This window comes from Microbacterium sp. NPDC055988 (assembly GCF_042269505.1).
Taxonomy (GTDB): domain Bacteria; phylum Actinomycetota; class Actinomycetes; order Actinomycetales; family Microbacteriaceae; genus Microbacterium.
In genome coordinates, this window is sequence record NZ_JBHJXY010000001.1 from 505,007 (window position 1) to 614,745 (window position 109,739).

At 68.9% G+C, this 109,739-nt stretch carries 115 protein-coding genes and 1 tRNA gene (2 of these 116 running past the window's edge); 47 read left to right on the plus strand and 69 right to left on the minus strand.

Features of this window, described 5'->3' with window-relative positions:
- From ACFC14_RS02540 to ACFC14_RS02555, 4 genes are all read left to right on the plus strand, one after another.
- Positions 1 to 615, plus strand: partial view of a YhgE/Pip family protein gene (locus ACFC14_RS02540; protein WP_376101075.1) — the 3' portion only. 1,566 nt of this gene lie to the left of the window's left edge; only the last 615 of its 2,181 coding nucleotides appear in the window; the start codon falls outside the window, past its left edge; it ends in the stop codon at positions 613 to 615.
- A gap of 29 nt (positions 616 to 644) precedes the next feature.
- On the plus strand, positions 645 to 1,262 hold the full coding sequence (locus ACFC14_RS02545) for a TetR/AcrR family transcriptional regulator (protein WP_215070173.1): 618 nt from the start codon (positions 645 to 647) through the stop codon (positions 1,260 to 1,262).
- Between the two features lie 39 nt (positions 1,263 to 1,301).
- The gene (locus ACFC14_RS02550; protein ID WP_376101076.1) at positions 1,302 to 2,702 is read left to right on the plus strand and encodes a threonine/serine exporter ThrE family protein; all 1,401 of its coding nucleotides are present in this window, start codon (positions 1,302 to 1,304) and stop codon (positions 2,700 to 2,702) included.
- 349 nt (positions 2,703 to 3,051) lie between these two features.
- Positions 3,052 to 3,195 carry a hypothetical protein gene (locus tag ACFC14_RS02555; protein WP_376101077.1) on the plus strand — a complete coding sequence of 48 codons (144 nt, stop codon included), beginning with the start codon at positions 3,052 to 3,054 and terminating at the stop codon, positions 3,193 to 3,195.
- 76 nt (positions 3,196 to 3,271) lie between these two features.
- Here the strand turns inward: ACFC14_RS02555 and ACFC14_RS02560 are convergent, their stop codons facing one another.
- The 3 genes from ACFC14_RS02560 to ACFC14_RS02570 all read right to left on the minus strand — a co-directional run bounded on the left by ACFC14_RS02560 (position 3,272) and on the right by ACFC14_RS02570 (position 5,940).
- Positions 3,272 to 4,705, minus strand: coding sequence for a serine/threonine-protein kinase (locus ACFC14_RS02560; RefSeq protein WP_376101078.1), 1,434 nt, complete (start codon positions 4,703 to 4,705; stop codon positions 3,272 to 3,274).
- 162 nt (positions 4,706 to 4,867) lie between these two features.
- A complete protein-coding gene (locus tag ACFC14_RS02565) occupies positions 4,868 to 5,365 on the minus strand; it encodes a hypothetical protein (protein ID WP_376101079.1) in 498 nt (165 codons plus the stop codon).
- The gene (locus ACFC14_RS02570; RefSeq protein ID WP_376101080.1) at positions 5,365 to 5,940 is read right to left on the minus strand and encodes a multiprotein-bridging factor 1 family protein; all 576 of its coding nucleotides are present in this window, start codon (positions 5,938 to 5,940) and stop codon (positions 5,365 to 5,367) included. Before ACFC14_RS02570 ends, ACFC14_RS02565 begins: the two co-directional genes overlap by 1 nt.
- Before the next feature lie 152 nt (positions 5,941 to 6,092).
- Between ACFC14_RS02570 and ACFC14_RS02575 the strand changes: the two genes are divergently transcribed.
- The gene (locus tag ACFC14_RS02575; RefSeq protein ID WP_376101081.1) at positions 6,093 to 6,488 is read left to right on the plus strand and encodes a hypothetical protein; all 396 of its coding nucleotides are present in this window, start codon (positions 6,093 to 6,095) and stop codon (positions 6,486 to 6,488) included.
- A 50-nt stretch (positions 6,489 to 6,538) separates the two neighbouring features.
- On the opposite strand, the gene ACFC14_RS02580 is transcribed toward ACFC14_RS02575, so the two are convergent.
- Positions 6,539 to 7,411, minus strand: coding sequence for an SDR family oxidoreductase (locus tag ACFC14_RS02580; protein WP_376101082.1), 873 nt, complete (start codon positions 7,409 to 7,411; stop codon positions 6,539 to 6,541).
- A gap of 17 nt (positions 7,412 to 7,428) precedes the next feature.
- Between ACFC14_RS02580 and ACFC14_RS02585 the strand changes: the two genes are divergently transcribed.
- Both ACFC14_RS02585 and ACFC14_RS02590 read left to right on the plus strand, forming a co-directional pair.
- Complete coding sequence (locus ACFC14_RS02585) at positions 7,429 to 7,914, plus strand: MarR family winged helix-turn-helix transcriptional regulator (RefSeq protein ID WP_376101083.1); 486 nt, start codon at positions 7,429 to 7,431, stop codon at positions 7,912 to 7,914.
- 64 nt (positions 7,915 to 7,978) lie between these two features.
- On the plus strand, positions 7,979 to 8,233 hold the full coding sequence (locus ACFC14_RS02590; RefSeq protein ID WP_376107068.1) for an NAD(P)H-binding protein: 255 nt from the start codon (positions 7,979 to 7,981) through the stop codon (positions 8,231 to 8,233).
- 37 nt (positions 8,234 to 8,270) lie between these two features.
- On the opposite strand, the gene ACFC14_RS02595 is transcribed toward ACFC14_RS02590, so the two are convergent.
- From ACFC14_RS02595 to ACFC14_RS02605, 3 genes are read right to left on the minus strand one after another with little or no spacing between them, the layout of a single operon-like run.
- Positions 8,271 to 8,906 carry a cyclodeaminase/cyclohydrolase family protein gene (locus tag ACFC14_RS02595; protein ID WP_376101084.1) on the minus strand — a complete coding sequence of 212 codons (636 nt, stop codon included), beginning with the start codon at positions 8,904 to 8,906 and terminating at the stop codon, positions 8,271 to 8,273.
- Positions 8,907 to 8,931: 25 nt separating this feature from the next.
- A complete protein-coding gene (locus ACFC14_RS02600) occupies positions 8,932 to 10,596 on the minus strand; it encodes an alpha-amylase family protein (RefSeq protein ID WP_376101085.1) in 1,665 nt (554 codons plus the stop codon).
- The gene (locus tag ACFC14_RS02605; RefSeq protein ID WP_376101086.1) at positions 10,593 to 11,558 is read right to left on the minus strand and encodes a TIGR03885 family FMN-dependent LLM class oxidoreductase; all 966 of its coding nucleotides are present in this window, start codon (positions 11,556 to 11,558) and stop codon (positions 10,593 to 10,595) included. Before ACFC14_RS02605 ends, ACFC14_RS02600 begins: the two co-directional genes overlap by 4 nt.
- A 209-nt stretch (positions 11,559 to 11,767) precedes the next feature.
- Here ACFC14_RS02605 and ACFC14_RS02610 point away from each other — a divergent pair, with 209 nt between their 5' ends.
- On the plus strand, positions 11,768 to 13,468 hold the full coding sequence (locus ACFC14_RS02610; RefSeq protein WP_376101087.1) for a long-chain-fatty-acid--CoA ligase: 1,701 nt from the start codon (positions 11,768 to 11,770) through the stop codon (positions 13,466 to 13,468).
- 67 nt (positions 13,469 to 13,535) lie between these two features.
- Here ACFC14_RS02610 and ACFC14_RS02615 read toward each other — a convergent pair whose 3' ends face one another.
- From ACFC14_RS02615 to ACFC14_RS02635, 5 genes are all read right to left on the minus strand, one after another.
- Entirely contained in the window at positions 13,536 to 13,877 is a 342-nt protein-coding gene (locus ACFC14_RS02615; RefSeq protein WP_376101088.1) for a hypothetical protein, read from the minus strand.
- 2 nt (positions 13,878 to 13,879) lie between these two features.
- Positions 13,880 to 14,338, minus strand: coding sequence for a prevent-host-death protein (locus ACFC14_RS02620; protein WP_376101089.1), 459 nt, complete (start codon positions 14,336 to 14,338; stop codon positions 13,880 to 13,882).
- 65 nt (positions 14,339 to 14,403) lie between these two features.
- Entirely contained in the window at positions 14,404 to 14,865 is a 462-nt protein-coding gene (locus ACFC14_RS02625) for an SRPBCC domain-containing protein (RefSeq protein ID WP_376101090.1), read from the minus strand.
- Between the two features lie 9 nt (positions 14,866 to 14,874).
- Positions 14,875 to 15,519 (minus strand): dihydrofolate reductase family protein, encoded by a 645-nt coding sequence (locus tag ACFC14_RS02630; protein WP_376101091.1) that lies wholly within the window; start codon positions 15,517 to 15,519, stop codon positions 14,875 to 14,877.
- A 1-nt stretch (position 15,520) separates the two neighbouring features.
- Entirely contained in the window at positions 15,521 to 15,859 is a 339-nt protein-coding gene (locus ACFC14_RS02635; RefSeq protein ID WP_376101092.1) for an ArsR/SmtB family transcription factor, read from the minus strand.
- A gap of 357 nt (positions 15,860 to 16,216) precedes the next feature.
- Between ACFC14_RS02635 and ACFC14_RS02640 the strand changes: the two genes are divergently transcribed.
- Complete coding sequence (locus ACFC14_RS02640) at positions 16,217 to 16,357, plus strand: hypothetical protein (protein ID WP_376101093.1); 141 nt, start codon at positions 16,217 to 16,219, stop codon at positions 16,355 to 16,357.
- A gap of 45 nt (positions 16,358 to 16,402) precedes the next feature.
- Positions 16,403 to 16,768, plus strand: a complete 366-nt coding sequence (locus ACFC14_RS02645) for a cupin domain-containing protein (RefSeq protein ID WP_376101094.1) — start codon at positions 16,403 to 16,405, stop codon at positions 16,766 to 16,768.
- A gap of 45 nt (positions 16,769 to 16,813) precedes the next feature.
- Here ACFC14_RS02645 and ACFC14_RS02650 read toward each other — a convergent pair whose 3' ends face one another.
- Together ACFC14_RS02650 and ACFC14_RS02655 are read right to left on the minus strand one after the other, a co-directional pair.
- Positions 16,814 to 17,533 carry a GPP34 family phosphoprotein gene (locus ACFC14_RS02650; RefSeq protein WP_376101095.1) on the minus strand — a complete coding sequence of 240 codons (720 nt, stop codon included), beginning with the start codon at positions 17,531 to 17,533 and terminating at the stop codon, positions 16,814 to 16,816.
- Positions 17,534 to 17,535: 2 nt separating this feature from the next.
- The gene (locus ACFC14_RS02655) at positions 17,536 to 18,306 is read right to left on the minus strand and encodes a MerR family transcriptional regulator (RefSeq protein ID WP_376101096.1); all 771 of its coding nucleotides are present in this window, start codon (positions 18,304 to 18,306) and stop codon (positions 17,536 to 17,538) included.
- A gap of 214 nt (positions 18,307 to 18,520) precedes the next feature.
- Between ACFC14_RS02655 and ACFC14_RS02660 the strand changes: the two genes are divergently transcribed.
- On the plus strand, positions 18,521 to 19,111 hold the full coding sequence (locus ACFC14_RS02660; protein WP_376101097.1) for a small multidrug efflux protein: 591 nt from the start codon (positions 18,521 to 18,523) through the stop codon (positions 19,109 to 19,111).
- Positions 19,112 to 19,139: 28 nt separating this feature from the next.
- On the opposite strand, the gene ACFC14_RS02665 is transcribed toward ACFC14_RS02660, so the two are convergent.
- The 4 genes from ACFC14_RS02665 to ACFC14_RS02680 all read right to left on the minus strand — a co-directional run bounded on the left by ACFC14_RS02665 (position 19,140) and on the right by ACFC14_RS02680 (position 21,916).
- Positions 19,140 to 19,433 carry a hypothetical protein gene (locus ACFC14_RS02665; protein ID WP_376101098.1) on the minus strand — a complete coding sequence of 98 codons (294 nt, stop codon included), beginning with the start codon at positions 19,431 to 19,433 and terminating at the stop codon, positions 19,140 to 19,142.
- A gap of 21 nt (positions 19,434 to 19,454) precedes the next feature.
- Positions 19,455 to 19,781 (minus strand): hypothetical protein, encoded by a 327-nt coding sequence (locus ACFC14_RS02670; protein ID WP_376101099.1) that lies wholly within the window; start codon positions 19,779 to 19,781, stop codon positions 19,455 to 19,457.
- A gap of 72 nt (positions 19,782 to 19,853) precedes the next feature.
- Positions 19,854 to 20,891, minus strand: coding sequence for a methionine synthase (locus ACFC14_RS02675; RefSeq protein ID WP_376107071.1), 1,038 nt, complete (start codon positions 20,889 to 20,891; stop codon positions 19,854 to 19,856).
- Between the two features lie 20 nt (positions 20,892 to 20,911).
- Positions 20,912 to 21,916: a DUF1852 domain-containing protein gene (locus tag ACFC14_RS02680; RefSeq protein WP_376107074.1), complete on the minus strand. Its 1,005-nt coding sequence runs from the start codon at positions 21,914 to 21,916 to the stop codon at positions 20,912 to 20,914.
- A 124-nt stretch (positions 21,917 to 22,040) separates the two neighbouring features.
- Between ACFC14_RS02680 and ACFC14_RS02685 the strand changes: the two genes are divergently transcribed.
- On the plus strand, positions 22,041 to 22,982 hold the full coding sequence (locus ACFC14_RS02685; RefSeq protein WP_136041635.1) for a LysR family transcriptional regulator: 942 nt from the start codon (positions 22,041 to 22,043) through the stop codon (positions 22,980 to 22,982).
- 35 nt (positions 22,983 to 23,017) lie between these two features.
- On the opposite strand, the gene ACFC14_RS02690 is transcribed toward ACFC14_RS02685, so the two are convergent.
- The 8 genes from ACFC14_RS02690 to ACFC14_RS02725 all read right to left on the minus strand — a co-directional run bounded on the left by ACFC14_RS02690 (position 23,018) and on the right by ACFC14_RS02725 (position 30,102).
- Positions 23,018 to 23,761, minus strand: coding sequence for a hypothetical protein (locus ACFC14_RS02690; protein ID WP_376101100.1), 744 nt, complete (start codon positions 23,759 to 23,761; stop codon positions 23,018 to 23,020).
- An 88-nt stretch (positions 23,762 to 23,849) separates the two neighbouring features.
- Positions 23,850 to 24,896, minus strand: coding sequence for a type IV toxin-antitoxin system AbiEi family antitoxin (locus tag ACFC14_RS02695; RefSeq protein ID WP_376107077.1), 1,047 nt, complete (start codon positions 24,894 to 24,896; stop codon positions 23,850 to 23,852).
- Between the two features lie 133 nt (positions 24,897 to 25,029).
- Entirely contained in the window at positions 25,030 to 25,890 is an 861-nt protein-coding gene (locus ACFC14_RS02700; RefSeq protein ID WP_376101101.1) for a MurR/RpiR family transcriptional regulator, read from the minus strand.
- Positions 25,871 to 26,743, minus strand: a complete 873-nt coding sequence (gene phnE, locus ACFC14_RS02705) for a phosphonate ABC transporter, permease protein PhnE (protein ID WP_376101102.1) — start codon at positions 26,741 to 26,743, stop codon at positions 25,871 to 25,873. The genes ACFC14_RS02700 and phnE (ACFC14_RS02705) overlap by 20 nt, the downstream gene beginning before the upstream one ends.
- Positions 26,740 to 27,549, minus strand: coding sequence for a phosphonate ABC transporter, permease protein PhnE (gene phnE / locus ACFC14_RS02710; RefSeq protein ID WP_372468918.1), 810 nt, complete (start codon positions 27,547 to 27,549; stop codon positions 26,740 to 26,742). Before phnE (ACFC14_RS02710) ends, phnE (ACFC14_RS02705) begins: the two co-directional genes overlap by 4 nt.
- Positions 27,546 to 28,370, minus strand: a complete 825-nt coding sequence (phnC, locus tag ACFC14_RS02715) for a phosphonate ABC transporter ATP-binding protein (RefSeq protein ID WP_376101103.1) — start codon at positions 28,368 to 28,370, stop codon at positions 27,546 to 27,548. Before phnC ends, phnE (ACFC14_RS02710) begins: the two co-directional genes overlap by 4 nt.
- A gap of 18 nt (positions 28,371 to 28,388) precedes the next feature.
- On the minus strand, positions 28,389 to 29,399 hold the full coding sequence (gene phnD / locus ACFC14_RS02720) for a phosphate/phosphite/phosphonate ABC transporter substrate-binding protein (protein WP_376101104.1): 1,011 nt from the start codon (positions 29,397 to 29,399) through the stop codon (positions 28,389 to 28,391).
- Positions 29,392 to 30,102 (minus strand): HAD family hydrolase, encoded by a 711-nt coding sequence (locus ACFC14_RS02725; protein ID WP_376101105.1) that lies wholly within the window; start codon positions 30,100 to 30,102, stop codon positions 29,392 to 29,394. The genes phnD and ACFC14_RS02725 overlap by 8 nt, the downstream gene beginning before the upstream one ends.
- 131 nt (positions 30,103 to 30,233) lie before the next feature.
- On the opposite strand from ACFC14_RS02725, the gene ACFC14_RS02730 reads away from it, so the two are divergent.
- The 3 genes from ACFC14_RS02730 to ACFC14_RS02740 all read left to right on the plus strand — a co-directional run bounded on the left by ACFC14_RS02730 (position 30,234) and on the right by ACFC14_RS02740 (position 31,711).
- Positions 30,234 to 30,866, plus strand: a complete 633-nt coding sequence (locus tag ACFC14_RS02730) for an amino acid deaminase (protein ID WP_376101106.1) — start codon at positions 30,234 to 30,236, stop codon at positions 30,864 to 30,866.
- A gap of 133 nt (positions 30,867 to 30,999) precedes the next feature.
- Positions 31,000 to 31,338, plus strand: coding sequence for an ATP-dependent DNA ligase (locus tag ACFC14_RS02735; protein WP_376101107.1), 339 nt, complete (start codon positions 31,000 to 31,002; stop codon positions 31,336 to 31,338).
- Between the two features lie 103 nt (positions 31,339 to 31,441).
- Positions 31,442 to 31,711, plus strand: coding sequence for a hypothetical protein (locus ACFC14_RS02740; RefSeq protein WP_376101108.1), 270 nt, complete (start codon positions 31,442 to 31,444; stop codon positions 31,709 to 31,711).
- Here ACFC14_RS02740 and ACFC14_RS02745 read toward each other — a convergent pair.
- The 3 genes from ACFC14_RS02745 to ACFC14_RS02755 all read right to left on the minus strand — a co-directional run bounded on the left by ACFC14_RS02745 (position 31,705) and on the right by ACFC14_RS02755 (position 34,124).
- The gene (locus tag ACFC14_RS02745; RefSeq protein ID WP_376101109.1) at positions 31,705 to 32,538 is read right to left on the minus strand and encodes a lysostaphin resistance A-like protein; all 834 of its coding nucleotides are present in this window, start codon (positions 32,536 to 32,538) and stop codon (positions 31,705 to 31,707) included. The genes ACFC14_RS02740 and ACFC14_RS02745 overlap by 7 nt on opposite strands.
- A 10-nt stretch (positions 32,539 to 32,548) precedes the next feature.
- The gene (locus ACFC14_RS02750; RefSeq protein WP_376101110.1) at positions 32,549 to 33,316 is read right to left on the minus strand and encodes a lysostaphin resistance A-like protein; all 768 of its coding nucleotides are present in this window, start codon (positions 33,314 to 33,316) and stop codon (positions 32,549 to 32,551) included.
- 79 nt (positions 33,317 to 33,395) lie between these two features.
- Entirely contained in the window at positions 33,396 to 34,124 is a 729-nt protein-coding gene (locus ACFC14_RS02755; RefSeq protein ID WP_376101111.1) for a GntR family transcriptional regulator, read from the minus strand.
- 102 nt (positions 34,125 to 34,226) lie between these two features.
- Here ACFC14_RS02755 and ACFC14_RS02760 point away from each other — a divergent pair, with 102 nt between their 5' ends.
- The 3 genes from ACFC14_RS02760 (at position 34,227) to ACFC14_RS02770 (ending at position 37,289) form a co-directional block, all read left to right on the plus strand.
- Positions 34,227 to 35,222 (plus strand): carbohydrate kinase family protein, encoded by a 996-nt coding sequence (locus tag ACFC14_RS02760; protein ID WP_376101112.1) that lies wholly within the window; start codon positions 34,227 to 34,229, stop codon positions 35,220 to 35,222.
- The gene (locus ACFC14_RS02765; protein ID WP_136041622.1) at positions 35,219 to 35,797 is read left to right on the plus strand and encodes a TIGR00725 family protein; all 579 of its coding nucleotides are present in this window, start codon (positions 35,219 to 35,221) and stop codon (positions 35,795 to 35,797) included. The genes ACFC14_RS02760 and ACFC14_RS02765 overlap by 4 nt, the downstream gene beginning before the upstream one ends.
- Before the next feature lie 67 nt (positions 35,798 to 35,864).
- A complete protein-coding gene (locus ACFC14_RS02770; RefSeq protein ID WP_376101113.1) occupies positions 35,865 to 37,289 on the plus strand; it encodes an MFS transporter in 1,425 nt (474 codons plus the stop codon).
- A 208-nt stretch (positions 37,290 to 37,497) separates the two neighbouring features.
- Here the strand turns inward: ACFC14_RS02770 and ACFC14_RS02775 are convergent, their stop codons facing one another.
- The 4 genes from ACFC14_RS02775 to ACFC14_RS02790 are packed head-to-tail and all read right to left on the minus strand — an operon-like array spanning position 37,498 to position 39,513.
- Positions 37,498 to 37,851 (minus strand): YciI family protein, encoded by a 354-nt coding sequence (locus ACFC14_RS02775; RefSeq protein ID WP_376101114.1) that lies wholly within the window; start codon positions 37,849 to 37,851, stop codon positions 37,498 to 37,500.
- Positions 37,848 to 39,164: an RNA polymerase sigma factor gene (locus ACFC14_RS02780; RefSeq protein ID WP_376101115.1), complete on the minus strand. Its 1,317-nt coding sequence runs from the start codon at positions 39,162 to 39,164 to the stop codon at positions 37,848 to 37,850. The genes ACFC14_RS02775 and ACFC14_RS02780 overlap by 4 nt, the downstream gene beginning before the upstream one ends.
- Positions 39,164 to 39,316 (minus strand): hypothetical protein, encoded by a 153-nt coding sequence (locus ACFC14_RS02785; protein ID WP_376101116.1) that lies wholly within the window; start codon positions 39,314 to 39,316, stop codon positions 39,164 to 39,166. The genes ACFC14_RS02780 and ACFC14_RS02785 overlap by 1 nt, the downstream gene beginning before the upstream one ends.
- On the minus strand, positions 39,313 to 39,513 hold the full coding sequence (locus ACFC14_RS02790) for a hypothetical protein (protein ID WP_376101117.1): 201 nt from the start codon (positions 39,511 to 39,513) through the stop codon (positions 39,313 to 39,315). Before ACFC14_RS02790 ends, ACFC14_RS02785 begins: the two co-directional genes overlap by 4 nt.
- A gap of 186 nt (positions 39,514 to 39,699) precedes the next feature.
- Here ACFC14_RS02790 and ACFC14_RS02795 point away from each other — a divergent pair, with 186 nt between their 5' ends.
- Positions 39,700 to 39,876: a hypothetical protein gene (locus ACFC14_RS02795; RefSeq protein WP_168429480.1), complete on the plus strand. Its 177-nt coding sequence runs from the start codon at positions 39,700 to 39,702 to the stop codon at positions 39,874 to 39,876.
- Between the two features lie 33 nt (positions 39,877 to 39,909).
- Here the strand turns inward: ACFC14_RS02795 and ACFC14_RS02800 are convergent, their stop codons facing one another.
- Positions 39,910 to 40,272 carry a DUF1048 domain-containing protein gene (locus ACFC14_RS02800; protein WP_376101118.1) on the minus strand — a complete coding sequence of 121 codons (363 nt, stop codon included), beginning with the start codon at positions 40,270 to 40,272 and terminating at the stop codon, positions 39,910 to 39,912.
- A 140-nt stretch (positions 40,273 to 40,412) separates the two neighbouring features.
- Between ACFC14_RS02800 and ACFC14_RS02805 the strand changes: the two genes are divergently transcribed.
- Positions 40,413 to 40,997 carry a TetR/AcrR family transcriptional regulator gene (locus tag ACFC14_RS02805; RefSeq protein ID WP_136041616.1) on the plus strand — a complete coding sequence of 195 codons (585 nt, stop codon included), beginning with the start codon at positions 40,413 to 40,415 and terminating at the stop codon, positions 40,995 to 40,997.
- A gap of 182 nt (positions 40,998 to 41,179) precedes the next feature.
- Here the strand turns inward: ACFC14_RS02805 and ACFC14_RS02810 are convergent, their stop codons facing one another.
- The 3 genes from ACFC14_RS02810 to ACFC14_RS02820 form a co-directional block, all read right to left on the minus strand.
- Positions 41,180 to 41,932 (minus strand): dienelactone hydrolase family protein, encoded by a 753-nt coding sequence (locus tag ACFC14_RS02810; protein WP_376101119.1) that lies wholly within the window; start codon positions 41,930 to 41,932, stop codon positions 41,180 to 41,182.
- A gap of 340 nt (positions 41,933 to 42,272) precedes the next feature.
- Positions 42,273 to 42,363 (minus strand) — tRNA-Ser (locus ACFC14_RS02815).
- A gap of 51 nt (positions 42,364 to 42,414) precedes the next feature.
- The gene (locus tag ACFC14_RS02820) at positions 42,415 to 43,461 is read right to left on the minus strand and encodes a hypothetical protein (RefSeq protein ID WP_376101120.1); all 1,047 of its coding nucleotides are present in this window, start codon (positions 43,459 to 43,461) and stop codon (positions 42,415 to 42,417) included.
- Positions 43,462 to 43,591: 130 nt separating this feature from the next.
- Between ACFC14_RS02820 and ACFC14_RS02825 the strand changes: the two genes are divergently transcribed.
- Genes ACFC14_RS02825 through ACFC14_RS02835 form a run of 3 tightly spaced genes read left to right on the plus strand, consistent with a single transcriptional unit; the run spans position 43,592 to position 45,314 of the window.
- On the plus strand, positions 43,592 to 44,368 hold the full coding sequence (locus ACFC14_RS02825) for a hypothetical protein (protein WP_376101121.1): 777 nt from the start codon (positions 43,592 to 43,594) through the stop codon (positions 44,366 to 44,368).
- 38 nt (positions 44,369 to 44,406) lie between these two features.
- Positions 44,407 to 44,883, plus strand: coding sequence for a molybdenum cofactor biosynthesis protein B (locus ACFC14_RS02830; RefSeq protein WP_376101122.1), 477 nt, complete (start codon positions 44,407 to 44,409; stop codon positions 44,881 to 44,883).
- Positions 44,880 to 45,314 (plus strand): molybdenum cofactor biosynthesis protein MoaE, encoded by a 435-nt coding sequence (locus ACFC14_RS02835; RefSeq protein ID WP_376101123.1) that lies wholly within the window; start codon positions 44,880 to 44,882, stop codon positions 45,312 to 45,314. Before ACFC14_RS02830 ends, ACFC14_RS02835 begins: the two co-directional genes overlap by 4 nt.
- A 3-nt stretch (positions 45,315 to 45,317) precedes the next feature.
- Here ACFC14_RS02835 and ACFC14_RS02840 read toward each other — a convergent pair whose 3' ends face one another.
- From ACFC14_RS02840 to ACFC14_RS02865, 6 genes are read right to left on the minus strand one after another with little or no spacing between them, the layout of a single operon-like run.
- Positions 45,318 to 45,551 (minus strand): MoaD/ThiS family protein, encoded by a 234-nt coding sequence (locus ACFC14_RS02840; RefSeq protein ID WP_376101124.1) that lies wholly within the window; start codon positions 45,549 to 45,551, stop codon positions 45,318 to 45,320.
- Positions 45,551 to 45,832 (minus strand): DUF6457 domain-containing protein, encoded by a 282-nt coding sequence (locus ACFC14_RS02845; protein ID WP_376101125.1) that lies wholly within the window; start codon positions 45,830 to 45,832, stop codon positions 45,551 to 45,553. Before ACFC14_RS02845 ends, ACFC14_RS02840 begins: the two co-directional genes overlap by 1 nt.
- Positions 45,829 to 46,437, minus strand: coding sequence for a molybdenum cofactor guanylyltransferase (locus ACFC14_RS02850; protein WP_376101126.1), 609 nt, complete (start codon positions 46,435 to 46,437; stop codon positions 45,829 to 45,831). The genes ACFC14_RS02845 and ACFC14_RS02850 overlap by 4 nt, the downstream gene beginning before the upstream one ends.
- Positions 46,434 to 46,907: a cyclic pyranopterin monophosphate synthase MoaC gene (gene moaC, locus ACFC14_RS02855; protein WP_376101127.1), complete on the minus strand. Its 474-nt coding sequence runs from the start codon at positions 46,905 to 46,907 to the stop codon at positions 46,434 to 46,436. The genes ACFC14_RS02850 and moaC overlap by 4 nt, the downstream gene beginning before the upstream one ends.
- Entirely contained in the window at positions 46,904 to 48,130 is a 1,227-nt protein-coding gene (gene glp / locus ACFC14_RS02860) for a gephyrin-like molybdotransferase Glp (protein WP_376101128.1), read from the minus strand. Before glp ends, moaC begins: the two co-directional genes overlap by 4 nt.
- Positions 48,127 to 49,221 carry a ThiF family adenylyltransferase gene (locus ACFC14_RS02865; protein WP_376101129.1) on the minus strand — a complete coding sequence of 365 codons (1,095 nt, stop codon included), beginning with the start codon at positions 49,219 to 49,221 and terminating at the stop codon, positions 48,127 to 48,129. Before ACFC14_RS02865 ends, glp begins: the two co-directional genes overlap by 4 nt.
- Before the next feature lie 156 nt (positions 49,222 to 49,377).
- On the opposite strand from ACFC14_RS02865, the gene ACFC14_RS02870 reads away from it, so the two are divergent.
- The 4 genes from ACFC14_RS02870 to ACFC14_RS02885 are packed head-to-tail and all read left to right on the plus strand — an operon-like array spanning position 49,378 to position 52,127.
- Complete coding sequence (locus ACFC14_RS02870; protein WP_376101130.1) at positions 49,378 to 49,767, plus strand: molybdopterin-binding protein; 390 nt, start codon at positions 49,378 to 49,380, stop codon at positions 49,765 to 49,767.
- A complete protein-coding gene (modA, locus tag ACFC14_RS02875; RefSeq protein WP_376101131.1) occupies positions 49,764 to 50,534 on the plus strand; it encodes a molybdate ABC transporter substrate-binding protein in 771 nt (256 codons plus the stop codon). Before ACFC14_RS02870 ends, modA begins: the two co-directional genes overlap by 4 nt.
- A gap of 25 nt (positions 50,535 to 50,559) precedes the next feature.
- Positions 50,560 to 51,378, plus strand: a complete 819-nt coding sequence (locus ACFC14_RS02880) for an ABC transporter permease (RefSeq protein WP_376101132.1) — start codon at positions 50,560 to 50,562, stop codon at positions 51,376 to 51,378.
- The gene (locus tag ACFC14_RS02885) at positions 51,375 to 52,127 is read left to right on the plus strand and encodes a sulfate/molybdate ABC transporter ATP-binding protein (protein WP_376101133.1); all 753 of its coding nucleotides are present in this window, start codon (positions 51,375 to 51,377) and stop codon (positions 52,125 to 52,127) included. Before ACFC14_RS02880 ends, ACFC14_RS02885 begins: the two co-directional genes overlap by 4 nt.
- A gap of 42 nt (positions 52,128 to 52,169) precedes the next feature.
- On the opposite strand, the gene narI is transcribed toward ACFC14_RS02885, so the two are convergent.
- The 4 genes from narI to ACFC14_RS02905 are packed head-to-tail and all read right to left on the minus strand — an operon-like array spanning position 52,170 to position 58,979.
- The gene (narI, locus tag ACFC14_RS02890) at positions 52,170 to 52,925 is read right to left on the minus strand and encodes a respiratory nitrate reductase subunit gamma (protein ID WP_136041602.1); all 756 of its coding nucleotides are present in this window, start codon (positions 52,923 to 52,925) and stop codon (positions 52,170 to 52,172) included.
- Positions 52,922 to 53,629, minus strand: a complete 708-nt coding sequence (gene narJ, locus ACFC14_RS02895) for a nitrate reductase molybdenum cofactor assembly chaperone (RefSeq protein WP_240745034.1) — start codon at positions 53,627 to 53,629, stop codon at positions 52,922 to 52,924. The genes narI and narJ overlap by 4 nt, the downstream gene beginning before the upstream one ends.
- On the minus strand, positions 53,626 to 55,263 hold the full coding sequence (gene narH / locus ACFC14_RS02900) for a nitrate reductase subunit beta (RefSeq protein WP_376101134.1): 1,638 nt from the start codon (positions 55,261 to 55,263) through the stop codon (positions 53,626 to 53,628). Before narH ends, narJ begins: the two co-directional genes overlap by 4 nt.
- Entirely contained in the window at positions 55,260 to 58,979 is a 3,720-nt protein-coding gene (locus tag ACFC14_RS02905; protein ID WP_376101135.1) for a nitrate reductase subunit alpha, read from the minus strand. The genes narH and ACFC14_RS02905 overlap by 4 nt, the downstream gene beginning before the upstream one ends.
- Before the next feature lie 161 nt (positions 58,980 to 59,140).
- Between ACFC14_RS02905 and ACFC14_RS02910 the strand changes: the two genes are divergently transcribed.
- The gene (locus tag ACFC14_RS02910) at positions 59,141 to 60,373 is read left to right on the plus strand and encodes an MFS transporter (protein ID WP_136041599.1); all 1,233 of its coding nucleotides are present in this window, start codon (positions 59,141 to 59,143) and stop codon (positions 60,371 to 60,373) included.
- A 29-nt stretch (positions 60,374 to 60,402) separates the two neighbouring features.
- A complete protein-coding gene (gene moaA, locus ACFC14_RS02915) occupies positions 60,403 to 61,443 on the plus strand; it encodes a GTP 3',8-cyclase MoaA (protein WP_376107080.1) in 1,041 nt (346 codons plus the stop codon).
- A 31-nt stretch (positions 61,444 to 61,474) separates the two neighbouring features.
- On the opposite strand, the gene cydC is transcribed toward moaA, so the two are convergent.
- From cydC to ACFC14_RS02940, 5 genes are read right to left on the minus strand one after another with little or no spacing between them, the layout of a single operon-like run.
- Positions 61,475 to 63,166 (minus strand): thiol reductant ABC exporter subunit CydC, encoded by a 1,692-nt coding sequence (cydC, locus tag ACFC14_RS02920; protein ID WP_376101136.1) that lies wholly within the window; start codon positions 63,164 to 63,166, stop codon positions 61,475 to 61,477.
- A complete protein-coding gene (gene cydD / locus ACFC14_RS02925) occupies positions 63,163 to 64,830 on the minus strand; it encodes a thiol reductant ABC exporter subunit CydD (RefSeq protein WP_376101137.1) in 1,668 nt (555 codons plus the stop codon). The genes cydC and cydD overlap by 4 nt, the downstream gene beginning before the upstream one ends.
- The gene (gene cydB, locus ACFC14_RS02930; protein ID WP_376101138.1) at positions 64,827 to 65,855 is read right to left on the minus strand and encodes a cytochrome d ubiquinol oxidase subunit II; all 1,029 of its coding nucleotides are present in this window, start codon (positions 65,853 to 65,855) and stop codon (positions 64,827 to 64,829) included. The genes cydD and cydB overlap by 4 nt, the downstream gene beginning before the upstream one ends.
- 14 nt (positions 65,856 to 65,869) lie before the next feature.
- Positions 65,870 to 67,285, minus strand: a complete 1,416-nt coding sequence (locus ACFC14_RS02935; RefSeq protein WP_376101139.1) for a cytochrome ubiquinol oxidase subunit I — start codon at positions 67,283 to 67,285, stop codon at positions 65,870 to 65,872.
- On the minus strand, positions 67,272 to 67,988 hold the full coding sequence (locus tag ACFC14_RS02940) for an ArsR family transcriptional regulator (RefSeq protein WP_376101140.1): 717 nt from the start codon (positions 67,986 to 67,988) through the stop codon (positions 67,272 to 67,274). The genes ACFC14_RS02935 and ACFC14_RS02940 overlap by 14 nt, the downstream gene beginning before the upstream one ends.
- Before the next feature lie 100 nt (positions 67,989 to 68,088).
- Here ACFC14_RS02940 and radA point away from each other — a divergent pair, with 100 nt between their 5' ends.
- Positions 68,089 to 69,456, plus strand: coding sequence for a DNA repair protein RadA (gene radA / locus ACFC14_RS02945; protein ID WP_376101141.1), 1,368 nt, complete (start codon positions 68,089 to 68,091; stop codon positions 69,454 to 69,456).
- Positions 69,457 to 69,490: 34 nt separating this feature from the next.
- Here radA and ACFC14_RS02950 read toward each other — a convergent pair whose 3' ends face one another.
- The 4 genes from ACFC14_RS02950 to ACFC14_RS02965 all read right to left on the minus strand — a co-directional run bounded on the left by ACFC14_RS02950 (position 69,491) and on the right by ACFC14_RS02965 (position 74,219).
- Positions 69,491 to 69,901 (minus strand): dehydrogenase, encoded by a 411-nt coding sequence (locus ACFC14_RS02950; RefSeq protein WP_376101142.1) that lies wholly within the window; start codon positions 69,899 to 69,901, stop codon positions 69,491 to 69,493.
- A gap of 354 nt (positions 69,902 to 70,255) precedes the next feature.
- The gene (locus tag ACFC14_RS02955; protein ID WP_376101143.1) at positions 70,256 to 70,897 is read right to left on the minus strand and encodes a hypothetical protein; all 642 of its coding nucleotides are present in this window, start codon (positions 70,895 to 70,897) and stop codon (positions 70,256 to 70,258) included.
- A 66-nt stretch (positions 70,898 to 70,963) separates the two neighbouring features.
- Entirely contained in the window at positions 70,964 to 71,464 is a 501-nt protein-coding gene (locus tag ACFC14_RS02960) for an amino-acid N-acetyltransferase (protein WP_029262444.1), read from the minus strand.
- A 223-nt stretch (positions 71,465 to 71,687) separates the two neighbouring features.
- On the minus strand, positions 71,688 to 74,219 hold the full coding sequence (locus ACFC14_RS02965; protein WP_376101144.1) for an ATP-dependent Clp protease ATP-binding subunit: 2,532 nt from the start codon (positions 74,217 to 74,219) through the stop codon (positions 71,688 to 71,690).
- Between the two features lie 176 nt (positions 74,220 to 74,395).
- On the opposite strand from ACFC14_RS02965, the gene ACFC14_RS02970 reads away from it, so the two are divergent.
- The 5 genes from ACFC14_RS02970 to ACFC14_RS02990 all read left to right on the plus strand — a co-directional run bounded on the left by ACFC14_RS02970 (position 74,396) and on the right by ACFC14_RS02990 (position 78,311).
- Positions 74,396 to 75,019: a hypothetical protein gene (locus ACFC14_RS02970; protein WP_376101145.1), complete on the plus strand. Its 624-nt coding sequence runs from the start codon at positions 74,396 to 74,398 to the stop codon at positions 75,017 to 75,019.
- Positions 75,019 to 75,666 carry a hypothetical protein gene (locus ACFC14_RS02975; RefSeq protein WP_376101146.1) on the plus strand — a complete coding sequence of 216 codons (648 nt, stop codon included), beginning with the start codon at positions 75,019 to 75,021 and terminating at the stop codon, positions 75,664 to 75,666. The genes ACFC14_RS02970 and ACFC14_RS02975 overlap by 1 nt, the downstream gene beginning before the upstream one ends.
- Positions 75,666 to 76,439 carry a hypothetical protein gene (locus ACFC14_RS02980; protein WP_376101147.1) on the plus strand — a complete coding sequence of 258 codons (774 nt, stop codon included), beginning with the start codon at positions 75,666 to 75,668 and terminating at the stop codon, positions 76,437 to 76,439. The genes ACFC14_RS02975 and ACFC14_RS02980 overlap by 1 nt, the downstream gene beginning before the upstream one ends.
- Positions 76,436 to 76,672 (plus strand): helix-turn-helix domain-containing protein, encoded by a 237-nt coding sequence (locus ACFC14_RS02985; protein WP_376101148.1) that lies wholly within the window; start codon positions 76,436 to 76,438, stop codon positions 76,670 to 76,672. Before ACFC14_RS02980 ends, ACFC14_RS02985 begins: the two co-directional genes overlap by 4 nt.
- A 214-nt stretch (positions 76,673 to 76,886) precedes the next feature.
- On the plus strand, positions 76,887 to 78,311 hold the full coding sequence (locus ACFC14_RS02990) for a dicarboxylate/amino acid:cation symporter (RefSeq protein WP_376101149.1): 1,425 nt from the start codon (positions 76,887 to 76,889) through the stop codon (positions 78,309 to 78,311).
- 23 nt (positions 78,312 to 78,334) lie between these two features.
- Here the strand turns inward: ACFC14_RS02990 and ACFC14_RS02995 are convergent, their stop codons facing one another.
- Complete coding sequence (locus ACFC14_RS02995; RefSeq protein ID WP_376101150.1) at positions 78,335 to 80,104, minus strand: cation:proton antiporter; 1,770 nt, start codon at positions 80,102 to 80,104, stop codon at positions 78,335 to 78,337.
- A 161-nt stretch (positions 80,105 to 80,265) separates the two neighbouring features.
- Here ACFC14_RS02995 and ACFC14_RS03000 point away from each other — a divergent pair, with 161 nt between their 5' ends.
- Together ACFC14_RS03000 and ACFC14_RS03005 are read left to right on the plus strand one after the other, a co-directional pair.
- Complete coding sequence (locus ACFC14_RS03000; RefSeq protein WP_376101151.1) at positions 80,266 to 81,312, plus strand: LLM class flavin-dependent oxidoreductase; 1,047 nt, start codon at positions 80,266 to 80,268, stop codon at positions 81,310 to 81,312.
- Positions 81,313 to 81,437: 125 nt separating this feature from the next.
- Positions 81,438 to 81,647: a methyltransferase gene (locus tag ACFC14_RS03005; protein ID WP_136041584.1), complete on the plus strand. Its 210-nt coding sequence runs from the start codon at positions 81,438 to 81,440 to the stop codon at positions 81,645 to 81,647.
- 45 nt (positions 81,648 to 81,692) lie between these two features.
- Here the strand turns inward: ACFC14_RS03005 and pheA are convergent, their stop codons facing one another.
- Positions 81,693 to 82,643, minus strand: coding sequence for a prephenate dehydratase (pheA, locus tag ACFC14_RS03010; RefSeq protein ID WP_376101152.1), 951 nt, complete (start codon positions 82,641 to 82,643; stop codon positions 81,693 to 81,695).
- A 78-nt stretch (positions 82,644 to 82,721) separates the two neighbouring features.
- Between pheA and pgm the strand changes: the two genes are divergently transcribed.
- From pgm to ACFC14_RS03040, 6 genes are all read left to right on the plus strand, one after another.
- Complete coding sequence (gene pgm / locus ACFC14_RS03015) at positions 82,722 to 84,365, plus strand: phosphoglucomutase (alpha-D-glucose-1,6-bisphosphate-dependent) (RefSeq protein WP_376101153.1); 1,644 nt, start codon at positions 82,722 to 82,724, stop codon at positions 84,363 to 84,365.
- Between the two features lie 173 nt (positions 84,366 to 84,538).
- Complete coding sequence (locus tag ACFC14_RS03020) at positions 84,539 to 84,820, plus strand: hypothetical protein (RefSeq protein WP_376101154.1); 282 nt, start codon at positions 84,539 to 84,541, stop codon at positions 84,818 to 84,820.
- 8 nt (positions 84,821 to 84,828) lie between these two features.
- Positions 84,829 to 85,362, plus strand: coding sequence for a hypothetical protein (locus ACFC14_RS03025; protein ID WP_376101155.1), 534 nt, complete (start codon positions 84,829 to 84,831; stop codon positions 85,360 to 85,362).
- Positions 85,363 to 86,478, plus strand: coding sequence for a peptidoglycan-binding protein (locus ACFC14_RS03030; RefSeq protein ID WP_376101156.1), 1,116 nt, complete (start codon positions 85,363 to 85,365; stop codon positions 86,476 to 86,478).
- Positions 86,475 to 87,128 carry an ABC transporter ATP-binding protein gene (locus tag ACFC14_RS03035; RefSeq protein ID WP_376101157.1) on the plus strand — a complete coding sequence of 218 codons (654 nt, stop codon included), beginning with the start codon at positions 86,475 to 86,477 and terminating at the stop codon, positions 87,126 to 87,128. Before ACFC14_RS03030 ends, ACFC14_RS03035 begins: the two co-directional genes overlap by 4 nt.
- Positions 87,129 to 87,175: 47 nt before the next feature.
- Complete coding sequence (locus ACFC14_RS03040) at positions 87,176 to 88,219, plus strand: FtsX-like permease family protein (RefSeq protein ID WP_376101158.1); 1,044 nt, start codon at positions 87,176 to 87,178, stop codon at positions 88,217 to 88,219.
- Positions 88,220 to 88,228: 9 nt separating this feature from the next.
- Here ACFC14_RS03040 and ACFC14_RS03045 read toward each other — a convergent pair whose 3' ends face one another.
- From ACFC14_RS03045 to ACFC14_RS03075, 7 genes are all read right to left on the minus strand, one after another.
- Entirely contained in the window at positions 88,229 to 92,950 is a 4,722-nt protein-coding gene (locus ACFC14_RS03045) for a carboxypeptidase regulatory-like domain-containing protein (protein ID WP_376101159.1), read from the minus strand.
- Positions 92,951 to 93,152: 202 nt separating this feature from the next.
- Complete coding sequence (locus ACFC14_RS03050) at positions 93,153 to 94,262, minus strand: glycerate kinase (protein WP_376101160.1); 1,110 nt, start codon at positions 94,260 to 94,262, stop codon at positions 93,153 to 93,155.
- On the minus strand, positions 94,259 to 95,329 hold the full coding sequence (locus ACFC14_RS03055; RefSeq protein WP_376101161.1) for a LacI family DNA-binding transcriptional regulator: 1,071 nt from the start codon (positions 95,327 to 95,329) through the stop codon (positions 94,259 to 94,261). Before ACFC14_RS03055 ends, ACFC14_RS03050 begins: the two co-directional genes overlap by 4 nt.
- A 180-nt stretch (positions 95,330 to 95,509) precedes the next feature.
- Positions 95,510 to 96,382, minus strand: coding sequence for a sugar phosphate isomerase/epimerase family protein (locus ACFC14_RS03060; RefSeq protein ID WP_376107082.1), 873 nt, complete (start codon positions 96,380 to 96,382; stop codon positions 95,510 to 95,512).
- A gap of 107 nt (positions 96,383 to 96,489) precedes the next feature.
- Positions 96,490 to 97,677: a dihydrodipicolinate synthase family protein gene (locus ACFC14_RS03065; protein WP_376101162.1), complete on the minus strand. Its 1,188-nt coding sequence runs from the start codon at positions 97,675 to 97,677 to the stop codon at positions 96,490 to 96,492.
- A 7-nt stretch (positions 97,678 to 97,684) separates the two neighbouring features.
- Positions 97,685 to 98,848 carry a Gfo/Idh/MocA family protein gene (locus tag ACFC14_RS03070; protein ID WP_376101163.1) on the minus strand — a complete coding sequence of 388 codons (1,164 nt, stop codon included), beginning with the start codon at positions 98,846 to 98,848 and terminating at the stop codon, positions 97,685 to 97,687.
- Positions 98,849 to 98,969: 121 nt separating this feature from the next.
- Entirely contained in the window at positions 98,970 to 99,920 is a 951-nt protein-coding gene (locus tag ACFC14_RS03075) for a LacI family DNA-binding transcriptional regulator (RefSeq protein ID WP_376107085.1), read from the minus strand.
- A 148-nt stretch (positions 99,921 to 100,068) separates the two neighbouring features.
- On the opposite strand from ACFC14_RS03075, the gene galT reads away from it, so the two are divergent.
- From galT to galE, 3 genes are read left to right on the plus strand one after another with little or no spacing between them, the layout of a single operon-like run.
- Complete coding sequence (gene galT, locus ACFC14_RS03080) at positions 100,069 to 101,271, plus strand: galactose-1-phosphate uridylyltransferase (protein WP_376101164.1); 1,203 nt, start codon at positions 100,069 to 100,071, stop codon at positions 101,269 to 101,271.
- Positions 101,268 to 102,458, plus strand: a complete 1,191-nt coding sequence (gene galK / locus ACFC14_RS03085) for a galactokinase (protein ID WP_376101165.1) — start codon at positions 101,268 to 101,270, stop codon at positions 102,456 to 102,458. Before galT ends, galK begins: the two co-directional genes overlap by 4 nt.
- Positions 102,459 to 102,507: 49 nt before the next feature.
- On the plus strand, positions 102,508 to 103,488 hold the full coding sequence (gene galE / locus ACFC14_RS03090; protein WP_376101166.1) for a UDP-glucose 4-epimerase GalE: 981 nt from the start codon (positions 102,508 to 102,510) through the stop codon (positions 103,486 to 103,488).
- Here the strand turns inward: galE and ACFC14_RS03095 are convergent.
- The 4 genes from ACFC14_RS03095 to ACFC14_RS03110 form a co-directional block, all read right to left on the minus strand.
- Positions 103,479 to 104,816 (minus strand): MFS transporter, encoded by a 1,338-nt coding sequence (locus tag ACFC14_RS03095; protein WP_376101167.1) that lies wholly within the window; start codon positions 104,814 to 104,816, stop codon positions 103,479 to 103,481. The two genes, galE and ACFC14_RS03095, sit on opposite strands and share 10 nt — an antisense overlap.
- Complete coding sequence (locus ACFC14_RS03100) at positions 104,813 to 105,742, minus strand: polysaccharide deacetylase family protein (protein ID WP_376101168.1); 930 nt, start codon at positions 105,740 to 105,742, stop codon at positions 104,813 to 104,815. Before ACFC14_RS03100 ends, ACFC14_RS03095 begins: the two co-directional genes overlap by 4 nt.
- A 50-nt stretch (positions 105,743 to 105,792) precedes the next feature.
- Positions 105,793 to 106,941 (minus strand): ROK family protein, encoded by a 1,149-nt coding sequence (locus ACFC14_RS03105; protein WP_376101169.1) that lies wholly within the window; start codon positions 106,939 to 106,941, stop codon positions 105,793 to 105,795.
- A gap of 187 nt (positions 106,942 to 107,128) precedes the next feature.
- Complete coding sequence (locus ACFC14_RS03110) at positions 107,129 to 108,736, minus strand: DUF222 domain-containing protein (protein ID WP_376101170.1); 1,608 nt, start codon at positions 108,734 to 108,736, stop codon at positions 107,129 to 107,131.
- A 507-nt stretch (positions 108,737 to 109,243) separates the two neighbouring features.
- Between ACFC14_RS03110 and ACFC14_RS03115 the strand changes: the two genes are divergently transcribed.
- On the plus strand, positions 109,244 to 109,739 hold the start of the coding sequence (locus ACFC14_RS03115) for a M23 family metallopeptidase (protein WP_376101171.1). Its footprint extends 746 nt past the window's final position; only the first 496 of its 1,242 coding nucleotides appear in the window; the start codon lies at positions 109,244 to 109,246; its stop codon lies off the right edge, out of view.

The window sequence follows — 109,739 nt, forward strand, 5'->3', positions numbered from 1 at the left end:
GCCATGGCACCGCTGTACATGATCCTGGCCCTGTGGGTGGGTGCACTGCTGATGACCGTGACGATCCGCGTCGACGTGAACGCCGAGACGCTCCCCGATCGCCCAGAACTCACCCCGACGCAGAAGTACCTCGGCCGCTACGGCATCTTCGGCCTGGTCGGGCTCGCACAGAGCACGCTACTGACCCTCGGGCTGATCCTCTTCGTGCAGGTCGAACCCGCGCATCCGCTCCTGCTGATCCTGGCGGGGTGGGCGATCTCGACCGTGTTCACGCTCATCGTCTACACGGCGGTGGTCGCGTTCGGCAACGCGGGCAAGGCCCTCTCGGTGCTGTTGCTGGTGATCCAGATCTCGGGGTCGGGCGGCGCGTACCCGCTGCAGCTGCTCCCCGACTGGTTCCAGAGCATCAGCCCGTTCCTCCCCGCGACGTATGCGGTGAACATGGTGAGATCGGCGATCGCCGGCGTCTACCAGGGCGACTTCTGGTGGTCGCTGGGCGCGCTCGCACTGTTCATCATCCCCGCGCTGCTCCTCGGGCTCGTGCTCCGGCGCCCCCTGATGACGTACAACCGCAAGCTCGTCGACGCACTCGCATCGACCAAGTTGATGTCGTGACTCCTGTGTCTGCGCGAAAGGACCCCGAAGTGACCGCACCGAATCCCCGACGTCGTCGCGATGCGCTCGCCAACCGCGAGGCCCTGCTGCGCGCGGCGCAGTCCGTGCTCGCGACCAACCCGACGGCGTCGCTCGACGTGATCGCACAGGCCGCCGGCCTCACGCGGCGGTCCGTCTACGGCCACTTCGCCGACCGCGACAGCCTCCTGCGCGAGGTGATCGCGGTCGGCGCGCAGCGGTTCAACGCGATCGCCGAGGCCACCGACGAATCCGACCCGCGCGTCACGCTGGCGCGGATGGCGACGCGACTGTGGCGGGAGGCCTCGGCCGTGCGCGCGTCGGCCAACATCGCCCTCGATGATGCGCATCTGACCGACACCGTGCTCGCCCTGGCACCGCTGCGCCGAAGAATCCGCGACCTGACGAGGGCCGGAGTGGAATCCGGGGCGTTCCGTGGAGACATGCCGGCCGAGCTGCTCGCCTTCCTCATCGAGGAGACGGCGCGGGCGACCCTGCGCGAGCTGCGGCTCACCACGACCGATGCCGACTCGACGGTCGTGCGCGTGGTGCTGAGCATCGTGGGCCTCTCGTGGACGGAGCAGGCCGAGCTCATCGGCGCGCACCCCGAGATCTTCGCGCAGGACTGAGACCGCGGCGGACGGCCCGCGTCCGGGAGAATGGACGACATGTCCGCGACACCCCGCCGGCCGCTGCTCTCCTCCGTGCGCCGCCTGCTGCACACCGATCCCTCCACGGTCGCGCACACGGAGGTCCTGCCCGTCATCGACGAACGCACGGTGCCCCGAGTGCTCGACCTCGCGACGCGCATCGGCGAGTCGATGTTCGCGGTCGGCGCTTCCGCCCATGAGGTGACCCTCGCGATCACCCGGGTCTGCGACGCGTACGGGATGAAGGGCGTGCAGGTCGACGTCACCTACAACTCGATCACGGTGTCGTTCCACCTGAGCGGCGAGGTCTGGCCCGAGACCCTGGTGCGCGTCGTACGGGTCACCGCCCCCGATCACGCCAAGCTGCAGCGCGTGCAGGCACTCGTGGCCGACATCGACGACGGGCTCGACCTCGAATCCGCGCGCACGGCGTTCCGGGCGATTCGACGGGTTCCGTTCCGCTATCAGCAGCCGGTCGTCATCGTCGCGCGCGCCCTGCTCGCGGTCGGTGTCAGCATCATGCTCGGCGCCTCCCCGATCATCGTCGGTCTCACGTTCGTCGCCGCACTGTGCGCGGCACTCACCCAGGCGGGTCTCGCACGGCTGCGGGTGCCGCTGTTCTTCAGCCAGATCGCCGGAGGGTTCGTGACCACCGTCGTGGCAGTGGTGGTCTCGGCGCTGGGTTCGGCGGGTGTAGAGCCGTTCGTCGGCATCCGGCCTTCCATCATCGTGGCCTCGGGCATCGTGCTGATGCTGGCCGGGCTCACCGTGGTCGGTGCGGCGCAGGACGCGATCGACGGCTTCGCGCTCACCGCCGGCGGGCGCATCCTCGATCTCACGATGCAGACCCTCGGCGTGGTGATCGGCATCCTCGTCGGCCTGGAGCTCGGGAGCGTCCTGGGGTTCACCATGGACCTCCCCGACGACCCCGCGCCGTTCGGCCCGATCCTGAACCAGTTCACCGGCGCGATCATCATCGCGATCGCCGTGGCGGTGTTCAACGGCGCCGGCATCCGCATCATCCTGGTGAGCGCTCTGCTCAGCGCGGTGACTCTCGCGGGCTACTCGGCTTCGGTCGCGCTGAACCTGCACCCGGCTGCGGCGAGCGCGGTCGGTGCTCTGCTCGCGAGCTTCCTCGGGATGCTGATCGCGCGCAACCTGCACGTGCCCTCCGTCGCCGTGACGACCGCGGCCATCGTCCCCCTCGTTCCCGGTGTCGCCGTGTTCCAGGGCCTGTTGGAGATGGTGCACGCCACCGGAACCTCCACGGGGATGCTGGTCGCCGGCGGATCGCTCATCGACGCCGCAGTGATCGGCATCGGGCTGGCATCGGGCGCCTCGCTCGGCCTATACCTGGGAACCCCGGTGCGGGCGACTCTCGCGAGCGTCGCGAAGACCCGCGCGCGGGTGCGGCGCTGACCGCACCCTCCCTCGCACCCCTTCCCCCTCTCACCTCCGTCGCTCACCTCCGCCGAGTGCACGGCTTCTCGCCGAATACACGGGGTATCCGCGTCGACAGGCCGTGCACTCGTGGGCAGGCCGTGCACTCGTGGGCAGGCCGTGCACTCGGCGAGCCACCGGCAGCAGAGATGTTCACGATGCCCGATCCCGCACCTGCCTCCGCTGGCCACCGACTGAGCTCGACGGCGGACGAGCCGCCGGCGCCCGGGATTGTCCGGCCCGGTGCACGGGTCTGTCAATGGGCACGCGTGCACGGGCCGGCGGGGCGAGACTGATCGTCCCGCCCCTCAGCCGAACGGAGCCTCCCATGTCAGACCCGCAGACGAACCCCGATGACGCTCCCCTCGTCGACGCCGTGGGCATCGACCCGGACATGCCGTCCACCGATGACAGCGAAGACGAAGAGGTGGACGAGGACGACGACGACCTCGACGTCGCCGACCTCCCCTGACGTCTCATCCACGATGGGCCCCTCCTCCTGAGGCGGGGCCCATCGTCTCGCGGGAACAGTCCCTCGGGCGGCAGACCTATCCGTCTCCCCGCTTCTCCGCCTCCTTCTGAACCTTCTCCGCCTGCTTCCTGGCTTCTTCCTCGACCTTCTGCTGCGCCTTCTCCGCCTCTTCGGCCGCTTTCTCTGCAGCTTTCTCGGCCGCCTTCTGCTCGTCCTCCGACTGCTCGTCGTCCGGTTCGCCGACATCGGGCTCGGTGTCCTCGACCGGCACGACGGGCACGGCGGGTTGCTCGGGAGCGTTCACGGGTGTCGTCGACGGTTCCGGCGTCGGCGCGGGAGTCTGCTCGGTGTCCACGGTGTCGGTCACGTCCGGATCGACGGCGTTGAGTCCCGAGAGCCACACTCCGGTCAGCACGGATGCCGCGACCGCCGCCGCGGCCACCGCACCGCCGATGATCCCCCGGCGACGCCCCCGGGCTCTGCGTTCCGCCTGACCGCGCGGGCGCACGGCTCCGGCGGGAAGGAGGAGAGTCGGGGTGGTCGCCGACGGTGACGCCGTGCCCGTCGCGGCCATCGCCATGCCCGCCCCTGCCGCGCCCGCGACCGCCACTCCCGCGGCCACCGCTGCCGGGACGGGGGGACGAGGCGGGACGGCAGGTCGGGGAGGCGCGATCGGCGACATCGCGAGGTCCGACGACACAGCGAAGATCTCCGCGGCACGAGGTCGGTCGGCGGGATCCGCCGCCAGCATCCGGGCCAGGAGGGCAGACCACTCGTCTCCCAGCGACGCCGGTACCTCCGGCGTCTCGATGAGTCTGGCCATCGCGGCGCCGATGCCCTCGGCCTCCGGGAAGGCGCGCGTGCCGGTGAGGGCCTCGAGCAGCACCAGTCCCAGCGAATAGATGTCGGCGGGCGGAGCGGGAGGCTCGCCTCGCAGCTGCTCCGGTGCGAGATACGCCGCGGTTCCGATCACGAGTCCGGGGGTCGTGAGCCGTGCCGCATCGACGAGGACGGAGATGCCGAAATCCGCGAGCTTTGCCCCGGACCGACTGCCGGGGAGCGGAGTCCGCGACATCAACACGTTCGACGGCTTGATGTCGCGATGCACGATGCCCGCGCTGTGCACGACGTGCAGCGCCTCGGCCAGATCGGCGGCGAGCCGGGCGACCTCCGACGGTGACAGTGGGCCCTGGGCGATGCGGGCGGACAGCGTCGGCCCGTCGACGAACTCCATCACCAGGTATTCGGCGCGCCCGGGAACGAGCAGGGCGTCGTAGAGCGTGACCAGGCCGGGGTGGTTGAGGGAAGCGAGGACCGTCATCTCACTGCGCGCACGACCGGACGACTGTGCGTCGTCCATCTCATCGCGCAGCATCTTGATCGCGACCGTGCGACCGAGGAGGACGTCGTCCGCGCGATACACGCGCGCCATCCCACCCTGCCCGACGCACTCGTGCAGTTGATAGCGCCCATCGAGCAGCGCTTCAGTAGGAAGCGAGTCATCGGTCATCGTCGAATCCTCCTGACGCCCGTCGGGTATCGGGCGGCGAACGCCCACGATACGGTCTCGGCCCGCTCGAGGCCCGGGCCTTGACACGCGCCGGAACCATCCCCGCCTCTGCAACTCGCGGGAAGAGACCCGATCAGGAGCCGACGCGGCAGCACCCTGACGTCAGATGACGATCGCGCCGGGGGACGGCACTCGCATCGGCAGTCCGCCGTCAAGAATCCGCTGGACCATGGCCACCGCGCGATCGGTGAGCCCGTCACCGGGGTAGAAGTCTCCGTAGAGCTCCTCTGCCTCCTCCACCTCCGCGATTCCGCAGAGGGCGAGAAGCTGACGAATGTCGTCCACATCGCGTCCCGGCCGGTTGGCCCGGAGTTTCATCGCGAGGAGCGCCTCCTTCGAAGCGACTTGGATGACGACACCTGCTCGGTCGTAGATCGTCTCCCATTCCACTGGTGAGGCCGCTGCGAGAACGGCGTCATCGCTTCCTGGCTGGACGTGAAGAGAGTCGAGGTCGCCGGTGGTGCGCCTGTCAAAGTTTCTGATGGCGAGCGCGGCACCGCCGACGAGACGGATTCCGGCAGTTTCACCGGCTGCGTGAAGCTCCCCGACGAGCTCCCGAAGCCCGGAGAGGATGTCGTCGCGACCCAGGGCGTCGGCCATCAGACGCTCGCGAGCGTGTCGCGCCAGACGAGGACGCCGCGTTGGAAGAACTCAACTGGTACATCCACGGGTGCCGGGGTCGGGTCTGCAGGATCGACATCGAGGGTACGCGGCACCGCGAGGCGTCGTTTCGGGGCGTCAACCCATGCGGGCGCGGGAATCCCTTCTTCCCTGAGACGGAGATCCACGAGGGCTGCGAGGGCAGCATCCCAGGCACGGTCGCCGGTCGGCTCCGGCTCAGCGAGGCCGAGAATGCCACGAACGAGTCCATGCTCGGCGACCAGGTTGTCGTTCAGTTGGATGAGTTCACGGAGAGCGCTGTACTTGTCGCCGACCCGAAGATAACCGCGGATCGTCGCGGCGATGGTCGCCGCGTCATCCCGCCGTGTGGGCGCGGAATACAGCCGGTGGCCGGCGCCACCGAGAAACCGTTCGATGGTGCTGAACTCGGCCTCGCGACCGCCTTCCACCCGGGAGACTCTGCCCTGGTCGACGTTGGCTCGTTGCGCAAGATCACGCTGGGTGAGGCCGCGACTCTTTCTGGCGGCACGCACGAGTACTGATGCGTTGGTCATATTGCCACCCTTCAAGAAAATGTCTTTAGAGACATATTACACTCGCGGGTCATCGCCGAGCGGCGCAGAGTGCATCTCTCCAGCACGGGTACTGGAGAGATCGGAGGCCGCACTCCCCCGGTACTCTCGTTCTCAGGAGAACGGAGCCGGCCATGAACGCTGCCGATGCGGTGGGAACCATCGCCGAGATCCTCTCGTGGATCGGCCTCGGGATCGGTCTCCCCCTCCTGCTCATCGTCCTGCTGGTGAAAGTGCACGATGGTCGCTGGGTGCCACAAGAGGTGTTCATCCTCGAGGAGGACGGTCGATCACGGGCCCGCTGGTTCACCGCCGGGGACTTCTGGGAGCGCCCGCTCCGGGCGGACGAATCCGGTCACTGGCAGGGACGGGAAGAGGTCGACGCGTTCGTCAGCGAGCACCATCCGAACCTGATGCGCTTCGAACCCCGCCGCCCCCTTCTCCATGCCGTTCACGTGCTCGGGATCACCCTCGCCAGTGTGGGTGCGGCGGCGGTCGTGCTCTCGATCATCCTGCTGTTCGTCGGGTAGCCGCGTGCTCGCGCTCCCACGGCCGAGCTCCCGACCGACGGTGCATCGCGTCAGCGATCCCAGGCGGCGCGCTCCCGCTGGGCGAATTCGCGGAACCGGGTCGCCGGTCGACCGGTGAGCCTGCGGACGGCACGGTTCGGGAGCGCGGAGATGTTGAATCGCACCACGCGGTAGATCATGCGCTGCACCGCCACATAGTCAGCCGGCGCACCCTCCGCGGTCAGACGCGCGAGGTACTCCGCCTCACTGGGCCGCGCATAGCGGATCGTCCTCCCGAGCACGTCGCTGAGGATCCTCGCGACGTTGCGGTAGGTGAGAGCCTGCTCCCCGTTCAGGGTGTACTTCTTGCCGAGGTGCCCCGGCGCAGTGAGGACGGCAGCGGCCACGGCACCGATGTCGTCCGCATCGATGAACGCCGTGAACGCACGGCCGGCCGGCAGATAGATCTCATCTCGATCGCGGATGTCGTCGCGGTAGGTCGTGGAGAGGTTCTGCATGAAGAAGTTCGGCCGCAGGAAGGTGAACGGGGCACCGACCGCCTCCAGGCGCTTCTCGACCCGGTAGTGCGGCACCCCCTTGTTGTGCTCGACACCCTGAAGGGAAAGGAAGACGATCTGGCGGAGCTTCCGCTGCATGGCCGCGTCGATCAGGGGGAAGAGGTATGTCTCCACATCGTCGATGGGAGGCGGGCGTAGGAGGAAGAGCCGGTCGCAGCCGTCGAGTGCGGCGCTCATCGCCCCGGTGTCCGAGCTGAATTCGAAGACGCGGGCTTCGGCGCCTGCCGGTAACCGCGCCACATCGGCGGAGGTGCGGACGCCCGCGATCACCCGTTCGCCGCGCTCCAGCAAGCGAGCGACGACGGCGGACCCGACGGATCCTGTTGCACCGGTGACGAACACTGCGGGCCGGTCATCCACTGACATACCTGTATGATACATGCATGAAGGATGTCCTGACCAGTCTGGACGCAGCGCTGATGGAGATGCGGCGATTGTGGTCGCCGACGACCTCGGGGCGTCCCGCCCAAGGAGCAGCACCGGGCGTCGACCTGTCCACCGTTCTCGTCGTCCATGTGGTCGGAGAAGCCGCAAACGGTCTCGCCATCGCGGAGGTCGCCGACCGGCTCGGAATCGCCGCAGCGACGGCGAGCCGACTCAGCGACCGCGCGGTCGCCGGCGGGTACCTCCGAAAGATGTCAGCCGAGCGTGACGCTCGCCGACGCACCCTCACGCTCAGCGATGCGGGCCTCGAGCTCCGCGACGAATCCGCGGCGTTCCGACGGGCCTACCTGGCCCGTGTGCTCGCCGGGTGGACAGCTGACGAGATCGAGGCGTTCGAACGATTACTGACTCGATTCGCAGCCGCTGTCGTCGAGAACCCGCCCCAGCCCACACCACTCCACCTGACGGAAGGACAGCACCGATGAAGATCGCCGTGCTCGGCGGTACCGGCCGCACCGGAAGCGCGGCCGCGACAAGATCATCTCCTGGCTGCTCAACACCCTCGGCGGCGAACTCGCGAAGGACAAGGTCGCGGAGCACTCCGCCTGGAAGAGGAGCCGACTGGACTGGACGCTCGTACGGGTACCGCGTCTGATCGACGGCCCGCCGACCGAGGTCGATCACGATGCTCACGTATCCGGTCGCCGCACCACCCTTCGGCGCAGCAACCTCGCCCGGTTCATCGCCGATGCCGTGGCCCAGGGCGACTACCCCCGAGAGGCGCCGTTCGTCAGCGACCGGTGACCCGCCCGGAGCGGTCCTCTCGGGCTCCGGGCCCGCCTCAATCCAGGCGCGACGAGAGCTCATCGGCCAGCTGCGCGACACCCCGCCCGGCGGCGGAGAGACGATCGACGTTCGGACCGAGGTCGGCCAGCCGCGATGCAGGAGCGTGATGATCTCGAGCGAGCTTCAGGTTCGAGCGAAGATTCAGAGACGCGCCGGACAGTCCGGCTCGGAGCGCTTCGACGGCGACCGCGAGGTCCACGGCGAGAGATGGGTTGCCGATCACGGCGAGCAGCCGCGCCTCGGTGAGAAGCGTCAGCCCGATCGTGCCGAGCTTCGCGACCGATTCCGCAGCTTCGATCGCGGCCACTCCGACGCGGTGATCGCGATCGGGGTCGTCTGCGGGCAGGGCCAACGCGGCTCCGAAGCGCGCCGACACGATGCCGTCCTCCTCGACGGCCTGCAGCGCCTCGCTCCGCCGACGGGCCAGCCTGTCAGCGCATTCCTCGGCGTCAGCGCTGTCTGAGGTGTAGCCCGCCACCATGCCCATCAGCGACGCCGCGATACCGAGCATCACTCCGGATGCCGCGCCGCCGCCCGGGGAGCCGGTGGGGCGGCCGAGAGCGTCCAGCCATGAGTCCAGGGGACGGTCGACCGGGACGTCTGCGGGGTCGCGCACTCGATCATCCGACATGGTGTCCCTCCCGCCGTCTCGTCCGTCAGATCACTCGTCCGTCGCCGGGCCGTGAGACCCGAAGCCACCGATACCCGTAGGCAGGTACTTCGAGCTCGGCCGTGCCGCCGGGGCCGAGTGGCAGATGCGACGGCTCGAGGAGGTCGAGGAGGGTCGCCCCGTCGGGTTCGTCGGTCAGCGAGAAGGTCGTCGTCACCGGCACCTCGGCGAAGTTGTGCACGGCGATGACACGACCGACGTCAGCGGCGAGGGAGTGGACCAGAAGAGACTCGGCGGGCTGATCGATCACCTCGAGCGTGCCCCACCCCAGCTCCGGCGAGATGCGGTAGCGCGAGGTGAGGGCACGGATGAAGGACAGCAGCGACCCGCTGTCCTCGAGCTGGTCGGCGACGTTGACGTGCTCCGGCGCGTAGCCGTCCGCGGGCGGCCGGCTGACGAGCCTCCGCGGTGCGGCATCCGAGAATCCTCCGTTGCGGTCGGTGGACCACTGCATCGGGGTGCGCACGGATTCACGGCCGGCGATCTCGATGTTCTCGCCCATGCCGATCTCCTCGCCGTAGAACAGCACGGGAGTGCCGGGCAACGTGAAGAGCAGGCTGTACGCCATGCGGATCCGGCGCGGATCGCCCTCGAACATGGGCGGGAGACGGCGTGTGATCCCTCGCCCGAACACGCGCTGCCGTTCGTCGGGAGCGAAGGCCTCGAAGACCTCCTGCCGTTCGGCGTCGCTGAGCTTGTCGAGGGTCAGCTCGTCGTGATTGCGCAGGAAGTTCGCCCACTGCACCTCCGATCCGAGTGCGGGGCGGGCACGCAGCGCGGCGATCAGCGGGGCAGGATCCTTGCGGGCGAACGACAGGTACAGCGCCTGCATCCCCGCGAAGTCGAACTGCATGGTGAGCTCGTCGCCCTCATCGCCCCCGAAGTACTTCAGCTGCTCCTCGTACGGCAGGTTCACCTCTCCGAGCAGGATGGCCTCGCTCGACCGACGCTGCAGGAAGCGACGGATGTCGCGCAGCAGGTCGTGCGGCTCGGGGATATCGGCCCCCTTCGGGATCTCCAGCAGGAACGGCACCGCATCGACCCGGAAACCGGAGATGCCCAGCTGCAGCCAGAATCCGATGATCTTCGCGATCTCGTCGCGCACGCGCGGGTTCGCGATGTTGAGGTCGGGCTGGTGTTCATAGAAGCTGTGCTGATACCACTGGCCGGATTTCTCGTCTTTGCCCCAGATGCCGTTCGCCTGCCCGGGGAACACGGCGTTCTTCTGCCCTTTCGGAGGCGGGTCGCTGCGCCACACGTAGTAGTCCCGGTACGGCGATTCGACGCTGCGCTTGGCGGCGAGGAACCAGGGATGCCGGTCGGATGTGTGGTTGATCACCAGGTCGACGATCACCCGCATCCCGCGGTCGCGTGCGGTGCGGATCACCTCGACGAGGTCGCCGTGGGTGCCGAGGCGGCGGTCGACTCCGTAGAAGTCGCTGACGTCGTAGCCGTCGTCGCGATCCGGCGTCGGGTAGAACGGCATCAGCCAGAGGCAGGTCACACCCAGTTGTGAGAGGTAGTCGATCCGCCGCGCGAGCCCCTGCAGGTCGCCGACGCCGTCGCCGTCGGAGTCGAGGAAGGTCTCGACATCGAGGCAGTAGACCACGGCTGTCTTCCACCACAGGTCGCTGGTGTCGGTGATCTTCACAGTCGCTCCTTCAGGTCGGGGATCAGTTCGGATGCCGCGACCTCGAGGAAACGCGACTGGTCGGTGCCGACGTGGTGCAGATACACGCGGTCGAAGCCGATCCCCGCCAGGTCGGCGATGCGGCCGGCCAGCGACGAGGCGTCGTGGTCGCTCAGGACCGACTTCCGCAGCCCCTGCTCGTCGAGCCCCGCCACGGCGGCCTCGAAGTCCTCCGGCTGCTCGAGATCCCAGGTGACCGGGGGCGAGAGCAGGCCGTTCTTCCACTCCTCGCGGGCGATCGCGAACGCGGCGTCGTCACTCTGAGCCAGGCTGAGATGCACCTGCAGGATGCAGGGGCCCGTGCCGCCCGCGTCGCGGTAACTCCGCACGACGCGGTGCAGGGCCGCCGGGTCCTGGATGACCGTCGCGAGGCCATCCGCCCACGATGCCGCCCAGGCGGCGGTCTCGGCGCTCACCGCTGTTGCGAACAGCGGCGGGGGCTCTGCCGGCCGGCTCCAGACCCTGGCTCGATGCACGCGCACGAGGCCGTCGTGGTCGACCTCTTCGCCGTCCATCAGACGCCGGATCACGTCGACGCTCTCCCGCAGGCGCTCGTTGCGGACGGGTTTGGGCGGCCATCCTTCTCCGGTCACGTGCTCGTTGACGGCTTCGCCGCTTCCCATCGCCGCCCAGAATCGCCCGGGGAACATCTCCTCCAGCGTCGCGAACGCCTGCGCGATCATCACCGGGTGGTATCGCTGCCCCGGCGCGTTGACCATGCCGATCGAGAAGCGGGTGCGCGCGAGCGCGGCCGCGATCCAGCTCAGCGCGAACCCGGACTCGCCCTGGCCCGGAGTCCACGGCGCGAGGTGGTCGGAGCACATCGCCCCGTCGAACCCCGCGCCCTCGGCACCGATCACGGCGTCGAGGAGCGCGCTCGGTGCGATCTGCTCGTGCGAGGCGTGGAATCCGATGAACACCATGCGCCGAGTCTTCCAACGAACGAGGAGGCCCGATAGTGGTGGACACCTGGCGACCGGCCTGCGAAAATGCCCGCGCTTCTTCGCCTTCGGGTACAGATGCAGGACGGTTTCACGGTTGCAGGACGAATCGCCGTCGGTTCTCCCGACATCCGTGAATCGGTCCTGCAAGTGGGACCGCGGACGACGTCGTTCCCGGGCAGGATGGACTCATGAGCGCCCATCCCCTGGAATCGCGACCCTGGCTCGACTCGTACGCGGCGGGCGTCCCCGCAGAGATCGACGAACCGACGCAGACGCTGCCGGAGATGCTGTCGGCGAGCGTGAAGGCGTTCGGCCGGCGTCCGGCACTCGATTTCTTCGGGGCGGTCACGACATACCGGGAGCTCGGAGATCAGGTCGCGCGCGCAGCGGAGGGCCTGCGGCGGCTCGGGGTCGGCAAGGGCGACCGGGTCGCGCTGGTGCTGCCCAACTGCCCGCAGCACGTCGTGGCCTTCTACGCAACGCTCCGCCTCGGTGCGATCGTGGTCGAGCACAACCCTCTCTATACGCCCCGCGAGTTGCGTCACCAGTTCGAGGATCACGGTGCGCGGGTCGCCATCGTGTGGGACAAGGCGGCCGACATGGTCGCCGGTTTTCCCGCCGACCTCAGGGTCGAGCACATCGTGAGCGTCGACATCACGGCAGCGATGCCGCTCTCGAAGCGCGTGGCGCTCCGCCTCCCGCTGCCCAAGGCGCGTGAGGCGAGGGCGAAGCTGACCGGCACCCCGAAGGCACGGCACCTCGTCTCCTGGAAGAGCCTGGTCGATCACCGGCATCTCTCCCGGCGCGTGCCCGGTCCCGCGTTGGACGACACCGCACTGCTGCAGTACACGAGCGGCACGACGGGCGTCCCGAAGGGCGCGATCCTCACCCACTCGAACCTCCGGGCCAACGCGATGCAGGGACGCGCATGGGTGCCAGGACTCGTCGACGGACAGGAGACGTTCTACGGAGTGCTGCCGCTGTTCCACGCCTACGGCATGACCCTGTGCCTCACGTTCGCGATGAGCATCGGCGCACGGCTCGTCCTGTTCCCCGCGTTCGATCTGGGGCTGGTCACGGCGGCGGCGCGCTCGACCCCGCCCACCTTCCTCCCTGCCGTGCCGCCCATCTACGACGCGCTGGCACGAGCGGCCGCGCGCGGCACCATCGACCTCTCGACGGTCCGCTTCGCGATCTCCGGCGCGATGAGCCTTCCGGTCGCGACGGTGCAGCGGTGGGAAGAGGCGACCGGCGGCCTGCTCGTCGAGGGCTACGGCATGACCGAGAGCTCGCCGGTGGCACTCGGCAATCCGATGGGGCCGACCCGTCGTCCCGGCACCGTCGGGGTGCCCTTCCCGAGCACCGAGATCCGCGTCGTCGACCCGGAGGACACGGACGTCGACAAGCCGGCCGGCGAGCGCGGGGAACTCCTCATCCGCGGCCCGCAGGTCTTCCAGGGCTATTGGGGGCATCCGGGCGAGACGGCGGATGCGCTGCTGGCCGACGGCTGGCTCCGCACCGGGGACATCGCCGAGGTCTCGGCCGACGGGTTCGTGAGCATCGTCGACCGCCTCAAGGAGCTCATCATCACGGGCGGCTTCAACGTGTCGCCCAGCGAGGTGGAGGACGCTCTCGTCGCGCACCCGGATGTCACCGCCGCGGCCGTCGTCGGGCTTCCGAGACCCCACGGCGGTGAGGATGTCGCCGCCGCGGTCGTGCTCCGCGAGGGCGCCGCACTCGATGTGGATGCGCTGCGCGACTTCTGCCGCACCCGGCTCACGCCCTACAAGGTGCCGCGCCGCATCACCGCCGTCGACGACTTGCCCCGGTCGCTCATCGGGAAGGTGCTGCGTCGTCAGGTGCGCGACCGACTGCTCGAAGAGCGCTGAGTGATCGAACCACCCGCCGGTCACCGGCCCCACCCCGGCCGTGGGCGAGTGCACCAGAAGCGGCTCGCTATTTCGTCGTGTTCGGGTGATGCGTGTGCACCTGCTCGACGAGCACATCACCGCCGTCGACGTAGAACCAGATTCGCGCGTCGCCCTGCGCGGTCGGCTTGTGCTGCCAGCGCTCGTAACGAGCGTTGCCGCGCTGGATGAACTGCAGCTCGCCTCGTAAGGGATAGTTCGTCGGTGTTCGCTCGAGAGGGCTTCCCGTGAGGAAGTCCCATGTATCGGCCATGGGGTTGCGAATGGTCGCGACGAGGTCACGCCAACCCCTGCGGGCGCCGGCGGTCGCGTATCGGATCGTGTATTCGGTCTTCTTCGTGGGCCTGGCGACCAGGTCGTCCTTGGCCACGCTCAGGGACGCTCGATCAGCTCGTCGTGATCCAGCCATTCCTCAGCTCGAGCGGAGAGGCCTGCGGCGATCGCGGTCGCCGTCTCCCGCCAGGACGTGAGCTCCGCGATCGCCAGATGGGGCTGCCCTGTGGCGAACGATGCGCGAGCGGCATCGACAAGATCCCGTGCGCACGTCGCCTGGTCGGCATCGGAGAGCGCCAGCATCCAAGGGAAGCGGTCAGCCATCCGCGACGCGAGAGTACCCTCCTCGTCGAGCGTGACCGTGATCAGGTCGGCGGCGAACTGCAGCAGCGCCGCGCGGGCGTCGGCCTCACGCTGCGACATCAGCACGAGCGGCTCACCGTCTCGGCGCGTGATCTGGACTGTGTGGTCCTCAGCCTCGGCGAAGACATCAGCGGAGTGCTTGCTGAGATCGGACGAGCGCCGAGTCGTCGTGCGGAGGTCGTTGAGGAGCGTCATGCGTCCATGATATTCGGAATGTATTCGGAAGTCTAACGAAGCCGCGAACATCGACCCCCTCGCGATCACGCGAGGTGGCGGCCCAGCGCGTCGAGGAGCCCGCGGGTACCGGCCTCACGCCCCTGCCCGTCGGCCCAGAACTGGTCGAAGAAGACGCCGTGCTCCGTGTGCGTGAAGCGGGTGCCGGCATCGATCGGCTCGAACTCCAGGGAAGCCACGGACGTCGACATGTGGACCCCGTCGAGCCACATGTCGTACGTCGTGACGATGCGGATGTGTTCGACGATGTCGGTGTACGTCGCCTCGTACCGCGAGACTGGACCGCCGTGGAACTTGCCCTCGTCGATGTCGCGTCCGCCGACCCGGAAGTCGAACACCCACTCCCGAGTGCGGATGCGGTCAGCGTCGCCCCACCAACTCCGCTTGCTGCCCTCGTCGGCGAACGCGGCCCAGACGTGCTCGAGGGGCGCGGGGTAGTCGCGGGTCAGGGTGAATCCGGAGTGCGCGAGTCGCCGTTCGATCGTCATCGCCACCTCCTATCGGGCCAGGGAGACATGGATCACGCCGCTCTCGGCGACCTCGCTCGTCACCTCGTGGGTGTGCTCGAAGCCGACCAGATCGTCCCACAGCCGATGGCCGCGTCCGAGGAAGATCGGGGTGACCATGAGGTGCAGGTCGTCGACCAGGCCCGCGCGCAAGAAGTCCCGTGCCGTTCGGTACCCTCCACCGATACGCACGTCGAGGTCGCCGGCGGCCTCCTTCGCCTCGGCGAGAACCTCTTCGATCGGGGCGTCGCGGAAGTGGAAGGTGGTTCCGCCGTTCATCGGAAGCGGCGCGCGGGGTGCACTGTGAGTGAGCACGTAGACCGCGGTGCCGAACGGGGGCGTGTCGCCCCACCAGCCCTTCCAGTCCGGATCATCGGGGAAGGAATGGAGTCCGAACATCCCGGCGCCCATGATCTCGGAGCCGACGCCGTCGAAGAACGCGGCCGCGTGACGGTCGTCGACGCCGGTCGTGCCTGCGCCGCTCGTGTCGCCGAAGACGTTCTGGCGGAACGTGCGGGTGGCGGCGTACGCGGCGGTGAGGCGCGCCCAGTCCTCGCCCATCGGATTCTCGGGGGTCGCATCCGACGGCGTGTAGCCGTCCAGCGACGTGAACAGGTCCATGCGGACACGGGTCATGTCAGTTCTCCTTCGGGGTCGTGCGAGCGAGGTGGATGCCGAGGCGGTCGGCCCGGTGCTCCGCGGGCGTGCGCTGCTCGCCGAGCCACAGGTGCAGCACGTCCAGGGCACCGGGTCGCAGGCTCACGGTGCGCACCCGCCCGAGCTTCTCCGACGTCACGATCCCGGCACCCTCGAGCACGCTCAGGTGCTGCATGAACGACGGCAATGCCATGTCGAACGGAGCCGCGAGATCGGAGACGACAGCGGGCGATTCTGCCAGTCGTTCCACGATGGCGCGACGCGTGGGGTCCGCGAGAGCGCGGAGCACGGCATCGATCCGATCGTAATACTTAGGCATGCACCTAAGTATTACGAAAAGGCGTCATCACGTCAACAGGGAGGGAGGTTATCCGGTCGTCAGGGTCGGCTCCGCGGCGAACGGCACCATCCCGAAGCCGCGGTATCGGCCGGCGTCGGGGACGGTGCGCTGAGCCGCGATGACCCGAGCGCCAGGCCCGAGCTCCGGCTCACTGACGCTCGAAAGCGAGGCGTCCAGCCAGCACGACGTATGTGCCCGCGAACGTCCGTCGCAGCCGGGTCATGACGCGGGGACGACCGATCACCTGCGTGCGCATGACCGCGGCGAAGACGCCCGGGCTACTCGATCCTCGAAGACGTAGCCACGTGGCTGCACGAGGGAGGACGCGAATCCGCCGTGGAGCTCGCCACCCGCGCCTGGGCGGCACTGCACGGTCTCACGTCACTGCGCCTCCACAAGCCGTCGCTCCCGTGGCCGACGTCGATCGCGCACGAGGTCGACGAGATCACACGGGCGATCGTGGGCACGGTGAGGTAGCTCGAGTACGCCGTCGACGATGGTGCCGCGGCTACGCTGAGACGTATGGCAGACGATGTTCGCAACGTGCTCGAAGCCCTCTCCACCATCGACGAGCACTGGCAGCCGCATCGGCTCACCAGCATCAACGACTACGACGTCAAGGTGGTCAAGCTGCAGGGCGAGTTCGTCTGGCACACCCACCCCGACACCGATGAGCTGTTCATGGTCGTGAGCGGCCGGCTGACGATCCAGCTGCGTGATCGGGATGTCGTGCTGAACCCGAACGACGTGTTCGTCGTGCCGCGCGGAGTGGAGCACTGCCCGAAGGCGACCGACGAGGTGCACGCGATCCTGTTCGAGCCGAAAGGCACAGTGAACACCGGAGACGTCGGCGGCGAAATGACCTCCGACCTGCACGAATTCGACTGAGGTCATTACGGCTCAGCCGAGCGCCGTGAGCCGTGAGCCGACGCCTCACGTCCTAGGGAGCGCGAAGGCGGCGATGAGGGCGTTCGAGAGGACGGCGCCCATCGTGCGGGTCACGGCCTCCGCGGCTGCGGCCGCCCCCCAGTCGCCACGCTCGATCGTCTTGGCGCGCGTGTAGACGTCTCCGCTCCAGGGGATCTCACCGTCGAACTGCGGCAGTGTTCCGCTCGCGGAGAGGAGGGCGATGCTCGCGGCGGTCCGGATGTCCGGTGTCTCACCGTCGGTCAGAACGGAGCGCACCCGCTCGATCAACGCGGCGCGTCGGTCGCTTCCCAGGGCGAGCTTCGTGGTCGGAAAGATGCCGAGCGATCTGCCCTGTTCTCTCGTGAGGTCGCCGCGCTCCACGAGGCGATCGAGGACAGGCGCCCGGAGGTTCGGGCCGATCGCCGCGAGCACCGTCTGCACATCCCGCGGCTTCCGTTCGATGTACTCGAGCGCGGGCGCGAGCAGCTCGTCGGGCACAGCGTGGGGGTCGAGCGCGTGGATGCGATTCGTGAGCGCGCCCTCTTTGCGCACCTCGATCCGCTCCTGCAGCGCCAGGTCACCCAGAGCGGCGCCGCCGAGCACATAGAAGAGGATGTTCTCCCCCGCGATCGAGCCCGAGTCGGGTTGGAAGAGCAGGAGCATCACGTCTTCGACCAGTAGGGGGTCACCGAGGTGCGGGCTGAGGGCATCATTCGTGGAGCGGGCATCGTACTGGTCCGTCATCGTCATTCTCCTTCGTCGTGTGCAGCGTCGACTCTCGGTGAGGAACTCGAGCCCGACGCCTGCTCCCGGGCGAGCACGGACGCTCGGCCGAGCACGTCGAGTTGCGCCTCGTTGTACAGCTCGGTGAAGGTCTCGAAGAATGCCTGCGCCGTGACGTGCGACCCCTTCGACAGGTGCTCGCCCTGCTCGATGAGCCACGGGTAGTCGGTGAGGTGCTGCGCGATCACCGGCGCGAACATCTCGGCGATGCGTTGACGGGTCTCCTCGTCCGCATCGACGGGGAGTGCTTCGAACTCCGCGCTCCCGTCGTCGGATTCGGTCTCGACCATCGTGCGCAGATCCGCCATCGCCGCCGGATCGTAGAGCTGCTCGTACACGAGCATGAGCGACCGCTCGGGAGCCGACAGTCTTCCTGCGACGTCCTCGAAACCCGCGGGCGGGTCGGTCGTGGACGTTCCGTCGACGATGGCGCGGATCTCCGCCCGTGCACGCTGCAACCGCTCGATGCTCGCGGCGAGATCGGCATCGATCGCCAGCAGCGCCGCTTTCGGGGTGTCTCCGTCCGTGCCGACCGACTCGATCTGGGCCAACGGGACGCCGAGATCGCGGAGCCGGCGGATCTGCAGCAGCCGGACGAGGTGTCGGGCGCGGTACTGCTTGTAGCCGTTCGACATCCGCTCCGGCTCCTCGAGCAGGCCGGAGCGGTGGTAGTGACGCACGGTGTTCACGGTCGTCCCCGCGAGCTCGGCGAGTTCACTCGTGCTCCAGGGCATCGCCCATCCCTTCTGTCGAGGTTCATGGCCGGGTCTCGGCCTGGCTCTCCACCCCATTCAAGACCCTGTTCTCACAACAGGGTCAATACCCCGCAGTCGGTCTTCCGAGGCGCTTGACCCTGTGCTGTGAACAGGGTCTGTACTGCTTCTCGCACCCCGCGGCCGCGAGCCCGCGCTGAAGAGCCCGCGCCTGAACAGAGAAAGAGAGACCGCCATGGTGGACAACCCCTACGAATGGCTGCAGAACGCCATCGACCAGCTTCCGGAATTCCTGCAGCCGCTTCTCGTCATGCTGGCGGGCGCGATCCCCTACATCGAGGGTGAGGGCGCCGCCGGCCTCGGCATCCTCGCGGGCATCGACCCGATCGTCGCCGCCGTCGCGGGAGCGGCGGGGAACATCCTGTGCGTGATCGGAGTGGTCTTCCTCGGCTCGCGCGTACGAGAGGGCGTCGTGGCGCGGAAAGCCGCTCGGACCGAAGCGCATCGTCTCGAGCCCTCGCTCGTCGGCGGCGCAGGCTCGGGGACGGATGCCGGCGGAACTTCGCCGGGAGACGGGGATCCGGAGAAGCCCTCACGGAAGACCAAGGGACGGGCCAGGCTTCGACGCTGGCTGGTGCGCTTCGGCGTTCCCGGCGCGAGCATCCTGGCTCCGCTTGCCCTTCCCACGATGCTGACGGCCGCGTTCTTCGTGGGATCCGGCGTCAGCAGACGCTGGGTGATCCTGTGGCAGGTCGTCGCGATCGTCTTGTGGACGAGCCTGATCGCCGTCGCGGCGACGGGCGCACTCGCCCTTCTCGGATGGTGACGGCCGTTTCGACGGGTCGTCCGACCGCTCAGAGTTGGTCGAGCACGAGCTCACCGCGCGTGTTCAGCTGCGCCATCATGTGGGCGACCCGGTCGGCTTCGATCTTCGGCATCGTCGGCTGGTCGAACTCGAAGATCAACGGGATGCTCGGGTGCACCCAGATGGTCAACCGCCCCGACTGCACCTCGGGCTTCGGCAGCCAGGTCATCATGAAGCTCTCGTTGCGCCGCAGCTTCGTGCCGATCACGATCTTGAGGTGCGCCAGAGTCGTGTCCTCGATGTCGATCGCGGGGCGCGAACTGTTGTACTCCAGAGTTCCCATGTGGAGAACTGTACGCGCGGCCTAGCCGAGTTCGTACTCCGGGGTTTCGGGTGGGTCCAGGGGCGGCCCCGACGGAGACTCGACGCCGCGGGTGAGCACCTGCAGGTGACGGACCAGTTCGGGATCCTTCAACTCCGGTGCGCTGCTGCTGATCGCCTTTGCCACGATCTGGCTGGCCGGACCGATCAGGAACTTCGCCGACACGACGGTGCCGTCCTGCTCCCGCACCGGTATCTCGATGATCTCCGCGCGCTCGTCCTCCCCCAGCGCACGTCCGTACGCCAGCAGGGCATCCGCGATGTCGTCACCGGTCAGGAACTCCTCGCCGCCATACAGGATCGCTCGCATACTGCCGTTCTACGCCACATGGGCCGTATCCCCGCGCCCCTTGCCCGCTCATCCGACGGGTGCTAGCGGCAGTCAGCTGTCGACGGCACCGAGCTCTTCGCGAAGGAGTGCGGCGCCCGCGCTGAGCGCACGCAGTTTGCCGCGGGCGACGTCACGCGGCAACGGCGCCAAACCGCAGTTCGTGCTCGGCACGAGCTTGTCGGCATCCACGAAACGGAGCGCGTCGCGGAGCGTGTCCGCGACCTCTTCCGGGGTCTCGATCGTCTGGCTGGCGACGTCGATGGCTCCCAGCATGACCTTCTTGCCCCGGATGAGTTCGATGAGGTCGAGGGGAACGTGGGAGTGGTGGCTCTCCAGCGAGATGGTGTCGATGCTCGAGCGCTGCAGCAGCGGGAACGACGTCTCGTACTGCCGCCACTCCGCCCCGAGCGTCGCCTTCCAGTCGGTGTTCGCCTTGATCCCGTAGCCGTAGCAGATGTGCACCACGGTTTCCGCGCGCAGTCCCTCGGCGGCCCTCTCGAGTGCCGCGACTCCCCAGTCCCGCACGTCGTCGAAGAACACGTTGAACGCCGGCTCGTCGAACTGGATGATGTCGACGCCCGCCGCCTCGAGCTCCCTCGCCTCCTGGTTGAGGATCGACGCGAACTCCCAGGCCAGCTTCTCGCGGCTCTTGTAGTGGCGGTCGTAGAGCGTATCGATCATCGTCATCGGACCGGGCAGTGCCCACTTGATCGGCTGATCGGTCTGCCGGCGGAGGAACTTCGCGTCCTCCACGAACACGGGCTTCTCCCGGCCCACGGCACCGACGACCGTCGGCACGCTGGCGTCGTAGCGGTCGCGGATCCGGACGGTCTCCCGCTGGTCGAAGTCGACGCCGGACAGATGCTCGATGAAGGTCGTGACGAAGTGCTGACGGGTCTGCTCCCCGTCGCTGATGATGTCGAGGCCCGCGAGGCGCTGCTCCTGGACGGCGATGCGCAGCGCATCCTGCCTGCCCTCGGCCAGTGCCTCGCCCTCCAGCTTCCACGGCGACCAGAGGGTCTCCGGCTGCGCGAGCCAGGAGGGCTTGGGCAGGCTGCCGACGATCGAGGTGGGCAGGAGCGTGTTCACGATCGACGATTCTCCGTTGCTCATGCGACGGAGACCAGAGAGTCGGCCGAGTAGCCGGCGGCCCACTGCTCGAGGAGGTCGCCGTGCGGCTTCACGAGGTGCTCTTCGGCGTACTTCCCCTGCTCGGCCGCGAGCCGGCTGCGCTCGTCGCGATCGTAGGCGATCTTCGTCACCGAGTAGTCCTGCTGCTCGAGCGTCGGCCGATAGATCTTCGCGGCGGCCGAGTTGGCGTTGTAGATCTCCGGTCGGTAGATCTTCTGGAACGTCTCCATCGTGCTGATCGTGCCGATGAGCTGCAGGTTCGTGTAGTCGCCGAGCAGGTCGCCGCGGAAGTAGAACGCCAGCGGCGCGACGCTGCCGCGCGGCATGAAGTACCGGACCGAGAGGCCCATCTTCCCGAAGTACTCGTCGGTCAGCGAAGGGTCCTTCTGCTCGTACTCGACACCGAGGATCGGGTGGTGGTTCTCAGTGCGACGGTACGTCTTGCTCGTCGAGACGCTGATGCAGATCACGGGCGACACCGTGAAGCGCTCCCGATAGGCCTCCGAGTCGAGGAAGTGCTGGAAGAGCTTGCCGTGCAGGTCGCCGAAGTCGGAGGGAACGGTGAACCCTCCTGCTGCTGCGGTCGCCGCCGGCAGCCGCACGCTGAAGTCGAAATCGCGCACGTAGGACGAGAAGTTGTTCCCCACGATCCCGTGGCTGCGCTTTCCGGTCAGCCGGTCGACGATCTGGAGGTCCAGGACCTCGAGCAGCGGGAACTCCTGGTCCTCACCCGCTGCGGCGAACTGGACCGCGACGGAGACGATCTCGAGTTCGACGGTGTAGCGGTCCCCATCCGGGTTGTCCCAGCCCGCGAGATCGTTGAACCGACGGTCGATCATCGTCAGGGCGTTGCGGAGGTTCTGCTGACGGTGCTCGCCGCGTGCCAGGTTGGCGAAGTTCGTGGTGATGCGGGAGTTGTCCGACGGCGAATAGTCCTCGTCGAAGCGGGTCGTCGTGATGCGGAACGTGAAGTCGTGGGCCATGAGGTGCCAATCGATGTGCTGATCGGCCGGGCTCGGCCTCGCGAAAGGGGATGCCTCCATGGTGCGGTCTGAGCACCCCTATCGAGAAATACTCGACAGCTATGCCATGGCATAGTCTGAGGCTATGGTCAAACGTTCGAGCGGCATCACACTGCAGCAGCTCACCTACTACATCGAGGTCGCAGCGGAAGGATCGATCAGTGCCGCCGCCGACCTGCTCTACGTCTCGCAACCCACGATGTCGGCGGCGATGAAAGACCTCGAGAGCCGAGTGGGCCGCATGCTCCTCCTCCGCTCCGCCCGCGGCGTGACCCTCACCACGGATGGCGTGGAGTTCCTCGGATACGCCAGGCAGGTCGTCGAGCAGGTCGCTCTCCTCGAACAGCGCTACCTCGACCGGCCGCCGTCACGACGCCTGCTCGGGGTCTCGACGCAGCACTACTCCTTCGCGGTCGACGCGCTGGTGCGGATGGTGAAGGCGACCTCGGCGGCCGAGTACGAGTTCTCGCTGAGGGAAACGCGCACGTGGGACATCATCGAAGACGTCCGCACCCTCCGCAGCGAGTTGGGGATTCTCTACCGCAACGACTTCAACCGCAACGTCATCGACAAGCTGCTCCGCGACTCCGGACTCGCGTTCCACCCGCTGTTCGTCGCCGAACCGCACATCTTCATCTCCCGCAAGAATCCCCTCGCCTCGCGGGATCGCGTGACCCTCGACGACCTCGCCGAGGTGCCGCGCCTGACCTTCGATCAGGGCGCGAACAACTCCTTCTACTTCGCCGAGGAGATCCTCTCGACGCTCTCGAGCCCGCAGGACATCCGCGTCTCCGACCGCGCGACGATCTTCAACCTCATGATCGGACTCGACGGGTACACCATCTCGACGGGAATCATCAGCGACGACCTCGACCCCGAGATCGTCGCCATCCCGCTCGACGTCGACGAGCGCATCGAGATCGGCTGGATCGGCCACTCCGCGATCCCGCTCACCGAGCAGGCGCAGCGCTACCTCGCCGAACTGCGCACCGTCGTCTCGAGCTTCGGTGTGACGCTGCTCGGGTGAGCTTGTCGGGATGAGCGGCGTGCCGCGGCGGACTGTCACGCGCTCTCGAGCTCGTCCAGGAACGATCGGGCGCCTTCCGCGGCGTCGACACGGAGTTGATCTTCAGTGGCAGAGTCCCCCGTTCCGATCATCGTCTCGGCAAAGACCCCTGACCACGATCCCTCTGGGTCGAGGTAGCGGTTCACCACACGCCGGATCTCGACAGGATCCGACGAATCCATAGTGGCGACAAGCTGGCGAGCAACGGCCCGCGCGGCCTCGCGCGGGCCTCCCTCGTTGTAGAGGATCACGTACATCAAGTCGTACTTGTCCTTCGCGAGCATCCTCGATTGCGCCGCTGCCGCCTTGGCGAGGAGATAGCCGCCGAGACTCGCGAAGCGTAGCGACACCGTCTCGGGCGGTTCGGGCGTGTCTGCGCGCACGCGCGCAGACACGACGAGTTGGCGCTCCACAGGGGCGTGGAGCGCCGCGGCAGGCCCAGCGATCTTGCTCGCTACCGCCGAACGTGAGCCCGGGAGGGGGACCGTATCCCCGATGTGGTCCCAGATGTCACACAGGAACTCCAGGCGTACCTGCGCATTCCCGCGCAACGCGTTCCAGCGCCACCCGTTGATCGACGTGAATCCTCCCGCGGCGAGCGCGGTATCCACCCAGGAGAAGTCCGAGGAGTCTGCGATGTTGTCGAAACCGAGAGCGAACAGCAGGTCGATGTCGGTCGTCCCCTGATGAGGGATCGGCGCGCGGGTAGCCAGGAAATGGGGGTTGAGCCCGCCGATCACGACGTAGTCTCGCGCGTGCTCGCCGGCCAGCAGCGCGAACTGAACGAGAGCATCCTCCGCACGAGTACGAGCCTCACGGTCGCGAATCTCAGAATCCAATGGCGACTTCTCTCAAATACTCCGCCGCGTCGGCCGAACGGCCCCGTTCGCGCAGGAGATCCCCGTAAACACGAACAGGAGACGCGACGCGAACGCCGTCATGATCGTCGGTGAGTCCGAAGAGATACTCTCCCGCGGTGAATGCTCGTACACGCCCGCCGCGCTCTACCTCGCGTACATCGTCCTGGCTCGACAACCGTCGACGGAGTTCCGCCAGGGTACTGAACGAAACGAAGACGTCGACGCTGGGAACACTCGTGAGGTGTGGCGCGATGCGTTCAGCGGCCGCGGCGCCGGTCAGCGCCCAGTCCAGGCCACCGAGGGAGGAGGCGAGCATTGAGAAGGTCTGGTCGTGCTCGCGCCACGGAACATAGAATTCTGCAGCCGGCACGGTGCTCATCAGAGCGTATTGTCCTGCCCAGTCGCTCAACATGCGTCCGGGATCGCGTAGCTCACGCGTTGCGGTGCTTCCCCGCTCAGCGCCGGTCTTCGCGGTGTACCCTTGCTCGTCGAACTGCCGAAGAACCCGCGCCGCATGGGCGACAGAGACATCGGCCGCCTCCGCGATCCGGCCAACCCGACCGATCGAATCAGGGACGTCGTCGCCTTGCTGCACTCTCCATGTCAAGAGAGTCTCCGCGACAGCCTGCGCTGCCCCGGACCATGTGAACGGTCGTCCGGCGTCTGCCGGCAACGGGTCGAGGCGAGTGAGGTACAGCTCTCCGGGAATGACGATCCTCGCGCGCCCGCTCGCATCTACCCACGAAACCTGCGATTCATCGAGAAGCTTCCGTGCCCCCGGGCTCATACGACGGGCTGCGATCACAGGGAGGTTGCTGCCTCCGGCGTCTCCGTGACCAACGCCGTTTCGGACCCTACGAATGTCAGCGGGAAGGCCCTCGCCTGCCCAGATCGGCTGAAGGGTCCAGGGGTTCGGACCGAAAGAGATCTGGACCGCGTCCGCGCGCGCTTCGGCGTGGAGTTCGGCCGGGAGCACGCGCAGCAGCGCCGCCACTGCCAGGTTTTCTCGCGACATCACGGTTATATCGTAACTCGATATTTACTCGGTATTCTCAATTTAACTCGGTAAAGACCATCGGAGGAGAAAACGATTATGTTGCGAGGGCTGCATCGCGGATACCGTGCGCGGATCCTCCGCAGCGTCTCAACTACTCCGACAGGGAGTGGCCGAGCACGGAGAAGGTCGCCAGCTGGGCCGCCGTGGCGCTCCGCCCTCGCCTGCTCACCAGCAGACCGACGAGCGACTCGGTGACCAGCATCAGCGCGGCGCGCGAGGTGTACAGCAGCTCATCTCGGAACGAGTCGTTGATCGGGGCGACGACGAGGGCCACGTCGGCCATCTCGGCGACCGGCGAGCGCGGGAACGACGTGATCGCGAGCACACGGGCACCGCTCGCCCGGGCGGCCGTCATCACGTCGATCGATGCGCGGTTCACCCCCGACCCGGATACGACCAGGCAGGCGGAACCGGCGCCGAGCTGCGACGCGGTGATCTGCTGACCGAGGGTGTCTGCCACGTACTCGGCAGGGCGCCCGGCGGAGGTCAGGCGCATCGAGAGATCGGCTCCGACCGGTGCGGAGAGGCCGTTGGCCGCGACGAGCAGCCGCGTCGCCCCGTCGAGCTCGGCGACGAAGGCCGCCAGGGTCTCCTCGGTGACGGCGGACACCGTGTGGGCCAGGCGGGATGCGAAGCGGTCGACCGCACCGCGCAGCGCCCCGAGCATCGTGGCATCGGCGGTGGTGTCCTGCGGGGGCGCGGAACTCGCCCGCTCCCGCGCGAGCGCGACGCGCAGCTGCGGATAGCCGTCGTAGCCGAGGGTCTGGGCGGTGCGCACCACGGTCGTACGGCCCACCTCGACGGCATCCGCGATCTCCTGTGCGGTGCGCTCGATCGCGAGGTCGACATCGGCGGCGATCGCCTCGGCCACACGGCGCTCGCTGGGCTGCATCGACGGGGCGAGCATCGCGATGCGGGCCGTCGGCGGTGTCTCAGCGGGTCCCTGCCACATCGGCGCGCTCCTTCTTCGGTTCCACGATCGCCTTGACCCGCGGGCCGCGCATGATCCGGCGGCGGATCGCACCGGAGACCGTATCCATCAGCATCGTCGCGAGAACCACCACGATCAGCAGCATCCCGACCGTATCCCACTCGCGGAAGTTCGTGTAGTTGGCGAGCATGCTGCCGATACCTCCGGCGCCGACCAGTCCGAGCACCGCCGAGGTGCGGATGTTGATCTCGAAACGGTAGAGCGCGAACGACAACAGCGTCGGGGCTGCTGCGGGCCAGAGCGCCCACCTCGTCACCTGCGCCGTGTTCCCGCCGGCGGCCCTGACCGCCTCGGATGCGCCCTCCTGAACCGACTCGACCGTCTCGTAGACCCACTTGGCCTGCGTGCCGATGCCGGCGATCGCCAGCGCCAGCGCACCGGTGAACGGGGTGAGACCGGTGACGGTGAGCAGCAGCAGCGCGATGATGACCTCCGGCAGAGCACGGATCACGGCGAACACCCCGCGCAGCGGGAGACGCACCCAGACGGGTCCGACGTTGCTCGCGGCGAGCATGCCGAGCGGGATCGACACGATCACGCAGCCGATCGCGCCGATCCATGCCATCGAGATCGACCGCCACGTCTCGAACAGCGCCTGTGGCAGCTTGTCCCAGTTGGGGTCGGCGAACATGAGCGTCAGGTAGTGCGCGATCTGCGAGGGCAGCGCGCCGAGGTCGTTCCACGGGATCGGGAGCCCTGCCGCCGCGGCCAGGACCACGACGCCGACGATGACGGCGACGACGGTCGGGACGAGCCGGGACGGATGCCGGGGCAGGTCGAGTCCGATGCCTCGCGCGGTGGTCGAGAGCGTCATACCAGTCGCCTCCGCAGGAAGTTCGAGAACACTTCGATGAGCACGACGACGACGAGGATCTCGAGCACGATCACCGCGACGTCGTCGTAGGCGTAGAACGCCCGCCGTTCGTCGAGGAGTCGGCCGATGCCGCCGGCGCCGACGATGCCGAGGATCGCCGAGATGCGCACGTTGAGCTCGAGGGTGTACAACCACTGGTTCGCGAAGAGCGGCCAGGTCTGCGGAAGGACGACGCTGCGATTGATCTGCGTCTGGCCGCCGCCGGTGGCGCGTCCGGCCTCGATGACCGGCAGATCGGTGGAGTCGATCGCCTCCGACACCAGCTTGACGATGATGCCGATGTCGAAGAGGAGCAGGGTGAGGAGGCCGGGCAGCGCACCGACGCCGACCATCGCGACCAGCACGGTCGCGTACACGAGGTCCGGGACCGATCGGATGACGTTGATGACGGTTCGCACCGCGATTCGGGTCGGGCTGTTCGGGTTGGTCGGGGCGGCGGCCCACAGCGTCAGCGGCACGGAGATCACCGCGGCCACCGCCGCGCCGACCACGGCCATCTGGAGCGTCTCGAGCATCGGCCCGAACGTGCGCGGGAGGAACGAGAAGTCCGGCTGCAGGAACTGCACGAGCAGCGCGGATCCGTTGTCCCAGTTGCGGATGAGCGCGCCGAAGTCCAGCTCGATGCCGCCGATCGCCGGGATGCAGGTGGCGACGGTGAACGCGGCGAACGCCAGGACGACGAGGCTGGTGCGCAGCCGCGACGTGGGCTTGGGCGGAACGACGAGGGGGCGGGCTTCGGTGGTCATGCGCCGAGCACATCCCTCGGCTGGATCGGGCGTCCGTAGATCTGCTCGAAGTCATGGTCTGCGGCATCCGCTGCCGGCCCGTCGTAGACGACCTCGCCGGCCCGAAGGCCGATCATGCGCGTCGTGTACTGCCGAGCCAGGTCCATCAGATGGATGTTCACGAGCACGGTGAGGTGCTCGTCGAGGTTGACGCGGCGCAGGTCGTGCATGACCGCGTGCGCGGTGGGCGGGTCGAGGCTGGCGACCGGCTCGTCGGCGAGCATGATGCGGGGCTGCTGCGTCAGAGCCCGGGCGATCGCGACGCGCTGCTTCTGGCCTCCCGAGAGCTGCCCTGCACGATTCCAGACCTTCTCGAGCATGCCGACCGAGTCGAGCGCGCGGAGGGCGAGCTCGCGGTCCTGCGCCGTGCTCAGGCCGAGCACCGTGCGCCAGGTCGCGGTGTGGGCGAACCGGCCGACCAGCACGTTGCGGTACACGCTGGCCCGATCCGCGAGATTGAACCCCTGGAAGATCATGCCGATGTGCCCCCGGGTCTCGCGGAGCCGACGTCCGCGCAGGCCGGTGACAGCGTGCGGGCCGACGGTGACCGTACCGCTCGTGACGGGCACGAGACCGTTGATCGTGCGGATGAGCGTGGACTTGCCCGAACCGGAGAGGCCGACGACGGAGACCATCTCTCCGGCGGCGATGTCGAGGGACACACCGCGGAGGGCGCGGGTGCCGTTGGGATAGGTGACCGAGACGTCGTCGAGACGGATCGACCACGACGCGGAGGCCGGGAGCAGGGCCCCGGCCTCCGCGCGATGCAGATCGGTGTGCATGTTCTCAGTTCGGTCGTATCAGTTCGAGAACTCGGCGAGGATCTCGCCGTAGCGGGTGATCTCGTCCTCGGCGGTCTCGCTCGTCCAGTCGGAGAGCCCGACGAGGTCGAACATCACGGACGCCGCCTCCTCGGACGAGTCGGCGTAGCCGTCCAGCAGCTCGGTGAGCTCTGCAACCAGGTCGTCGGGAAGCGTCGAGGTGACCGCGACGCCGCCGTTGGGGATCATCTCGGTGTAGGCGAATGCCACGACCTTCTCGGCGATGTCCGGGGCCTCTTCGGTCACGGTCGTGCGGGCGTCCCAATACGCGAACGAGACCTCGGCGTCGCCGTTGTAGACGGCGAGGACCGCGTTGTTGTTGCCTTCGACGGGCACCTGCGTGATCCCGGCATCCGTGTCGACGCCCTGCTCTCGCATCGCGACGACGGGGTACTGGTAGCCGGCCGGCGAAGTGGCGGCCTGCAGGGCGACCTTCGTGCCGTCGGCGATCTCGCCGAGCGCCTCGATGCCGGCGGGACCGGAGCCGGTCGCATCCGCGGCGGCTTCCTCGATGCCGTTGCAGTAGGAGAGCTCGATGCCGCTGGCGGCGTAGGTCGACATGACCGGCTCGTCCTCGCAGTACTTGTCGGGGTTGTTCGTGTACGCCACCGAGGCGTACGAGGTGGCGCCGAAGCGCACGTCGCGGAGGATGAGCTCGGCGTCGTATCGCTCGGTCGCGTTGTACAGCGATCCGGCGTCGGTGATGATGACCTGCGCCTGGTCGGTGCCGAGGGCCTCGACCGTGGCCGCGTAGTCGGAGGCGACGACACCCTTCACCTCGATGTCGAGGTTCTCGGACAGGTACGTGGTGAGCGGGTCGAGGGCCTGGGCGAGGTCTTCGCCCTCGACCGACGGCACCAGCGAAAGGGTGATGGAGGACGGCCATTCGGTGGCCTCGTCTGCCGTCTCGGCGGGTGCGCTGCTGCTGCAGCCGGCGAGTGCCAGGACGGCGACGGCGGCGATGCCCGTGGAGAGCAAGGACTTACGCATTCGGATCGTGCCTTTCGGTGAGAGTGGTGCTGCGGGGGGTACTGGAAGCCGCGGTCGCGGCCCAGGCTTCGATGTCGCCGTAGAGATCGGCGATGGTCCGGCCGCGCATCGTGACGGCGGCCGGGGAGCGTTCGGCGGTGGCGCCGACGAGCGCCGTCGCTGCGCCCTGCTCGGCGGCGGGAGCGAGGTCGAACTCGAAGATGTCGCCGACCGAGAGGACGGGCCCTTCGGCGACCGCCGCCCGGATGATGGGGATGAGCCCCGACGGCTTGCCGACCGTGAAGTGCAGGTCGTCGAACAGGTGCGTGACGCCCCACCCGTCCAGCACAGGACGAATGCCGGCACCCGGCGCATTGGTCGCGAGGACCACCCGGACCTGCGGATGGATGCGGTTCAGGAAGTCGGCGAGACCGGTCGGCGGCGCGATCGCCGCATGCTCGGAGCCCAGCAGCGCGCGGGACGACTGGTAGGCGGCCTCGAGCGCATCGGCCGTCACACCGTGACCTGCGGCGAGCGTGCTGATCACGTCGTATCCATCGCGGGCGTCGGTCTCCCCACGTTCGAATGCGGCGAGGGCGGACATCGCGCGATCCGCGAACGTCGGGTCGTCGGCGGAGGTCGCGACGGCGCGGGCGAAGGCTTCGAGCGGTCCGGCGCCGAGCGCGATGGTGCCGTCGAAGTCGAGGACGATAGTGGGGGGCACGGTTCTCCTGGTCGGGGTCGGGACGATGCGTCCATGCTGACAGTCGTTTATGGACGGGATGACCACGCTGTATGAACAGCGCGTGAACTCCGATTCCGCGGGCGCCGACCGCGCCCGTTACGCTCATCGTCGTGATCGATCGATTGGATGCCGCAGCCGCCGCACACGATGCCGCAGATGTGCTGTCGATGTTCGACTGGCTCGGTCCGGCGATCGATGCCGATGCTCGGGACGACCGTTTCGCCCGCTGGGGCCGATCCACCGTCGTGGACGAGAACGTCGGAGCGCCGGTGCTGTCGCGGTCGATGTTCGAGGCGCTGCACGACCGCGCGGGGCTGGATTCGGCGTGGCCGGCGGGCAACGCCGGGCTGCTGCACGTGTACGGCTACCTGCTCTCCACCACGCCCACGCCGTACGGCCTGAAGCGCGACCGCTGGCTCGGCGGCGAACTGGCCCGCTCGTGCGGATGGACCGCCGATGCCTTCGTGCCCTGGGTCGGCGAGCGCACGCTCCTCGACCGGGTGACCGAGACCGCCGCGGGGCTGATCGCCGACACACCGGTGCGCCGGCAACCGCTCGGCGACCGGGAGGCCGTCATCGCGATCGCCGACCGGCAGCCGCACCCCTCGGCGCTCGCCTACGCGCTCGACTCATCCGCGCAGGGCCGCCGCCTCATCACGATGTTCCACCTCGTCGACCCGACCGCGCTGCTCGCCGAGCTCGACACCGAGCCTCCGCGCCTCCGGTGGAACGCCGTGGCATGAACGCTGCGGGCCTCAGCCTGCCGACGCTTGAGGTCCCGCTGCCCTCATAAGTGTGCGATGGTGGGAACACCACCAGCGACCATCTCGGGCGCGCCTCTTGGCACGGGTTCCGTGGCGGAAAGAGGTCACCCTGATGGGCAAGTTCATCTACGAAGGCGGAGTCAAGACGGAGCTGGAGGATCGCGCACTCACGCATGTGCAGCTCGTCGTGACCGCGAAGCTTCGGCGCGGAGAGCCGTTCGGCTTCACCTGGCGAGAGGACCAGAGCGTGGGTGGCGGCCGGACGACGGTGTGGATCCATGCCGGCAGCTCGCTCGTCTTCAAGTACAGCGGAAGCCGTCAGCCCGCGATCAATCGCGATTGGATCGAAGCCCTCGCCTTCACGGCGAACTCGCCGAGCGGACTCTACCTCGTTCCCGAGCCGCAGCAGACCGCATCCGCTGAGCGGGTCGACGTTCCCGCGCACGTCTAGCCGACACTTCCGCCGGCCCCCTCATGCTCACGACCGCTACCCGTGGGCACATCAGGAAGCAACCCCCCACGCGAATCAGCACACGCGGGAATACGGTCGCACCATGAACACGGAAGCCGACAGCATCACGCACGTCGCGATCGACGGGCGACGCTTCCGCCTCAACGGCGAGCGCGACCTCGTCGACCTCATGTCACAGATCGAGGCGGCTGCACGCTCGGAGCCGACGTTCGTGCACCTTTCCGACGGTGATGAGCTCGTCAGCGTCCTCGTCTCCTCGCGATCGAGGATCGTCATCACAGTGGAACGAGCGGGGATCGCGGCGATTGCGGACGAGCCTCCCATCGCGCCGTTCCTCGACTGGGACTACTGACGCTCGACCCGCGGCGCTGCCGAGCCCCGCTTGTGGCGCCGGTCCTCTCGGATGACGCTGATGATGCTGATCGTGGTCGCGATGAGAAGCAGGACCTGGATGGTGACCTGGAACGGGTTCGGGCTGTCCGAGGAGTGGGACTGCGGCACCGACGCTGCGGGGGTTCCCGCACCCGAGGCGAGATAGAGGACCCAGTCGGTGAGGGCATGCACGATCATCGCGACCCAGAGCCGCCCGGTCACGCGCCGCACCCAGTAGTAGGCGGCGCCCGACGCCGCGAGGAACGAGACCTGGAAGGCGATCGCCCCGAGCGGTGTCCCGGCGATGACGCTTCCGGGGATGTGCGCGAGCGCGAACACCGCACTGGTGGCGAGGAGAGCCACGAGTTCGCCGTGGCGCGCGCGGACGGCCGTGAGCAGCACACCGCGGATGAGGAGCTCCTCACCGAAGCCGACCATCAGCGTGCCCGCCGCGATGACGAGGATGAACCCGATCGGACGCGCCGCCCAGGGGACGTCGCCGAGCTGACTGATGGGCAGCAGCACCACGAAGACGGGGATCGAGATGAGCCACCAGCGCCGCGGTGTCAGGCTCGGCGTCGGAGGCTCGCGCCACACGTCCTGGCCCCAGCCCGCCCAGCGCAGGAGCACGAGCAGCCCGACGATCGCGATGGCGAGCGGGATGAAGTGCCCCAGGGCGAACTGCGCGAGCACCTGGTCGTCGCTCACCAGCCCGCTCAACACGTTGCCGAGCCCGGCGGCCAGGAGGACGTAGACGACGACCGCGGCGAGGGCGAGCCAGATGCTCCGCGGGCGTCCGGACGTCATCGGCGACGGGTCATGCACGAGCGTCGATCCGCTCGTTCGCGCCCCGGATCACGAAGGGCACGAAGATGAGGGCGAGGACACCGGCAATCAGGTACACGATCGGTCCGACACCGGCGAGGGCGCCCGGGGTGCCGTGGCCGACCGCGAACGTGGAGAAGTCCCACAGGCCGTGCAGGACCATGGACCAGATCAGCGTGCCGGTCGTCCGGCGCACGATGTAGAAGATGGTGCCGCCGAGGAACGCGAAGGCCACCTGCTGCAACGTCGGAAGGAGGTCCTGACCGGACGCGGCGTTCATGAGGTGCATGAGCGCGAACAGCGCGGTGGAGACGAACCACACCCATCCTTCGCCGAGCTTGCTTCGCAGCGCCGTGAGCAGCAGACCGCGCGTGGTGAGCTCTTCGGTGAAGCCGACCAGGATGAGGACGACGGATGCCGCGAAGAACGCTCCGTCGTAGGAGGCCCAATCGGTCGCAGCAAGGCTGATCAGCAGTGCGACGACCATCAGGATCGGCGCGATGATCGGCCACCGGACGCTGCGCTTGCGCTCGTGCAGGGCGGGCCGCCACCAGCCGAGGAGCGTCGTCGTGATCGCCAGCAGGATCGCGGCGACGATGAGCGAGAGCCCGGCTCCGAGGAAGAGGTTGCTCCCGCTCTCCCCGAGCTCGTCGTAGGGAACCCCGCTCAGCCGCTGCACCAGGAACACCACCGCCACGTAGCCGAGGAAGATGGCCAGGCCGATCCACACCCGAGGGCGGACCTTCAGAGTCTCCGTCATATCGCACATCTTGGCAGACACGGATTGCCGACCCGTTACATCTCCCGTGAAGTGTGTCGCGGTCGCATGCCGTCCGGGGCTACGGGATGTCCTCGACGATGCCCTCATGCGCGTCCGCCAGGAGGTTCAACGAGATCTCCCGGATGTCGACGACATGCTTGGCGAGATAGATGGGTCCGGCCTTCGCACGAGTGGTGAAGGTGATCGTCACGGGGTTCGCCGGCGCAGAGGCATCCCGCCAGGTGCGTGTCTGCGCCATGTACGGCGCGAGTCGCAGCGAGCCCAGGGCCGCGGTCTTGCGATAGCGCGCGCCGAGGCAGGCGTACATCGTCCGCTCGTCATCCGCCTTCGGCTCGTGCGTCGCATCGATGACCTCGAGGGTGCTCGCGACCACTTTCGTGCCCGCCCGGACGACGCTCTCCCAAGTGACGATGTCCATGCCGCGCTCGATCTCCAGCAGGCGTGCGCTCCAGCCCGTGGCGGGTGAGACGCGCCGCACGACCCGCTCGACCGTGAGGGCGTCCGCGCTCTGCGCCATGTGCTCGAGAGGGAGGACCGTCCCCGTCGGTGTCGGCGCCCGATGCGCGACCTGCCTCCGCCTGCCCGTGCCGCGCTCGATCACGCCGTCCTCCTCGAGAAGGGCGAGCGCCTGACGGACGGTGGTGCGACTGACCACGAGTCGACGAGCGAGCTCCTCCTCCGGAGGCAGGATCACCAGCGACTCGTCGGCATTGATCAGGGTGTCGTAGAGCCTGTCGTAGACCTGCACGGCGAGCGGACGGCGGTCTCGTACCGGCGGAATGTCCATGCACTTCATCATGCCAGAGCCCGGAATTGTCTTCGCGAGCGCGTTGTCGTATGTTGTTCACCAATAGACAAAGCCGTCCGATTGTTTAAACGAGAGTCAGCCATGAACTGCGCGCCCATCCACACCGTCGGTGGATTCACCATCGACGCGATCATCCACGCCGATGGCAGCTGGTCGGTCGGTCAGCTCGGGGGCAATGCCCTGTGGGCGTCCATGGGGGTCGCGGCGGCGGAGCACGGGTCTCCCGTGGCGCATGCCGTGGTCGGCGCCGACTACCCCGATGATGCTCTCGCCCAGATCGCGTCCCGTGGCGTCGACGTCGACGACGTGCGTCGGCGCACCGATCTCGCCAACGCCCGAGTCACTTTCGCCTACCATCACGACGGCTCGCGCACGCAGCCCGCGCCGCCTGCCGCCGTCGAGCTCCTGCCCGGCCATGTGCAGCCGGAGTTCGCCGACTCCACGCGCGATCCCGAGCGCACTCTGGCATCGCTCGCCGACGGTCCGATGCTCGCTTCGGTCGTGGGTGCCGAGCGCGGATCCTGGCACCTCGGCCTCCTGCCATCGACGCGCTTCGCCGAACTCGCCACGACGTTGCGCGCGGGCGGCGCCGACTACATCCAGGCCGACTGCCCGGCCCGATTCGAACTCGCCCGGGATGGGGAGGGCGTGCTCGAGCAGCATCTCTCCACGCTCGACGTCTTCCTGCCGAGCAGCTCGGACACCGATGTCTTCGCCCCCGAGGAGGATCACCGGGCGCTCATCCGTCGATTCCATGACTACGGCGCACCGGTCGTCGTCTTCAAACGCGGCGAACTCGGAGCGATCGTCTCCGATTCCTCGACAGGGGAAGCGTGGTCCATTCCGGCCATCCGCGCCTCCGGGGACATCGACGCGACCGGCGCAGGCGACGTCTTCTGCGGGTATTTCGCGCATGCGTATCGCAACGGCCTGTCGCTGGTCGATGCCGTGATCGAGGCATCCGTCGCCGCACGAGGGGCACTCTACGCATCGAGCCCGCTCGCCCTGCAGAGCCCCGGAACAGACGACTGGCGCGAAATGGTCGCGACCATCCGACAAGGAGTGACATCACTATGAGGAAGACAACCATCGGCGTCATCGGCAACGCGTCACGGCCGGGCGTCGAGCTGGAACCGCAGCTGTTGGCCGCGGCGGCCGAGGTCGGACGACACATCGCCGAAGCCGGTGCCGTCCTCGTCAACGGCGGCACCGGAGGTGTCATGGAGTCGTCGTCGAAGGGCGCGCAGGAGGCGGGCGGCTTCGTCATCGGATTCCTGCCTCAGGCCGACCTCTCGCACGCCAACCCCCATCTCGACGTCGCCCTGCCGACGGGGATGGGCACGATGCGCAACATCCTCACCGCGCGATGCTGCGACGCCCTGATCATGGTCGGCGGAGGCATCGGCACCCTGAACGAGCTGACCGTCGCCTACGACGTCGGGACGCCCGTGATCGTGCTGCGCGGAACGGGCGGATGGTCCGACCGCATCGTCCACTCCCTGATCGACGGTCGGTGGCTGGACGAGCGCAAGGTCGCCGAGCTCGAGTTCGCCGACGACCCCGCGACGGCCGTCGCCCGGGCGCTCGAGGCCACCTCCCGCCCGCGCAGGACCGGTGGGCTCACCGCTCACACCGGCCACGCCGGCGCCTGACCGCACCACCCCGCTACACCCGACCAACGACCTGCCAGACCCACTCGACGAAGAGAGACCACGAAACATGGCACTGACCTCCGCACGCCCGCACAAGCCGATGTCCAAGAACAAGGCGACCCTGCTTGTCGGCCTGACCATGGGCGTCATCGCGTTCCAGCTCAATGCGACGATGCTCAATCCGGCTGTCGCTCAGATGGAGAACGAACTCGGCGTCACCACGGCGGCGATCGCGTTCTCGTCGGCACTGTTCTTCCTGTCCAAAGCCATCTTCCAGGTGTTCATGCCGCGGCTGTCGGATATGGTCGGACGCCGCACGATCCTGCTGGTGCTCCTCGGGATCCTCGCCGTGGGCACGGCGATCGCGATGTTCGGTCCGACGATCGAATGGCTGTACATCGGGCGGTTCATCCAGGGCAGCTGCGGCCCGGTCTTCACGATCGCTCTCCTCACCCTGCGCGAGGCGACACCGGACGAGAAGGAGTACGGGACGCGGATGGGCGTCGTGATCGCGATCAACGGCGGAATCGCCGGCGTCGACGTGATCCTCGGCGGATGGATGGCCGAGCATTTCGGCTACCGCTCGATCCTCGCGCTCTGCCTCGTGCTCACAGCGGCGGCGATCGTCGCGACAGTGCTGTGGGTGCCGCAGTTCGCACCCGGCAAGGGCGAGCGCATGGACTGGTGGGGCGTCGTGTTCATCTCGATCGTCGTCGTCGGGATCAGCTGGACCGTGGGCGGCGATGCGTTCGGCAACACCTTCCCGAGCCTGTGGTCGACCGTCTACATCTGCGCCGCGGTGCTGGCGCTGATCGCCTTCGTGATCCGGCAACGGCGTGCCCGAAACCCGCTCATCCCCGCCGACCAGCTGGGCAACCGGGCCATCTGGGCGATGCCGTTGACGACCATCCTCACGCTCGCGGGGATCATGGCCGTGGCGAACCTCGTCGGCCCGTCCTTCGCGCAGAATCCGGATGCCGGGTGGGGCATGAGCGCGACCCTGGCCTCCGCGCTGTTCATGGCGCCCTACGCCCTCATCGGCTGGGTCGTCGGTCCTTTCGCCGGCCGGGTGGCGCCCCGATTCGGATACAAGCGGCTCCTGCAGTTCGGGCTGCTCAGCTCCGCGCTCGTGATCGCGGGGATCGCCCTGTTCGGACTGAACGACCCGCTCGTGTTCGGCATCCTGCTGTTCGTCCTCGGTGTCACCTACGGCGGTGTGACCAACGTCATGCTCAACGGTCTCGGCATCCTGCTCTCACCCAAGAGCGCGCCCGGCCTGCTGCCCGGGCTCAACGGTGCATCGTTCGCCATCGGGGCCGGCCTCGCCTTCACGATCGTCGGACGGTCGATCACCGCCGGGTCCCCGGCCGGCGCGGAATCGACAGGCGGCTACGCCCAGGCCCTCTGGATCTGCGCGGGGCTCACCGCCGTGGCGCTGGCGATCACGCCTCTGCTGCCCAAGCCGGAGCTCAACGCCCCCGCACCCCGCTGAGTCCCGCAGCATCCCAGGGCGTGCGCCGGTCGAAAGTCCGCCGCACGCCCTGGGTGTTCGTGCGCGCTGCCGCCACGGTGCGGTCCCGTTCTCGCTGGGGGTCGTGCAGCCACGGTCGCGGCGATGCGGACGCCACGTCGGCGAAGCGGCGGCCGCGCGTGCTGTTCTGCAGCGGACTTCCTGGGCGCAATCGAGTTCAACAAGCTGACTACTTCTCCCACGGGAGCGTCACGACAGGAAGGATGTACATCCGTCCGGCCACCGCCGTCGGATGCTCCGCCATATACGCAGCGGCGGCATCGATCGAGTCCGCCTCGATCAGGTCATATCCGGCGAACCACTCCTTGAACTCCGGGAATGGGCCATCTGTGATGAGCAGTGCACCGTCGCGGATCGCGACCGACTTCGCCTGCTCGGGACCGGCGACCGGGGCGCCGGGGCCGAGCATGCCGGTGTCCTTACCCCGTTCGGCCCATGCGTCGAGCTTCTGGCGGTCCTCGGATTCGGGAAGGGCGGTGCCCTGCGAGTCGGTCATGTGGATGACGAGGTATGTACTGGTCATGCGGTTTCTCCTTCGTTCGTGGTGATGCCATCGGTGTGGTGGGTCGTCGTGACCTCGTCCCGGCGGCGCATGAGGTGTGTGATTTCGGCGTCGTTGACCGCCAGTTCGATCGCGCGGTCATAGGCGCCGCGCGCAGCATCCGACCGGCCGGTCAGGCTCAGCAGCTCCGCGCGTGTCGTGTGGAAGGCGTGGTGGCCGTCCAGGTCCTCGCCGAGTTGGTCGACGATCGCGAGCGCGACATCCGGAGAGTCGTACTCGGAGATCGCGATGGCGCGGTTGAGGCGAACGATCGGACTCGGATCGAGGCGCTCGAGCGCGTTGTAGAGGGCGACGATCTTCGCCCAATCGGTGTCCTGCGCGCGAGGAGCCGTCGCGTGGACGGCATTGATCGCCGCGAGGAGCTGATAGCGCCCCAGCGCGCGGATATCCCGCCCACAGGCTTCGAGCCTCTCGTCCAAGAGTGCGATGCCCTCGTTGATCGGCTGTCGATCCCACGCGGTGCGATCCTGCTCGTCCAGTCGCACGAGCTCACCCCCGGCGGACAGACGAGCATCCGAGCGCGCCTGGGTGAGCAGCATCAGCGCGAGCAGGCCCGCCGCCTCTGCATCCTCGTCGGAGTCCGATGGAAGAAGCGCTCGGACCAGCCGAGCCAGCCGGATCGCCTCCTCGGTGAGATCGCGACGGATCGGGTCGACGTTCTCTCCGGATGCGAAGTACCCCTCGTTGAAGATCAGGTAGAGCACCGCGAGCACCCCGGCGACGCGAGGCACCACGTCCTCCCGCTCGGGGACCGTGAAGGGCACACCAGCGGCCTTGATCTTGGCCTTGGCTCTGCTGATCCGCTGCCCCATCGTCGCCTGCGGCACCAGGAACGCCCGTGCGATCTCCGCGACGGTGAGGCCACCGACCATCCGCAGGGTGAGCGCGATGCGGTCCTGGACCGAGAGCACGGGATCGCAGCAGGTGAAGACCAGTCGCAGCCGGTCGTCGTCGATGAACCCCGTCGGCTCGGCCGGCGAGTCGTCCTGCAGCATGAACGCCTCCGTCTGTTTGTCATCTCGCCTGGCCTCGCGGCGCAGCCGATCGATCGCCTTGCGGTGCGCGGTGGTCGTGATCCAGGCGCCCGGTTTCGGCGGCACCCCGTCGACGCGCCAGCGCTGGACGGCGGTGGCGAACGCCTCAGCGGCCGTCTCTTCCGCGATGTCGAGGTCGCCGTAGCGCCGGACGAGACCGGCCACGATCATCGTCCATTCCTCGCGATGCGTTCGGGCGATCTCGGCGTCGACGTCGACCGCCTGGATCCTCTCGTCCATCAGTCGCCACTCGCGGGGATGACGTACATGCGACCGATTCGCGCTGTCGAATGCTCGGCAAGCAGCCGTGTGGCCTCTTCCATGTCGGCTGCTTCGATCCACTCGACCCCGAGGAACCACTCGGTGAACTCCGGGAACGGGCCGTCGGTCACCACGACATCACCCCCATGCGCCGTGATGCGTCGCGCCTGGTCGGGTCCGGAGACCGTCTGGCCATTGGGCTCCAGCCGTCCGGGCCGTCACGGAACTCCAGCCAGCGCCGCAGTCGGGCACCATCGGTTTCAGGGTCCCACTCGGCACCCGCGGGGTCTGTCATGTGGATCACCAGGAACTTCTGTCGCGCGGTCATGGCGCTCCTCTCGATCGCACGTGCGGCGATCCTCATCATCACCACGAACGCGTTCACGTCGATTCGACAGCAGAGGGAAAAGAAGTCGCAACATTTTCTTGACGCCCGGTGTCGAAAGACGCCGGTGTCGTTCGTGGTCTTCACGAGGGCGGCCACGCGGCCGTTCCCGTGACGAGAGGATCCGCCATGCGAAGCAACACGATGAGCCCTGCCGAAGCCCGCGAGTTCAGCGACCGCATCCGCGACATGCGCTGGGAGCGCGTCGAGGCGCGAGCGGCGCGACGACAGGCCGTCGTCGCGCGCCGTGCCGGGAGATCGCGCTCGATCCCCGCACGCCTCGCCCGGCTCCTGCTCAGGGACTGAAGGAGTGAGTGGCGCCGGCGCCGACGTCTCCGTTCACCCGCCGAGTTCACCGACGATCACGTCGATCGCGCGGGCAAGGTCCGCGCGGGCGTCAGTGTCACGCGCGGTCAGCGCGTAGTTCTCGAGCAGGGCCTCGGCGACTTCGGCCGGGTCGTGACCGACGACGTCCCGAATCGGCATCCCTGCGGCAGCGGCCTCGGCGAACAGCGAGGCCAGGTCGTCGAGCGCACCTGCGGAGGCGGTTCTCGAGATCGGCGGGCGATGCTCCAGATAGGTGGCGAAGGCGGTGAGCACCGCACGGAAGTCTGCGGGTAGCGAGACCGCCGTTGTCGAGTGGATCGCTGTGAGCATCTGTGCCTCACCGGGGAGTTCGACCGTCGAGATCTGCTGCGCCATCTTCGGCTCCTTCTACGCAGGGGACGCGAGCGCTTACGGGTGCAAACACTCGAGGTAACGACACGCTACGTGTCGTGTCTTTGACGCTAGCAGGATCGCTCGCTCCCCACAACACGACACGTAGCGTGTACTCTGGCTTCATGGTCCCCTCCCCCGATCCGAAACGCCGCAGCGAGCGCGCGCGCGTGGCCGTTCTCGAGGCTGCTCTGGAGCTGTGCCGAGAGACCGGCTTCGCGCAACTCACGATCGAGGCGATCGCCGAACGCGCCGGGGTGAGCAAGAAAACCATCTACCGCTGGTGGCCATCCAAGGGTGCCGTGCTGCTCGATGCCGTCTCCGATGCCGCCGCTCGGACAGCGCGATTCGACGACACTGGCGACATCGCCCGCGATCTTCGGTCGCAACTGAACACCGTCGTGGGCATGTACACCCCGCAGGACACCGCACCCGCAGCCGCCCTGATGGCCGAAGGGCAACGGGATCCGGTGCTCGGCGCCGCCATACGCGAGCAGATCATCCAGCCGAGCATCGAGCTTTTCGATCAACGTCTGCGTTCCGCCCAACGTGTCGGCCAGATCCCCGAAGATGCCGACCTCCGTGTCGCGGTCGACTTGTTCTACGGCCCGATCTATCACCGCCTCGTGGTGCGGCTCGGTCTGCCCGACGAAGAAGAGATCGGCGTCCGCGTCGATCATGTGATCGCAGCCCTACACGCCATCGACTGAGCACACCGCTCCGCTGGTAGTCGCGACTTTCACTCCAGCCCATTCGACTCGGCCACCTACTGCTCTGGGCCGTCGTGACATGGTCGCGAAGGACTCCTAGGGCTGACCGGCCGTGGTTCACAGCGCGTTCCGCGTTGCCGCGTGCATCCACACGTTCACTGCCCTTCGGAGCCCCAACCCTCTCAGCCGGCAGTGCCGAGATGACGGACGAAGAAGCGGCCCGCGTCTTCGCCAGCGAATCGCGGGACGCCTGTGTGGCCGCCCATGTTGGCGTGGAGAGTCTTCTCTGCCGACCCGAAAGCGTCGAAGAGATCGAGAGCCATCTGCCGGTCATTCCCTGCGTCGTCCCACTGCAGGAGGACATGCAGTGGGATTGTGACCTGGCGAGCCTCCTCCATGGTCGTGCGGGGGACGTAGTTCCCGGCAAATAGCCCCGCCGCCTTGATGCGAGGGTCGATGGCGGCGAGCCGGGTGCCGATCGCGATCACCCCGCCGGAGAATCCGACCCTGTCGGTGATCTCGGGCAGCCCGAGAAGCTCGTCGAGCGTGGTCTGCCATTCGGGCACCGCCTCGTCGACGAGAGGAAGTATCAGCCGGTCGATGACGTCGTCGGCTGGCCGTTCACCGGCGGCGATCGCACGGACCAGGTCCTCTCGAGCCTGCTCGGCGCCGGGCAATGGGGGCCTGTCGCCCGCCCCGGGCATCTCGATGGCGACGGACGCGAATCCGTGCGATGCGGTGCTGCGCGCACGCGCTGCCAGGCGCGGGTGCATCCGTCGTATTCCGAATCCGCCGGGTTGACCCATCAAGAGGATGGGAACGGGCGCCGTTGTGGAAGCTGTCGGAGGAATCCACAGGATGCCCGAGACATCGCCGAGGGTGAACTCCCGTTCAGCGGTGCCGTCGTCGAGGATTCGTTCTGAAGTGAAGTGCATGGTCGTGCCTTTCGGGAGTGCTGCTGATAGCGGCGCTCCCGGACGACCTACCGCCCGACCGTGACTCCTGGGAGGAGCACCCTGATCGATTCGTTCACGGGTACCACCTCCTCAGATTCCTGCACGGACCTCCGAGACTATCAGCGCGGCTTCGGGCTGGACCGCACGTGCGTAGCTGAATGCGGCGTCGGCCAGACGCATGCTCATTCAGTCGCCGCCGGCTCCACGCGGCGATCTATTTCGATCCGTAAGGCTGCTGCTGCGTTACCGCAGACCGATCGCCGAACATGACGAAGGCCCCGACTTCCCAGTGTTTCAACGGGATTCGGGGCCTTCGTGGTGGCGGTGACGGTGGGATTTGAACCCACGGTAGGGGGTTACCCTACACAACTTTTCGAGAGTTGCACCTTCGGCCGCTCGGACACGTCACCGCGGAATAGCTTACGCGACGCGCGGCCCGCACGCGAATCGACGGAAGCGGCTCACCAGGCCGCGGCGACTTCGGCATGGGTGCGCAGGATGCCCTCGGTCGAGCCGGCGGGTGCGCGGCCGATACCACACTCGGTCGCGACGCCGAACCCGGTCACGAACGGGGCGGCTGCGGCGATGCGACGCGCGGCACCTTCCGCACCGTCCTCCCGGTGCACGAGCCCCAGGTACAGCTCGTCAACGGGGGCGAGGTCGGCGAGCGGGGCGAAGTAGGCCGCATCGTCGTGAGCGATCGGCACCGGCAGGTGCAGCCATGTGAGGGGACGGGCGGATGCCGCCACGACGGCGTTCGCATAGCGGACGAGGTTCGCGGCATCCGTCGGCTCGAAGAAGTGCTTCTCCCCTGCGTCGCCGTAGCAGAGGTGCACGCCCACCTCGACGTCGGTGGGCACGGCATCGACCAGCGCGGCAAGGCGCGAGACGAGGCCGTCGAACGGGTCACCGGGCCACCACGCCTCCATGACCGCGCCATAGCCTGCCGCGCGCTCGATGATGCCCATCTCGCTGGCGACGTCCCACTGCACCGCGAGGTCGTCGTGCGGGATCGCGACGAGGATCTCGTCGAGCTCCCGGAGGATCGCGGCGGTGTACACGGGCTCGATCGCGGCCCGGTCGTCGCCGTGGAAGAACGACGAGATGACAGCGAGCGGGGTCGGCAGCGACACCTGGAACCGGATGCCGGCGGGCACAGCCCCTGCGGCGCGGAGCCGCGTGAACACGGCGTACGACTCGATCGCGGCGGCGGCATAACCGAGCGGGGGCAGCGCGATGCTTGCGGCATCCACTCCCTCGGCGATGCGCAGCCCGCGCGCGTCGATGCCGGCGGGGAACGGGATGGGCTCGTCGCCGATCCGCTCGATGCCGTCTGCCTGGCCGATCACGTCGGGCTGGAACATGATCCAGTGGAACCGCTTGCCGACCTCGCCGTCCGGGATGCGGCGGAGCCGATCGCCGAGCAGGCCCGCCGCCGCGCGCATCGTGGTCTCGGCGTCGTCATAGTTCACGCTGCCCACGAGGAGGGCACCCTGCGGCTGAGTCATCCCCTCAGAATATCGACCGCCCCCGCCGCATTTGCACGGCGCGAGGCCCTGCGACAGCACCTGAACCGGGTTAGGATTGCCTAAGAACCCGCCGCCTGTGGGGGCAGCGATGACGGGAAGGGTACTCATCATGGGCTTCATCACGTCCGAGGCGCTGGCCGAGACGGGCTATGTCGTCCTCGACGACCACACCTCGCCCGCCGATCCGGCCGAGTGGCTCGGCCTCCAGTACGTCGGCTGGCGCTCCTCGGGCATCACCCGCTTCGCGCCGCTCACCAGCTACGCGGGCGACGTCGACTGCAACGGCTTCTGGAACCACACCCCGCCGCGCACCGACAAAGACGGCGTCTGGGTCGAGTCGCAGGTCGCGATCGCCCCCACCCTGCAGCGCCGCGCGCAGGAGCCGGGCGCCGGCATCGGCCGCTGCCGCGTGATCGAGCTGCAGCCCAACGAGTACGCCGACGCGATCTACAACCTGCACCAGGACGACAACAACCGCCTCAACCAAGAGGGCACCGGCTGGGTGGTCCGCGGATTCTTCAACCTCTCCGACGACACCGAGTCGATGCTGATCCTGCGATCCGACCGCTTCGACCCGGCCACCGAGATCCGCCTGCCGCTGCGTGCGGGCTCCCGCATCATCGTCGACACCCAGCGCTTCTGGCACGCGGTCTGGCACCGCGGCACCGCCCCCCGCTACGCCCTGATCACCTCGTGGACGAGCGGCCCCGAACTCGACGCGTACATCGCCGCGACCCACGGGGACCCGCACCCGTCGACGGTCGACCTCGACCCGCAATTCGTCGACGACGCACAGGTCGAGCTGCACCGCCGCATCGAGGAGCGCCGCCGCGCCTTCGAAGCGCAGGGCATCGTGATGGAACCGCCCGTCGACATGAGCGTCTGAACGATCATGCCCGCAACGCCCGGCGCTACCCTCGGCTTATGACCTCCGCCGCCGTGCTCACGGTGTCCGACCGCGGCGCAGCCGGCACCCGCGCCGACACGGCCGGGCCGCTCGCCGTCACCGCCCTCCGCGCCGCCGGATTCGACTGCGCCGATCCCGTCATCATCCCCGACGGAGCGGATGCCGTCGAGCGGGCGCTGCGCGATCTCCTCACTCACGGCACGCGGCTCATCGTCACCACCGGGGGCACCGGCATCGCCGCGCGCGACGAGACCCCAGAGGGCACCGCGCGCGTGCTCGAGCGACAGCTTCCCGGAATCCCCGAAGAGCTGCGTCGGCAGGGGGCGGCGAAGTTCCCCGCCGCGCTGCTCAGCCGGGGCCTCGCCGGCACCGCGCAGGGCGCGCTGATCGTGAACCTCCCCGGCTCTCCCGGCGGCGTCGCCGACGGCATGCCGGTCATCCTGTCGGTCGCGGCGCACGTGATCGCTCAGCTCGACGGAGAGGACCACCGATGACCGTCGCTCTGGCCGCCATCAGCGACATCGCGCTGTCTCTCGATGCGCACCTCGCCGCCGTGGACGACGACCGTGCGGGCGCCGTCACGACCTTCCTCGGACGCGTGCGCGACCACGACCCGGATGCCGCCGGCGAGGTCGTCGCCCTCGAGTACTCGTCGCACCCGGACGCCGAGCGGATCCTTCGCGACCTCGCGGAGAAGGCCGTCGCCACGGGCGTGAGCGGTGAGGCGATCATCGCTGTGAGCCACCGCATCGGCCGCCTTCCCGTGGGCTCGGCCGCCGTGATCGTCGCGGTCGCCGCCGCGCATCGCGACGAAGCCTTCGTGGTGTGCCGCGAGATGATCGAGTCCATCAAGCGCGAGCTCCCGGTCTGGAAGCGTCAGGTCGAGGCCGACGGCACCACGGCCTGGAAGGGCATCGGCGGCTGAGCCTCAGCCTCCGGCGAACGGAGGCAGCACGTCGACGGTCCCGGCCCCCGCCAGCGCGAAGTCATCGTCCACCCTGGCACCGTCGACGAGCAGCGCACAGCGGTCGAGGATCACCCCCAGTGCCGGATGCGCGTCTACGAGTTCGACCCGGAGCGCACCGAGAGTCGCGGCATCCGAGGGCTCCGTCGCACGGCCGGCCGCATCCTCGGCAGCCGCGAAGTACCGCACCGTCGCCATCAGCTCTGTCCCTCGGCCGCATGACCGTTCGCGAGCTCGACGATCACGGCAACCGCCGCACGCACGTCTTCGGGTGAGCCGCCTGCCCGACCGGCGACGAGGCCCGCGACGAAGGCACTGAACGGCGCGGCGGGGCGCGCGACCCCGTTCGCGACGTCTCGGGCGAGGTCGAGGATCAACGCGATGGGCACATCCTCCGCGCTCAGGTCGAAGCGTTCGCGCAGCTCGGCTGCCCACGCGTCGAGCGCCTCCGGAGGAAGGGTGCGGCTGTTCTCGGTCATGGCGACTCCTCGAGTTCTTCTCGTACGCGAGCCAGGTCGGCGGGCGAGTCGATGTCGGCGGTGATCCCATCTTCGTCGACGACCCAGTCGATGGCGAGGCCGCCGAGGAGTGCGCGGACGGAGGAATCCCGGTCGGTCTCGATGCGGTCGAGCGCGCGACGGACGGATGCCGTGCGATACAGACCGGCCAGCCACTGCGGCTGCCCGTCCGCGGAGAACACGAGTCCGTCGACAGATGCCGTCGCCGCCGCATCACGGGCGTTGTGGGAGAGCAATCCGTGCACGACCGCATCCGGTCGCGCGAGATCGCCGGCGAGGATCAGCACCCTCTCCGCCGGCATCTGCGCGATTCCCGCGGCGATACCCGCCACCGGACCGCCAAGCGGCGGCGCCTCCCTCGTCCAGACCACGTCGACCGCGTCGTCGAGCAGCGGACCGACCGCCACGATCGGCGCCACCCCCGCATCGCCGAGCACATCCACTGTTCGCCCCAACAGCGATCGCCCCGCCAGCGTGAGAAGCGGCTTCGCGATGCCGCCCATCCGACGCCCCTCGCCGCCGACGAGCAGCACGGCGCCGACTGCGGCATGCGACGAGGTGGTCACTCCCCCGGCCTCCGCCAGGAACCGCTGCGTCCGCCCTCCTTGGCGACAATGCGGACGTTCTCGATCGTCACCGCGCGGTCGACGCCCTTGATCATGTCGACGACGGCGAGCGCGGCGACCGAGACGGCCGTGAGCGCCTCCATCTCGACTCCGGTGCGGTCGGCCGTGCGCACGGTCGCGCTGATGCGGATCCCCGTGTCTTCGATGTCCAGATCGACGACCGCGCCATGCACGCCGATGACGTGCGCGAGCGGCAGCAGCTCCGGGGTGCGCTTGGCCGCCTGGATGCCGGCGATGCGAGCCACGGCGAGCACATCGCCCTTGGGCACCGTGCCGTCGCGGAGCAGGGCGACCGTTTCCGGCGCGCAGCGAACGAAGCCCGCGGCGATCGCCGCCCGCACGGTCGGCTGCTTCTCGGTCACGTCGACCATGCGGGCGCGGCCGGCAGGATCCAGGTGGGTGAAGGTCATGACAGCTCCATCACGTCGATGAGGTCGCCGACCGAGACCTGTTCGATCTCGGCGGGGACGATGGCGTAGGCGGTGGCGGCCCCGAGGCCGACCGCGAGGTGAGAGCCGGATCCGCCGCGGGTCGCGGGATGCACCCGGCCGTCGGCGTCGATCACCGCCGGCAGATACTGGCGACGACCGGGAGGGGTGCGCCACCCGGTGCCGGCGGCGAGGGGTCGCCGGGGACGATGGATCTCACGACGACCCTGCATGCCCAGCAGCGCGGGGCGCACCAGCACCTCGAACGAGACCGCCACGCTCACCGGATTGCCGGGCAGTCCGAACAGCAGCATCCCGGCGTCGGTCACTCCGAACCCCTGGGGCTTGCCCGGCTGCATGGCGACCTGCACGAACTCCATCGCCTCGCTCAACGCCTGCCGCACCGGCTCGTACGCGCCGGCGCTCACGCCCCCGGAGAAGATCACGGCATCGAGCCCGAGTGCGGTCGCACGAGCCACGGCCTCGGCGGGACCTGCACCAACGTCGCCGACGACCTCGCGGAACACGACCTCGGCCCCGGCCTCGGCCACGAGTCCGGCGAGCAGCAGGCCGTTCGACTCCGGAATCCGCCCTCGCACGAGGGGCTCCCCCGGAGACACGAGCTCGGCACCGGTCGAGACGACGGCCACTCGCGGCCGCGGCGCGAGAGCGACCCGAGCGATGCCGACGGATGCCAGCGCGGCCAGCTGCCGCGCGCCGAGCAGGGTTCCCGTCTCGAGGACGACAGCGCCGACCGCGGCATCCTCCCCCGCCCGACGCACATGCGCGCCCTCCGCCCGCGGTGCGCGAACGACTCGGATCTCGCCCAGGGAATCGGCGAGGCCGCCGGCGGTGTCTTCGAAAGGCACGACCGTGTCGGCAGCGGACGGCACCGGAGCACCGGTCATGATGCGGGCGGCGGTTCCGGGGGCGAGCGGCGGATCCTCCCCGCTGCCCGCCGGCACGTCCGCCACGACGCGCAGCACGGCGGGATCCCCATCGGACGCGGTGGCGACGTCGGCGAAGCGCACTGCGAAGCCGTCCATCGCGGAGTTCTCGAACACGGGGACGGGGTTCTGCGCGCGGGCCGGCTCCGACAGCGTGAAGCCGATCGCCTCGTCCAGAGATCGAGTGACCGCCGGGCGAGACCGCACCGCGCCGAGCACGACGGCGAGCTGTTCCTCGACCGTGCGCATGCCGCTCATCGTGCGCTCCAGGCATCCATGCCGCCGGTCAGCACGACGACATCCGCCCCGGCGCTCCGCAGCGCCGTCGCGGCACGCACCGCGCGCAGTCCGCGTTGGCAGACGACCACGACCCGGCCCTCGGCGGCGAATTCCTCGGGGTGACCCAGGACGACCGCGAGAGGTGCGTGCCGGGAGCCGGGGATCGCCCCGGCGGCGATCTCGTCCGCCTCTCGCACGTCGAGCACGAGCGCGCCGGCGGCGATCTCGTCGTCGAGTGCATCCGCGGCGACGAAGGACACCTCGGCGCCGACGGGAGTCGTGGTCGCCACTCCGCTCGTCTCCCCCCGCCCCCGCAGCGGAACCTCGCTCATACGCCCCCGCAGCGCGTCGATCAGCAGCACACGGCCGAACAGCGGTTCACCGATGCCGGCGAGGAGCTTGATGGCCTCCATCGCGAGCACCGACCCCACCTGGAGGCAGAGCGCCCCGAGCACTCCCACCGTGGCGCAGTTCGGCAGCTCGCCGACGCCCTCGGGCGGATAGAGGTCACTGAGCACCACCGGTGCCACCCCCGCGGGCGGAGACGACCAGAACACCGTGACCTGCGCGGCGAACTCCTGCACGACACCCCACACCAACGGCACCCCGACACGCTCGCACGCCGCAGCCACCAGCGTGCGTGTCTCGAACGTGTCGGAGCCGTCGATGACGAGGTCGGCGTCGGCGAGCAGCGCCTCGGCGTTGGCCGCGGTCAGGCGTTCGCGCATGGGACGCACGGTCGTCTCGGGCGAGAGATCGGCCGCGACGCGCACCGCGCTGTCGACCTTGGGCGCGTCGACGTCGGCCAGGCGGTGCAGCACCTGCCGCTGCAGGTTCGAGAGCTCGACCACGTCGTCGTCGATGACAGTGAGGGTGCCGACACCCGCTGCGGCGAGCGCGAGCACGACAGGAGATCCGAGTCCGCCCGCACCGATGACCGCGACATGAGCCGCACGCAGCCGTCGCTGGCCGAGCTCCCCCAGGTCGGCGAGTACGAGGTGCCGTGCGGTCCGCTCCGACTCGGCCGCACTGAGGGCTGCGACGGGCTCGACGAGCGGAGGCAGCGGCATGCGCTCAGGCTACCCCGGGCGGCATGTCGTGGGGCCGTTCGAGCACCGGAGAAATATCCCCCTCGCTGAGCACGACCCCGCACAGAAATCCGCGGATGCGGAATATTCACGACGAACACCGTGGATCTGCGGAACCTTGCCCTCTAGGCTCGGGCCATGAGCACCTATCGCATCGCCGAAGCCGCACGACTGCTCGGCGTGAGCGACGACACGGTGCGTCGCTGGATCGACCAGGACGCGCTGCCGGTCACCGCCGACAGCCCCGCCCGCATCCCCGGCGATGCCCTCGCGCAGCACGCCGTCGCTCTCGCCGTGGCTCCGCCCACTCCTGGCGACGTGCTCTCCAGCGCCCGCAACCGCTTCACGGGACTCGTCACCCGCGTGCAGATCGACGGCGTCATGGCGCAGGTCGACATCCAGGCGGGTCCCCATCGATTCGTGTCGCTGCTCTCCGCCGAGGCCGTACGCGAGCTCGATCTGCAGCCGGGCTCGCTGGCCGTCGCGGTGATCAAGGCGACCACCGTGATCGTGGAGACACCGCGGTGACCGGCAGGCTCCTCGCCGGGTCGGCCGCGTTGGTCGTCGCCCTGCTGCTGGGCGGATGCTCTGCCGCTCCCCCGGCGGTCCCCTCGCCCTCCGCCGCCGATGGAGAGCTCACCGGTGAGGTCACCGTCTTCGCCGCGGCCTCGCTCAGCCCGGTCTTCGACGAGATCGCGGCGGCATTCGGCGAGGAGCACCCGGCGGTCGATGTCGCGCCGATCGTCTATGACGGGTCGAGTGTGCTCGTGACGCAGCTCACCGAGGGCGCCCACGCCGACGTGCTCGCCACCGCCGACGAGCGAACGATGCAGACACTCCTCGACACCGGACTCGCCGACGACCCGGCGCCGTTCGCGACGAACACCCTCGTGGTCGCGACGCCCGCCGGAAACCCGGCCGGGATCACCTCGCTGGCCGACCTCACGGAGGCGACCACGGTGCTGTGCGCGCCCGAAGTGCCCTGCGGGGCGGCGTCGCAGAGGCTGCTCGACGGCGCCGGCGTCTCGGTCACGGCGGCCAGTCTCGAGCAGAACGTCTCCGCCGTGCTGCAGAAGATCGTCGCCGGTGAAGCGGATGCCGGCCTGGTCTATGCGACGGACGTGGTGGGAGAAGACGTCGAGAGCTTCGTCCCTGACGGCAGCGACGAGGTCGTGAACCGCTACCCGATCGTCGGACTCGACGGAGCGACGGATGCCGGCCGGGCGTTCGTCGATTTCGTGCGGGGGCCGGTCGGCCGGCAGATCCTCGCCGACCACGGGTTCGGTGCGCCGTGACCACGATCGCGCGGCGAGGCGGAGCATGACGAGGATGCGGCAGGTCGACACGGGAGCGGCACCTCCCTTCCTCCTCGTCGCGCCTGCCGTGCTCGGCATCCTTCTGCTCGCGCTGCCGCTGGTCTCCCTGCTCACGCGTGCGTCGTGGTCGACGTTCTGGACCGACATCACCTCGACGGTGGCGATGGACGCCCTCCGCCTCTCGCTCACCACCGGCCTCGCGGCGACCGCACTGTGCATCGTTCTCGGCCTTCCGCTCGCGCTCCTGATCGCCCGCGCGGGGCCGCGGACCTCTGCCCTGCTGCGGGCTCTCGTCGCGGTGCCGCTGGTGCTGCCGCCGATGGTCGGCGGCGTCGCGCTGCTGTTCCTCCTCGGCCGCTCCAGTCCGCTCGGAGGTGTGATCGCCGCGTGGTTCGGCACAGGCATCCCGTTCACTCCCGCGGCCGTGGTGCTGGCGCAGGCGTTCGTGGCTCTGCCATTCCTCGTGCTCGCTGTCGAGGGGACCATCCGCAGCACGGGAAGCAGGTACGAGCGCACGGCCGCCACACTCGGCGCCTCGCCGAGCACGGTCCTGTGGCGGGTGACGCTGCCCCTCGCCGCGCCCGGAATCGTGGTCGGGGTCATCCTGTGCTTCGCCCGCGCCATCGGCGAGTTCGGGGCCACGGCACTCTTCGCCGGCAACGCACCCGGAGTGACGCAGACCATGCCGCTCGCGATCTACACGGCCTTCAACGGAGCGGGCGCCGGCCGCGAGACGGCTGTGGCCCTGTCGATCCTGCTGCTGGGGACCGCCGTCGCCGTGTTGCTGCTCGTGCGGGCGTGGCGCCCGGGGGCACTTCGATGACGGGCGACCGCGTCGACGGCTCGCTCCGCAATGCCCGCGACGCCGGTGTCCTCGACGCTCACGTCGTCGTGCAGCACGCCGGGTTCGACGCCGAACTCCGCGTCGCCGCGGGCGAGCTCGTCGCGATCATGGGCCCGAGCGGTGCCGGCAAGACCTCTCTCCTGGAAGCGATCGCCGGGCTCGTGCGGCTCGATGCGGGGCACGTCGACCTCGACGGGGTCCGCCTCTCCGGAGAGCGGCAGCACACGCCGCCGTCGCGCCGTGCGATCGGTCTGCTCGGGCAGGACGCCCTGCTGTTCCCGCACATGACTGCGGCCGAGAACATCGCCTTCGCTGCTCGGGCCGGCGGCGGCACCCGCGAAGAGTCCACCCGACGCGCGACCGAGTGGCTGGACCGCATCGGTCTCGCGGGATACGGTCCACGGCGGCCCGACGAGCTCTCCGGCGGACAGCGCCAGCGCATCGCCCTCGCGCGGGCCCTCGCCGCGTCGCCTCGGCTGCTGCTGCTCGACGAGCCGTTCACCTCGCTCGATGTCGAGGCCGCGGCTCAGCTGCGCGAGGTCGTGCGCGAACAGCGCGGAACCACCACGACGATCCTCGTCTCGCACGGCATCCTCGATGCTCAGGCTCTCGCGGAGCGGCTGGTGATCGTGCAGGCCGGGCGCATCGTTCAGGATGCCGCCGTCGCCGAGGTGCTGGCCTCCCCGGCGACCCCCTTCGCCGCCGCCGTCGCCGACTCGGCGCGCTGACGAGGTCATCCCCCGCGGATGCCTGCGCGCGGAGGCGGCGTATCAGGGACGCCGCAGACGCTCCGGGTCCGGAGTAGAGATGGGATCCCACCCTCGCTTCGGCGCCCTGGATCCGTTCTGGTCGTCGCGGGAGCGGTAGACGATGTACGGGCGGAACAGGTACCCGACCGGCGCCGAGAACACGTGCACGAGGCGGGTGAACGGCCACAGCGCGAACAGAAGTGTGGCCGTGAGCACATGCAGCTGGAACAGCAGCGGCACATCGAGCATCAGGTCGGGTCGCGGCTGGAGGATGATCAGCTGGCGCAACCACGGCGAGACCGTCTCGCGATAATGGAAACCACCGCCGAACACCTGGTGCACCACGGTGGCCGCGGTGCCGAACAGGAGCGTCGCCCCCAGGAACACGTACATCACCTTGTCCATGACGGTGGTCGCCAGGAACACGGCCGCGACCGTGCGGCGTCGGTAGATGAGGATGGCGAGCCCCGCCAGGGTCAGTAGCGCCGCCGCCGTCCCGAGCACGGTCGCCCCGATGTGATACATCTCCTCGTTGATGCCGATCGCGTAGAGCCACTCCCGCGGGATGAGGAGTCCGACCACGTGCCCGGCGATCACCATGAGGATGCCGAGGTGGAACATCGGCGATCCCCAGCGCAGCAGCCTGTTCTCGTACGTCTGCGAGGAGCGGGTCGTCCAGCCGAACTTGTCGTAGCGATACCGCCAGATGTGACCGACGACGAAGATCGCCGCGCACACGTACGGCAGCGCGACCCACAGGATGATCTGCAGACTCATATCGATTCCCTCGCTCGGAATGCGGGCATCGGGAGGCTCAGCCCGACCGTCTCCGCGGGCGGCCCTTCATTCACCAGTGCGAGCACTCGCTCTCTCGTCGCCTGGTCGACCTTCGGCAACGACAGCGTCACGGCGCGCACGGGATCGGCCCAGCGACTGCCCATGCTCTCCAGAGCCGCCCGCAGCACTTCGACGCCTTCTCGGTGCGCGGCCAGGAGAGCGTCGGCGATGGGAGACCCCGACAGCGCCGAGAACTCCAGCACCGCCGGCAGGAAGTCGGGCAGGTCGGCCGCGTCGAATTCCCAGCCCGCGGCACGGTACGCCTCGAGGAACGTGACGAGTGCGGTGCCGCGACGCCGAGTGTCACCGGTCGCGTAGTAGCTCAGGTACAACGAGCACTTCCGCTTCAGGTCGAACGTCGTCACGTATTCGCGCTGCAGCCCCGATGCACCATCACGCTCCGCCCCGTCGAGGAACCGCGTCATCGGGTCGGCCACGGCGCGGGGCAGCGCTGCGATGTGCGCGCGCAGGACCGGGATCCGATCGAACCACGCGGCGTCCGGATACTCCAGCAGCAGCGACGCGAGCATGTGCACCGTCCGACGCTGCCCCGCGGTGAGCGCCGCAGGAGCCAGCGTGTCGGGAAGCGGGCGCAACGGCGTGACCCGTTCCGTCCGGTCCCGGATGGGGAGCACGCTGCTCACGACTTCGCCTCCGGTGGGAACATGCCGCCCGGCCGGCCGTTGCCGTCCCAGTTCAGCAGGTTCAGGCGATTCGGGGTCGACGGCCTGTCGGCGGTCTGCCGGTCGGCCAACACGTGGAAGTTCTCCACGGCGACCGGCGTCGGATAACCGCTGTTCGCGCCGAAGGGGCCGGCACCGCCCATGCCCGGCCCGTCTTCATAGTCGAGCGAACAGGCCATCTCCTCCAGCTCGTGCGCTCTCTCCGCGTGCGCTGCCGGGATCACGTATCGCTCCTCGTACTTCGCGATCGCGAGCAGCCGGTACATCTCCTCGATCTCGGTACCGGTCATGCCGACGGCCGCCGCGATGCGCTCGTCGCGCTCGTCATCGATGCTGACCCCGCGCATGTAGGACCGCATCGCCGCGAGCTTGCGCAGCGATGCGTCCACCGGTTTCGGATCGCCCGCGGTGAACATCTCGGCGAGGTATCCGATCGGGATCCGGAGCTTGTCGATCGCGGCGAAGAGCGTGCGCGCATCTTCGCCGTCGTTGCCCGACCCGGTGATCACGTCGACGACCGGCGACAGCGGCGGGATGTACCAGACCATCGGCATCGTCCGATACTCGGGGTGCAGGGGAAGCGCAACCTTGTACTTCTGGATCAACCGATGGATCGGGCTTCGCTGGGCGGCCTCGATCCAGTCCTCGGGGATCCCGTCACGACGTGCGGCCTCGATCACTGCCGGGTCGTTCGGGTCGAGGATCACCGAACGCTGCGCCTCGAGGAGCTCGTGCTCGTCCTCCACCGCCGCAGCTTCGGCGACCCGATCGACGTCGTAGAGCACCAGCCCGAGGTACCGCAGTCGGCCGACGCAGGTCTCCGAGCACACGGTGGGCAGCCCGACCTCGATCCGCGGGTAGCACATCGTGCACTTCTCGGCCTTGCCGGTCTTGTGATTGAAGTAGACCTTCTTGTACGGGCAGCCCGACACGCACATGCGCCACCCGCGACATGCATCCTGATCCACGAGGACGATGCCGTCCTCTTCCCGCTTGTACATCGCACCCGACGGACACGAGGCCACGCACGAGGGATTGAGGCAGTGCTCGCAGATGCGGGGCAGGTAAAACATGAAGGCCTTCTGGAATTCGGCCTCGACCTGCTCGCTCATCTTCTGCAGGATCGGGTCCTCCTGCATCGTCTCGATGGAACCGCCCAGGTCGTCGTCCCAGTTGGCCGACCACGAGATCTTCATGTCCTTGCCGGTGATCAGACTCTTCGGTGCAGCCACCGGAGTGTGCTCACCGCTCGGAGCGTTGACGAGCATGTCGTAGTCGTACGTCCAGGGCTCGTAATAGTCGTCGATGCCCGGCAGCTTCGGGTTGGAGAAGATGCGCATGAGCTTCGCCAACCGTCCACCGCTGCGCAGGCGCAGCCGACCGCGCTTGTCGCGCACCCAGCCACCGCCCCACTTCTCCTGATCCTGATAGCCGCGCGGGTACCCGACGCCCGGTCGTGTCTCGACGTTGTTGAACCAGACGTACTCCATGCCGGTGCGGTTCGTCCATGCCTGCTTGCACGTGACCGAGCAGGTGTGACACCCGATGCACTTGTCGAGGTTCATCACCATCGACATCTGCGCCATGACCTTCATCGGTACCGCACCTCCTGGTCGCGGCGGCGGATCGTGGTGACCTCGTCGCGCTGGTTCCCGGTCGGGCCGAGATAGTTGAACGCCCACGACAGCTGCGCGTAGCCGCCGATCAGATGGCTGGGCTTGAGCAGGATGCGGGTGAGGGAGTTGTGGATGCCACCGCGCTGGCCACTGATCTCCGAGATGGGCACATCCACCGTTCGATCCTTCGCGTGGTACATGTACACGGTCCCCTCGGGCATGCGGTGCGACACGTTCGCCCGCGCGACCACCACGCCGTTGCGGTTGTAGGACTCGATCCAGTCGTTGTCGCGGACACCGATCTTCTCGGCGTCCTGCGGACTCATCCAGATCGTGGGTCCGCCGCGCGACAGCGACAGCATGAAGAGGTTGTCCTGATACTCCGAGTGGATCGACCACTTGGAGTGCGGCGTCAGATAGCGCACATGCACCTCTGCGGCCCCGTTGGTTCCGGGGACGACGTCGCCGAACAGCCGGTGCATGTCGAGCGGCGGGCGATAGATGGGCAGCGTCTCGCCGAGCTCGTCCATCCAGTCGTGGTCGAGGTAGAAGTGCTGGCGACCGGTCAGGGTGTGCCAGGGCTTGAGGTGCTCGACGTTTATCGCGAAAGCCGTGTAGCGGCGCCCTCCGTGTTCCGATCCCGACCATTCCGGAGACGTGATCACGCTGCGCGGCTGCACCGAGACGTCGGAGAAGGTCAGGTGCGTCCCTTCGTGCTCCTCGGCGAGGAACGCCATCTCCTGGCCGGTGTGCTTTCCGAGCGCCTGGAAGCCCTGCACCGCGAGGCGGCCGTTGCTCGTGCCCGAGAACGCGAGGATCATCTCGCACGCACGACGGTCGCTGTCCAGGCGCACCGATCCGGCATAGGGACCAGCCTCGACGACGCCGTTGCTCCTCTTGAGCTTCTCGATCTCGGGCTCGGCCCGATACGTGATGCCCTTGGTGGTCATGCCCAGCTTCTGCGTGAGCGGTCCGAGCGCCTTCCACCGAGCGAACAGATTCGGGTAGTCGCGCTCGACGACGACGAGCTTCGGCATCGTCACGCCCGGCACGCGCGGCAAGTCCTCCACCTTGCCGTGAGGCGTCGCCATCGCGTCGGGGGTGTCGTGCTGCAGAGGCGCCGCCACGAGGTCCCGCCGCACACCCAGGTGGGTGCGGGCCATCTCGCTGAACTTCTCCGCCAGCATCCCGAACGTGTCGAAGTCGGTCTTGGTCTGCCAAGGCGGCGCGATCGCCGGGTTGAACGCATGGATGAACGGGTGCATGTCGGTCGACGAGAGGTCGTGCTTCTCGTACCAGGTCGCCGCCGGCAGCACGATGTCGCTGAAGAGCGTGGTGCTCGTCATGCGGAAATCTGCCGTCATCAGCAGATCGAGCTTGCCCTCCGGAGCCTCGTCCCGCCAGGTCATGGTCGTCGGACGAGAGCCGGGCGCGGTTTCGTCGGCGCGGATCGCCGCGTCGGTGCCGAGCAGATGCTTGAGGAAGTACTCGTTGCCCTTGCCCGAGGAGCCGAGGATGTTCGCGCGCCACACCAGGACGACGCGAGGGAAGTTCTCCGGTGCGTCCGGATCCTCCACGGCGAACTTCAGGGAACCGTCGTCGAGGCTGTCGACGACGTGCTGCGCCGGCTCCTTTCCGAGAGCATCGGCCTCGTCGCACAGATCGAGCGGGTTGCGGTCGAACGTCGGGTAGCTGGGCATCCATCCGCGCTGCACCGACTCGACGAGACAGTCGGCCGTGGTGCGGTCGGCGAAGCGGCCGAGACCCAACGGAGACGAGAGCTGGTCGGCCGGGAGTCCGTCGTAACGCCACTGATCGGTCGCCAGGTACCAGAATGCGGTGCCGATGGTGTGACGCGGAGGGCGGCCCCAGTCTGCGGCGGCCGCGTACTGCTGGTATCCCGTGATCGGACGCACCTTCTCCTGCCCGACGTAGTGCGCCCAGCCGCCGCCGTTCACCCCCTGGCATCCGGTCATGGTCGTCAGCGCCAAGAAGGTGCGGTAGATCGTGTCGGAGTGGAACCAGTGATTCGTGCCGGCGCCCATGAGGATCATCGACCGACCGCCCGACCGCTCGGCGTTGTCGGCGAACTCGCGTGCGATGCGAAGCGCCTGCGGGGCCGGCACCGCCGTGTGCTCCTCCTGCCACGCGGGCGTCCCCGGACTGCTCGCGTCGTCGTAGCCCGTCGGCCACGCACCCGGCAGCCCTTCGCGACCGACGCCGTACTGCGCGAGCATGAGGTCGAAAACGGTCGTGACCTTCCGCCCGGCGACCGTGCGCACCGGAACGCCGCGCACGACGACGCCCGACCCCCCGGCATGCTCCTGACCCGGCTCCGGGTCGAGGTCGAAGCGCGGCAGCCGCACCTCGACGGCGTCATGATCACCCGGCAGGTCGCTGATCGAGAGCGGCGGAACGACGTCGCCGAGGTCGAGATTCCAACGCCCCTCGTCCTCTGCCGTGAACCGGTGGCCGAGGGAGCCGTTCGGAACCACAGGGTTCCCGACGGCGTCGAGCAGCACCGGCTTGAAGTCCGCGCGCGCCTGCGCTGCCGCATCCCCGTCGAGATCCGAGGCGGTGACGAACTTGCCGGGCACCAGCCCGCCGTCCCTCTCTTCCAGAGCCACGAGGAAGGGCGCATCGGTGTAGCGCCGCATGTAGTCCTCGAACCGCGGTGTCCGCTTCTCGACGAAATGCTCACGGAGGATGACATGGCCCATCGCCAGAGCGAGCGCGGCGTCCGTACCCGGGTGGGGCGCGACCCATTCGTCGGCGAACTTGGTGTTGTCGGTGTAGTCCGGCGAGACCGTGACGACCTTCTGACCGCGGTAGCGCGCCTCGGCCATGAAGTGCGCGTCCGGCGTGCGCGTGACGGGGACGTTCGACCCCCACATGATGAGGTAGCCCGCGTTCCACCAGTCGGCGGACTCGGGCACGTCGGTCTGATCGCCGAACACCTGGGGGCTCGCCACGGGCAGGTCGGCGTACCAGTCGTAGAACGACAGCATCGTTCCGCCGAGCAGGTTGAGGAAGCGGGAGCCCGCGCCATGGGAGACCATCGACATGGCCGGGATCGGCGAGAAGCCCGCCACCCGGTCAGGCCCGTACTTCTTCACCGTGTGCACGTGGGCCGCGGCCGCGATCTCGAGCACCTCGTCCCAGGTCGCACGGATCAGACCGCCCTTGCCGCGGACACGTTTGTAGGCGGTGGACTTCTCCGGATCCTCGACGATCGAGGCCCAGGCGTCGACGGGGTCGGCGTGCACGGCTCGCGCTTCGCGGTAGAGCTGGGCGAGGGTTTCTCGGACGTACGGATAGCGCACCCGGGTCGGCGAGTACGTGTACCAGCTGAAGGCAGCGCCGCGGGGGCATCCGCGCGGTTCGTACTCCGGAGAGTCGGGGCCGATGGAGGGGTAGTCGGTCTGCTGCGCCTCCCACGTGATGATGCCGTCCTTGACGTACACCTTCCAGGAGCAGGAGCCCGTGCAGTTCACGCCGTGCGTGGACCGCACCACCTTGTCGTGCGACCAGCGATCGCGGTAGAACGCGTCGCCCGAGCGGCCGCCCTCCAGAAACAGCGAGCGGAGATCGGAGGAGACCTCGCCCGGCCGCATGAACCTGCCGAGGCTCACCAGCCCGTCGGCGAGAGCACCGTCGGTGGAGTGCGGACTCTCGGTTCGGATGCCAGGGGTCATCGTGTCTCCTTCAGGCGGCCTTTGACTCAGCATCCAACACCCGGACATGCACCCGCACAAGGGTGCGCCGTGTTAATCCGCGAAGCAATTAGCACGGGAGAACAGGGTGGTGGGCGGGGTGCTCGCGGGGCTACTCTCGTCGCTCAGAGGAGGAACCACCCATGAGTTCTGCCGCATCTTCCCCCGCCCGGTCCGAGCTCAAAGGCGGCTTCGCGCAGGTGATCCTCGCGACCCTCGCCTCCACGGTCGGCTTCTGGGCCTGGATGGCGATCGCACCGCTGCAGAAGGCGTACGCCACCGAGATGGGCCTCGATGAGGGGCAGATCTCCCTGATGCTCGCCACGCCCGTGCTGGTGGGCGCGCTCGGACGCATCGTCGTCGGCGCGATGACCGACCGCTTCGGCGGACGGAAGATGTTCACCGCCGTGCTGCTGATCTCGGTTCCGGCCGTGCTCCTCGTCGCGGTGGCAGGAGAGATCCGCAGCTTCCCTCTGCTTCTGATCGCCGGGTTCTATCTCGGTGTCGCCGGAACGATCTTCGCGGTCGGCATCCCCTTCTCGAGCGCGTGGTTCCCGCCCGCTCGACGCGGGTTCGCGAACGGCGTGTTCGGTATGGGGATGATCGGAACGGCCGTCTCGGCGTTCTTCACCCCCCGCCTGGTGGAGTCGATCGGGTACCTCCCGACGCACCTGGTGATCGCGGGGGCGCTGGCCGTACTGGCCGTGCTGTCGTGGTTCTTCCTCCGCGACTCGCCCGTCTGGCGTCCCAACACCGAGCGGTTCGTGCCCAAGGTCGTCGGCGCGCTGAAGCTCGCGGTGACGTGGGAGATGGCGTTCCTCTACGGCATCGTGTTCGGTGGATTCGTCGCGTTCTCGACCTTCCTGCCCAAGTACCTCACCACGATCTATCCCGACGACGTCGACGTCGTCGGAGCGGGGACGCGAACCGCTCTCTTCGCCGCGGCGGCGGTCATCGCGCGTCCCATCGGCGGCGTGCTGGCCGATCGCTTCGGCCCCAAGGTGATCGCACTGATCTCGCTCGGGGGGATCGTGTCCCTCGCGTACATCGTGGGCCAGCAGCCGCCCGAAGGTATCGTCACCGGGGTCACCTTCATCCTGATGGCCGCTGCGATGGGGCTCGGCATGGGCGCGGTCTTCGCCTGGATCGGTCCATCGACGCCACCGGAGAAGGTCGGATCCGTCAGCGGCATCGTCGCGGCAGCGGGAGGCCTCGGCGGATACTTCCCGCCCCTGGTCATGGGAGCCACGTACAACGCCGACACCAACTCCTACTCACTGGGCCTCTGGCTTCTCGTGTTCGTCGGCGCCTTCGCCCTGGTGGTCGCGGGAATGCTCCGAGACGTGGGCGGAAAGCGTAATCTGGGACGATCGTGACCACCGTTCCCGTGCAGATCGGACGCCGGATGCCGCTGGCGCCGGCCGAGACCTCCACGGCCTCCACCCGTGCACTCCTGGACACGCATGGCCGCAGTCACCGGGATCTCCGCATCTCGCTCACCGACCGCTGCTCGTTGCGCTGCACCTATTGCATGCCGGAGCAGGGCAACGAGTGGCTCGCTCGCGAGTCGATCCTGTCGGTCGACGAGATCGTCCGGGTCGCCCGCATCGCCGCGGCGGCGGGCATCACCACGTTCCGCCTCACGGGCGGCGAACCGCTGCTGCGTCGCGACATCGTCGACATCGTGCGCCGACTGCGGGAGATCGACACCGACGACGGCCCCGTGCAGGTCGCGATGACGACGAACGGAATCCGCCTCGACGAGGTGATCGACGACCTGATCTCCGCGGGCCTGAGCCGCCTGAACATCTCGATCGACACACTGCGCCCCGACAGGTTCGCCGCCTTGACGCGACGTGACCGCCTCGACGACGTGCTGCGTGGGATCGCGGCGGCCTCGTCATCCGGATTGCGCCCGCTCAAGCTGAACACGGTCGCGATGCGCGGGGTCAACGAAGACGAGCTGTGCGACCTCGTCGATTTCGCGATCGCGCACGGAGCCGAACTGCGCTTCATCGAGCAGATGCCGCTGGACGCCGGTCACACCTGGGATCGGGATCGGATGGTCACCCGTGAGGAGATCCTCGACACGCTCGCCGAGCGCTGGACGCTGACCGAGATCCCCGGCCGCGGCGGGGCACCTGCCGAGCGTTGGCGTCTCGATGGCGGGGTGGCGACGGTCGGCGTGATCGCCTCTGTCACGGCTCCCTTCTGCGGCGCATGCGATCGTCTGCGACTGACGGCCGACGGGCAGCTGCGGAACTGCCTGTTCTCCACCGATGAGTTCGACCTCCTTCCTGTGCTTCGAGCCACGGGCGGCGCGGGCTCCGACGCGGCGGTCGACGACGTGCTGCGGCGCTGCGTCTGGGCCAAGCTCCCCGGTCACGCGATCAACGACCCGGCCTTCCTCCAGCCGGCGCGCGGCATGAACGCCATCGGCGGCTGAGTCCGGCGCCGAGCGCCTGCTCGAACGCGCCTCAGCGCGTGCGCCCTCCGTCGAGCCGCACCACGCGGTCGACCGTTCCTGCGGGCGGCGTCACGTGCGAGATGAGCAGCACCGGCTGCTCCCCCGCAGCCTCGAGCAGGTCGCGCAGCAGGGCGTCCGACGCGTCGGGGTCCACGCCCGCCGTCGGCTCATCGAGCACCAGCACGGGGAACCCGCGCAGCAGGGCGCGGGCGAGGGCGATGCGCTGCGCCTGGCCACCCGACACGAGCGCGCCCCGGTCGCCGACCCTCGCATCGAGGCCACCGCGCTCCCGGACCCACTCCCCGAGGCCGACCCGGTCGAGCACGGCGTACAGCTCGTCGTCGGTCGCCGTGTCGCGGGCGAAGAGCAGGTTCTGGCGGATGTCCTCATCGAACAGCTGGGGACTCTGCTCGCACAGGCCGATCACGCGTCGCAGCGCCGGCCCGGACAGCCCCGCCGCATCCCGCCCATCGAGCAGGTAGTCGCCCTCCACGCGGAGGAAGCCGACGAGGGCAGCCGCGAGCGAGCTCTTCCCCGCCCCGCTCGGTCCCGCCACCAGCACCCTCTCGCCCGGCTCCAGATCGAGGTCGACACCCGTCAGCGCGGGAGCACCACCGGGCCAGTTCGCACGGACCCCGCGCATCCGGATCGTCGGCGTGCCGTCGAGCTCGATATCGTCGCCGGCATCGGGTCGGAGCTCGTCCGGCATCCGCTCCGGCAGCGCGTCGACGATGCGTTCCGCGCTCGAACGGACGCTCCGCCAGGATGCCGCAGCCACCGGAACCGCGCCGAAGATCTCGAACACCACCATCGGCACGAGAACCGCCACGGCCAGCCACGGTCCGTCGATCGAGCCGTCGGCGAGCCCGGGTGCAGCGGCGGCGAGTGCCCACACGGATGCCGCCCCGGCGATCGCGGACACGACGCCCGCCGCGATGGCCTGAGCGAGCGAAGCACGGTCGACGACGCGTCGCAGGCCCGCGTCGGCCGCCGCGATCCGCTCGCGTGCCCGCGCCTCGGCACCGTAGGCCAAGAGCACATCCAGGCTGCCGAAGTAGTCGACGAGCGCACCCGAGAGCTCGGCCCGTCGCACGGACACGAGGGCTTCGGCACGCGAGCCGAACACCCAGCCGAGTCCGATCGCCGCGGCCGCCGCGATCAACAGGCACACCGCCAGCGTGAGGGCCGCCGGCGGAGAGACGAACGCGATGAAACCGACCGCCCCGACCGCCACGAGCGCGGCGACCCCGAGTGGCTGCGCCACGCGCAGGGGCAGGTTCTGCAGGTTCTCGACGTCGTCGACGAGCGCGGTGAGCATCTGTCCGCGATCCATCGTGCCGAGACCGGCCGGAGAGAGCGGGGTCAGTCGCCGCACCATGTCGGCTCGTGTCGAGGCGAGCTGTCGCAGCGCCGCATCGTGTCCGCTGAGACGCTCCAGGTAGCGGGTGACCGCGCGCGACACCGCGAAGAAGCGCACGCCGACGACCGCGATCGACAGCGGCACGAGCGAGTCGACGATGGAGGCGCTCACGATCAGCCAGCCACTCACCGCCAGCAGGCTCACCGCGGCGGCGGCCGACAGCACGCCCCAGACCAGTCCGGGAAGGAAGCGTGCGATCGGCGGCTGCGCGAGCTTCAGGACATCACGGATCCGGTCGCTGCGCGAGTGCAGGGCGTCTGGTTCAGGGCGGCGCGCGGTCATGCGTTCACCCCCAGCGCCACCACGTGGTCGGCGATCTCCCGCGCTGTGCGACGGTGCGAGACCAGGAGGATCGTCGCCCCGGCATCCGCTCGCGCGCGCAGCGACCGCCAGAGCCGGGCCTCGGTCTCGGGGTCGAGAGCACTCGAAGGCTCGTCGAGCGCGAGCACCCGGCGCGGGTCGGAGGCCTGGCGATACAGAGCCCGGGCGACCGCGACCCGCTGCGCCTGACCTCCCGACAGGCCGCTGCCCTGTACGCCGAGCTCGAGGGCGGGGTCGATGCCCTCGGCGCACGCGACGTCGAGGGTCTCGCGGATGCGGTCGGCATCCGGGACCGGATCGCCGAGGGCAATGTTCTCCGCCACGGTCCCCCGCATCAGCCCCGGAGTCTGTCCGGCCCAGGCGAGCCACGCCGCCGGGGAGAGCCCGCGGATGTCGTGCCCGTCGAAAGCGGCCGCGCCGCCGAAGTCGGCCGCGCCACGAAGCGCCGCGAGCAGCGACGACTTCCCCGCCCCGCTCGGTCCCTCGATCAGGGTGATCGTTCCCGGCTCGGCCGCGAACGACACGGGCGGCAGCTCCCGCACGCGCAGCCCGTCGACCACGAGGGCGCCTGCACCCCCCGCACCCGCCGGTCCCACTTGCAGGATCGATTCACGGATGCCGGGCGCATCGCCGGCGAGTCCTCCTGCATCCGTGGAAACGTCCTGCATCTGTACCCGAGCCCGCGCCGCGTCGAGCACCTCGAACACATCCTCGGTCGCCGCGACCCCCTCGGCGGCCGCGTGGAACTGCACCCCCACCTGTCGGATCGGCAGGAACGCCTCGGGCGCGAGCAGCAGCACGAACAGCCCCACCTCGAGCGTCAGATCGCCTGACAGCAGCCGGAACCCGACCGACACCGCGATCAGCGCGACCGCGAGCGAAGCCAGCAGTTCCATCGCGAAGCCGGACAGGAAGGAGAACCGCAGCACCTTCATGGTCTCGCGGCGGTACTCGTCGGCGGTGACCTCGATGCGGTCGGCCGCACGCCGGTCCCGGCCGAACAGCCGCAGGGTCGACAGTCCCTGCACCGTGTCGGCGAAGCGCGCGGCGAGACGCTGCAGCGTCTGCCACTGCCGCGTCTGCACGGTCCGGGTCGCCATCCCGATCAGGATGAGGAACAGCGGGATGAGCGGCAGGGTGATGATCGCGGTGAGCCCGCTCGGCCAGTCCTGCCACCACATCACCGCGACGAGCACCGGCGTCGCGATCACGGTCAGCACGAGCTGCGGGATGTAGCGCGCGAAGTACGCGTCGAGGGCTTCCAGTCCGTGCCCGGCGGTCACGGCGAGCGCGGTCTGGTTCCGCTGCGCGAGCCAGCCTGGTCCCAACCGGCCGACCGCGGAGATCAGGGCAGTGCGCAACTGCATCCCGGTCTTCGCCGCCGCACGCGTGCCCGCGGCATCCGATGCGGCGATCAGCAGTCCGCGCAGCAGTGCCGTGAGCAGCAGCCAGAGCAGGGATGCCGTGACGTCGCGTCCCGCGATCGCCCCGGTGACGGCATCCGTCAACAGCCACGCGAAGACGATCACGACCGCGGTCTGGACGACGCCGATCAGCGCGGATGCCGCGAGGAACCCCCTCGCGGCACCCGCGTAGCGCAGCAGTCTCGGGTCGACGGGTTTCACGCGTGCGCCGGAGCCCCCTCGATGGACTTGCGAGTGACGCGCTTGCGGAACACCCAGTACGTCCACGCCTGGTAGGCGAGCACGAGCGGCATCGCGATCAGGGCGGTCCAGCTCATGATCTGCAGCGTGTACGGAGTGCTGGAGGCGTTGGCGATCGTGAGGCTGTAGGCCGGGTCGATCGTCGACGGCATCACGAACGGGAAGAGCGCGCAGAACAGCATGACCACGGCGAACAGCACCGTGAGCATCCCGGAGAAGAACGCCCAGCCGTCACGCCGGACGAGCGAGAACCCGACGGCCGCGATGAGGCTGACCGCGGCGAGCGCGCCCGCACCGATGACGAGCCAGAGCAGCGGAGCCTCGCGCCCCATCGCGATCGCGACGGTCCAGATCACGGTGGCCGCCGCGACGAGGATCGTCGGGATGGCTGCCCTCTTCGCGAGGCGCCGCGCATCCTCGTGCACCTGACCGTCGGTCTTGAGTGCGACGAACAGCACGCCGTGAAGGAAGAACAGCAGCAGCGTGGTGACGCCGACCAGCAGCGCGTACGGGTTGAGCAGCGCGAAGAAGCCGCCGACGTAGATGTGGTTCTCGTCGATCGCCACGCCCTGCACGATGTTGCCGAACGCGACACCCCACAGCAGAGCCGGGACGACCGAGCCGATCACGATCATCCGGTCGAAGCCGGCCTTCCACTTCGCACTGTCGCGCTGGTGACGGTATTCGAACGAGACGCCCCGCAGGATCAGCGCGAGCAGGATCAGCAGCAGCGGCAGGTAGAAGCCGCTGAACAGCGTGGCGTACCACTCGGGGAACGACGCGAACAGCACGGCGCCGGCGACGATGACCCAGGTCTCGTTGAGATCCCAGACCGGACCGATCGTGTTGATGACCTGTCGGCGCGAGACGTCGTCCTTGCCGAGGAACGGCAGTGACATGCCGACGCCGAAGTCGAACCCGTCGAGCACGAAGTAGCCCACGAAGAAGAAGGCGACGATGAAGAACCAGAGTGTTGCGAGATCCATGATGCTCCTCCCTCTCAGTAGACGACCGACGGCAGCTGGGCCGTCTCCTCGTGCGGTTGCTCGTCGGTGTCCGGTCCCTTCTGCGCGGCCCGGATGATGAGGCGGATCTCGACGACGGCCAGCGCCGCGTAGATCGCCGTGAACGAGATCAGTGAGATCAGCACCTCGAGGCCGCTGACGCCGGGCGAGACACCGTCCTGGGTGGTCATCAACCCGAACACGATCCAGGGCTGTCTGCCCATCTCGGTGAAGACCCAGCCCATGATGTTGGCGGCCAGCGCGAGCGGGAAGGACCAGATCGCGAGCTTCCACATCCACTGCGCCGGAGGCTTCTTGGCACCCTTGCGGGTGAGCCACAGGCCGACGACCGCGACGAGCGCGGCGGCGATGCCCAGGCCGATCATCCAGCGGAACGCCCAGTACGTGATCCACAGGATCGGGGCGAAGTCCTCGAGACCCGTGGCGGCGTACGTCTGGGCATACTCGGCGTTCAGGTCGTTGATGCCGTGCACGCACGCGTCGAGCGTGTGCGTCGACAGCAGCGACAGCAGGTACGGCACCCGGATCGAGAACAGCTCGGAGCTGCCGTCGGGTGTGCCGAGGGTGAAGAGGCTGAAGGAGGCGTCCGGGCCGCAGACCGTGTTGAACGTCGCCTCCGCTGCCGCCATCTTCATCGGCTGCGCGGCATACATCGCGAGTCCCAGCTGGTCACCCGTGAGCACGACCCCGGCGGTGGAGACGATCATCGCCCACAGGCCGAACTTGAGCGAGATGCGCATGGTGTCGAAGTGCTGACCGCGCGAGAGGTGCCAGGCCGAGACCGAGATGACGACACCGGCCGCGAACATGAACGCGCCGAAGATCGTGTGCGGGAACGCGGCGAGCGCGACCGGGTTGGTCAGCAGCGCCCAGAAGCCGGTCAGCTCGGCGCGGTTGGTCGCCTCGTTGAACGTGTAGCCGACCGGGTTCTGCATGAACGCGTTGGCCGCGATGATGAAATACGCCGACAGGATGCTGCCGATCGAGACGCACCAGATCGTGGCGAGGTGCAGCTTCTGCGGGAGCTTGTCCCAACCGAAGATCCACAGTCCGATGAAGGTCGCCTCGAAGAAGAAGGCCAGCAGGCCCTCGAACGCGAGCGGGGCGCCGAACACGTCGCCGACGAAGCGGGAGTAGTCGGACCAGTTCATCCCGAACTGGAACTCCTGCACGATGCCGGTGACGACACCCATGGCGAAGTTGATCAGGAAGATCTTGCCGAAGAAGCGGGTCAGGTGCAGGTACTGCACCTTGCCGGTGCGCACCCAGGCGGTCTGGAAGATCGCGGCCACCAGGGCCATGCCGATCGTCAGCGGCACGAACAGGTAGTGATAGACGGTCGTCAGCCCGAATTGCCATCGGGCGAGAGCGAGCGGATCAAGCCATTCCATGCGCTACTCCTGTTCTGTGAGGCCGTTGCCCCGCGCCGTGACGCCGTAGCGTCGTTCCCTCTGCCGGCCGCGCCGTGGCGTCGCGCAGCTGGACGGTGCAGTCCGATGCGAGGACGGCGTCGTGGACGCACTCGGCTTCGAGTGGTCCGCCGGCCTCGTTCAGCACGCTCTGCATGAGTTCGAGGTGTACGCGGCACAGCATCGGGCGGTCCTCGGAACGACTGGCCGCGTGCGGGCACGGGCTGAGGTCGACGGTGAGGCTGCCGTCGTCGACCACGGGTTCGAAGCCGCTCTCCTCCAGGTGCTCCACCAACGCGTCGAGCTGATAGGTGGCCTCACGGCCGAGGTCGGACCCCGCGTCGGGGATCATGCTGCGCATCAGGTCTCCGCGGCGTGCGGCCGCCTTGGCCTTGTCGCGCGCCACCGGGCTGGACGCCCCCGGCGCGCCTGTGGCTGCCCGGTAGAGGGTGCGCGGTCGCCCTCGCGTCGTGCGGTGCTCGATGGTCGGGATCACGTGGCCGCCTTCGATCAGGCGCTGCAGGTGCTCACGGACGGTGTTGGGATGCAGATCCGTGGCTGCGCACAGTTCCGCGATCGTGAGTTCCGCGCGCCCCGTCGTGCTTCCCGCTTCGAAGAGCAGATGCAGGATCTGCACCCGGGAGTAGCTCGATATCGGCCCGCAGACGGACCCGCCGTTGGCCATGATCCCAGTATCCCGTGATACCGGCTGGTTTCACCTCTACCCGGCCGTGAATAAACACCTGGTCGATAGGGATGTCCGATCCCGGCGATAGCCTGGGGGCATGGCCACCCGTAAACCCGCTCCCCCCGCCTATGTGTGCACGGAATGCGGGTGGACCACTGCGAAGTGGGTCGGCCGCTGCGGCGAATGCCAGCAGTGGGGCACCGTGCAGGAACAGGCGGCGCAGACCGGCATCCTCCGACGCGTGGGGCCCGTCGCTCCGACAGCGGATCGCGCTGCGCGACCGATCACCCAGATCACGACGCAGGATGCTCCGCGGCGCTCGAGCGGTGTCGGCGAGTTCGACCGGGTGCTCGGTGGCGGGATCGTTCCCGGAGCCGCCATCCTGCTCAGCGGCGAGCCGGGCGTCGGCAAATCGACCCTGCTGCTCGAGGTCGCGGCGCAGGCGGCCCGTGGCGGGCGCCGCGTCCTCTACGCGAGCGCCGAGGAGTCTCCGGGTCAGGTGCGGCTTCGCGCCGAACGCACCGGCGCCCTGCACGACGAGCTGTACCTGGCGAGCGAGACCGACCTGGCGACGATCCTCGGCCACATCGACGAGGTGAAGCCGCAGCTCGTCATCGTCGACTCGGTGCAGACCGTCTCGTCGTCGCTGATCGACGGCGCCGCCGGGCAGCCGAGTCAGGTGCGCGAGGTCGCGGCGACCCTGATCCGCATCGCGAAGGATCGCGATCTACCGATCATCATCGTGGGTCACGTGACGAAAGACGGCCAGGTCGCCGGCCCCCGCGTGCTCGAGCACCTGGTCGACGTGGTGTGCCACTTCGAGGGAGACCGGCAGACGTCGCTGCGCTTCATCCGCGCGCTCAAGAACCGCTTCGGCCCGACCGACGAGGTCGGCTGCTTCGAGATGACGGGCGATGGGATCGCTGAGGTCCCCGACCCCTCGGGCCTCTTCCTCTCGCAGGGAGCCACCGAACCGGGCACCTGCGTGGCGATCTCGCTCGAGGGGCGTCGCGCGCTGCCGGTCGAGGTGCAGGCACTCACCGTTCCGAGCAACGCCCCCAACCCCCGCCGCATCGTGCACGGGGTCGACTCCTCCCGCGTGGCCATGGTGCTGGCCATTCTCGAGCGGCGCGCGAACATCAAGACGAGCACCCTCGACGTCTACGTGTCGACGGTGGGCGGCGTGCGCTTCACCGAACCGGCCGCCGACCTCGCGATCGCCATCGCGGTGGCCGGCTCGATTCAGCAGATCTCGGTGCCGCGCACCGTCGCCGCCGTGGGCGAGCTCAGCCTCGCGGGCGAGATCCGTCCGGTCACCCAGGCGGCGCAGCGTCGATCAGAGGCCGCCCGACTCGGCTACGACCAGGTCGTCGACGACCGGTCGAAGACCCTGCGCGCCGCGCTCGGAGATGTGCGCGCACGCAACACATCGCGCCGTTCCGATCGCGACATCCCGCCGTTCTGATCGATCCTTCGATCAGTACCCGTGTCGGAGTGCGTCAGGCGTCGAGCGCCTTGAGCAGCTCGGCCGGGTCCGCCTGCATCGGGTGCGGGCCCGCGATGTCGAGGAACACGGTCGTGATCGGGTGCGCCGCCAGGAATCGTCGCAGCCAGTCGGCCGAGTAGATGCCCACGCCGGGCGGGAGGTTGGCCGGCTTGTTCTTCGCGTCGCTGAACAGCAGCAGCGCGAGGTCGCCGGTGTTCGCGTCGCGGTAGGTCCACACCTCGCCACTGTCGAGCGGATTGTCACGGGCTCCCGGCTTGATCAGCGGCACGACCGTGGTGCCGTTGCGGAGGGCGAGGGCGACCGCTGCGACGTCCTGCTTCTCGAGGGCCAGAGCCAAAGCCTCCGACCGGAAGTCTTCGGGGGCGGGCTTCTTCTTCCCGGGTTTCGCCTTCTTCGCTGCCATGCATCCAGCTTAGGCAGGCGCCGAGGCGCCGCGCGCGGAATCAGCGGCGGAGACGATTGGGGCCCTCTCGAGTCCTCCATTGGGGACTGGGGTACTCGAGAGGGCCCTCGGACTCTCGGAGCGGCGGTGTCGAAGCGCTGGGGACGCTGTAGTTCGACGCCACTGGGGATGGCATGATGCCGCATGATGCGGAGAGTCACCTCAATGGTATCCCAAAGATCCGCACCTGTCTGCCTCAGACGGCCAACGTTCACCAGGTCGCGTCTTTCCGCACGGGAAACCGCTCAGTGCGACGCATTTCGAAGGCGCCGCGGGCCGATCGCTTCGAACTGCGAACGACGGATTCCGTGCAGGTCAGTAGAGGAGGATCTGCGTGGTCGTCACGCTCGTGAACCCGCCGATCGACACCTCGACGTGGTACGAGGCTCCCCCGCCGGGAGCGCGCTGGCGGTTCTCCTGGTCACAGGTCTCGACGCTGGAGCGGGTGCGGTCCCAGGTGACCGGATCCTTGCTGGTGACCGTCGTGCCGGCGGTGAGCGTGGCGATCATGCTGCTCGGGTTCTCCTGACAGTCCGTGGACCGCCACCAGACGTCGGCACCGCTGGAGATCGTGAAGACCTGGGTCGTCGAGCCCACGTCGAGCGTGCAGTCCTCCGTCCCCTTGTTGGTCAGCGAGATGGAGAGCTTCGGCAGGACACCCGCCGCATAGGTCTCCGCGTCGGTGACGGCTGCGACCTCGACGTCGTTCGCCTCGCACGCCACGATCGCCGGCGTCTGCTCGGCGGAAGGGCTCGGCGACGGCGACTCGGAATCGGTCGGAGTCGTCGTGGGCGTCTCCGACGACGAGGATGTCGGCTTCGGAGAGGCATCCGCAGCGGCCCAGGGCTTCGCGATCAGGAGCCAGATTCCGACGCCGATGGCAGCGACGAGCAGAATGAGCCCGATCACCACGACCAGTCGCCGACGACGATAGACGGCAGCGGAACGACGGGGCATGGTTCCAGGTTAAGCGATCCTGCCCGTGCAGCCCGGGAGGCCGCGGCGGCGGTCTGCCATGCGCCCTCAGAGCACCTTGAGCATGCGCGTGTTGCCGAGCGTGTTCGGCTTGACGTGTGCGAGATCGAGGAACTCCTCGACACCCGCGTCGCCGCTGCGCAGCAGCTGGGAGTAGACGTCGGGGTCGACGACCTGTTCGCCGATCGGCGTGAAACCGCGGCGGCTGAAGAACTCGACCTCGAACGTGAGGCAGAACAGGCGCGACAGCCCGAGCGTGCGTGCGTTCTCCTCGAGCCGGTCGACGATGGCCCGTCCGACACCGTGGTGGAGCCAGTCGTCCTGCACGAGCAGGGTGCGGACCTCGCCGAGGTCCTCCCAGAACACATGCAGCGCGCCGCATCCGATCAGCACGCCATCGGCCTCGGCGACGACGAACTCCTGCACGGCGCCGTAGAGCACCGCCAGATCTTTGCCGAGCAGGATGCGCTGCTCGACGAGGGGCTGCAGCAGGTTGCGGATGCCGACGATGTCAGCGCTGCGCGCCGGTCGGACGATGTACTCGCTCACGCATCCACCCTAGAACCCGCGACTCCGAGCCGTTCCCAGATGCGGCCCAGTTTCGGAGATCCTCCCCGCGCGACACAACTTCGGAGATCCGCGACGACACGCCGGGACCCCGCGCTGGAAGACGGCGCGGCGTGCGCGATCTCCGAAGTTGTGCCCTCCTGTGCCGGACACAGGAAAGGGGCGGATGCCACAGCATCCGCCCCTTTCGTGATTCAGCCGGAGATCACTCCCCGCTGGCGACCGCCAGGTCGGGGGTGCCGGCGATCGCGCCGCCGCCGGTGTTGACGCCGACCGCGACCTTCTCGCCGCGCGGGCCGTGCTCGAACAGGAACTCCCCGTCCTTCGCATCGACCTTCACGTGGTCACCGGAGTTGAGCTCGCCGTGCAGGATCTTCTCCGACAGACGGTCCTCGACCTCGTGCTGCATCGCGCGACGCAGCGGTCGGGCGCCGAGCGCCGGGTCGAAGCCGATCTCGATGAGACGCTCCTTGGCGGCCTGGGACAGCTCGATCGTCATGTCGCGGTCCAGCAGACGCTCGCCGAGGCGCTTGGTGAACAGATCGACGATCTGCACCAGCTCGCTCTTCGACAGCTGCGGGAACACGATGATGTCGTCGACGCGGTTGAGGAACTCGGGCTTGAAGTGCCGCTTGAGCTCTTCGTTCACCTTGCCCTTCATCCGGTCGTAGCTGGTCGAGTCGTTGCCCTCGATCTGGAAGCCGACGGGACCACCCGCGATGTCGCGTGCACCGAGGTTGGTGGTCATGATGATGACCGTGTTCTTGAAGTCCACGATCCGACCCTGGCCGTCGGTGAGCCGACCCTCTTCGAGGATCTGCAGCAGCGAGTTGAAGATGTCGGGGTGGGCCTTCTCGATCTCGTCGAACAGCACCACGCTGAACGGCTTGCGGCGCACCTTCTCGGTGAGCTGGCCACCCTCTTCGAATCCGACGAATCCGGGAGGGGCACCGAACAGACGCGAGACGGTGTGCTTCTCACCGAACTCGCTCATGTCGAGGGAGATGAGGGCTGCCTCGTCGTCGAACAGGAACTCGGCGAGGGCCTTGGCGAGCTCGGTCTTTCCGACACCCGTGGGTCCGGCGAAGATGAACGAGCCCGAGGGGCGCTTCGGGTCCTTGAGACCGGCACGCTGGCGACGGATCGTCTTGGAGAGGGCGGCGATCGCCTCTTCCTGACCGATGACGCGCTGGTGCAGAGCCTTCTCCATGAAGACGAGTCGGCTGGACTCCTCTTCCGTGAGCTTGAAGACGGGGATGCCGGTGGCCTGTGCGAGCACCTCGGCGATCAGACCCTCGTCGACGACCGCGGAGGTCGCGACGTCGCCCGCACGCCACTGCTTCTCGAGACGCAGACGCTCGGCGAGCAGGCTCTTCTCCTCATCGCGGAGGGAGGCGGCCTTCTCGAAGTCCTGCTCCTCGGAGGCGATCTCCTTCTGCTCGCGCACGGCGGCGATCTTCTCGTCGAACTCGCGCAGCTCGGGCGGGCTCGACAGGATCGACAGACGCAGGCGTGCGCCGGCCTCGTCGATCAGGTCGATGGCCTTGTCCGGGAGGAACCGGTCGGAGACGTAGCGGTCGGCGAGGTTCGCCGCGGCCACGATGGCGCCGTCGGTGATCTGCACCTTGTGGTGCGCCTCGTAGCGGTCGCGCAGTCCCTTGAGGATGTTGATCGCGTGCGGCAGCGTCGGCTCGTTGACCTGCACCGGCTGGAAGCGGCGCTCGAGCGCGGCATCCTTCTCGAAGTGCTTGCGGTACTCGTCGAGCGTGGTGGCACCGATCGTCTGCAGCTCACCACGGGCGAGCAGCGGCTTCAGGATGCTCGCCGCGTCGATCGCGCCCTCGGCGGCACCCGCGCCCACGAGGGTGTGGATCTCGTCGATGAAGACGATGATGTCGCCGCGCGTGCGGATCTCCTTGGTGACCTTCTTCAGGCGCTCCTCGAAGTCACCGCGGTAGCGGGAACCGGCGATGAGCGAGCCGAGGTCGAGCGAGTAGAGCTGCTTGTCCTTCAGCGTCTCGGGCACATCGCCCTTGACGATCGCCTGGGCCAGGCCCTCGACGACGGCGGTCTTGCCGACGCCGGGCTCGCCGATCAGGACGGGGTTGTTCTTGGAACGGCGGGAGAGGATCTGCATGACCCGCTCCGCCTCCTTCTCGCGCCCGATCACCGGGTCGAGCTTGTTGTCGCGCGCGGCCTGGGTGAGGTTGCGACCGAACTGGTCGAGCACCGCGGAACCACCCTGGGCTCCGGCCGGCGAGTCGTTGGTCTGCGCGCCGACGGATGCCGGCTCGCGGCCAGGGGCTCCGGAGAGCAGCTGGATGACCTGCTGGCGGACCTTGTTGAGGTCGGCGCCGAGCTTGACGAGCACCTGGGCGGCGACGCCCTCACCCTCGCGGATGAGGCCGAGCAGGATGTGCTCGGTGCCGATGTAGTTGTGACCGAGCTGCAGAGCCTCGCGGAGGCTGAGCTCGAGCACCTTCTTGGCGCGCGGCGTGAACGGGATGTGCCCGGTCGGCTGCTGCTGGCCCTGGCCGATGATGTCCTGCACCTGCTCGCGCACGGCGTCGAGGGAGATGCCGAGGCTCTCGAGGGCCTTGGCAGCGACGCCTTCACCCTCGTGGATGAGGCCGAGCAGGATGTGCTCGGTCCCGATGTAGTTGTGGTTGAGCATCTTCGCCTCTTCTTGGGCGAGGACGACCACTCGACGGGCTCGGTCCGTGAATCTCTCGAACATGCTGTGACTCCTTATTCGCACGGGGCGAAGACGCGTGAAGCGCTTGTACATCGAGAGTAACCACCGCGCAGGGCCGGTATGCCCGTGTTCGCCGTGGGCATACCGGGGGTTGACCGAGTTATCGACAGTCGTTATGTTAACGACTGTCGATAACAACCGAACCCCAGGAGGCAGCGATGCTCACCAGAGAAGGACGCCCCTCACTCGCCGACGGGATCGCCCTCGGACTCATCGCCACCGGCGCGGTCAGCGTCGGGATCGGCGCGATCGTCGCCGTCACCTCCGCCGCCTCCGAGATCTTCGGCACGACGCCGACGGTGTCGATGCCCGTGCACGACGTCGACCTGACCGCGCTGGATGATGTCGCCGGTGTGAGCGCGGCGACGGTCGACACCGCACTCGTCACCGTGCCGGCCATGCCCACCGGCGCCCGCTGGATGCTGCTCCTCGAGACGCTGCTCCCCGCCCTCGCGACCGTGGCGCTGTGCGCCGGCGTCTGGTGGCTCGGCGTCTCCCTCATCCGCTCGCGTCCGTTCCGCGCATCGCTCGGCTGGATGTTCGCGGTCGCTTCCATCCTGATGATCGCCGGCTCGCTGTTCGGACAGTTCGCGGGAGGCATCGGCCGGGCCATGATCGTGCAGGACCTCGCGAACACCGACCCGCAAGTCGAGGATGTGCTGTGGACGCTCCTCGTACAGTTCGACCTGGCGCCGGTGGGCTGGGCGTTCGCCCTCGCCCTCGTGGCCGGTCTGTTCGAGATCGGGCGCAGACTGCAGCGCGAAACGGAAGGACTGGTCTGATGCTCGCGACGAACACGACCAGCAGGGCCACCCGATCGGAGACGGCGGACGCCATCACCGTGATCCTCTACGCCGCCGTGGCGCTGGTCACGGTCGCGTTCGCCACGATCCTCCGCGTCGCGCGCACGTTCCGCGAGACCGGGATCGCCTGGACGATCCCCATCGACCAGCAGCCGATCTCGGCGACGGCCGACTCCGGCGCCATCTCCATCGAGGGGTTCGCCGATGAGGCGATGGTCATCGCGAGTGGCGTGGACGCGGTGTCGATCGTCGCGATCATCGCCGCCATCGCGCTGTGGGCGCTCGCGGCGCTCCTGGTCATCGCCAGCGTGACCCTGGTCGCCTGGAACTTCCTGCGCGGCCGGTTCTTCGTCCGCGCGAACGTGCGGGCGTTCAACGTCATCGGATGGACGCTCGTGGGAGCACCGATCCTGATCGTGATCCTGGAGACGATGGGACGCAACGGCGTGACCGCCGCCCTCGGCCTCGGCGAGGGGGAGCCCGTGCATCCGATCGAGTTCTGGACGATCGCGCCGTTCTTCGCCACCGGGGTGACCGTCGGCCTGGTCGCCGTCGCATTCCGCCGCGGCATCCGCCTGCAGCACGAGAAGTCGGCGCTCGAGAAGGAGACGGAGGGACTCGTCTGATGCTCACCTTCGGATCGGATGAGCTCGGGCAGTCCCTGCTCTACATCGGCATCGGTCTCGGCGTGATCGCCCTGATCGTCGCGGTCGTCGTGTGGAACAGTCGCCGCCGCGGGAGCCGGACGGTCGCGCTCGATGCCGCCCTCACCCTCTCCGCGTGGTGGATCCTGCTCGGGATCGTAGGCGCGGTGATCGTCATCGTGAAAGCATTCACGGTCGACTGGGCCGAGCTCGACGGGCAGACGTACGTCTACCTGGACTGGCCGGCGAACCTTCCCTGCTCCGAATTCGGCGACAGCGGCACGACGATGCTCAGCTGCCGGGGCGAGAGCCTCTCGGAGTTCACCGTCGGGAACGCCTCGCTCGGGCTCCGGCTGCTCGCCGCGGCGGCCCAGCTGAGCACGCTCGCTCTGACGACCATGCCTGCCGTGATCCTCGCGGTCATCTGCTTCCACACGCTGCGCGGGCGCGTGTTCTCGCGCACCGTCACGCGGGCTCTCGTGGGCGGTGCCATCGCGGTGCTCGTGTTCGGTGTCGCGGCCGACCTGCTGGGCGGGATCGCTGCGACCGCCGGGCTGCGCGAGGTGTTCCCGCCCGACAGCGAGTGGTACCCCGCGGCCTATCAGCTCACCGTCACCCCTCTCCCCTTCGGGGCCGCGCTCGCGCTCGTCGCTCTCGCCGCAGTCTTCCGCCAGGGCATGCGCCTCGAACAGGACCGGGCTCGCCTGCAGCAGGAGACCGAGCGCCTGCAGAAGGACACGGAGGGCTTGGTGTGACCCCGGCCGAGAGCGACGACGAGCTCACCGGCATCCACTGCCGGCTCGACGAGCTGCTCGCCGACCGCGGGATGACGCTGACCGAGCTGAGCGCCGCGGTAGGCGTGAGCATCGTGAACCTGTCGGTGCTGAAGAACGACCGCGCCCGCGCCATCCGCTATTCGACGCTGCGCGCGATCTGCGAGGCGCTCGACTGCTCCCCCGGCGACCTGCTGGTGCTCGCGCCGCGCTGAACGGGAACCCCGTTTCCGGTCGCAGTTCCTGCCGCTCGTGGCGCGTTCAGGCGGCAGGAAGTGCGACCGGAACCAGGCCTGCCGGCTACACCGAGCGGATTCAGGTTCGAGCGTCATCCGGCGTCACATCCGCCCAGGGAATTCCCAGGCAGACATAGCGTTGAGCCTCGACAGCGCGCACTCGGCGCGCCTCGATTTCTGGAGTCCCCACCCCATGAGCACCACCGCACGCGCCCAGAAGGCGCCTGACACTCGCGGGCCGGTCCGGAAGCTGCTGACCTCGTTCGGCTTCCAGATCCTCGCAGCCCTCGTCCTCGGCATCGCCGCCGGTCTGATCGGCCGCCAGCTCGGAGCCACGGCAGAGAACCCGAACGGCCTGTCGGCAACCCTCGACACGATCGGCAACTCGTACGTGACGCTGCTGCGCGCCGCCGTCGTCCCGCTGATCTTCACGGCCATCGTCGCCAGCATCTCGAACCTGCGTCGCGTGCAGAACGCCGCCCGCCTGGCCGGCCAGACCATCCTGTGGTTCGCGTTCACCGCCTTCATCGCCGTGATCATCGGCATCGTCCTCGGCCTCGTGATCCAGCCCGGCAGCCGCGCCGGCGAGGGCCTCGAGACCGGCGAACCGTACACCGTCGGCACCTGGTGGAACTTCCTGCTGGGCCTGATCCCGCAGAACTTCCTCGGCCTCACGGTCAGCACGTCGCCCGGCGAAGCCGACGGAACGTTCTCGTCGAGCGTCGGCTTCAACATCCTGCAGGTCATCGTGGTCGCGGCCGTCATCGGCATCGCGGCGCTCAAGTCCGGCAAGAAGGCCGAGCCCTTCCTCGTCTTCACCGAGTCGCTGCTGAAGGTCATCCAGCGCGTGCTGTGGTGGATCATCCGCATCGCCCCGCTCGGCACGTTCGGCCTCATCGGCTCGGCCGTGATCAAGTACGGCTGGGAGAAGCTCGCCTCCCTCGGCTGGTTCGCCGCCGCCGTGTACATCGGCCTCGCGCTCGTGCTGTTCGTCGTGTACCCGATCCTGGTGCGCACGCACGGCCTGTCGATCAAGCAGTACTTCTCGGGTGTGTGGCCCGCCGTACAGCTGGCCTTCGTCAGCCGTTCCTCGATCGGCACGCTGCCGCTCACGGAGCGCGTCACCGAGCGCAACCTGGGCGTCCCCCGCTCCTACGCCTCCTTCGCCGTGCCGCTGGGCGCAACCACGAAGATGGACGGATGCGCCGCGATCTACCCGGCCATCGCCGCGATCTTCGTCGCGCAGTTCTTCGGCATCGAGCTGAACTTCGTGCAGTACCTGCTGATCGTGATCGTCTCGGTCGTCGGCTCCGCCGCCACCGCCGGCACCACCGGCGCGGTCGTCATGCTCACCCTGACGCTGTCGACCCTGGGCCTGCCGCTCGAAGGCGTCGGACTGCTGCTCGCGATCGACCCGATCCTCGACATGGGCCGCACCGCGGTCAACGTCGCGGGTCAGGCACTGATCCCGACGATCGTCGCCAAGCGCGAAGGCATCCTGAACGAGGAGCTCTACAACGCTCCCCGCGAGGGCCTGCCCTTCGCCGACGACTCCGGAGACGACGACGCTCCCGAGGCGGATGCCACCTCGGACAAGGAGCCGGTCGGCGCGCGCTGACCCGCCCACGGCCCGAGAGCGCCTCACCCCTTCGCGGGGTGAGGCGCTCTCGTGTCTCGGGGCCAGGCGCGGCCGGGCTGGCGCGTGACACCGCGGGTGTCGAGTGCGAGCTCCTCGGCATCCATCGCCGCGATGAGCTCGCGCATCACCTCTTCGTCGAGATTGCCCGCGTCTCGCTCGGCGAGGAGGATCTCGCGGCGCACCTGCAGCCACCCCTTCGTCAGGGCCACGAGGTCGTCGTAGGACGGTCGGCTCGCGGCATCCTCCACCTTCTGGGCCTCGTCGGTGTCCTTCTCGACGCGGGTCATGCGCTTGGTGAAGGCATCGAAGACACTCAGATCGACCTCGCCGTACTTCGCCTCCCACTCGCGGCGCTTCTCGGCGAGGAACTCCTTGCCGGCCTCACGGCTCTTCGCCCTGACTGCGGCGAGAGCCTCTTCGTCTTCCTTCTCATCGGTGTCGCTGGCGATCCCGAGGCTGCGGATGAGCAGGGGCAGCGTGAGCCCCTGCAACAGGAGAGTGCCCACGGTGACGATGAAGGCGACCACCACGATGGCATGCGAGGCCTCGGTGTCGAGCGTCGCGAGGTCGGCGGCGGCCACGGCGATCGCGAGAGTGACCACTCCGCGCATCCCCGCCCAGGAGATGACGGCACTGTCCTTCCAGGTGAGCTTGAGCCCTGCCATCCGGTCGCGCACGATCTGACTGCGCAGCTCGTCGGCCGTGTAGTCCCCCCAGCGACGGGACTTGCGGTGCCGCTTCTCGAACTCACCGCTCTGCACACCGCGATCCCACCGTTCGAGCTTCCGGCGGTCCTGGAAGTTCGCCCAGGCACTCGTCGGGTAGATGTAGAGAGGTCTCACGATCAGGACCACGAGCAGGACGGCGCCGGACAGCAGCAGGATGTGCCCGACCGACTCGCTGCCGAGATCGCGGAGCACGCGCGGGAACTGCAGCCCGATGTACGCGAACACGAAGCTCTCCAGCAGCAGGTCGGCCGAGAGCCAGAGCGGCTTCTCCTGCTGACGGGTCGTGTAGTCGGTGCGCGGGGAGTTGTAGCCGACGTAGAGACCCATCGCGACGACGGCGAGGACCCCGGAGCCCAGCAGATGCTCGGCGATCGCGTAGGCCCCGAAGGGAGCGAGGAGCCCGAACGTGCCGATCACGACCGCATCGCTGATGCGCATCCGCAGCTGATGCAGGACGATCCCGAACACGAGGCCGATACCGACACCGATCGCGACCGCGAGCAGGAACTGCCCGATGCCCTCCCAGACCGAGACCGTCGCCCCCGCCAGGATCGCCGCGAACACCCGGTACAGCGTGAGCGAGGTGGCGTCGTTGATGAGGCTCTCGCCCGAGAGGACGGTCATGATCCGGCGCGGCAGACCGAGGCGGCGGCCGATCGCCGCGGCGGACACCGCGTCGGGCGGGGCGACGATCGCGCCGAGCAGCAGCGCGCCGGGGAGGGTGAGCGCGGGGAAGATCCACCAGGCCACGAAGCCGACCGCGAGCGCGGTGATCAGCACCAGCCAGATGCCGAGCCGACGGATCTGCGGCAGGCTGCGCTTGAATCCGACGAAGGACACGTCCAGTGCGGCCGAGTACAGCAGCGGCGGCAGCACCAGGCTTAGGAGCAGGTGCCCGTCGATGTCGATGTCGGGGACGAACGGGAGGAACGATACGGCGAGCGCGACGACCGTCACGAGCAGCGGTGCCGGCCACCCCCGTGAGCGTGCGAACGCCGCCACCGCGACCGAGCCGACGAGGACGTAGAAGATACCCGCTTCCATGAGGGAAGCGTATCGCCGCCGACTTGCCAGCCCAGACCCCGGGCTGCCGCCGAAACCCCGGGCCGCGTGCAGCCACACCCCGGGGTCTCGGCGGGAAAGCGGGGTCTCGGCAGGTGGGACAAGGGGGAATGGAGGCGGCACGCCGCGCGTTGCAGGAGAGGATGTCCGATACAGCCCTCTCCGTCCTCGACCTCGTCCCGGTTCGCGCCGGCCAGACCAGTGCCGAGGCCATCGCCGCCTCCCTGTCCCTCGCCGAGATCGCCGACCGGCTCGGCTACCGCCGCTACTGGTTCGCCGAGCACCACAACATGCCGTCGGTGGCATCCACCACTCCTCCGGTGCTGATCGCCGCAGCGGCCACCCGCACCTCCCGCATGCGTCTGGGCTCCGGCGGCGTGATGCTGCCGAACCACGCCCCGCTCATCGTCGCCGAGCAGTTCGCCGCGCTCGAGGCCATCGCACCCGGACGCATCGACCTGGGCCTCGGCCGCGCCCCCGGCAGCGACCCCGTCATCACCCAGCTGCTGCGCGGCTCGGGCACCACGAGCGACGTCGAGCAGTTCCCCCGCCACGTGCAGGACATCGCGGCGCTGCTCTCGGCCGAGGGCGCCGCGCTGCGGTTCACCTCGGGTGGCGAGTACACCGTGCGCGCGACGCCGTCCGCGACCGGCACCCCCGAGGTGTGGCTGCTCGGTTCGAGCGACTACTCCGCACAGCTGGCCGCGTCGCACGGTCTGCCCTACGTCTTCGCGAACCACTTCTCGGGGCAGGGCCTCGAGCGCGCGCTCGATCTTTACCGCACCGGCTACCGGCCGAGCGAGGAGCACCCGGTGCCACGCACCTTCCTCACGGTCAACGCCGTCGCCGCGCCCACGCAGGAGGAGGCGGAGGCCCGTGCCCTGCCTCAGCTGCGCATGATGGCCCGACTGCGGCTGAACCAGCCGCTCGCCGCTCTCGAGACAGTCGAGCAGGCGGCCGCCGCCGAGACGAACGCCGCGACGGACGAGGTCGTACAGGCTGCGCGCTCGCGGTGGATCGTCGGAACGGGTGAGAGTGTGTCCGCGGAGGTCAGCGCCTTCGCCGAACGGTACGGCGTCGACGAGGTCATGCTGTCTCCGGTCGCCGGCGCCTACGACGCCGAGCCGAACGACGCGCCGACCGGTCGTGCACAGACGCTGGAGCTCATCGCCGCCGCACTCCTCCGCTGACCCCGCACGCCTGTCAAGCCCTGGCTTTCCCGCCGGCACAGGCGTAGCGTCACCAGCAGTGCCGTCGACAGGGGCGCAGCCCCTTCGGCGATCGCACTGTCGGCAGCAGCAGAAGGAGTTCGATGATGAGCACCACCAAGACTCTCGCCCTCTGGGTCGCCTACGGCCGCAACGGCGTCGTCGGCAGCATCCGCCACGATGACACCGGTTACACCGTGACCATGGTCGGCTCCGACGAGGTGACCGGAACATATCCGAACCTCGCTTCGGCGAAGGGCGCCCTGCATTCCCATATGGCTCCGGGCAGCGATTGGCCGCGCTTCCAGGAGCACTGAGCCGCGTCATCCGCCTGATCGTGCTGGGCGGTCGGGCGGGTGACGTCAGACGTCGGGTTCGCCGGAGAGGATGCCGCGCAGCCAGTCGCGCGCCTCGATGAAGACGTCATCGGAGTAGCGCTCGGGATAGTGCACGATCTGCCGGTCGGCGCGCGGATACGAACCGAGGAACACCACCCGGGGGCTGAACCGACGGATGCCGAGGAGCGCATCGGCCATGCGCTCGTGCTCGATGTGGCCGTCGGCGTCGATCACGAACCGGTAGCGGCCGAGCTCGTCACCGATCGGCCGGGACTCGATGAGCGACAGGTTGATGCCGCGGGTCGAGAACTGCTCGAGCATCTCGAGGAGCGAACCGGGGTGGTCGTGCGGCAGCTCGACGATCAGCGAGGTCTTGTCCGCTCCGGTCGGCTCAGGCGAACGGGTCGTGCGGGTGACCAGCACGAAGCGGGTCACGGCCTGGGCGTTGTCGCCGATGCCCTCCGCGAGCACGTCGACGTCGTAGTGGTTCACGATGCCGGGCGCCGCGATGGCCGCCTGCGCGGGGAGCGTGCCCTCGAGGACGCCGATCGCGGAGGCGACGTTGCTCGATGCGGGCACGTGCGAGTGCGAGGGCAGGTGCTCGCCGAGCCAGCCGTGGCACTGGGCGTAGGCGACCGGATGCGCCGCGATCACCTCGACCTGGTCGAGCGTGGTTCCCCGCGGCGCGACGAGCACGAAGTTCACCCGCACCAGATACTCGCCGACGATGCGCAGGCCGGGGAGCGTCGCGAGGGCGTCCTGCGTCGTGGAGACACCGCCCTCGATCGAGTTCTCGATCGCGATCATCGCGGCATCGCTGCGACCCTCGAGAACATCGGCCAGCGCCTCGCCCACGTTGTGCACGGAGCGCCACTGCTGACCGCGAGCCTCTGCCACCTGTTCCAGCGCTGCCTCCGTGAAGGTTCCGGCGGGGCCCAGATAGCTGTAGGTACGGCGTTCAGTCACGGGTTTCACCTTATCCCTCAGCCGACAGTCCGATATGCGGATGACTTCGCGGATGCGAACCTGCCGATCAGGGGGCAGACTGAAGAGATGACCAGCCGTGCCGGCCTCCCCGCGGAGGAAAGTGACCTGATCGATGTCGACGAGCTGATCGCCGCTTACTACGACCGCACGCCGAACCCCGACGCCCCGGCCGAGCGGGTCGTGTTCGGCACCAGCGGCCACCGGGGATCGTCGCTGTCGAACAGCTTCAACGAGAACCACATCCTCGCCACGACGCAGGCGATCGTGGACTACCGGACAGCTCAGGGCATCACCGGCCCGCTGTTCCTCGGTCGCGACACGCATGCGCTCTCGCTGCCCGCCGAGCGCAGCGCGATCGAGGTGCTGCTCGCCAACGGCGTGGACGTGCGCGTCGACTCCCGCGACTCGTGGGTGCCGACGCCGGCGCTCAGCCACGCGATCCTCACGTACAACCGCGGACGCGCGTCGGATGACCCGGGCCGCGCCGACGGCATCGTCGTGACCCCGTCGCACAATCCTCCGCGCGACGGCGGCTTCAAGTACAACCCGCCGCACGGCGGACCCGCCGACACGGATGCCACCGGCTGGATCGCCGACCGGGCGAATGCACTGATCGCCGCGGGGCTCGACGGCGTCGAGCTCGTACGCTTCGCCGACGTCGACTGGGATGGGCTCAACGGCTACGACTTCCGCGACGCCTACGTGCGCGACCTGCCCTCCATCATCGACATCGACGCGATCCGCACGGCCGGAGTCAGCATCGGCGCCGACCCCCTCGGCGGAGCATCCGTCGAGTACTGGTCGCTGATCGCCGAGATGCACGATCTCGACCTCACCGTCGTGAACCCCGAGGTCGACCCGACCTGGCGGTTCATGACCCTGGACTGGGACGAGAAGATCCGGATGGATCCGTCGTCGCCGTCGGCGATGGCCTCGCTGGTTGCGAAGAAGGGCTCATACGACGTCCTCACCGGAAACGACGCGGATGCCGACCGGCACGGCATCGTCACCCCGGATGCCGGGCTGATGAACCCGAACCACTACCTCGCCGTCGCGATCGACTATCTCTTCTCGCACCGGCAGGACTGGCCGCGGGATGCCGCGATCGGCAAGACGCTCGTGTCGTCGATGATCATCGACCGGGTCGCCGAATCGCTCGGCCGGCGCCTGCTGGAGGTGCCCGTCGGGTTCAAGTGGTTTGTGCCCGGTCTACTCGACGGCTCGGTCGCGTTCGGCGGCGAGGAGTCGGCCGGCGCGTCCTTCCTCCGCCGCGACGGCTCGGTCTGGTCGACCGACAAGGACGGCATCCTGCTGTGCCTGCTGGCCGCCGAGATCATCGCCGTCACCGGCAAGACCCCGTCGGAGCGGTACCGCGAGCTGGAGGCTGCGTTCGGGGCATCGGCCTACCAGCGCGTCGACGCTCCGGCGACGCCCGAGCAGAAGGCGACGCTCGCGAAGCTCGCTCCCGAAGCCGTGACGGCGACGACCCTCGCCGGCGAGGAGATCTCGGCGAAGCTCTCGCACGCGCCGGGCAACGGTGCGGCCATCGGCGGGCTCAAGGTGCAGACGGAGCACGCCTGGTTCGCCGCCCGGCCGTCGGGCACCGAAGACGTGTACAAGCTCTACGCCGAGAGCCTGCGCGGTCCTGAGCACCTCGCCGAGGTGCAGGCCGAGGCACGCGCTGTGGTGTCGGCCGCGCTCGGCGACTGAGACCCAGGCGCCGCCAAGACGGGTATGTCCCCCGAACGGGGGACATACTTTTCATTGCTTTTCCCCTATCGTCAGTAATGTTTTACTCATCACTGACGATAGGGAGAGGTCACCATTGTGGAAAGAAGAAGCAGGTTCGCCTGGGGCTGATAGGAACGATCAGCGCCATGGCCTTGGTCGCGATCACAGCGCTGACCGCCGCCGCGATGACGACGTACTACGGCGCACACGACTGCTATTGGCCCATGCACGCGTATGTGGAAGGCTCCGCCACGAATACTGTGACCCTGAAGATCACCGGGACGGCAGGAACGGGAACCAGGTCGGGAACCTGGGGCAACGGCGCCGTCGCCACCCGCCGCTACGTGAACAGTCCCAACGAGGATCAGCAGAGCGGCTCGGCTTACACCAATGCCTCCCGTTGGGTGTACCAGGGCTACGACTGCAGCTACTGAGGCCGGCGATGAAACGAACCGCGGCGGTGTTCGTCACCGCGATCATCGCAGCCTCAGCACTTCTCCTCGGAGGATGCGCAGGCTCAGCCCCCGAGCCGCACGCCACTGCGGAAAGCGTGGATCTGGGGATCGATCCGGAGTTCGGCAGCACCATGGCGGCTTGCATGGTCGATCGCGGATGGGACGCGGACGTCACCGGCGACGGCGGAGTGTTGAGCGACGTCCCCGAGGGACAGGAAGAGCCGTATGACGCAGACCTCGCGGAGTGCGAGAAGGAGAACGGACTCGACACGATCGCCCCCGCACTCACCGAACCCGAGTTGCGGCTGCTTTATCTCATGGAGCTGGACACGGCCGAGTGCATCCGCGTTCAGGGCCTCGATCCAGGGAACCCACCGAGCGAGCAGACGTTCGTGGACTCTGCGCTCGCCGATGGGAACGCGTGGGACCCGTACGCGGAGGTGTACACGACCTCGAACTCGCAGGTCACCGAAGACGAGTACTTCGCACTGCTCGAAAAGTGCCCCCGGCCGGGATACTAGATGTCGTCATCACCTGTCGACTCGGACTTCAGCGAGGACGTCTTCCGACGGCCTCGCCGTCGCCCGCGCGGTGCGATGTTCCTCGCGGCCCTCGCCCTGCTGGTGCTCGGCGCCGCGAGCGCGTGGGCCGTCGTGACGATCCTCCGCCCGACCGACGATCCTCTGTCCTCGGCGGGACATTCCTTCGTCGCGGTGGAACAGGGCAGCGTCGGGTACGCCGTGAACCTCAACACGATGGCTGAGTGGGCGCAGCAGCCCATCGGCACCAACCGGGCCGCGGGTATCGTCACGGATATCGCCGTCGAAGCAGGCACCGCGGTCGCCTCCGGCACGGTGCTCTACACCGTCGATCTGCGTCCGGTCGTCGTCGCTCAGGGCTCCGTTCCGATGTTCCGATCCCTCGGACTCGACAGCGCGGGCGCGGACGTTCGTCAATGGCAGGAGATGCTTCGCGACAGCGGCCAGTACGGCGGCAGCATCGACGGGGTGTTCGGCGAGGGAACCGAGGGCGCCGTCAGCCGCTGGCAGAGGACGCTCGGCGCACAGGCGTCGGGAATTGTCGACGTCGGCGACGTCATCTTTGTGCCGTCACTACCCGCGCGGGTGACGCTCGACACCGCCGTGATCAATCGCGGGGCAACGCTCACCGGGGGCGAGAGCGTCGTTCGCGGACTCTCGCCCGCACCGACCTTCCAGATCCCCGTCACCGAGGCTCAGGCGGCGATGATGCCCACCGGAACGAAAGTCGAGATCACCGCTCCGCGGGGAGAGACATGGGAGGCGACCACCGAAGCGCAACTGCGCGGTGACGATGGCGCCATTGACGTCCGTTTGAGCGCGCCGGACGGAGAGCTCATCTGCGCAACCGCGTGCAATGAGATTCCGCCTACGGGCAAGACCGCCCTCCGTTCGCGGATCATCGTCGTCGCAGAAGTCGAAGGCCTTGTCGTGCCCTCGGCGGCGCTGGTGACCGTCGCAGACGGATCGACAGCCGTTGTCGATGAGAAAGGACGGGAGGTCGCGGTGAAGGTCGTTGCGTCTGCGAAAGGGATGTCGGCGATCACCGGGGCGCGGCAGGGATTGCGCGTTCAGATCCCCGCGAGTGCGAAGAAATGAGCCCCGCGACCGGCATGAGATTGCGCGCCGATGACCTGACTTTCCGATACGACGCCGATCATCCGCTCATCGAAGACTGGTCGGCAGAATTTCCCGCCGGTTCGACAACGGCACTGACGGGCCGGTCTGGCCGCGGGAAGTCTACGGCGCTGTACCTGCTCGGCCTCATGCTGACGCCGACCAGCGGGGACGTGCTGATCGATGGGACTTCGAGCCGTGTGCTCCGCGATGCGCACCGCGCGCACCTGCGCGCCGAAAGGTTCGGATTCGTCTTTCAGGACGCCGCCCTGGACACCACGCGATCCGTGCTGGACAACGTCACCGAGACGGCTCTGTACCGCGGACTGCCTCGACACGCTCTCGAGCCGCGAGGACAAGAGCTTCTCGCACGGTTCGGCGTTGATGTGCCGGCGCGCCGCAAACCTGGGCAGGTGTCCGGGGGTCAGGCACAGCGCATCGCTCTCTGCCGGGCTCTCCTCAACGCTCCGGACATTCTCCTGGCCGATGAACCCACGGGAAACTTGGACCCGACGACTGCGAGCGTCGTCGTCGGGGCACTGCAGGATCATGCCCGCGCGGGGGCCGCTGTCATCATCGTCACGCACTCCCCCGAGGTCGCGAGCGCGTGCGACCGGGAGATCACACTGTGATCGGTCCCGTTCTCCGCGAATCCCGAGCGTCGATCCGCTCCCAACCGGTGGCTTCCATCATCACGGTCCTGATGGTCGTGGGCATGATCGTCGTCGTCATGCTCACCACCGGGCGCACCGTCGGCGCAGAGCAGAACGTTCTCAACTCCATCGACTCCGCAGGCACGCGCTCGATAGCGATCCGCGCCGATCCCGATTCCGGCCTCACCGCCGACGTTCTCGACCGGATCGACGGGATCGAAGGGATCGAGTGGGCCGCGGGCTTGTCGGCTGCGGTGGATGCCACCAATTCGCGCGTGCCAGGCGGGGCGCACGTTCCCGTTCGCCTCGCCTACGGCGCCGACCTCGAGCGACTAGGAATACCCCATGAATCCCCCTTACCCGGCGCCCTGGTTTGGGAGTCGGATCAGGCGGCTGAGCAGCTCGGCACTCCAGACTTCGTCGGTGGAGTCTCCATCGTCGACTCGGGCGGGTCGTTCGGCATAGGCGGGCGACTTGAGGTTCCAGACTTTCTTCGGAGATTCGAGCCTCTGGCGCTGGTCCCACACCCCGTCGATGGCGACGAGCCGATTGCTGTCCTTATCGTCATCGCCACGTCGCCCGAACTCGTCCGCCCGATCAGTGAGACAGTCGTATCTCTGCTCGGCGTCGAGGACGCCTCGAAGACGAAGGTACAGACGAGTGAGGCGCTGGCCGATCTGCGAGGACTGATCGACGCGCAACTCCGCGGATTCTCCCGAGGCCTCGTGATCGCTCTGCTCACTCTGACCGCCCTTCTGGTCGCTGTTCTGCAGTACGGCCTGGTGCTGATGCGGCGAAAGGACTTCGGCCGGAGGAGGGCGCTCGGGGCGAGTCGCGCGCTCATCGTCACCCTCCTCCTGACGCAGACCGCGATGCTCTGCGTCATCGGCACCGGGATCGGAATCGGCATCTCGCTCGTCATGCTCGCCGCGAGCGGCGACCCCTGGCCAGGGGCGACCTTCACCGGAGCGCTGACAGTGGTCGCTGTGAACACCACTCTCATCGCTGCCATCGCTCCGGCGATTCTGGCGAGCCGTCGAGAACCGATCAACGAACTCAGAATCCCGTGACTTCTGTCGTCAGCGCTTGATGTAGGCCTCCGCCTGCTTCTTGACCGCGTCGGTCACGACACCCGTGCCACCCAGGATCACGATCTTCTGCGGCTTCAGACGCGCCAACTCCGCCGCAACCACCGGCGGCAACGCCCCCGGCTCCGTCAACAGCACCGGACCACCGAAGTGACCAGCCGCCGCCGCACCCGCCAACGCATCCGGGAAATCCCGCCCGTTCGCGAGATACACCACCGGCACACCGGCCGTCGGGAACGACGCCACCGACACCGCCACAGCCGTCTCATACCGACCCGGCCCCGACTGACGAGACACCGCGGCGGCCGCCGCCGGGGTGACGGCGGAAGAGGCTGCGGACGTCGGAGAGTATCCGACCGCGTTGGTCGCCTTCACCGTGAAGGTGTAGGCCGTTCCGTTCGCGAGGCCGGTGACCGTCGCGGTCGTGGCACCCGTGGTCGTGACGGTCTTGCCGCCGGGCTGCGCCGTCACCGCATAGCCGGTGATCGCAGACCCGCCGTTCGAGGTCGGCGCCTTCCACGAGACCGTCGCCTGACCGTTGCCGGCCACCGCCGTGACTGCGGTGGGGGCGCCCGGAGCCTTCGGTGGGGCCAGCGGGGTGACCGTCGCCGACACGGCCGACGGCACGGATGTCCCCACCGCGTTCGTCGCCGTGACGAGGAACTTGTACGCGGTGCCGTTCGTCAACCCGGTGACTGTCGCGGTGGTCGCCCCCGTCGTCGTCACCTTCGCTCCGCCCGGCGACGCGGTCACGGTATAGCCCGTGATCGCGGACCCGCCGTTCGCGGTCGGCGCCGTCCACGACACCACCACCTGCCCGTCGCCCGGGACCACCGACACCGCGGTCGGAGCCCCCGGAACCGTCAACGGCTTCGGAGTGGTGAACGAGACTCGGGGCGATTCCGCACTGCTGCCCACCGCATTGATCGCGGTCACCGACGCCGCATAGGTCGTCTGCGCGGTCAGTCCCGTGAGCGAGAAGGACTGCCCGGTGACGGCGACCTCCCGGACGAGCTGTCCCCCGGTGTAGATCCGCACCGAGTAGCCGGTCACGGGCGAGCCGCCGGAGTCGGGTGCCGTCCAGTCGAGCTGAGCGGCCGTCGGCTGCAGCTTCGATGCGACAGGTACCGTCGGAGCCTTCGGAACCGTCGGCTTCGCCTTCACGGTCAGCGTCGCGATATCGGTGGTCTTCGTCGTTCCGCCCGAGGTGAAGACGGCCCGGAACCCTGTGCCGGAGTCGGCCACCGTCCCCGTAAATGCGAGCGTCGTGTCCGTCGCCCCCGCGATCGCAGTGAAGGTCGAGGCCCCCGGCTTACGCTTCTCCCACCGGATCGTCGGTGCCGTCGCACCCGAGGCAGTGGCGCGGAAGGTCGCGGTCTCACCGTCGGTCACGCTGACGTCGGCGGGCTGTCGCTGGATCGTGAACTCGTCGCTGATGGACTGCTCGGGGGTGCGCGGATCCTCGCCGGCGGCGAGTGCTCGCAGCTGAAGCGGGACGCTCAGGGTCCCTCCGGCAGACACCTCGACGGCATCCGCCTCGCTCAACGTCTTCTTGCCATCGAACCAGGTCGTGCCCGTGGCCGGCGAGTACACGTACAGGCCGTACGTTCCCGCCTCCACCGGTGGCAGCGTGTAGGTCCCGTCCGCGTCCGTGGTGGTCTCGACGTCGAGGATGGTTCCTCCCGGCGTGGCACCGAACATCTGCGTCAGGGGTGCGAAGACGGCCCCGAGCCCCGTGGCCGGCAGCGTCGCGAGGCCGACCGTGGCCCCCGCGAGCGCGTTGCCGTCGGCATCGAGCACCGACCCGATGATGACGCCGCCGAGCCGCATGGAGGCATCGACGGCAGTGACCGGCTTGCCCGCGACGCTGATCTTCGTCGCGGATGCCGAGGTGGTGGCATCCTTCCACCACTCCTCGACGTACAGTCCGCTCCAGTTCACGAAGCGCACGGTGTAGGTGCCGTCAGCGAGGGCGGGAGTGCGATAGGTGCCGTCGGCGGCAGTGGTCGCCGAGGCGACGATCTCCTCGTCGGCGTTCCAGACATCGACCTGGATGCCGGGCAGCGGATTGGTCGTATTCTCGCCGGTCACCCGACCGCTCAGACGCTGGCCCTTCGCAAGCGCGAAGGTGATGTCCTTCAGGTCCGCGCCCGCGACGGTGACGCGCCGGGTTGCGGCCGAATAGATGGCGGAGTCCTCCGCCGCGACGACATCCCAGGCGCCGGGCGACCCGACCACGACCCGGTAGGTTCCGTCGGACTGGGTCATGCCGTAGGCGTAGGCGTAGGAGTCGGGCGACTGCGCCCTCACGGATGCCCCGAACACCGGCTCGCCGGTCGCCGCGTCGGTCAGGCGTCCGCTGACCGTCCAGCCCCGCTGAGTCGTGATGTCGAGCACCGTCTGCTTTCCGGCGACGACGGTGATCGGCGTCGTGGTCTCGCGCAGCGCATCGCCGTTCGGAGAGTATCCGGCGGTGCGCACCCGGTACACCCCGGGTTCCACGGCGAACCCGAACTGCACGCCGGTCGCGTTCGAGGAATCCACGTAGTTCCACCACTCGCCGTCCTGGCGTTCGATCGTCACGTCGACGCGCGCGATCTCCGATCCGTCGGTGGTCCTCAGCGCTCCCGTGACGTTCAGGTCCTTGCGCAGATCGAAGTCGACCCCGCCGAAGACCTCGCCGGGGACGACGGTGATCGGCGTGAACCCGTCGGGCGAGCCGTCGCCGTTCCAGTAGACGTCGTCCACCCAGGCGATCCACGTGCCCGTCAGTCCGGAGACCTTCCACTGCACAGCGGAGCCGTCGGTGGTCGACACCGCGAGGGAGCGCTGCGCGGAGCCGTCCTGTCTGGTCAGTGTGAGCCAGTACGTCTCCCCCGCGATGGCCGGCGTGAGGGTTCCGCTGATCGTGCCGCCGAGGACGGCGGTGACATCGGCGCGGAACGTCGCATCGAGGCCGAGCTCGATCACGGCGGCAGCCGGGTCGTTCGCGGTGGCCCCGTACCAGACGTCGGCGACGCCGCTGGTGCCCGAGGTGATCTCGACGACGTAGTTCTCACGGTTCAGACCCTTGACCGTGTAGCGTCCCTGCGCATCCGTGGTCGCGGTGGCGACGGGCTGGTAGGTGTCGTGCGCCGCGAACACGGAAACCGTGGCGCCCTTCACCGCGGTCCCGTTCGCGAACGACACCGTGCCGGTGATGGAGCCGCCCTTCACGGCGACGAAGTCGATGCCGTCGCAGACCGTACCGTCCGTCGTCGCGCGCACGAGATCGGCCTCGGCGGCACTCCGCTTGCCGTCGTACCACTGCTGGACCGTGCCGGAGTAACCTCCCTGCGTCAGGCTCACGGTGTAGTCGCCGACCGGGAGCGCGTACGACGTGTACGTCCCGTCGGCCCTCGTGGTCACCGACCCGTATTCCGTGCTGCCTCGGGAGAAGTGGACGACGTCGCCCGCGCGCGGTGTCCCGTCGGTATCGGTCGAGGTGCCGGTGATCATCACTCCCGCCTTCGTCACCGCGTCATAGCCGCTGAGTGACGGAGTCGCCGCGTTGATCGTGATGATCCCTGCGCTCTCCCAGTCGTCCACGCCAGGCCAATAGACAGACGGGCCGCCGGCGAAAAAGGCGAGGTTGTAGCTTCCGGGGACAACGTTGACGAGGGTGTATCTGCCATCTGCACCGGACACGGCTGATCGCCCGGAGTTCTCCCCCGCCCAGGGCTGCGGGGCGATCGACACGCTCGCTCCCTCGACCGGATTGCCGCCGGCATCGCGAACGGTACCGCTGATCGTTCGGGAGGACACGGTGGCACCGATCCCGATTCCCGTGACGGAGCCGCGGACGACGATCGAGGTCGCCGTCTCGGAGGTGGTGCCACCGTGATACGCCGAGATGCCGACGCCGTACGCGTGGACCGCTGCTTCATACGTTCCGGCGGGGACCGTCAGCGACCATTTGGTCTCGCCTGTCTGGATCGCGAGTGGCATGTCGAACAAGGCGGTCGCCGAAGCAAGCTCCAGCTGGGCGTCGGTCTGCGACAGAGGCCCCGTGACAGTGACCGAACCGGAGACGACGTGGCCGGCGACCAAGGTGATGTCGCCGAGGGTGGAGGTCGTGGCGACGGGTTCGAGAGACCATTGACCCTCCTGATACCCCGTACCGGGAATGAGGGTGCCGCCGGAGCTGATCGTGCCACCCACATGCCCGGAGCCCGGGCGCACGATGAGCCGGAACGGACGGGCCGTCTCGACCTTCATCGTGAACGTCCCGCTCGCGCCGGTCGTGTACGTCGCCAGGATGCCGGAGTCGTCGCCGTACATCGCCTGGGCAGTGAGGTTCACGCCCCTCGCCGCTGCGCCGGCGGGGGTCACGAAGCGTCCGGACACGGTGACCGTCACCACCTCGCCGTAGCTCGATTCGGGCGGGCCCGCCTCGGCCGTCGCCGCAGCTGCGGTGCGCGTCTGCGTCGCGGGGGCATCGCGGGAAGACGCATCGTCGGAGGCGGCATCACGGGACGAGACGTCGCCGAGCTGGGTGCTGATCTGCGCTCCGTGAGCCGCCGACACCACCGCCGGGTCGTCGCTGACCAGATCCGGCGCGGCTGCGGTGATTAGCGTCGGCGCCGCGGGGACCCACTCCGCCGCGACGGCGGGCACAGCGGAGGAGGCGATCAGCGCGAGCGCGGTAAGCAGGACCCCGCCGGAGCGGAGCATGCGGGACCGGAGTGACCGGCGGGATTCGGGCAGCGCAGCACGACGGTGCGAACGGACAGGACTCACGGACAATCTCCCCTAGATCGAGCGAAGCCGGCTCAGTCCATTCGATCGAACAACCGGTATTCTGCGCTGATCGTAGCAGAGCGCGAACCCTACGTCGGATGCGGGTTCTTCAACGGAGAAAACGCCGCAGAGTGCCTCAGGAAGCGGCGGAGCGAGCGAGCACGGCGCCGGCTTCTCGCAGCCAGCTCGCGGGATCCGCGAGGGCCCCGTCGGAGGATCCCGCGAGGTCGGTGAGAGACACGGATGCCGCGAACTGCGTGGTGTCCGCATCCGTGGTGATGCGCCCGGCGGCGAGCAGCGCGCGGGTGCCCGCGGCGGCGGCGAGGCCGGCGAGGAACGAGGGCACCTTGCCGTCGCCGGATTGTCCGTCGTAGGAGCCCTCGCCGGTGATGACGACGTCGGCATCGGCGATCGCGGCGGAGAGGCCGATGAGCTCGGCCACCTCAGCGGCACCGGGGGCGAGCACCCCGCCCCAGACGACGAGCGCGGCACCGGTGCCTCCGGCTGCGCCGTATCCCTGCCCCGCAGGATCGATGCCCAGCAGGTCGGCCAGGCGGCGCAGACCGTCGTCGACGCGCGCGATGTCCTCTGTCGCGCGCAGCCCCTTCTGCGGACCGAACACCGCGGCGGCACCGCGCGGACCGGTGAGCGGGTTGGTGACGTCGGTCAGCACCCGCACCTCCGGCGACGCGCGCAACCCGGTCAGGTCCGCCGAGACGACGTCGGCGAGTCCCCGTGCACCGCGGGCGACGGGCGCGCCGGACGCGTCGAGGAAGCGCGCGCCCAGCGCGGTCAGCATCCCGGTGCCGCCGTCGGTCGACGCACTCGATCCGATGCCGACCACGAGACACGAGACCCCGTGATCGAGGGCATCGGCCATGGCCTGGCCCAGGCCCGTCGTGTCGGCATCCCAGGGCCGCAACTCGTCGAGGAGCTCGATGCCGGACGTCGAGCCGAGGTCGACGACCGCTGTACCGGCGGGGGCTGCCGGTGTCGGCGGAAGCAGCAGCCAGGAGGTTTTCACGCGCGTTCCCGCGGGCCCGTCGACGACCACCGGCATCCGGACGGCTCCGGGGACGGCAGCCTCGAACGCGGCGACCGTGCCCTCGCCGCCATCCGCCATGGGCCGATGCACGAACTCGGCGGTCGGATCGACCGCTGCCCACCCTTCGGCGAGCGCCCCCGCGGCATCGGCCGCCGTGATCGTGCCTTTGAAGCTGTCGGGCGCCAGCACGATCCTGGTCATCGCGGGATACCCGGGGTGCTCGCCCGCACCACGACCTCGACGGGGAGGGGCGCCTGTTCCCAGTCGGCATCGACCGTCGCCCGGAAGGCCTGATAACCCACCTCGGTCAGCGGCACTCTCACGGTCGTCAACGTCGGCGACACGTCACTGCTGGCGGGCACGTCGTCGAAGCCGCAGACCGCGATGTCTGCGCCGATCTCGCGACCGGCGTCACGGATGGCGGACATCGCACCGATCGCCACGACATCGCTGATCGCGAAGACGAGGGTTCCCGGCTGGACTCCGTCGGCGAGCGCAGTTGCCATGCCCTCCGTTCCCGACTCTCGCCGGAAGTCGCCCCGCCGCACGCTCTCGACCACACCCCCGGATGCCTCGAACCCGGCGCGGAACCCGGCCAGGCGATCATCCGAGGTGCGCACGCCCTCGGCCGTGCCCAGGACGATCGCGGAGCGGTAGCCGAGCTCGGCCATCCGCCGACCGAGCGCCTCGGCACCGGAATGGTTGTCGATCTCGATCCGGCGCTCGGCGTCACCGTCCGGCCCGAACGCGACCACCCGGCCACCCTGTCGGGCGAACTCCGCGAGCTCGTGCGCGGTGTCCACTTCCATCGGCTCCTGCGTGCGGGAGGCCGCGAGGATCAGCCCGCGCGGACGCTGGCCGCGCAGGGCGCGCACGATCCGCGCTTCCCGCTCCTGATCGCGTTCGGTGATCGCGATGGTCACGACGAGTCCGTGTTCGTCGGCACCACGTGCCACGCCGGATGCGATCAGACCGAAGTACGGGTCGGCGATGTCGGCGACGAGCAGGGCGATGACCGGAGACGTGCCCCGGGCGATCGCCTGGGCGGAGACGTTGGCCGTGTAGCCGAGCTTCGCGGCGGCGGCTTCGACACGCTCGCGGAAAGACTCGGCCACCTTGCGCTCCGAGCCGTTGAGGGCCCGGGAGGCCGTCGCCAAGGAGACACCGGCCTCGCGAGCCACGTCGTGCAGCGTGGGCGCGGGGCCGCGGGGATGACGTGCGGCGCGCTCCGACGCCGGCCGCTCCGCGGGCGATGCGGGGTTGGTCATGTCTCCGAGCCTACTTCCCGGGTCTTTGTCACACGGGCCTCTCCAGGTAGTCGCTGTTCGCGGCCCACCCGCCGGTGCGGATGCAGGAGCGATGCACGGATGTCGGGCCGAGGGCCCCGTTTTCGTCCTGCATCCGTGCATCCGTCCGACATGTGGGACACGACCGGCGACCGACGCGCGTCATCCGAGGTGCGGGGAGACGGCCGCCGCGAAGGTCTCGGCCGTGCGGCGCACGACGCTCGAAGGAGCATCCGCCCAGATGTCGGCGTTGAAGATCTCGACCTCGATGTCGCGGTCGTATCCGGTCGCGACCACGGCGCGGGTGAGCGAACCGAAGTCGATCACTCCATCGCCCGTGTAGTGCCGCGAGAGCAGCACGTCGGCCGGAAGGGGCGTCTTCCAGTCGCACACCTGATACGTGGCGATGCGGCCTTCGCGACCCGCACGGGCGATCTGGTCGAGCACCTGCGGGTCCCACCAGATGTGGAAGGTGTCGACCGCGGCGCCCACCACCGCGGGCTCGAAGTCGGCGGCGATGTCGAGCGCCTGACCGAGCGTCGAGACGACGGCACGATCGGAGGCGTACATCGGATGCAGCGGCTCGATAGCGAGAGTGACCCCCGCGGCCGCGGCCTCGGGGGCGAGAACGCCGATCGCGTCGCGGACACGTTCGCGCGCTCCGACCAGATCGCGGGACCCCTCCGGCAGGCCACCAGCGACCAGGACCAGCACCGCCGTCGAGCCGTCGGCCCCCGCGGCGGCCAGTGTCGCCGTCTCCTCGATGGCCCGGCGGTTGTCGTCGAGCGCGGCATCCCGCTCCGCCCCGGCGGGCAGCGTGAAGAAACCGCCGCGGCAGTGCGTCGTGAAACGCAGCCCGGAATCCGTCAGCATCCGGGCAGCGATGTCGAGCCCGAGCTCGTTGACGGGCTCGCGCCACAGTCCGATCGCCTGGATGCCGGCGTCGGCGGTGACCCGCAGGGCCGTGGCGAGGTCGGCGTACTTGATGGTGGCCTGGTTGATCGACAGGCGCGGGTGTGGCCCGACCGTGTCCACCTGTCGGACGGATGCACGGATGTCGGGGGATTCCCCGGCGATTCCACCGACAGGCGTGCTTTCTCCCTGCAGGTGTGCGGCCGCGGGCGTCGAACCCGGCACCGCGCTCACGCGTCCACCCCGTTCAGACGCAGCATCCCGTGCCACCGTTCGCGGGCGAGGTCGGGCTGCTCCAGCGCGAGCGAGGCGTTGGCCAGCTCGACGATGCGGCTCAGATGCGGCAGGCTGCGGGCGGAGTGCAGGCCGCCCACCATCTGGAACGCGGGCTGATGCCCGTTGAGCCAGGCGAGGAAGGCGACGCCGGTCTTGTAATAGAAGGTCGGCGCCGCGAAGACCTGTCGGCTGAGTTCCTCGGTGGGACCGAGGATGCGCAGGTACGCCTCCGAGTCTCCGGCATCCAGCGCCTGGATCGCCGCCGACGCCACCGGCGTGATCGCCGCGAACGCCCCCAGCAGTGCGTCCGAGTGACCCCTGCTGCCGCCGGTGTCGCCCTCCGCGCCCCCACTGCCGCCGATCAGGCTCACGTAGTTGAAGTCGTCGCCGGTGAACATGCGCACCCCCTCGGGGAGCCGCTCGCGTACGGAGATCTCGGACTCGGCGTTGAGGAGGCTCATCTTGACGCCCGCGACCTTGCCCGGGTTCTCCTCGATCACATCGAGCAGCACCGCGGATGCCGTCTGCCAGTCGTCGGCCCCGAAGTATCCGGCAAGCTCGGGGTCGAAGGCGGTGCCGAGCCAGTGCAGCACCACGGGCACGGTCGCGCGCGACAGCACCTCGCGGTAGACGCGGCGGTAGTCGTCGGCGCCCGTCGCGACACGGGCGAGGTGGCGCGAGGCCATGAGCACAGGGCCGGCCCCCTGCTCCTCGGTGAAGTGCAGCTGCTCGAGGTAGGCCGCGATCACCTGGTCGAGCGAGATGTGCGTCTCAGCGATGTGGTCGGTGTTGACGCCGACCACGACGGAGCCGCCCTCCTCGCGGGCGACCTCGGCGCTACGGGCGATCAGCTCGCGAGTCGCGGCGGCATCCAGGCCCATGTTCCGCTGCGCGGTGTCCATGGCGTCGGCGACGCCGAGACCCCACGAGTACACGTTGCGGCGGAAAGCGAGCGTGGCGTCCCAGTCGATGTCAGCCGGCTGCCCCGGAGTGTTGTCGGCGTGCACCTTCGGCACCACGTGGGCGGCGGCATAGGCGACACGGCTCTGCAGCGGAGTGGTCGGACGGCTGTACGCGCCGGAGTCGTTGAGGGCGACGTCGGCGGTCTCACCGGTCGCCCGCAGGAGTCGGAGGGTGCTCATGCGCGTCTCAGCCCAGCGTCAGCGGCTCGAGGGCGATCTTGCGGCCCTCGGCGCTCGAGGTCAGACCGGCCTCGGCGAACTGCACACCGCGGGCGCCGGCGAGCAGGTCGAACGGGTAGTCGGTGCCCTCGACGTACGAGACCAGGTACTCCTCCCACTGCTGACGGAACCCGTTGAGGAACACGTCGTTGGTGGGCACCTTCTGCCAGTCGGCGTCGTAGTCGCGCGTGTCTTCCAGGTCGGGGTTCCACACCGGCTTCGGGGTGGCGTTGCGGGGCTGGATCTTCGCGCCGAACAGCCCGACGACCGCCGAGCCGTGCGTGCCGTCGACCTGGAACTCGACGAGCTCGTCGCGGTTCACGCGCACGGTCCAGGAGGAGTTGATCTCGGCGATCACGCCGCCGGAGATCTCGAAGATGCCGTAGGCCGCGTCTTCGGCCGTGGCCGTGTAGTGCTCGCCCTTCTCGTCCCACCGATCGGCGATGTGCACGGCCGCCTGGGCGTAGACGCTCTTGACCTCGCCGAAGAGATTCTCGAGCACGTAGTTCCAGTGCGGGAACATGTCAGTGATGATGCCGCCGCCGTCTTCGGTGCGGTAGTTCCAGCTCGGGCGCTGGGCGGGCTGCCAGTCGCCCTCGAACACCCAGTAGCCGAACTCGCCGCGCACCGAGAGGATGCGGCCGAAGAACCCCGAATCGATCAGGCGCTTGAGCTTCTGCAGGCCGGGCAGGTAGAGCTTGTCGTGCACGACGCCGGTCTTGATGCCGGCTTCCTTCGCGAGGCGGGCGAGCTCGAGTGCTTCCTCGAGCGATTCCGCGGTGGGCTTCTCGGTGTAGATCGCCTTTCCCGCGGCGATGGCCTTGCGGATGGCGGTGGCGCGGGCTTTGGTCACCAGGAAGTCGGCGTAGATCTCCCACTGCGGGTCGGCGAGGGCGGCGTCGAGGTCGGTCGTCCAGTCCTCGATGCCGTGCTTCGCGGCGAGCTCGGCGAGCTTGGCCTCGCTGCGACCGACGAGGATCGGCTTCACCGTGATGCGGGAGCCGTCGGGCAGCTCGATGCCGCCCTCCTCCCGGATCGCGAGGATCGAGCGCACCAGGTGCTGCCGGTATCCCATGCGTCCGGAGACGCCGTTCATGATGATGCCGATCTCACGGGTGTTCGCCTGGGTCATGGTGTTCCGTTTCTCTCGCGGGAAGCTGTCCGCACTTCCCTTCGACTCTGACTGGAAAGCGCTTTCCGAGATCATGCCATGAGATGAGAGCCGAACGCAACCGAAGCGCTTTCAGCCGGGGTCAGGCGGTGCTGTCGCGCTCGATGAGCTTCGTCGGGATGAGCGCAGAGGGCTCTCCCTGCGAGGTGCCCTCGATCGCTTCCACCAACGCCGACACGGCGCGGTGGGCGAGAGCGGTGAAGTCCTGCCGGATCGTGGTCAGCGGTGGGCGGTAGTTCGCCGCATCGGGCACATCGTCGAAGCCGATGACCGCGACGTCTTCGGGCACTCTCCGGCCGGATTCGGAGAGGGCGCGCAGCACGCCGAGCGCCATCTGGTCGTTGGCGCAGAAGATCGCGGATGCCGTGGCGAGCGCATGCCCGGCCGAGTACCCCGAGTCGGCGCTCCAGTCGCCGCGGACCACGGCGGGCGGACGGATGCCGGCGACGACGAGCGTCTCCCGCCACCCCCGCTCGCGCTCGGCAGCAGCGAAGGACTCCGCGGGACCGGAGAGGTGGTGCACGGTCTCGCGCCCGAGAGCGAGGAGCCGAGACGTGGCGACAGCCGCGCCGCCCGCGTGATCGCTGTGCACGGAGGTGAAGCCTGCATCGGTCGGGGCGTCGACGACGACCAGCCGCAGTCCAACGGGGGGCTGCACCGCGGGGATGAGCGCCGACGCCTCGTTGAGGACGATCGCGCCGTCGACCTCCTGCTCGGCGAGCCGCTCGAACGCCTCGGCGACTCCGTCGGTCGCGGTCACGAGCGTCAGCGCGTATCCGCGTTCCGCCGCCGCTTCGGCCGTGGCCTGCAGCATCCGCGAGTTGCCGACCGTGGCGAGGGTGGTGACCACGAGGCCGATGGTCTGCGAGCGCCCGGTGCGCAGGGCACGAGCCGCGCGATGCGGACGGTAGCCGAGTTCGGCCATCGCGCCCTCGACCCGGGATCGGGTGCCGGGGTCGACGCGCGGACTGCCGTTGACGACCCGGGACACGGTCTGACCCGAGACCCCGGCGTGGGCGGCGACCATGGCCATCGACACGCGGCCCGAGGACGATCGAGGCCGTCCAGAGCGCGGTTCACCAGCCAGGTCGCGTTCGTCTCCCACGCACATTCTCCGTTCGCCGCCCGTGCACAACTCCGCAATGTTGACGTTATCACGGCCGTATGGATACCATGTTTACGTGAACACGCACGATCTTCCTGAGTTGCGCACCGAGACCCTCGGCGCCGGCGTCGTCAAACGCGCCACCACCCTCGCCGACGGCCGCGACCTCATCTACTACGACGATCCGGGCACCGCGCTCGGAGCCGAGCGCGCGGTCGACGCCCGCGCGCTCGACCCGCGCCCCGACACCGCGACGATGCGCCTCGACGTGCTCACCGGCGACTGGATCACGGTCGCCGCGAACCGGCAGAACCGCGTCATGATGCCCAGCGCCGACGCCGACCCGCTCGCGCCGCAGACCCCCGGCAACCCGTCGGAGGTGCCGTCGCGCTACGACGTCGCGGTGTTCGAGAACCGCTCCCCCGCGTTCGGCCCCGCCCTCGCCGAGGCCGTCGGCACCGCGCCGCAGGCATCGAATGCGCCCCGCGGACTCGACGACCTCGCCGCCCTGGGCCTCGGTCGCACCCGCACCTCGGTCGGCCGCTGCGAGGTGGTCTGCTTCAGCCCCGACCACGAAGGCTCGTTCGGCACGCAGTCCGTCACCCGCGCCCGCACAGTCATCGAGGCCTGGGCCGACCGCACGGCCGCGATCTCGAAGCTGCCCGGCATCCAGCAGATCTTCCCGTTCGAGAACCGCGGCGAGGCGATCGGCGTGACCCTGCCGCATCCGCACGGCCAGATCTACGCCTACCCCTACGTGACGCCCCGCACCACGCGGCTGCTCGAGTCGATCGACCGCACCGCGCCCGACCTGTTCCAGCACATCCTCGAGTCGGAGCAGGCCTCTGAGCGCGTGGTGTTCCGCGGAGAGCACTGGACGGCCTTCGTCCCCTTCGCCGCCCGCTGGCCCCTCGAGGTGCACCTGATGCCGCACCGCCACGTGCCGGACTTCGCCGAGACGACCGAGGCCGAACGCGACGAGCTCGCGCCGCTCTACCTGCGGCTGCTCCGCGGCGTCGACGCCCTGTACGAGACCCCGACCCCGTACATCGCCGCCTGGCACCAGGCCCCCGTGCACGTCGGCCGCGACACCGTGCGCCTGCACCTGCAGCTGACGAGTCCGCGCCGGGCCGCCGACAAGCTCAAGTTCCTCGCCGGCTCCGAAGCTGCGATGGGGGCATGGGCCGCGGAGGTCCCGCCGGAGGTCGGCGCCGCACGCCTGCGCGAGGCGATCGAACGCGCCCCCGAGGACGAGACCTCCGAAGGAGCATCCGCATGACCGCCGCCCACGACGACGCCCGCGCGCTCTTCACCGACCTCACCGGACGGGAGCCCGACGGCCTCTGGTCGGCTCCGGGACGCGTCAACCTCATCGGCGAGCACACCGACTACAACGACGGCTTCGTGCTGCCGTTCGCCATCCCCCAGCGCACGGTCGCCGCGGTCGGGCTGCGCGACGACGACCGCGGCCGGGTCCTGGTCGGGTCGACCTTCGCGGAGGAGCCGGTGGAGGTCGACCTCGACGAGCTCGACGAGCTCTTCCCGACCGCGCCGGGCGCGCACCCAGCCGTTCCGGAGTGGGCCGCCTACCCGCTCGGGGTCGCCTGGGCGCTGCGCCAGGCGGCAGCGGAGGGCCCGTTCCGCGGCCTCGACATCGCGATCGCCTCCGACGTGCCGGTGGGCGCGGGGCTCTCCTCCTCCGCCGCGATCGAGGGAGCGACGGCATCCGCCCTGAACGAGCTCTGGGGAACGGGTCTCGACGCCACGGCTCTGGCCCGCGTCGGACGCCGTGCCGAGAACGAGGCCGTCGGGGCTCCCACCGGGATCATGGATCAGATGGCGTCGATGCTCGGTCAGCCCGACACCGCGATCTTCCTCGACTGCCGCTCGCTGGAGGCCCAGCCGGTGCCGCTCGGCGTCGCCGAGGCCGGACTCGCGATACTGGTGATCGACACCCGCGTGAAGCACGCCCACTCCACGGGTGGCTACCGCGAGCGTCGGGCGTCTTGCGAACTCGGGGCCTCGCTCATGGGCGTGCCGGCCCTGCGCGACGTGTCGATCGCCGACCTGTCGCGTGCCGAGGAGCTGATGGACGACTTGACCTTCCGCCGCGTGCGTCACATCGTCACCGAGAACCAGCGCGTGCTCGACACCGTCCGGGTGCTGCGGGAGCGGGGCGCGAGGGCCATCGGCGACCTCCTGGTGGCATCGCACACGTCGATGCGCGACGACTTCGAGATCTCGACCGTCGAGCTCGACACCGCCGTCGACACCGCACTGGCCGCCGGCGCGCTCGGCGCCCGCATGACGGGCGGTGGTTTCGGCGGTGCCGCGATCGCGCTGATCGAGCAGGATGCCGTAGACGCCGTGTCGGATGCGGTGACCGCCGCGTTCGCCGGCTCGGGATTCGACGCCCCGCACCTGTTCACGGTCACCCCGTCCGCAGGTCCGCTCCGCGACGCCTGAGAGAATGATCGATCGAGCCGCGACCACGCCGCGGCAGGAGAGGAACGCAATGTCCTGGATCGTCACCGGCGGCGCCGGCTACATCGGAGCCCACGTCGTCCGGGCCCTCGCGGAGGCCGGGCTCACGCCGGTCGTGCTCGACGACCTCTCCAGCGGCGTCGCGTCGTTCGTGCCCGAGGGCGTGCGCTTCGTGCAGGGCAGCATCCTCGATCGCGCGCTCGTCGAGAAGGCGCTACGCGACCACGACGCCCAGGGGGTCATCCACGTCGCCGGGTACAAGTACGCCGGCGTCTCGGTGCAGCGCCCGCTGCACACCTACGCTCAGAACGTCGAGGGCACCCGGATCATCCTCGAAGCGATGGAGGCCGCCGGAGTCTCGAACATCGTGTTCTCGTCGTCGGCCGCCGTTTTCGGCACCCCCGACGTCGCGCTCGTCGTCGAGGACACCGCCAAGAAGCCGGCCAGCCCGTACGGGGAATCGAAGCTCATCGGCGAGTGGCTGCTGCGCGACCAGGCCATTGCGACGGCCGAGTCCGAGCGCCCGCTGCGGCACACCTCGCTGCGGTACTTCAACGTGGTGGGCTCCGCCGATCCGACGGTCTACGACGTCAGCCCGCACAACCTGTTCCCGATCGTGTTCGAGGCGCTGCTCGCAGGCAAGACCCCGAAGATCTTCGGCGATGACTACGACACGGAAGACGGCACCAACGTGCGCGACTACGTGCACGTCGGCGACATCGCCGCCGCGCATGTCGCCGCTGCACAGCGCCTCGCCGACGGCCGCCCCATCGAGGCCGCCTACAACCTCGGCTCCGGCGACGGACTCAGCGTGAAGCAGATCATGGATGCCGTCGCCCGCGTGACCGGCATCGACTTCACCCCAGAGATCGGACCCCGGCGCCCCGGAGACCCCGACCGCATCGTGGCGACCGGCGAGCTCGCGGCCCGTGACCTCGACTGGACCATGCGGTACACAGTCGACGAGATGGTGCGCACGGGGTGGGAAGCGCGGCAGGCTGCTCAGGCCTGAGCGGAGACGTCCCTGGCGCGGATCGGGTAGAGCCAGAAGCAGAGCCAGGCGAGGGCGGTGAACCCGAGCGGGATCACCGCGAGCATCAGACGGATGCCGCCGTCGACGCTCTCGGGCTGCGCGTCGCCGAGGGTGGCATCGAACCCGGAGGCCGTGAGCACCACCGCGGCGACGATCGCCTGCAGCACCACCGAGCCGCGCACCACGAAGCCGTTGACCCCGAAATAGGCGCCTTCGCGGCGGTGCCCGGTGCGCACGGCATCCTCGTCGATGATCTGCGCGAGCATGACCTCGAGCAGCTGCAGCAGGCCGCCGACGCCCACACCGACCGCGACGCCGACCAGCGCCGCACCGAGCACGTTCGACGGCGCCAGGTAGCCGAGCACGGCGACGCCGAACACCGCCACGCTCCACAACACAGCCGTGCGCGGTGAGGTACGGCGGACGACCGCGCTCCACAGCACGATCGAGGGGATCGCGGTGACGAAGATCGCCCCGAGGAGCAGGCTCCCCTCCCCCTCAGCCGCACCCAGCGAGTACCGCACGTAGAAGGGGATCGCGGCGAGGATCACGGCGATCGAGGTCTGCACGAACAGCGACCCGAGCACGTAAGGGACGAAGGCCCGGTTGCGGAACGTGTACTTCAGCTGGTCGCCCCACCGCATGGCCTCCGACGCCGCCTCGGGCACACGGCGCTCGATCATCCCGCCGAAGAACGACCACACGAGCAGCACCAGGCACACCGCGCCGAGCACGAGAGCCATGCCGGGCCAGCCGATCGAGTCGTACAGCGCGGGGGCTCCGGCCGTTCCCAGGACCATGCCGAGGATCGCGAAGATCTGCCGCGGGACGTTGCCTCGGGCGCGCTCCTCGGTGGTGCGGAAGATCTCGGGGAACAGCGCGGAGATGTTCAGCACCACGACGACGAACGCGATGTCGTACACAGCGACGACCACGAGGAACCACAGGATGAGACCCGCGGCCGGGAGCTCGGGCGGCATCCACACCAGCGCGAAGGCGACAACGAGCGGCACGATGCCCAGCCCGATCCACGGGATGCGTCGACCCCAGGGTGTGCGCATCCGGTCGGAGATCGTGCCGACGAGCGGATTCAGCACCGCGTTCAGGATGCCGTGGGCGATCATCGCCACGGCCACCCATCCGGCCGGCACAGCGAGGTGCGAGACGTAGAAGTAGACGACGAAGGCCGAGAAGGTCTGCGCCATGAGCTGGGTCGGGAACCCGGATGCTCCGAACGCGATGGTCTGCGTCCTGGTCGGCGCGGCATCCAGTCGTCGATCGCGCAGGCGTTCGCCCAGAACCGTCATCGAGCGCCCGCCCGCTGCAGGTCGCGCAGGTCGCGCCAGCCGATGCGCACGAGAGCCTCGTCTTCGATGGCCTGCAGCACGGCGGGGTCACTGAGCAGACGCAGCTCGTATCCGCGCTTCGCCGCGCTGAAGTCGACCGCGGCGCGGAGTTCGTCGTCGTCGATCATCGGATGCAGGTAGATCTCGGTGACACCGGCGGGAACGGCGCGCAGCAGTGTGATGAAGCCGTCGCGCACCTGCTCGTAGGTCTCCTCGTCCGGCTCGCCCTCCCGGAGGAGTTCGAACGGGTGCGACCACAGTCGGTCGATGATCACGACGCCCATCGCGTCGGCAGCGGAGGCCGCGTCGTCGAGCTTGGCCTGCAGCGCGGCATCCTCCCCCACCCCGTCCATGGTGCGCGGCAGTCGGAACGGGAAGCCGTTGCGGGCGGCCAGCTCGAACACCGGGCGCAGGAAGTCGTGGCCGGTGACGAGGCCGTAGACCGAGCCCATGTGGTTGTCGAGGTGCGTCACGTCGACACCGGCGTCGAGCGCGGCCTGCAGCTGGGCGGCGAGCTCGGCGGCGACATCGTCGTCGGTCGCGAACCGCTCGACGGACGCGACATCGACGGGGAAGAACCCGTCGGCATCGACGAGGCTCGTCCCGGTGCCGGTCAGGGGGCGCCAGCGGTAGCGGCTCCATTCACTCGTGAGCACCAAGTGCACGCCGATGTCGAGGTCGGTGCGGGATGCCGCGAAGGTCAGGGCCTCCGGCGACCACGAACACGGGACCATCACGGTCGTCGAGTCGATGCGCCCGGTCGTGAGCAGGTCGACGATCGCGGTGTTCGCCGCGTGGCACATGCCGAAGTCGTCGGCGTTGAGGATGATCGCCCGCGCACCGGGTGCGAGGCCGAGGCGGTCGGCGAGATCGGAGGGTGCGGTCATCGGGGGTCCTGTCGGGTAAGGGACGGCGGGGCGATCGGGAGGGGTATCGCTCAGCGACCGGTCTTCGCAGCCGGGGTCAGGATGCGGGTGAACAGCATGCTCCGGAGCGCGGATGCCGCTTCGTCGACGGCGCCGACCAGCGGGGCCTCCGGGCCGAACGAGGAGACGAGGAACCGCAGCGGCAGCTGGGCCGCATACTCGTCGGCGACGCGCTGGATCGCCTCGACCAGCACGGGGTGGGCTGCTGTGCCGCTGAGGATGAATGCCTCGGGATCGAGCACGAGGCCGACACTGCCGGCGACGAGCACGATGCGCTTGCCGATCTCGGCGACGACCCGGGTCGCGGCCTCGTCGCCGCGGCCGGCCGCCTCGAGATGATCCTCCAATGAGGCGTCGGCATCCCGCCCGACCCCGAGCGCGAGATCTCCGACGACGGCGTCGCTCACGATGGGAGCCCCGATCGGAAGGGGGGTCTGCGGCAGATACATGACCTCACCCGCGACACCCGAGAATCCGCGGTGCAGTGCGCCGTCGATCACGATGCCGGCCCCCAGGCCGTCGTCGAGGAGCAGCAGGGCGAAGCTGGCGAGGTCGCCGCCGACGCCTGCCGTGAGCTCGGCGAGGGCGGCGAGGTTGACGTCGTTCTCGATGCGTACGGGGCAGCCGAGGGCCGCCGTCAGCGCGGCACGGAAGGCGCCGCCGTCCGGACCCAGATCGTCGCGGATGCCGCCGTCGGCGGTGACGATCCCGGGGATGCCGACCACGGCGAGGTGGATCGCCGCCTTCGCAGCCTTGACCGAGAGGCGGCATCGGTCGACGAGAGCGACGATGTGCTCGACGCGATCCCCCTGGGTCGGCAGCACGTCGTGTTCCTCGGCGTGCACGACTCCGCGGGCGTCGACGAGCACCACGTGCGCGGCATGGTGGTCGATGTGCACGGCGGCGGCGAACCCGAGCCGCGGATGCAGGGCGACGCGGCCCGCGGCGGGCCCTCGCGTCTCGCGATCGACGCCCGCGGCGGCGACGGCTCCAGCCGCATCCAGCATTCTCAGCACCTGGGTGACGGCCGTGCGGGACAGGCCGGTCGTCGACATCAGCTCCGCGCGGGTCTGCGGACCGCTGCGCGCGAGCGCCTCCAGGATTGCGCGACCGTTGAGCGTGCGTAGCAGGCCCTGCGGTCCCGCGAGTGGTCTGGACATATGCTCCGGCGTCTGCCTCTCGATTCACGTACCGCGCCGGGCACTGGGCCGGGCGCAGTGCCCGCAAGCATGCCACATCGAGTCGCACAGGTCGACACTTCACGCCGAGTCCGCTCGAGGCCATTCATGCTCTGAGTGGTGTCGAGGGGTGTCTGGCCGATGTCGCCGCGGGTCGTGAGGTCGCGGGTCATGGCGTCGCAGGTCTTCGTGTGGGGGGTCGTGTGGCGGGTTGTGGTGTGGGGGGTCGTGTGGCGGGTCGTGGTGTGCGCCATTGTCGGGTGGGGTCCCACCAGGCGGGTCCGCGGACGTGGGGTGTGCCGGCCATCATGCGGATTTCCCATCCGTAGGTGGTGAGGGTGCGGTGGTGGTGCCAGCAGAGGGCGACGCCGTTGTCGGTGTGGGTGGGTCCGCCTCTGGCGTGTTCGTGGACGTGGTGGATCTCGCACCAGGATGCGGGGACGTGGCAGCCGGGGATGAGGCATTCTGTGTCGCGGAGGGTGATCGCGCGGCGTTGGTGGGCGGTGAAGATCCGGTCGGTGGTGCTGATGCCGATGATGCGCCCGTTCGGGTCGAACAGCACCCGTTGCACGCCGCCCGCGCACGCGGTGTGCGCGGCGACACGGGTGGAGACGGGGGTGTCGATGCCGTCCACGTGCGCCCAACCGCGCCCGGTCGTGTAGTCGTCGGCGGTGACGGACACGACCAGGGTGGGTGCCCCGCCGCCCAGGCGTGGGGTGTGGTCGTGGCGAGCGGCGATGCCGAGGATCGCGGCGAGGGTGTCGTGCTGCTTCTGCGACCGGGAACGCGGGTCGATCATCCGCCCCGGGTCACCGGACGGGAGGACACCGTCATCCACACCCGCACCGGGGCCGTCGTCGGTGATGCCATCCCGGGCCCCGGCGTCTCCGTCGGTGCCCTCCGGCGTCTCGGCACCCGCATCGCTCCGGTCTGAGGGCTCGAACGCGACCCCGGGGACGGGTGGCCCGTCGACTTTCGGGTTCAGGTACGCGTCGAACAGGCGCTGCAACTGCCCCGCGACCTCCGGCAGCAACCGTCCCCGGATCGGGATCACCCCGTCTTTCGCCCGCCCGAGGGCCAGACCCCGTGCCCGCATCGCGATGTCCTCCGCGGGTTCCGCGCCGTCCGGGTCGAGGTATTGCACGATCACCTGCGCCAGCAACCGCAGATCCTCCGGCGTCGCCGCCGGAGCAACATCCCCGACACCCGCGTCCGTGTCCGCATCCGTGTCCGCATCCGTGTCCGCATCCGTGTCCGGGTCAGCAACAGAGACTCCTCGCGCGTATGCGGCCAGCTCCGCGTCCGCCCGCAACCGGTCCGCGGTCCCGATCCGGGCCCCGGCCTGCTCGATCGGCCCGATCGCCGCCAACAGACCCGCCACCCCGATCGTCCCGTCCACCACCGCCTCCCGCAACGCCGGCCACCGCGCCGGCAACCACGCCCCGGACGACAACTCCACCTCCCGCCGCACCGCTTTCGCGGCCTTCACCACCCGCCCCGCCCCCGCTGTATCGGTGCGCAGCACCCGCTGCAGCAACTCGTTCACCGTGCGACACCCGAACCGCCCGCAGAACGCCAGCTCCCCCGACCCCGCCGGACGCCCATCCACCGACGCGACCGTCTCCACAACCACCGCCTCCACCCGCCGCTGCACCTCCCCGGCGACCCGCAACAGCCCCATCTTCACGTCGTCACTCAGCCCCGCGATCACGTCCGAGCGCAGCACCGCATCCAGGTCGGCGACGACCTGGACGAGCAGTTCTGCGGGGTTGTTCATACCCCCTAGTCAACCGAGGGCCACCGACATTCGAACCCCGAATAACCCCAGTTCAGAGCAATATTCCGAAACACGCGAAACGCTGACACGCCCTCCACAGAAACACCGACACAGCACTTCTCCACACTCTCGGCGGTACGGCGCGCCGCGACGCACGCGGACGTCCCACACCAGGGCAGAGTGTGAGCATCCGCGTCGACAAGACACACGACATCCCCCATGTCGATGGCGGCCGAGCATTCTTCGTCGAAACGGAGTCGACCATCCGCTCTCGATTTGACGCTCACAGGTTCGCCAACTAAATTACAGATCGGTAACGGTGGCATCCGGGGGGATCGACCGCCGAGCACATCTGCCCTCCGGAAGGATCCCGTCACGAATTCCCTGCCACCCGAGCGCGCTCACGACGCCTCGGAAGCCTTCTCAGAAGCCCCCGACTCGGCCCGACCGCGCTTGCGGCGCGACTTGCGACGCTCCGCGTCCACGGAGCCGCAGAGTCCCCGCGCGATGGATGCAACCCGTGCGGGCGACGGACAGCGCGCCCGCACGGCAGATGCGCTCGGCGCGGTCGACACACGAGAGCCGGCCGGTGCACCCCACGCAGGTGATGCCGCCGGCGCACCGACTTCCACCGACCTCCTCGACACACGCGACGCAATCGACGCGATCGACGCGATCGACGCGATCGACGCGATCGACGCGATCGAAGCGATCGAAGCGATCGACGCCCTCGACACACGCGACGCAGTCGACACACGCGACGCACTCGACTCGATCGACGCACCCGACGCACCCGACTCGATCGACGCGATCGACGCACCCGACGCGATCGACCCCACACCGTCCGCATCGCCCGCCACACCGGCCGCCTCGCCCGCCACAGCTCCCGCGACACCGGCCGCTCGTCCGCAGACGCAGGCCGCCGGCCGGCGCGGCACCCGAGGTGCTCGAGTGCGCCCCCGACGACGGACGCCGCAGAAGGCAGCGCCGTCGGTCCGGACCA

Bases quoted from the DNA above. Each gene is read 5' to 3' on its own strand.
- ACFC14_RS02810 (WP_376101119.1), bottom strand. From the start codon at position 41,932: ATGCACTTCACTTCAGAACGAATCCTCGACGACGGCACCGCTGAACGG.
- ACFC14_RS02980 (WP_376101147.1), top strand. From the start codon at position 75,666: ATGCTCACCTTCGGATCGGATGAGCTCGGGCAGTCCCTGCTCTACATC.
- ACFC14_RS02655 (WP_376101096.1), bottom strand. From the start codon at position 18,306: ATGCCCTGGAGCACGAGTGAACTCGCCGAGCTCGCGGGGACGACCGTG.
- cydC (WP_376101136.1), bottom strand. From the start codon at position 63,166: ATGACCGCGCGCCGCCCTGAACCAGACGCCCTGCACTCGCGCAGCGAC.
- ACFC14_RS02975 (WP_376101146.1), top strand. From the start codon at position 75,019: ATGCTCGCGACGAACACGACCAGCAGGGCCACCCGATCGGAGACGGCG.
- ACFC14_RS02735 (WP_376101107.1), top strand. From the start codon at position 31,000: ATGGGCAAGTTCATCTACGAAGGCGGAGTCAAGACGGAGCTGGAGGAT.
- ACFC14_RS02825 (WP_376101121.1), top strand. From the start codon at position 43,592: ATGGGCTTCATCACGTCCGAGGCGCTGGCCGAGACGGGCTATGTCGTC.
- galE (WP_376101166.1), top strand. From the start codon at position 102,508: ATGTCCTGGATCGTCACCGGCGGCGCCGGCTACATCGGAGCCCACGTC.
- ACFC14_RS02995 (WP_376101150.1), bottom strand. From the start codon at position 80,104: ATGGAAGCGGGTATCTTCTACGTCCTCGTCGGCTCGGTCGCGGTGGCG.
- ACFC14_RS02775 (WP_376101114.1), bottom strand. From the start codon at position 37,851: ATGACCAGTACATACCTCGTCATCCACATGACCGACTCGCAGGGCACC.
- phnD (WP_376101104.1), bottom strand. From the start codon at position 29,399: ATGCGTAAGTCCTTGCTCTCCACGGGCATCGCCGCCGTCGCCGTCCTG.
- ACFC14_RS02560 (WP_376101078.1), bottom strand. From the start codon at position 4,705: ATGACCGATGACTCGCTTCCTACTGAAGCGCTGCTCGATGGGCGCTAT.
- ACFC14_RS02990 (WP_376101149.1), top strand. From the start codon at position 76,887: ATGAGCACCACCGCACGCGCCCAGAAGGCGCCTGACACTCGCGGGCCG.
- narH (WP_376101134.1), bottom strand. From the start codon at position 55,263: ATGAAGGTCATGGCGCAGATGTCGATGGTGATGAACCTCGACAAGTGC.
- ACFC14_RS02665 (WP_376101098.1), bottom strand. From the start codon at position 19,433: ATGGGAACTCTGGAGTACAACAGTTCGCGCCCCGCGATCGACATCGAG.
- radA (WP_376101141.1), top strand. From the start codon at position 68,089: ATGGCCACCCGTAAACCCGCTCCCCCCGCCTATGTGTGCACGGAATGC.
- ACFC14_RS02685 (WP_136041635.1), top strand. From the start codon at position 22,041: ATGGTCAAACGTTCGAGCGGCATCACACTGCAGCAGCTCACCTACTAC.
- ACFC14_RS02755 (WP_376101111.1), bottom strand. From the start codon at position 34,124: ATGGACATTCCGCCGGTACGAGACCGCCGTCCGCTCGCCGTGCAGGTC.
- ACFC14_RS02840 (WP_376101124.1), bottom strand. From the start codon at position 45,551: ATGGCGACGGTGCGGTACTTCGCGGCTGCCGAGGATGCGGCCGGCCGT.
- ACFC14_RS02565 (WP_376101079.1), bottom strand. From the start codon at position 5,365: ATGGCCGACGCCCTGGGTCGCGACGACATCCTCTCCGGGCTTCGGGAG.
- ACFC14_RS02880 (WP_376101132.1), top strand. From the start codon at position 50,560: ATGACGAGGATGCGGCAGGTCGACACGGGAGCGGCACCTCCCTTCCTC.
- ACFC14_RS02965 (WP_376101144.1), bottom strand. From the start codon at position 74,219: ATGTTCGAGAGATTCACGGACCGAGCCCGTCGAGTGGTCGTCCTCGCC.
- ACFC14_RS02645 (WP_376101094.1), top strand. From the start codon at position 16,403: ATGGCAGACGATGTTCGCAACGTGCTCGAAGCCCTCTCCACCATCGAC.
- ACFC14_RS02620 (WP_376101089.1), bottom strand. From the start codon at position 14,338: ATGACGCTCCTCAACGACCTCCGCACGACGACTCGGCGCTCGTCCGAT.
- ACFC14_RS02635 (WP_376101092.1), bottom strand. From the start codon at position 15,859: ATGCCTAAGTATTACGATCGGATCGATGCCGTGCTCCGCGCTCTCGCG.
- phnE (WP_372468918.1), bottom strand. From the start codon at position 27,549: ATGACCACCGAAGCCCGCCCCCTCGTCGTTCCGCCCAAGCCCACGTCG.
- ACFC14_RS02820 (WP_376101120.1), bottom strand. From the start codon at position 43,461: ATGACTCAGCCGCAGGGTGCCCTCCTCGTGGGCAGCGTGAACTATGAC.
- ACFC14_RS02805 (WP_136041616.1), top strand. From the start codon at position 40,413: ATGGTCCCCTCCCCCGATCCGAAACGCCGCAGCGAGCGCGCGCGCGTG.
- ACFC14_RS02660 (WP_376101097.1), top strand. From the start codon at position 18,521: ATGGTGGACAACCCCTACGAATGGCTGCAGAACGCCATCGACCAGCTT.
- phnE (WP_376101102.1), bottom strand. From the start codon at position 26,743: ATGACGCTCTCGACCACCGCGCGAGGCATCGGACTCGACCTGCCCCGG.
- pgm (WP_376101153.1), top strand. From the start codon at position 82,722: ATGACCAGCCGTGCCGGCCTCCCCGCGGAGGAAAGTGACCTGATCGAT.
- ACFC14_RS02800 (WP_376101118.1), bottom strand. From the start codon at position 40,272: ATGGCGCAGCAGATCTCGACGGTCGAACTCCCCGGTGAGGCACAGATG.
- ACFC14_RS02570 (WP_376101080.1), bottom strand. From the start codon at position 5,940: ATGACCAACGCATCAGTACTCGTGCGTGCCGCCAGAAAGAGTCGCGGC.
- ACFC14_RS02830 (WP_376101122.1), top strand. From the start codon at position 44,407: ATGACCTCCGCCGCCGTGCTCACGGTGTCCGACCGCGGCGCAGCCGGC.
- ACFC14_RS02765 (WP_136041622.1), top strand. From the start codon at position 35,219: ATGAGGAAGACAACCATCGGCGTCATCGGCAACGCGTCACGGCCGGGC.
- ACFC14_RS03065 (WP_376101162.1), bottom strand. From the start codon at position 97,677: ATGAGCACCCTCCGACTCCTGCGGGCGACCGGTGAGACCGCCGACGTC.
- ACFC14_RS02760 (WP_376101112.1), top strand. From the start codon at position 34,227: ATGAACTGCGCGCCCATCCACACCGTCGGTGGATTCACCATCGACGCG.
- ACFC14_RS02745 (WP_376101109.1), bottom strand. From the start codon at position 32,538: ATGACGTCCGGACGCCCGCGGAGCATCTGGCTCGCCCTCGCCGCGGTC.
- ACFC14_RS02695 (WP_376107077.1), bottom strand. From the start codon at position 24,896: ATGTCGCGAGAAAACCTGGCAGTGGCGGCGCTGCTGCGCGTGCTCCCG.
- ACFC14_RS03000 (WP_376101151.1), top strand. From the start codon at position 80,266: ATGTCCGATACAGCCCTCTCCGTCCTCGACCTCGTCCCGGTTCGCGCC.
- ACFC14_RS03070 (WP_376101163.1), bottom strand. From the start codon at position 98,848: ATGACCCAGGCGAACACCCGTGAGATCGGCATCATCATGAACGGCGTC.
- cydB (WP_376101138.1), bottom strand. From the start codon at position 65,855: ATGGATCTCGCAACACTCTGGTTCTTCATCGTCGCCTTCTTCTTCGTG.
- ACFC14_RS02650 (WP_376101095.1), bottom strand. From the start codon at position 17,533: ATGACGGACCAGTACGATGCCCGCTCCACGAATGATGCCCTCAGCCCG.
- ACFC14_RS03075 (WP_376107085.1), bottom strand. From the start codon at position 99,920: ATGGCCATGGTCGCCGCCCACGCCGGGGTCTCGGGTCAGACCGTGTCC.
- ACFC14_RS02885 (WP_376101133.1), top strand. From the start codon at position 51,375: ATGACGGGCGACCGCGTCGACGGCTCGCTCCGCAATGCCCGCGACGCC.
- ACFC14_RS02575 (WP_376101081.1), top strand. From the start codon at position 6,093: ATGAACGCTGCCGATGCGGTGGGAACCATCGCCGAGATCCTCTCGTGG.
- ACFC14_RS02700 (WP_376101101.1), bottom strand. From the start codon at position 25,890: ATGTGGCAGGGACCCGCTGAGACACCGCCGACGGCCCGCATCGCGATG.
- ACFC14_RS02605 (WP_376101086.1), bottom strand. From the start codon at position 11,558: ATGGTGTTCATCGGATTCCACGCCTCGCACGAGCAGATCGCACCGAGC.
- ACFC14_RS02595 (WP_376101084.1), bottom strand. From the start codon at position 8,906: ATGTCGGATGATCGAGTGCGCGACCCCGCAGACGTCCCGGTCGACCGT.
- ACFC14_RS03105 (WP_376101169.1), bottom strand. From the start codon at position 106,941: ATGTCCAGACCACTCGCGGGACCGCAGGGCCTGCTACGCACGCTCAAC.
- ACFC14_RS03095 (WP_376101167.1), bottom strand. From the start codon at position 104,816: ATGACGGTTCTGGGCGAACGCCTGCGCGATCGACGACTGGATGCCGCG.
- ACFC14_RS02585 (WP_376101083.1), top strand. From the start codon at position 7,429: ATGAAGGATGTCCTGACCAGTCTGGACGCAGCGCTGATGGAGATGCGG.
- ACFC14_RS02835 (WP_376101123.1), top strand. From the start codon at position 44,880: ATGACCGTCGCTCTGGCCGCCATCAGCGACATCGCGCTGTCTCTCGAT.
- ACFC14_RS02555 (WP_376101077.1), top strand. From the start codon at position 3,052: ATGTCAGACCCGCAGACGAACCCCGATGACGCTCCCCTCGTCGACGCC.
- ACFC14_RS03030 (WP_376101156.1), top strand. From the start codon at position 85,363: ATGTCGTCATCACCTGTCGACTCGGACTTCAGCGAGGACGTCTTCCGA.
- narI (WP_136041602.1), bottom strand. From the start codon at position 52,925: ATGAGTCTGCAGATCATCCTGTGGGTCGCGCTGCCGTACGTGTGCGCG.
- ACFC14_RS03050 (WP_376101160.1), bottom strand. From the start codon at position 94,262: ATGACCAGGATCGTGCTGGCGCCCGACAGCTTCAAAGGCACGATCACG.
- ACFC14_RS03005 (WP_136041584.1), top strand. From the start codon at position 81,438: ATGAGCACCACCAAGACTCTCGCCCTCTGGGTCGCCTACGGCCGCAAC.
- ACFC14_RS03035 (WP_376101157.1), top strand. From the start codon at position 86,475: ATGAGCCCCGCGACCGGCATGAGATTGCGCGCCGATGACCTGACTTTC.
- ACFC14_RS02580 (WP_376101082.1), bottom strand. From the start codon at position 7,411: ATGTCAGTGGATGACCGGCCCGCAGTGTTCGTCACCGGTGCAACAGGA.
- ACFC14_RS02610 (WP_376101087.1), top strand. From the start codon at position 11,768: ATGAGCGCCCATCCCCTGGAATCGCGACCCTGGCTCGACTCGTACGCG.
- ACFC14_RS03055 (WP_376101161.1), bottom strand. From the start codon at position 95,329: ATGACCAACCCCGCATCGCCCGCGGAGCGGCCGGCGTCGGAGCGCGCC.
- ACFC14_RS02910 (WP_136041599.1), top strand. From the start codon at position 59,141: ATGAGTTCTGCCGCATCTTCCCCCGCCCGGTCCGAGCTCAAAGGCGGC.
- ACFC14_RS03045 (WP_376101159.1), bottom strand. From the start codon at position 92,950: ATGCTCCGCTCCGGCGGGGTCCTGCTTACCGCGCTCGCGCTGATCGCC.
- ACFC14_RS03025 (WP_376101155.1), top strand. From the start codon at position 84,829: ATGAAACGAACCGCGGCGGTGTTCGTCACCGCGATCATCGCAGCCTCA.
- moaC (WP_376101127.1), bottom strand. From the start codon at position 46,907: ATGACCTTCACCCACCTGGATCCTGCCGGCCGCGCCCGCATGGTCGAC.
- ACFC14_RS02845 (WP_376101125.1), bottom strand. From the start codon at position 45,832: ATGACCGAGAACAGCCGCACCCTTCCTCCGGAGGCGCTCGACGCGTGG.
- ACFC14_RS02550 (WP_376101076.1), top strand. From the start codon at position 1,302: ATGTCCGCGACACCCCGCCGGCCGCTGCTCTCCTCCGTGCGCCGCCTG.
- ACFC14_RS02865 (WP_376101129.1), bottom strand. From the start codon at position 49,221: ATGCCGCTGCCTCCGCTCGTCGAGCCCGTCGCAGCCCTCAGTGCGGCC.
- ACFC14_RS02670 (WP_376101099.1), bottom strand. From the start codon at position 19,781: ATGCGAGCGATCCTGTATGGCGGCGAGGAGTTCCTGACCGGTGACGAC.
- moaA (WP_376107080.1), top strand. From the start codon at position 60,403: ATGCCGCTGGCGCCGGCCGAGACCTCCACGGCCTCCACCCGTGCACTC.
- ACFC14_RS02950 (WP_376101142.1), bottom strand. From the start codon at position 69,901: ATGGCAGCGAAGAAGGCGAAACCCGGGAAGAAGAAGCCCGCCCCCGAA.
- ACFC14_RS02795 (WP_168429480.1), top strand. From the start codon at position 39,700: ATGCGAAGCAACACGATGAGCCCTGCCGAAGCCCGCGAGTTCAGCGAC.
- ACFC14_RS02955 (WP_376101143.1), bottom strand. From the start codon at position 70,897: ATGCCCCGTCGTTCCGCTGCCGTCTATCGTCGTCGGCGACTGGTCGTG.
- ACFC14_RS02750 (WP_376101110.1), bottom strand. From the start codon at position 33,316: ATGACGGAGACTCTGAAGGTCCGCCCTCGGGTGTGGATCGGCCTGGCC.
- ACFC14_RS02740 (WP_376101108.1), top strand. From the start codon at position 31,442: ATGAACACGGAAGCCGACAGCATCACGCACGTCGCGATCGACGGGCGA.
- ACFC14_RS03110 (WP_376101170.1), bottom strand. From the start codon at position 108,736: ATGAACAACCCCGCAGAACTGCTCGTCCAGGTCGTCGCCGACCTGGAT.
- ACFC14_RS02940 (WP_376101140.1), bottom strand. From the start codon at position 67,988: ATGGCCAACGGCGGGTCCGTCTGCGGGCCGATATCGAGCTACTCCCGG.
- phnC (WP_376101103.1), bottom strand. From the start codon at position 28,370: ATGCACACCGATCTGCATCGCGCGGAGGCCGGGGCCCTGCTCCCGGCC.
- ACFC14_RS02935 (WP_376101139.1), bottom strand. From the start codon at position 67,285: ATGGAATGGCTTGATCCGCTCGCTCTCGCCCGATGGCAATTCGGGCTG.
- glp (WP_376101128.1), bottom strand. From the start codon at position 48,130: ATGAGCGGCATGCGCACGGTCGAGGAACAGCTCGCCGTCGTGCTCGGC.
- ACFC14_RS02870 (WP_376101130.1), top strand. From the start codon at position 49,378: ATGAGCACCTATCGCATCGCCGAAGCCGCACGACTGCTCGGCGTGAGC.
- ACFC14_RS02770 (WP_376101113.1), top strand. From the start codon at position 35,865: ATGGCACTGACCTCCGCACGCCCGCACAAGCCGATGTCCAAGAACAAG.
- ACFC14_RS02625 (WP_376101090.1), bottom strand. From the start codon at position 14,865: ATGACGATCGAACGGCGACTCGCGCACTCCGGATTCACCCTGACCCGC.
- ACFC14_RS02680 (WP_376107074.1), bottom strand. From the start codon at position 21,916: ATGGCCCACGACTTCACGTTCCGCATCACGACGACCCGCTTCGACGAG.
- ACFC14_RS02780 (WP_376101115.1), bottom strand. From the start codon at position 39,164: ATGGACGAGAGGATCCAGGCGGTCGACGTCGACGCCGAGATCGCCCGA.
- ACFC14_RS02790 (WP_376101117.1), bottom strand. From the start codon at position 39,513: ATGACCGCGCGACAGAAGTTCCTGGTGATCCACATGACAGACCCCGCG.
- ACFC14_RS02630 (WP_376101091.1), bottom strand. From the start codon at position 15,519: ATGACCCGTGTCCGCATGGACCTGTTCACGTCGCTGGACGGCTACACG.
- ACFC14_RS03100 (WP_376101168.1), bottom strand. From the start codon at position 105,742: ATGACCGCACCCTCCGATCTCGCCGACCGCCTCGGCCTCGCACCCGGT.
- ACFC14_RS02970 (WP_376101145.1), top strand. From the start codon at position 74,396: ATGCTCACCAGAGAAGGACGCCCCTCACTCGCCGACGGGATCGCCCTC.
- galK (WP_376101165.1), top strand. From the start codon at position 101,268: ATGACCGCCGCCCACGACGACGCCCGCGCGCTCTTCACCGACCTCACC.
- ACFC14_RS02905 (WP_376101135.1), bottom strand. From the start codon at position 58,979: ATGACCCCTGGCATCCGAACCGAGAGTCCGCACTCCACCGACGGTGCT.